Origin of the sequence: Salaquimonas pukyongi (assembly GCF_001953055.1) — a bacterium.
GTDB classification, from domain to species: Bacteria; Pseudomonadota; Alphaproteobacteria; order Rhizobiales; family Rhizobiaceae; genus Salaquimonas; species Salaquimonas pukyongi.
The window spans coordinates 1,537,307-1,652,649 of record NZ_CP019044.1 but is presented as its reverse complement, the minus strand read 5'-3'; the positions used below and the strand labels follow the sequence as shown (position 1 = coordinate 1,652,649).

Genomic DNA, 115,343 nt, shown 5'->3' with positions numbered 1-115,343 from the left:
GTCACCAGGGGGCAGAAGGCGGTGGTGACCAATAATCACGTCTTTGGCCAGATTCACACGACGATGGACAACTCGAAAAAGGTCCACAATGCCATGCTTTCGGCAATCTGGCAGGTGGATGACATCGACCGGGGCATTCGCGAACCGGTCACCTTGCGCGCCTATGCGCTGGACAATGCGCTTTCCAGCCCGGCAAGCCGCAGTGTCGATGCGGTGGCGCAGCCCGGCACGCTTTCGCCCGCCGAATAAACCCCTGCTATCAGGTATCGCCTTTTGCCGCTGACTTGCGGCGGGGCTGTGGGCGTGGGGCATTCTTCTGGCCGCTGGAAGCAACTTCCAGCGGGGTTCTGAAAATCACCTCGCGATGAGGGAAGGGGATGGCAATGTCCGCTTCCTTCAATTTGTCCCACAGCGACAGCAAAACGGTTCCGCGGATGTTGGTCAGCCCGTTCTGGGGATCGCGAATCCAGAAGCGCAGCACGAAGTTGATCGAGGAATCGCCGAATTCCGTCATCCAGCACACCGGTTTTTTCAGCTTGGAAACGCGGTCGAGGTCTTCAAGACAGGACAGTGCTACGCGGGTCACCTCATGGGGGTCGCTGTCATAGGATACGCCGAAGGGCACATCGAGGCGTACCAGATCATCGGAAAACGACCAGTTGACCACCTGCTGGGTGATGAAATCCTCATTGGGAATGAGGAATTCCTTGCCGTCTCGGGTAACGACGGAGACAAACCGGGCGCGCAATTCGCGGATCCAGCCGAAGGTTTCGCCAAGGGAAATTGTGTCGCCGGGTTTGATCGACTTGTCGAGCAGGATGATGATGCCGGAGATGAAGTTGGAGACGACTTTCTGCAGGCCGAAACCGATGCCCACGCCCACGGCTCCTGAAAAGACGGTAAGCGCCGTCAGATCAAGGCCAATGGCCGACAGGGCGGCGGCCACGGCGACAATCATCAGCGTGATCTTGACCACCTTGCCAGTCAGAACCCGCAGCGAAGGGGTCAAATCCTCGACCCGCTGAATGCGGGCATCGACGAAATTGCCCAGCAGCGAGGCCAGCCAGATCAGCCCGACCAGCAGCACGATGCCCTTGATGACGGCAAACGCCGAAAGGCGGAATTCGCCAAGGTTGAAGGCAAAGGAATCGAGCGCCAGCATGACCGTGCCGAAGGTATTGGTCAGGCTCAGGGCGGCAATCGACCAGCCGACAATGGTCACTGTGCGGGCGAAAAACCGGCTGCGAATGATGCGTGAGAGGACAGCGATGATCAGCCAGGCGGCGGCAAGCTTGACCGACACATCCACGATCCAGGCCCGCGAAGGCCAGGTGTATTGCCTGATAAGAATGGCCGAGACCCAGGCCATGGGAATGAAAAACACCCAGGTAAGCCGCCGCATCAGGGCCGCCAGGACCCGCAGCAGGTCGGGATTGCCCTTGATGGTGCGCGCCCATTCCTCCATTCGGGGTTCGATCAGGCGCGCGGCGCTGCGGGCAAGCAGGAAGCAGGCGACAACGATGGCGACCTGATAGACGGTCCAGGGCGTATAGAGATAGAACCAGAGCGATTTCAGCTTCAGTTGGATCGCAAGCAGTGCGGTTTCCATGTAACTCCCTGGCAACTGACCGGTGGCATTCCTGACCCAATCAACGCGGAATTGGGCCGCCTGTCAAACCGGCCTTGCATGGCAAGGAAGACGCGCCTGTTCAGACATTGCGCAGCAGGATCACCGGGACACCGTCCCCCACCGCCGCTGGCGGTGCATGAACCGGCCGGATGATCAGGCAATCGGCCTTTGAAAGCGTGGCCAGCATGGAGGAGTCCTGCTTGGGAAAGGGCGCGACCAGCAGTTTGCCATCGGCGTTGCGGCGGGCAGTTGCCCTGATGTAATCCTCGCGCTCGTCGTTTTGCCCCATTGCAACTTCCAGTTTGCCGGAAACCGGCATCACCGTTGCTGCATCGTATCCGCCCAGCAGGCGGATCAGCGGGCGCATGAAGATGTGGCCGGAAACCAGGCTTGAAACGGGGTTGCCGGCCAGGCCCAGAAAGCGGCGTTCCTTGCCGCCAATCCTGGCTTTGCCGAACATGACCGGCTTGCCGGGCCGCATGGCGATTTTGACAAAGGAGAAAGTGAAACCGAAATGCTCCATGGCGGGCTTGACCAGATCGTGGTCGCCAACCGAGGCGCCGCCGGTGGTAACGATCAGGTCCGCACCATTGTCAAGCGCTTTGCCGATCCGTGCCGTCAGGTCATCGAGCGTGTCCCTTGCGATGCCAAGATCGATCACGCTGCCGCCGGCTTGGCGGGCGATGGCGGCAATGCCGAAGGTATTGGAGGCAAGAATCTGCCCTTCGCCCAGTTGCTCGCCCGGCAAAACCAGTTCATCGCCGGTGGCAAGCACCGCGACAACCGGCTTTTTCCACACCGGCAGTTCGGCATGGTTCATGGCGGCTGCCAGCGACAGGCTTTGGGCATCGATGACCGTGCCGGCCTTCAAGAGCACATCGCCCTGGGCAAAATCGAGCCCGGCAGGGCGCACGAACTTGCCCTTGTCGGCGGGCTGCAACACTTCAACGCGGTCGCCGTTCCGGGTGGTGTTTTCCTGGATGATGATGGTGTCGGCGCCGTCCGGCACTGGTGCACCGGTAAAAATGCGGACCGCCGTGCCGGGTGTCAGTTCACCGGCAAAGGGGTGACCGGCGGCCGCTTCCCCGATGATTTCCAGCACGGTTTTTGAGGGGGAAAGGTCGGTATGGCGCACGGCATAGCCATCCATGGCGGAAGCCGGGAAGGGCGGCTGGGTGCGGTTGGCGGCAAGGTCCCTTGCCAGCACACGGCCATTGGTTTCTTTCAGCAGCACGGGTTCGAAATCCCTGGCTGCCGCACCTTCCAGAACCAGTTGCAGCGCCTTTTGCGCGGGCACCAGACCTTGATGAAGAATGTTGTTGTTGTCAGCCAAGGCCGCTTACCGCCTGATTTATCCGCTGGAACCGGATTTCCAGTGGCCTGACTTGCCGCCGGATTTTTCGCTAACGCGGACATTGCCGATCATCATGCCGCGGTCGACGGCTTTCGCCATGTCGTAAACCGTCAGGAGAGCGACCGAACAGGCGGTCAGCGCTTCCATTTCAACGCCGGTCTTGCCCTTAAGGCGCGCCGTTGCCGTTACCGAAAGACCGGGCAGTTCCCGGTCCTCTTCGATGTCAACGGTGACCTGGGTCAGTGCAAGGGGATGGCAAAGCGGGATCAGATCGCTGGTTTTCTTGGCCGCCATGATGCCGGCAATGCGCGCGGTTGCAAGCACATCGCCCTTCCTGGCCTGGCCGGACAATATCATGTCGAGGGTTTCGGCCTTCATGGCGATGGTGCCGCAGGCCGATGCAAAGCGCTCGGTATCTTCCTTGCCGCCGACATCCACCATGCGGGCGGTGCCGGAAGAATCGATATGGGTCAGCTTGTCAGCCATGGTTACCAGGCTCCGCCCGATGCGGCGAGGGGAACGCTGAGCAGCTTGCGGGTCGCAGCCGCCACGTCCTGCTGGCGCATCAGGCTCTCGCCAATCAGGAAGGTATGAATGCCGCTTTCGGCCATCTGCGCCAGGTCTTCAGGGGTAAACAGCCCGCTTTCGCCAACCAGCAGTCTGCCCTCGGGGACAAGCTTGGCCAGGCGCCGGCTGGTATCCAGGGAGGTTTCAAAGGTCTTCAGATTGCGGTTGTTGATGCCGAGCAGCGGGGATTTCAAGTGCGCAAGCGCGCGCTCAAGCTCGGCTTCGTCATGCACTTCAACCAAGACGTCCATGCCCAGTGCGAAGGCCGTTTCTTCCAGTTCCCGGGCAAGGCCGTCCCCGACGCTTGCCATGATGATCAGGATGCAGTCTGCACCCCAGGCACGGGCTTCAAACACCTGATAGGGATCGTAGAGAAAGTCCTTGCGCAGGGCCGGCAGCGACACGGCAGCGCGCGCCGCGGTGAGGTATTCCGGTTTCCCCTGAAAGGAAGGCTGGTCGGTGAGTACCGAAAGACAGGCTGCCCCGCCCATCTCGTAGGCTGCAGCCAGTGCCGGCGGATCAAAATCTGCGCGGATCAGGCCCTTGGAAGGGCTGGCCTTCTTGATTTCGGCGATCAGCGCATATTCGGTACGGTCAAGCTTTGCCTTCAGGGCATCAACAAAGCCGCGCGGCGGTTCGCCCGCAGCGATCTGTTCCTTCAGGCCTTCAAGGCTGACGGCAGCTTTTGCTGCGGCGACTTCCTCGAGCTTGTAGGCCTTAATCTTGTCCAGGATGTCCGCCATCACGCCGTGCCCTGGTTTGAAACGGCGACCAGCCTTGCCAGCGCCGCATTGGCCTTTCCCTCGTCGACGGCGGCAGCGGCAATTTCCACACCCTCGCGAAGGTCCGATGCGGTATCTGCAACCACCAGGGCGGCGGCCGCGTTCATCAGTACCATGTCACGATAGGCGGAGGGTTCGCCGTCGAGAAGCCCCTGAAGCTTGCCGGCATTGTACCGGGCATCGCCGCCGGCGATGGCATCGGCGGGCTGAACCTTGAAGCCGAAGTCTTCCGGCGTCACCTCCTGCGGCAGGACGGAGCCGTTTTCCAATTTCGCCATCTGGGTTTTGCCGGTAATCGTGATCTCGTCATAGCCGTCGCCATAGACCACCCAGACCTTTTCAGAGCCCAGTTCGCCCAGCACCTTGGCAATGGTGATCAGCCATTTGGGAGAAAAGACGCCCAAAAGCTGACGCTTGACGCGGGCCGGATTGCACATGGGGCCAAGCAGGTTGAAGATCGTCCTTGTGCCAAGTTCGGCGCGGGCCGGGCCGACAAAGCGCATCGCCGAATGGTGGGCTGGCGCAAACATGAAGCCGACATTGGCATCTTCAATGCAGTCTGAAATCTGGCCGGGCGACAGTTCAAGGTTCACTCCCAATGCCGCCAATACGTCTGCAGCGCCCGATTTGGAGGAAAGCGCGCGGTTGCCATGCTTGGCGACCTTGACCCCGCAGCCGGCAACCACCAGTGCGGTCGCGGTCGAAATGTTGAGGGAGCCTTTGGCATCGCCGCCGGTGCCGACAATGTCGATGGCATCGACCGGCGCATCGACCGACAGCATTTTTGCACGCATGGCCTCCACCGCGCCGGCAAATTCGGCTTCGCTTTCACCGCGAACGCGAAGTGCCATCAGGAAGCCGCCGATCTGGGCAGGCGTTGCATCGCCCGACATCAGGATGGAGAAAGCCTGCTGGGTTTCCTCGCGGGTCAGCGCGTTGCCGTCGGCAGCCTTTGCGATATAGGTTTTCAAGTCACTCAATTGCCTGTTCCGTTGTTTGTGCTGCCTTTTTAGGCTGCCGGACGACCGGTCTCTGCCCGGTTCATGGTCATTGTGCCAGCACCTGACGGATCACCGGCTGGTTTATGGTGATGGTTTCATCCTGTCGCAGGCGCGAAATCAACTGGTTGACGATGTCATCGCCCGCCTGCTGGGCGGCTGCGCTGCGGGCTGCCTCATCGACCGGTGAACTGCCGGCATTGACGGCCGCGACCCGCAGCACAACCCAGTCGAGCGGCGAATTGCGCTGTAGTGCGACAACGCTGCCCTCAGGTTGCGAGAAACCGGCCGCGATCACCGGTTGGGGCAGGCCGGGCGCCGTTGCCAGACGGTTGAGCGCCTGGGTTTGCTGAACCACTTTTTTCGCTTCACCATCCCCCGCGGGGATCAGTTCCTCGATCAGGGAATTGAACTCACCGCCGGATTGAAGGCGCTCACGAAAGGTTTCGGCAAGGGCAGCGACCGCCTTTGCCTTCTCGGCTTCCAGCCAGTCGGCCTCAACCTGTTCGCGCACTTCTTCAAAGGGCTTCTGGCGCTCGGGCTCGATCTCCAGCACATCGACCCAGACAAAACCTTCAGTGCCAATGGAAATTGCGTTGATCTCGAAACCGGGGTCGATTTCAAAGGCTTCCGAAAGCACTTCCTGCGACTGGGGAATGTCGGAGATGATGTTGCCCTGCCTGTCGCGGGCTGTACGGTCGACCGCATCAATCACGCGCGGCTTGAGACCAACGATTTCTGCGGCCTTCTGAAGGGTTTCACCGGCAGCGCGTTCATCTTCCAACTGGTCATGGGTTTCGAATATCTCGTCCTCTGCCCTGGCCAGCGCCAGTGTTCTGCGAATTTCTCCGGCAACCTCGGTGAGCGGTTTCGTGCTGCCGGGGATGATCTCTGTCACATTGAGGATCGCCGTTCCAAAAAGGCCGTCCACCGGCTCGGTGGGCGTGTTGAGTGCTGCAGCAAAAGCAGCTTCAGCGATGGCGGTATCGGGAATGCCGGCCTTGGCAAGCGTGCCAAGACTGACATCGCCAGCCGTCTTGCCCTGCTCGGCCAGCAGGCTTTCAAAGCTTGCGCCATCCGCCAGTTTTTGCGCTGCTGCCTCGGCTTCTTCCCGGCTGGTGAAAACCAGCTGCTGGATCGTGCGCTTTTCAGGCTCGCTGTAAGAGGCCTTGCGTGCCTCGTATTCGGCGGCAATTTCCTCGTCGCTGATGGCAGCTTCGTCGGCGATGTCGGCTGCTTCCAGCTTGACGATCAGCAATTTGCGGAATTCCGGTGCCCGGTAGGCATCAAGATTGCCTTCGTAATATTCCTTGAGCTCCGCTTCATCGGGATCGGCAATCTGCCCAATGTCGCCGTCGCTGATCACCACATAGTCGAATTTGCGCTCTTCGCCCTGGTAGGCGGACAAAAGATCGAAATAAGCGTCGGGAAGGGGCGTTTCGCCGGCGGTTGCCTCAATGATCTGGTTGCGCAATGCGACCGCCTTGCGGGTTTCGACATATTCCTCCTCGCTCATGCCGATGGAGGCCAGCGCCCGGCGCAGCTGATCGCGGGAAAAGCGGCCCGTGGCATCGCGAAACGTCTCATCTTCGCCGATAATGCCGGCCAGCCGGTCGGAAGAAATGCCGAGCTTCATCTTGCGCGCGGCTTCATCAAGCACGGCGCCGCTGACAAGCTGCGAGATCACGTTGCCGGTCAGGCCGAAGGCGTCGGCCTGTTCGCGGGTCAGCCGGGTGCCAAACTGGCGCTGCAACTGGTTCAGCTGCCGGTCATAGGCAAGGCGCAGCTCAATCGGCGTGACGCGGGTATCGCCCACGGTAATGACCGATGCAGTGTTGCCGGAAAGGATCGAACCGGAAACGCCCCACACGGCAAAACTTGCAACCAGCAGGACAAGAAGGATTTTGGCGACCCATCCACGAGTCGCTTCGCGCAGCATGCTGAGCATGAAAACATCCGTTTTTGATGCGGCCGGGCTTCTTGCACCCGCTGCCGCCGGTTTCATGGGTTTTGCGGTTTCTATACTGTCTGCGGTGACGCGGCTCAACCGGCTTGTTGCGATAGACTGATTTACCGGTACGCTGTCTTCTTCACCGGACAAACTGCCACAAGGCTTGCAAGAAGGCTTTATCTGGCGCTGCCGCCTGTGGTAATCGCGCCGCCAGTCTTATGTGCTCCAACGTTGCAGCAGGGTTTTATACCCGGAAGGAATGATCTCATGACACCTGGCATCAAGCCGCTTGTGGCGGGAAACTGGAAGATGAACGGTACCTCCGCGAGCCTTGCCGAATTGAGCGCCATGAACACCGGTTACGGGCCGGATCTTCAGGAGAAGATCGATATGCTGGTCTGCGTTCCGGCAACGCTATTGTTTCAGGCCGGTGAAGTGGCAAGCAACGGCAGGCTTAAAACCGGTGCACAGGACTGTCATGCAAAGGCTTGCGGAGCCCATACCGGCGATATATCCGCCGAGATGATCGCCGATGCAGGCGGCAGTGCGGTCATTGTCGGCCATTCTGAGCGCCGTGCAGACCATGGGGAAACCAGCGCCGTGGTGCGCGAAAAGGCGGTGGCGGGGCTTGGCCAGGGGCTACAGACCATTGTGTGCATCGGCGAGACGGAAGACGAGCGCAAGGGGGAAAGACCCTTGATGTGCTGAAGGAACAGCTTGCCGGCTCCTTGCCTGATGCCTGGGAGCAGGGCGAGTTGGTGATGGCCTATGAGCCGGTCTGGGCGATCGGCACCGGGCTGACACCCACAGCTGAAGATGTTGCCGAAGCCCATGCCTTTATCCGCTCGGAGCTCGTCAGCCGTTACAACGAAGCGGGCAAGTCCATCCGGCTGCTTTACGGCGGCTCGGTAAAGCCCGGCAATGCAAGGGAACTGATGGCGGTTGCAAATGTGGACGGAGCCCTGGTGGGCGGGGCAAGCCTTAAAGCCGAAGACCTGCTTGGCATTGCTGCGGCCTATCTTGAAATCTGACGGCAATTGCCAGCCGCAGGCGGGTATGAACAACCGCGTGCCGGCGCACTTGAAACTTGCCGCTTCTGTCTTTAGATAGGCGCAAACCGATTGGCCGCATCGAACCTTATGGGTGCGGACTGCAGGAAACTTCCCCCGAGGAAACTCCAATGGAAACCGTTCTGATCGTCATCCACCTGATGGTGGTCGTTGCCCTTGTTATCGTGGTGCTGTTGCAGCGCTCGGAAGGCGGTGCGCTTGGCATTGGCGGCGGTGGCGGCTTCATGTCGGCGCGCGGTGCTGCCAATGCGCTGACCCGCACGACCTCGATCCTGGCGGCAGCTTTTTTTGCCACCTCCGTCGGGCTTGGCATCTATGCCAAGGTAAGCGGCGGCTCTGCCGATATTCTCGATCAGGTCCCGGTCGAAACCCAGGATGGCGGTTCGATCCTTGATGCGATCACGCCGGAATCGGAAAAACAGCCTGAAAGCGGCGAACCGGCAGCGCCCTCAAGCCAGTAACGGCTTTTGACAGGAAAAATTCGAAGATGCCCGGTCAATTGGCCGGGCGTTTTTCTGTGAAAAAGGACGTTGTGCGGAATTTCCGCTTTGCGAATCTGAAGACTCGGGTTAAGCCCTGACTCCCATGGCGCGATATGTATTCATCACAGGCGGCGTGGTTTCCTCCCTCGGAAAAGGCATCGCATCGGCGGCTCTTGGAGCCCTCCTGCAGGCACGCGGCTATCGTGTGCGGCTGAAAAAACTCGATCCCTATCTCAATGTCGACCCGGGCACGATGAGCCCGTATCAGCATGGCGAGGTGTTCGTTACCGATGACGGCGCCGAGACCGATCTCGATCTAGGCCACTATGAACGTTTTACCGGGCGTTCGGCCAATGGCCAGGACAACATCACCACTGGCCGCATTTACCAGCAGATCATCGAGAAGGAACGGCGCGGAGACTATCTCGGCGCGACCGTTCAGGTGATCCCGCATGTGACGAATGCGATCAAGGAATTCGTCATCGACGGCAATGACGATTTCGATTTCGTGCTGTGCGAGATCGGCGGAACGGTGGGCGACATCGAGGCGCTGCCGTTTTTCGAGGCAATCCGTCAGCTCGGCAATGATCTGCCACGCAACAATGCGGTTTATGTGCATTTGACGCTGATGCCGTGGATTGCGGCGGCGGGCGAATTGAAGACCAAGCCGACCCAGCACTCGGTCAAGGAATTGCGCTCGATCGGCATTGCTCCGGATATTCTTCTGGTGCGCGCTGACCGGGAAATCCCCGAAGACGAGCGCCGCAAGCTGTCGCTGTTCTGCAATGTGCGCCCGTCTGCAGTGATCCAGGCGCTGGATGTGAAGAACATCTATGACATCCCGATGACCTACCACAAGGAAGGGCTGGATGCTGAAGTGCTGGCGGCCTTCGGTATCGATCCGGCGCCCAAGCCGCGCATGGAGCGCTGGGAAGAGGTTGCCGACCGGGTGCACAATCCCGAAGGCACGGTGACGATTGCCGTTGTCGGCAAATATACCGGCCTGCTGGATGCCTATAAATCGCTGATGGAGGCGCTGCATCACGGCGGCATGGCAAACCGGGTGAAGGTCCGCCTTGAATGGATCGAGGCCCAGGTGTTCGAAGAGAACGATCCGGCGCCCTATCTTGAGAAGGTTCATGGCATTCTGGTGCCGGGCGGTTTCGGCGAACGCGGGGCGGAAGGCAAGATCAAGGCGGCGCAATATGCCCGGGAAAAGGAAATTCCCTATTTCGGCATCTGTTTCGGCATGCAGATGGCGTGTATCGAGGCCGCGCGCAATCTGGCCGGCATCGAAGGGGCGTCATCAACGGAGTTCGGCGAAACGAAAGAGCCGGTTGTCGGCCTGATGACTGAATGGCTGAAAGGCAACATGCTGGAAAAGCGCAAGGCTTCCGGCGATCTGGGTGGAACGATGCGGCTCGGCGCCTACAAGAACGTTCTTAGCGAGGGTTCGCGCATTGCCGAAATATACGATGCTACGGAGATTTCCGAGCGCCACCGCCATCGCTATGAGGTCAATGTCGACTACAAGGACACACTGGAGAAAGCGGGCCTTGTCTTCGCCGGCATGTCACCAGATGGGGTATTGCCGGAAACGGTGGAATATCCCGACCATCCCTGGTTCATCGGTGTTCAGTATCATCCGGAACTGAAATCGCGGCCGTTTGAACCCCATCCGCTGTTTGCCAGCTTTATCGGCGCGGCGGTCAAACTGGCGCGGCTGGTATAGGGCGGGGCTGATGAAAGCTGCTTTCTATACGCGTAACGGCCCGGCCGGCGAGGTCATCGAGATTGGCGAAAAACCAAAACCAATCCCAGAGGCTGGCGAAGTGCTGGTGGAGCTCGCCTTTTCCGGGGTCAATCCGTCCGATGTGAAATCGCGCGCAGCGCGGCCGCTGGCTGGCGCCTATCAAATCCCCCATTCCGACGGTTCCGGCACGGTTGAGGCGGTGGGCGAGGGGGTTGATGTTTCCCGCATTGGCGAACGTGTATGGACCTGGAATGCGGCCTGGCAGCGCCCTGACGGTACGGCGGCGGAATATGCCGCCCTGCCGGCAGATCAGGCGGTGAAGCTGCCGCAGGGCGTTTCGCTGGAAGCGGCGGCCTGCCTGGGCATTCCCGGCATGACGGCGGCCCATGCGGCCGAACTGCTGAGCGCTGAAACCGATGCAAGAGCGGTTCTTGTGACCGGTGCGGGCAATGCGGTGGGCAATCTTGCCTGCCAGATGGCCAAACAGGCGGGCTTTACCGTCATCGGCACGGCATCTGCCCGCCGCCGCGACCTGGCGGACAAGGCGGGCTGCGACAGGGTGCTTGATCCCTATGTTGATGAACTTGCGAAAGCCGTGCTTGAAGCCAATGGCGGTGCGCCGGTGGACGCCATCATCGACATGGATTTTTCCTCCACTGCGAGGCTGCTGGGACAGGGCGTATTAAAACCCCATGGGGTGCTGATCGGCTACGGTTCCAACGAGATGGGCCAGGTTTCCTTTGACTTCCGCCAGGCGCTGTTCAACTGCCATCGCCTCAGCTTTTTTGTCGTCTATGAATTGCTGGCAAAAGAGCGCAAGGCCGCCATGGATCGGCTGGAAAGGGCGCTGGGCGCCGGGCTCGACATTGCGATTGATGCGGTCCTGCCGTTGGCCGAGGCTGCCAGAGCGCATGAGCGCGTGGAATCAGGCACGGCAACGGGCAATGTGCTGCTGCGCTGCTGAACGGCTGCCAGGGCCGTCGCGGCAATCTGTCAGATATCTTTCGCCACACTTGAACCAAGATCGTTCTGCAGATACCCTTGCTGCAGGGGCATGGAACAATCTTGTCGGGGTTTGAGTTGGTGTCCATGGTCCGGTTTTTCCCTATGGCTTTGCATTGCCTAACGGCTGCCAGAATCAGCGTTGCTGCGCTGTCTGTGTTTTGGCTGCTCGTCTTAGCGGTTGTTGCGGCAAGTGCAGGACCGCATCTGGTCGCCGATGCGCGAACCGGTGCGGTACTGACGCAATCGCGGGCCACTGACCGCTGGTTTCCGGCTTCCCTGACCAAGCTGATGACCACCTATACCGTGCTGCGGGAAATCCGCCGCGGCGCGATCACGCTGCGCTCGCCGGTTCGCATTTCGGCCAAGGCATCAAATGAACCGCCGTCGAAAATGGGCTTTCCGTGGAAAACCATATTGACGGTGGAGACGGCGCTAAAGATCCTGATGGTAAAATCGGCCAATGACGTTGCCACCGCGCTGGGCGAATCGATAGGTGGCAGCGAAGCCGCCTTTGCCGGCATGATGAACGGCTATGCGCGGGAAATCGGCATGGTGGATTCCAATTGGGTCAATGCCCATGGTCTGCACGATCCAAACCAGTATTCCAGCGCGCGCGATCTGGCATTGCTGGCCATCCGCCTGAAGACGGAGTTTGCCGAGCAATCGGGCCTGTTTGACATTCACGCCATCAAGGTTGGCAACAGAAGGTTGAAAAACCACAACGCGCTGCTGCGGCGCTTTGCCGGAACGACGGGCATGAAGACCGGCTTTATCTGCGCTGGCGGCGTGAGCATCGTTGCCAGCGCCAGAATAAACGGCCGCGAACTGGTCGCGGTTGTCCTGGGACACCGTTCGGCCAGGGAACGCAACGTGCGCGCTGCCGAACTGCTGACGGCGGCCTCGCGCCGGGTACGCGCTCACGGCCTGCCCAACATTTACGAATGGCCTGCAAGCGATGTGCCGGTTGCGCCCGTCGATATCAGCGATGCGGTTTGCGGCCGTGGCGATGGAACGCTGGACCAATTGGAACGGGAAGATCTGGCTATAAACTATTTTCCGATACTGCGTCCCACGCTGAAGGAACGCCAGGCGCTCTATTTCACCGACCCGGTCAACGCGCCGGAACCGGTTGCGCTTGCGCTCGGCAATGCCACGGGTCCCGATCCTTTCGGTCTGTTGATTGAAAAACCGCCCATTGGCCTTGCTGAAAGCGGTGAGGTTACCATGCAGGGGCGCGCCGAACTTGAAGATGGAACCATTGTCGCCGTGCCGGAGCAAAATCCGTTGCAGCCGCAAGCAGCGGAAGGCAGGGTGCCGGCGGATGCCAAAGAAGGTCAGCCTGCCACGCTTTCGGTTACCGGCAAGGTGGTGCTGGGTGGGGTAGCAAGTGCCATACCCGTTCGCCCGCCCGTCACCATCCCCAATCAGGAGGCAGATTCTGTTTCCAATGTGACGGCTTCAGATCAGGGGAATTGATTTGGATCGCTGAGGGTCCTGACCACAACAGCACGATGACCCACAGCCTACATGGTGTCACTCCCTTGCCAACCGTGCCGTGATCGGGCAAACCGGCTGGCGGTTTCTCCAACAGCATGCGGACTTTCACTTATGGCAGTTTCTCCCCGCAAAGCGCGCAGCGTCGACCACCTCGTCCTGCCAGTTGCCGGTCTTGAACTGGCGCGGCAGCGCCTTGGGCAACTGGGCTTTAGCGTCGCGCCCGACGCGATACATCCCTTCGGTACCGAGAACGCCTGTGTCTTTTTTGAAGACGGCACCTATCTGGAGCCGCTTGCGATTTACAAACGGGAAATCTGCGAGACCCAGGCGCTCAAGGGCAATGTGTTTGTCGCGCGCGACCAGGCCTTCCGCTTTCGCAGGGGCGATGAAGGGTTTTCAGCCTTCGTGCTGGCAACGAAAGATGCCGATGGCGATCACAAGCTGTTTCGAAAGCTGGGCATTTCCGGCGGCAGGAAGCTGACATTCTCGCGCATCTTTGAAAGCGCCAGCGGCAAGAAAAGCACGGCCAGCTTCAAGCTCGCCTTCGCTGCCGATCTCAGATCACCCGACAGCTTCGTTTTTACCTGTGAGCGCGTGAAGGCGCCGCCGGCAAAACGCGGCAAACTGGCAGAGCATGAAAACGGAGCCATCGGTATTAGCGAACTTGCGCTGGGCGAACCCAATCCGAGCGACTTCCAGTATTTCCTGCAGGAGGTGCTCAACCAGCGCGACGTCAATGCCCATTCCTTCGGCATCGAACTGGAGGCAGCCAATGCCAATGTGGCCGTCTACACGGCGAAGGGGCTTGGCGCCTGGTATGGCATTGAAAGCGGCTGCCATGGGCGGGGGCTGCGGTTTCGCGCCTTCTCGGTCGCGGTCAAGGACCTCGGACAGACCGAAAAGCTGCTCAGGAAGAACAAGGTTGCCTGCCGGCGGATTGCCCAGCGCGTGGTGGTCGATCATGCCCCGGGGCAGGGGTGCGTCATCGCCTTTGAGGAGGCCGCAAAATGAGCGGGGCAAATGCCGTAGTGGCGGTAGGCAAAACCGAATTCTTCAACACCGGTCCCTTGTCGCTGATTGCCGGTCCCTGCCAGCTTGAATCGCGCCAGCATGCCTTCGACATGGCGGGCAGTCTGAAAGCGCTGACCGATGAACTTGGCATCGGCTTTGTCTACAAGTCGAGCTATGACAAGGCGAACCGCACGTCCCTTGGCGCAACGCGCGGGGCGGGGCTGGAAACCTCCATGCCCATTTTCGATGACCTGCGCCGGGAACTGGGGGTTGCGGTCATCACCGACGTTCACACGGCAGAAGCGTGCGCCGTGGTGGCAAAGCATGTGGACATGCTGCAGATCCCGGCCTTTTTGTGCCGCCAGACCGACCTGCTGGTGGCAGCAGCCAAAACCGGCTCGGTGATCAATGTCAAGAAAGGGCAATTCCTGGCGCCCTGGGACATGCAGAACGTTGTGAAGAAAGTCACCGATAGCGGCAACGCCAATGTGATCGTCACCGAACGCGGGGCAAGCTTCGGTTACAATACGCTGGTTTCCGACATGCGCGCACTGCCGATCATGGCGCGCGAAACCGGCGCGCCCATCGTTTTCGACGCCACCCATTCGGTGCAGAGCCCCGGCGGGCAGGGCGGCTCATCGGGCGGTGACCGCACTATGGTGCCGTTTTTGGCCCGCGCGGCCGTTGCAACCGGCGTTGCCGGCGTCTTCATCGAGACTCATGACGATCCCGACAACACCACATCCTCGGACGGGCCAAACATGGTCAGGCTGGCCGATATGCGCGGCCTGCTGGAGCAACTGATGGCGATTGATCAGATTGTGAAGGGTTGAAGCGGGCAGCCTATGCGCCGCGTTGTGACATGCGGTCGATGTGCTCGCGATAACGCAAGTCAAGGCAGGTGAAATCCGCGCCGCAGGCGTTGCGGACTTTCAGCCATTCATTGTGTTCCCTGGTGACCGACTGGCGCTGTGGCACGGTCCCGGCCTTCCCATAGGCAGACTGGAACACCTTGCTGAGCCGTTCGTCCAGAGAGAGCAGGTTCTCATTGTTGCAGACGGCGAATTCGGCCGGCTTTTCAGCCTCCGCACAGGGGAAGGACTGGGCCTCGGCAGGAAGCGACCAGAAAAGGGCGACCCCTGCCACGCAAATGGCAGCCGGCAGGAGGAATGCCTGGCCAAGCACGGCGGCCGGCGAAACGGTGTTGTTGTCAGCGATGTTCTTGTTCAGTGTCAGATCAACCATTGCTATCACCTGTTGCACTTCCCTTGGGGTCTTTTCGGCCCGGATCGGGCCATTTTGACCATTGAGGCTTTTTCGTTTGCTGCAGGCTTTTCAGCCCGTTCGCCCCTTGATGGTTCTCTGGTTAACCATGAATTGGGGAGGCGGAAGGACCGAATTGTGGCGATACCGCGATGGTTTTGTGGAATTTGTACGTCTGAGGGGCCGCTGCAAATTGCCTAACGCCGGGCTTTGCTGTATCCGGCAGCAAAATCCTGACCATGCCGCGCCCGCATTTTCCAATGCCGCGGCCTTCCTTTCCGCCCGGAGAACAAGATGCCTGCGATTATCGATCTGACAGCCCGTGAAATTCTGGACAGCCGGGGCAATCCCACCGTTGAAGTGGATGCGCTGCTGGAAGACGGCTCCTTTGGCCGCGCCGCTGTTCCGTCGGGTGCTTCAACCGGCGCTCATGAGGCCGTGGAACTGCGCGATGGGGGAAAGCGGTATCTGGGCAAGGGGGTCGAAAAGGCCGTGGAAGCGGTCAACGGCAAGATTGCCGAAGCACTGGTTGGCTATGACAGTGAGGAGCAGTTGGCGATCGATCAAACGATGATTGAGCTCGACGGCACCGAGAACAAGGCCAAGCTTGGCGCCAATGCCATTCTCGGCGTCTCGCTGGCCATTGCCAAGGCATCTGCCGAGGCATGCGGCCTGCCGCTCTACCGCTATGTGGGTGGCGCCAACGCCCATCTGCTGCCGGTACCGATGATGAACATCATCAATGGCGGGGAGCATGCCGACAATCCGATCGACTTTCAGGAGTTCATGGTCATGCCGGTTGGTGCAGACAGCCTGAAGGAGGCGGTCCGCATGGGGGCGGAGGTTTTCCATACGCTGAAAAAGGACCTGTCAGCAGCCGGGCACAACACCTCGGTGGGCGATGAGGGCGGGTTTGCGCCCAATCTCAGTTCGGCGGTCGATGCGCTCGACTTTATCATGAAGTCGATCGAGAAGGCCGGCTACAAGCCCGGTGAGGACATGTATCTGGCGCTCGATTGCGCGGCGACGGAATTCTTCAAGGACGGCAATTACGTCTATGAAGGCGAGGGGGTGAGCCGCGATCCTGAAACCCAGGCAAAATACCTTGCCGAACTGGTCTCCAGCTATCCCATCATTTCCATCGAGGACGGAATGTCGGAGGATGACTGGGACGGCTGGAAAATGCTCACCGATCTTGCGGGCAGTAAGTGCCAGCTTGTCGGTGATGACCTGTTTGTCACCAACTCGAAGCGCCTGCGCATGGGCATTGAAAAAGGCGTTGCCAATTCAATCCTGGTCAAGGTCAACCAGATCGGCAGTCTGTCGGAAACGCTTGATGCAGTGGAAACGGCGCACAAGGCGGCGTACACCGCCGTCATGTCGCACCGGTCCGGCGAAACGGAAGACGCCACCATCGCCGATCTGGCCGTCGCCACCAATTGCGGACAGATCAAGACCGGTTCCCTGGCCCGTTCCGACCGGCTGGCAAAATACAATCAGCTTATCCGCATTGAGGAAGAACTGGGCAATCAGGCACACTATGCCGGCCGGTCCATTCTGAAAGGCTGAACGCGTTGGCAAACCCGCAGGCGGTCCGCAGGGTGTTTGCAGATCAGGCCATTGCCTGTGAGGCGCTCGATTCGCCGTTTACTGCGCGGTTGTGCCGGTTGTTTGCCGAACGTCTTGAAGAAAGCAATCCGGTCGGCGCAGATGTGCTCGGCTGGCCGGGCGATCCGAAAATTCAGGCCGACAGCGTGGCACTCAGATTGTGCGGCGCGCTGAACCATCTTGTCATCTCCGGCAGGGATCCGGTTCTGGCGGAAAACTATCCTCCGCATTTCGATCACACGCAGCATTGTGATGACGGGCTGTGGCAATTGCTGACAGGTGCCATGGAGCGCAACAGCGCTGCAATCATCGCGTTTTTGGCCAATGCACCGCAGACGAACGAAGTACGCCGCTCTGTGGCGCTCATTGCGGCCTATCACGCCATCGCTGCCCGGTTTGCGCTTCCTCTTTCTGTCTGCGAACTGGGTGCCAGCGCCGGGCTAAATCTCATGGCTGGGCGGTATGGACTGAAGACAGATGCTTTCATGCTCGGGCCGCAGGAGGGGCTGGTTCTAAAGCCGCAATGGAAGGGCGATGTTCCGGTCAAGGCGGATGTCAGCATCGAATCTGCCCGCGGCTGTGATCTTGCGCCAATCGATGTGAGGGATGAAGCTCAGGCGTTGCGGCTGTTGGCCTATATCTGGCCGGACCAGAGGGAACGGGTGGCACTGATCAGAAATGCGATCGGCCTTGTGCGCACCACCGGCGTTGAAATTGAGCAGGGCGATGCCATCGCCTGGCTTGAACGGAAACTCGAAACCCGTTCCGAGGGCGTCGTGACGGTCTTTCAACACACGGTCGCCTGGCAGTATTTTCCCCAACAGGCCAGACAACAGGGAGAAGCCCTGTTGGCAGAACATGGCGCGCGGGCAATCCCTTCAGCGCCGATGGCACGCATATCGATGGAAAATGACGGCAGCGAAGCGCCGGGCGCGAGGCTTCAACTGACCCTGTGGCCTGACGGCAAAGTTCATGAACTGGGCCGCGTGGACTTTCACGGCAGCTGGATCGACTGGCGCAACCCCGGCCAGGCCAAAGCGTGATGGCGAACAGCGAAGTCAAATCCAAACCGGCAATCCGGGAAAGCAGGCCCGGGGATCTTGCATGGCTTGAATTGCTGTATCCGGCAGCCTTTCCCGAAGAGGACCTGCTTCCCCTTGTTCGTGCCATGCTGACCAGCAGCGCGGAGATATTGTCGCTTGTTGCAGAAAGGGAAGGTGCCGGGGCAGGGCATTGTTTGTTCACGCTTGGCAGTATTGAGGGAACCGGCCGGAAAATCGCGCTGCTTGGACCTGTCGGCGTTGATCCCAACCATCAGCGCTGCGGAATTGGCAGCGCAATGATCGCAGAAGGATTGAAGCGGCTGCAAGCGGCGAAGGTCAAGCAGGTATTCGTACTGGGTGATCCGTCCTATTACAGCAGGTTCGGGTTCCGGCCGGGAGCAGGGGTTAAGCCGCCATACGAATTGCCGCAAAACTGGTCGGATGCCTGGCAGACCCTGCCGCTTGGCGATGGGGATGTTGCCGAAGAGGGCCGCCTGCTTTTGCCGGAATTCTGGATGCGGCCGGAATTATGGGCGGAGTAGGCAGGTCTATTCCTTGCCGTATACTTTGTCCGAATCAAAGCGTTTTTCACGTTCATCCAGGGTGAGGGCATAGCCGCCTTTGCCGTCCTGCCGCACGGTGCGGTAAAAGCAGCTTATCCTGCCGGTGTGGCACGCCGCCGCCGTGCCTTGCTGGCGGACCTTCAACAGCACCGCATCCTGGTCGCAATCGGTAGCGAGGCTCTCGACCATCTGTACATTGCCGGAGGTTTCACCCTTGAGCCAGATCACCTGGCGCGAGCGGCTGAAATAATGCGCCTTTCCGGTTTCCAGCGTCTTTTGCAGGGCTTCGGCATTCATGTGGGCGAGCATCAAAACCTCGCCGCTTTCGCCATCGCAGGCAATTGCCGTCACCAGCCCTGCCGAATCGAATTTCGGGCGGAAGGTTTCTCCTTCCTCCTGTTCGGCACCTTTTGCGGGCGGCGGGAAATCGGTCATGGTGGTGTTTCCGGCGGGATCAAATCTGCACCGCCGGGTAATGCCTTACTCGCGGTTCATCCGCAACAGCGTCATGAAATTGACCTGCTCGGCGGGATCGTTGCGGAAAGCACCGGTAAAACAGGTCGTCGTGGTGGTCGAACCCATTTTCCTGATGCCGCGCATTGCCATGCACATGTGCTCTGCCTCGATCATCACGGCAACACCGCGCGGCCCAAGCGCCTCGTCGATGGCATAGGCAATCTCGGCGGTCATGTTTTCCTGGGTTTGCAGGCGGCGGGCGAAAATATCGACCGTGCGGGCGATCTTCGAAAGCCCCAGGACCTTGCCGTCCGGCAGATAGGCGACATGGGCCCTGCCGATGATCGGCACCATGTGGTGTTCGCAATGGGAGTGGAAGTCGATGTCCTTGACCAGCACCATGTCGTCATAGCCGCCGACCTCTTCAAAGGTGCGGCCCAGCACGTCAGCGGATTTCTGCTCGTAACCGGAAAACAACTCGCCATAGGCCTTGGCAACCCGCTTGGGCGTATCGACAAGTCCTTCACGTTCGATGTCCTCTCCCATCCATTTGAGCAGGGTGCGAACGGCTTCCTCGGCTTCAGCCTGGGAAGGTCGGTGTTCCTTCGGCAGCACCTTGCGGCGGCCGCGCGACTTTAAATCCTTGATGATGGCGTCCATGCTTGTCTCCCGCAAAGGATCGATCCTCTTAGGTCATGGACTGATAAACAGGGCCGATATGGTATGAAGCGATTTTTCCCGATACGAGGCGCAAGCCTGTTGGAAACCGTCCGGTTTTCAAAGGATTGCAACGAAGTAGCGGGGAAAATCGATCATATCCTCCGGACGATGAAACCGCTGCGGTCTGCCGCGTCAAAGGCCTTGAATGGGCCACCAGCCCATCCTGCCGCCTTTTCCTTGCATATCCTTGCGGTTCCAACGCCATTTCGATCCTGTTTGTCAGTCCATGACCTGGCTACATTGACCGGTATCGGACCAGACGCAGCCGGGAGCGATGGACAGTTCCCGTTTTCCGGCATTTGACATGCCGGTACAGGGAGCCATTTTCGGCTTTGGCCGGGTTCCGGGGCTTTCCACATGCAGGCCTTGCGGCGCAACATGCTTCCGGCACGGTGACCAGACTTCCGGAAGCAGCGCTTCCGGCGCGCCTAATATAAGCAAAGTGGCAGCAAGTTCAACAACGCGGTGCGGCGGCCAGGCGGCGCATTTGAGGCATTTGCCGCCCGTCCCAGCCAATTTCACCATGGGCAGCAACCGGTTTTCGTTGAAGCCTGCTGGCAGAGAAAACTTTTCCCCATCGGCGCCTGCAGGTGGAAAGCCGATCTTCGGCCCGGTGGCGGGCGGCAGGTATCATGACAATGATGAAATATGCCGATGCGCGGCAGGCATGAAGCTGCAGGCGCTGGCAAAGAAAATCCCACAGGTGCTGTAATGGATTTCGTTCCTTTTATTGATGCCATCGGCGAACCGGCAACCGTTGCGCTGGCCGGATTTGTTCTTGCCCTCGCCTTCGGGTTTCTGGCTGAGCGAAGCGGGTTTTGTACCCGTTCGGCCATTCTGGAGATTATCGACCGCAAGGCTGCAACTGCGCTGCCGGTATGGTTGCTTGCGCTCGGGGTCGCGATCTTCCTGACCCAGCTGTCAATCTACAACGGATGGATTGCGGCGGGAGAAAGCCGCTTCTTCCGCACTCCGCAAAGCCTTTCAGGTGCTGCAATAGGCGGAGCGCTGTTCGGCATTGGCATGGCGCTGGCGCGCGGCTGCACCAGCCGGCTGATGGTGCTGGGCGCCAGCGGCAACCTGCGGGCACTGGCAACGGCGGGCGTCATCGCCCTGGTGGCCCTGGCAACCTATCAGGGTTTCCTCGTTCCCCTTCGCGATGGGCTTGGCGGCCTGGCCAATACCGGCCTGCTGGGCGGCAATGACGTGGCGCAGCTTCTGGAAAACAGCAATGCCGGCCTGGCGATTGGCGGCGCGGTTCTGGCTGCTGCCGCAATCACTGCCCTGCGCAGCCGCGTATCTGCCTGGAAGGCAGCAGGCGGCGCCCTGATCGGCGCGCTGATCACCGGTGGCTGGTATGCAACCTATCAGCTTTCTTCCCAGGTCTTCGACCCGATCGAGATTGAAAGCCTTTCCTTTTCCCGGCCCTCGGCCAATGCGGTCAATTATCTGGCAAGCGGCGGCGCACAGGAATACCTGTCGCTGGATACCGGCATGATTGCCGGGCTGCTGCTGGGGGCCTTTGCCGCTTCGCTTGTCTTTCGCAGCTTCAAGTTTCGCAGGTTTGGAGAAACCGGTACGCCGCATTTTGTCCGCTATCTTGCCGGTGGTGCGCTGATGGGGTTTGGCGGCATCCTCGCCGTTGGCTGCACGGTCGGTGCCGGCTTTACCGGCGGTTCGGTGCTGGCGGTCAGTTCGCTGCTTGGACTGGCAGCGATGATGTCCTTTTGTGCCGCGACCGACCTGATTCTTCGCAGGGCCGAAGGCCGCACCGCCGAAAAGACGGTTCCCGCTCCCGCCGAATAAACACTTCGAGGCACGGTTTTTTGGCCGATTGCGCAGTGGTTTTCGACCGTCTGCTCCACCGCCGGCATGGCTGTTTTGCGCGGGAGATTTCCGGCATGGGTAAAATTGCCGATCACCGGTTTTCTGCGCTTGACTTCGAAAGGTGAAAACCGTAAGCCACGCTCACCCTCGGGGCAGGGTTACCTGCCTCGCGAATTCTTGCGGGTGTAGCTCAGTTGGTTAGAGTGCCGGCCTGTCACGCCGGAGGTCGCGGGTTCGAGTCCCGTCACTCGCGCCATTTCGTTTTGGGTCCGGTTTTAATTGCGGATCTTGTCGCGAAATGGCGCAAAGCAGGAAGATGTGGCTCTATGTGCATGAGCTGCAGGAAGGGCGCTTAGCTCAGCTGGGAGAGCAACTCGTTTACACCGAGTAGGTCGGCGGTTCGATCCCGTCAGCGCCCACCAGCCTTCGCTTTTCAGGCTACGGCGCGGCAGGCCGGCAATCCGGACAGCATCAGCAAGATCGCCATTCCACCCGCTATGTCCGGGCAAAGAGTTGGTTGCTGTTCGTATGCTGCCGTGAGGTGTGGTTTTTGTCAGGGTTCTGACATCATCCGTCAGGTTTATGGACGATGCGGTTGCTGCGGTTTGGTTCTGCAGTCCATAAGGGAGCAGGAATTTTGCCGTTGGCAAACTGGATGCTTGGGGGATTGGCATGCGCAAAAGACCTTCACCAAATCGTGGTTCCTTCCGGGTTTTCGCCACTGTGCTGGCTGTGGTGCAATTTGGCGTTTCCGGGGAGGTTTCAGCTCAATCGATTGCCAGGGCGATGAAGTCCGGGCCCGCCTATCTTTGTCCAAAATCCAGCTGTCCCCAGGCGAGCCGCGGTGCGCCTAGGGCTGGTTCGGGTGTTGCCGTGTTCGAGATTAATGGCGGCTTTGCCAGGATCACCGGCTATATGGATGCTGCCACGGCAAGAACCAAATATGGCCTGACCGGGCTGACACAGGGTGGAAACCCGGTCGCATTGTGGATTCCCGTTGACCGGCTTGCGCTGGCACCGTCGGTTGCCAAGAAGGTGGAGGCAGAGAAAAAGGCCGAGGAGGAACGGCTGAAACGGGAGGCTGCGAAAAAGAAAGCTGCCGAGCGCCGCCGCAAAAAGCTGGCCGAGGAAAAACGCAAGGCAGAAGAATCAGCAAAAACGGCAAAGGCCAGCGGGGAGGCTGCCCCGAAAACAAAGACTGCATCGGATAACGGCGTAAAAGCGGAGTCGGCCGGCAGGAAAGCTGCTGCAGACAATGCAAAGGCAAAAACTCAAACTGAAGCTGAAGTTGTAAAGAAACCTGCCGAAGTCACTGCCAAGGCCGAGGCGAAGCCCGCAACGCCAAAGCGTCTGACCGCCAAATTGAAAGACAAGCGGCTTTCCAGCCTGCCGTCCAAGGCCGGGCCCACGCTTTCCATGGCCGATGTGGTGGAAATCCGCCAGAAAGGGCTGGAATTGCTTGAGGCGGGTGAATGCGAAAGCCTGAAAGCGGGCGGCGTTGCCTCCACCGCGGGTTTTCTTTTCGTGCAGTGTGGCGGCATTTCCGCCGGATCGGGCTTTACCCAGTTTCCGCGCCCCCAGCAATAACCGGACCGGGAAGCCATGGCCGGAAATTGCTGCCAATTGATAACGGGAATTGCCGCGTTATCCCTTGCTTTGCTCTTGTCACTGGGCTAACCCACGCGCGACCGGTATATTTGTCAAAGCGCAGGCCCAGACATGCAGGAATTACTTGTTTCCTATCTTCCCGTGATCATCTTTTTCGGCATCGCGCTGGTGATCGGCCTGGCGCTTGCCATCGCCCCCTTCTTCGTCGCCTACCAGGCACCGGATTCAGAAAAGCTCTCTGCCTATGAATGCGGATTTAACGCCTTTGACGACGCGCGCATGAAGTTTGATGTGCGCTATTATCTGGTGGCGATCCTGTTTATCATTTTCGATCTTGAAGTCGCCTTCCTGTTTCCCTGGGCGGCGAGCTTTGGCGATCTGGGCTGGTTCGGCTTCTGGTCGATGATGATCTTTTTGGGGGTTTTGACCATCGGGTTTATCTATGAATGGAAAAAGGGTGCGCTGGAATGGGATTGATTACGGTTTGCGCCTTTTGCAACGAAACGGTTCTTACAGGTTAAGCCATGCGTGACGGTTCCACGACGCTCATTGCGCCCCAAGCAAAGGGGATCATCGATCCTGCGACCGGAAAGCCGGCAGGGGCAAACGATCCGTTTTTCGGCGAGGTCAACAACGAGCTGGCGGACAAGGGCTTTCTCGTCACATCGACGGACGAACTGATTACCTGGGCCCGGACAGGCTCGCTGATGTGGATGACCTTCGGGCTGGCCTGCTGTGCTGTCGAGATGATGCAGATGGCCATGCCGCGTTACGATGCCGAGCGGTTCGGCTTCGCCCCGCGTGCGTCCCCCCGGCAATCCGACGTGATGATCGTTGCCGGCACGCTTACCAACAAGATGGCGCCGGCCCTGCGCAAGGTCTACGACCAGATGCCGGAGCCGCGCTACGTGATCTCCATGGGATCATGTGCCAATGGCGGCGGCTACTACCATTATTCCTATTCCGTGGTGCGCGGCTGTGACCGCGTGGTGCCGGTCGACATCTATGTGCCCGGCTGCCCGCCAACCGCTGAAGCACTGCTTTACGGCGTGATGTTGCTGCAGAAGAAGATCCGGCGCACCGGAACCATTGAACGCTAGAAGGGCAGGCAGATGGCATTGCCGAAAATCGACGATGAAACCCTGAGCGAATTGGCCGAGACCATCGAGGCCGGTGGCGATGGTGCCGTCAAGTCCATGGACTATGCCCATGGCGAACTGACGCTTGTCGCCGAGCGCGAACAGATTGTCGAGCTGATGCGCTTTTTGCGCGACGACAGCCAGACGATGTTCTGGAACATTATCGATATTTGCGGTGTTGATTATCCCGAGCGGGCAAAGCGTTTCGAGGTGGTTTATCATCTGCTGTCACCACGGCTGAATGCCAGACTGCGGGTAAAGGTTGCCACCGACGAAGAAACGCCGGTCCCCTCGATCACCGAAATCTTTCCCGGCGCCAACTGGTATGAGCGCGAAGCCTGGGACATGTACGGCATCCTGTTTACCGGCCATCCCGATCTGCGCCGCCTGCTGACCGATTACGGTTTTGAGGGCCATCCGCTGCGCAAGGATTTCCCGCTCACCGGTTATGTGGAAGTGCGCTATGACGATGAGGTAAAGCGGGTTGTCTACGAGCCGGTCAACCTGCGTCAGGAATTTCGCGAGTTCGATTTCGAAAGCCCGTGGCTGGGGCCGGATTATCCGTTACCGAACGAGGATGTTGGGGCGGAGAAAAAATCATGAACGAACATACCGTCCGAAACTTCAACATTAACTTCGGGCCGCAACACCCTGCGGCACATGGTGTTTTGCGCCTTGTGCTTGAGCTTGACGGCGAGGTTGTCGAGCGCGTCGACCCGCATATCGGCCTGCTGCACCGGGGTACGGAAAAACTGATCGAGCACAAGACCTATCTGCAGGCGGTGCCGTATTTCGACCGGCTCGATTATGTCGCGCCGATGAACCAGGAGCATGCCTTTGCGCTGGCGGTCGAGCGCCTGATGGGCATAGAGGTTCCGCGCCGGGGGCAGTTGATCCGGGTGCTGTATTCGGAGATCGGCCGCATTCTGTCGCATCTGCTCAACGTGACCACCCAGGCACTCGATATTGGCGCTCTGACGCCGCCGCTTTGGGGGTTTGAAGAACGCGAAAAACTGATGGTGTTTTATGAGCGGGCCTGCGGGGCGCGCATGCATGCAGCTTACGTTCGCCCCGGCGGTGTTCACCAGGACCTGCCGCAACAGCTTATCGATGATATCGAACAGTGGTGCGATGAATTTCCCAAGGCGCTTGAGGATATCGACAAGCTTCTGACCGACAACCGCATTTTCAAGCAGCGCAATGCCGATATCGGGATCATTTCACTGGAGGATGCGTGGGCCTACGGTTTTTCCGGGGTCATGGTGCGCGGCTCGGGCGCAGCCTGGGATTTGCGCAAGTCGCAGCCCTATGAGTGCTATGAGGAAATGGAATTCGACATTCCCGTCGGCAAGAATGGCGACTGCTATGACCGTTACCTCATCCGCATGGAAGAGATGCGGCAGGCTGTCCACATCATGAAACAGTGCATTGCCAAGCTCAACGCGCCCGAAGGCAAGGGGCCGGTCTCGCATACCGACAACAAGATCGTGCCGCCAGAACGCGGCGAGATGAAGCGCTCCATGGAAGCGCTGATCCATCACTTCAAGCTTTATACCGAGGGCTATCACGTGCCCGCTGGCGAGGTTTACGCTGCCGTTGAGGCGCCCAAGGGCGAGTTCGGCGTCTATCTGGTATCCGATGGTTCCAACAAGCCCTATCGCTGCAAGCTGCGTGCACCCGGTTTTGCCCATCTTGCGGCGCTCGACTACATGGGCAAGGGGCATTTGCTGGCAGATGTTTCGGCCGTTCTGGGTTCGCTCGACATCGTATTTGGGGAAGTTGATCGCTAATGTCCGTCCGCCGTCTTGCAGAAGAAAACGTCCAGCCGAAGGATTTCGCCTTCACCAGAGCCAATGGCGCCCTGGTCAAGCAATGGATCAAGAAATATCCCAAGGGCCGCCAGGCTTCCGCCGTCATTCCCCTGCTCATGATTGCGCAGGAACAGGAAGGCTGGGTGACCAAGCGGGCGATCGAGCATGTCGCAGAAATGCTGGAAATGCCCTATATCCGCGTGCTGGAAGTGGCGACCTTCTATACCCAGTTCATGCTGGCGCCGGTTGGCACCAGGGCCCATGTGCAGGTTTGCGGCACCACGCCGTGCATGCTGCGCGGCTCGGAAGACCTGATGGCTGTGTGCCGGGACAAAATCCATCCAGAACAGTTCCACACCAACGAGGCTGGAACGCTCTCCTGGGAAGAGGTCGAGTGCCAGGGCGCCTGTGTGAATGCGCCGATGGTGATGATCTTCAAGGATACCTATGAGGATCTGACTCCCGAACGGCTTGCCGAGATCATTGACGAATTCGAGGCCGGCAGGGGCGAGCGGGTAACGCCCGGTCCGCAGGTTGACCGTATCTATTCGGCGCCAGAAGGCGGCCTGACCTCGCTGCAGAAGGAACTGCGGGTCAAGGGCTCCAAGGCAGCCGCTGCAGCAACTCCAAGAGCGGCAAAGCCCACCAATGCAGCCAAGCCGAAGACGGCCAGTAGAAAAGCCAGCGCAACCGTCAAGTCGCCGGCAAAAGCGGTTGCCGGTCCGATTCGCTTGAAAAAGCCGCAGGGCAAGGCAGACGATCTGAAGATGATCGCCGGGGTCGGGCCGAAACTGGAAAAGACGCTCAACAAGCTCGGCTTCTGGCATTTTGCCCAGATTGCAAAATGGACGAAGAAGGACATTGCCATTGTTGATGACGAACTATCCTTCAAGGGCCGCATCGAGCGGGACGAGTGGGTGAAGCAGGCCAAGGCGCTCGCCAGGGGCGGACGGGACGAATATGTCCGTGTGTTCGGCAAGGAACCGAGGTAGGACGATGGCCGAGGTAACCAATGGATTGCTGCTGGCAGTCTTGAAGCAGATTCACAGTCGGCATGGGAACGTGGAAGACCGGCTGGGCGGCATGGATGGCCGTTTACACTCACTGTCCGAACAGTTACGCGGCCTTTCAAATGAGGTTGGTGCCGCACATACCGACATAGCCAATATATATGTGAGCCTTGGCAAGCTCGATACAAGATTGACCCGCAAGGAGCGGCGTCTTGATCTGACAGACGAGCCGGCGGAATAGATTATGCTTCAGGATAAAGACCGCATCTTCACCAATATCTACGGCACCTATGACAAGTCGCTGAAAGGTGCCATGGCGCGCGGCCATTGGGCCGGCACCAAGGGCTTCATCGACAAGGGGGCCGACTGGATCATCGATCAGGTAAAGGCTTCGGGCCTGCGCGGGCGGGGCGGAGCCGGTTTTCCGACCGGCTTGAAATGGTCCTTCATGCCGAAAAAATCCGATGGCCGCCCTTCCTATCTGGTGGTCAATGCCGACGAATCAGAGCCCGGCACCTGCAAGGACCGCGATATCATGCGCCACGATCCGCATACGCTGATCGAGGGCTGCCTGATTGCCTCCTTCGCGATGAACGCCAATGCCTGCTACATCTACATTCGCGGCGAATATATCCGTGAGCGCGAGGCACTGCAGGCCGCCATCGACGAGTGCTATGATGCCGGGCTGCTTGGCAAGAAGAACAAGCATGGCTGGCCGTTCGATCTTTATCTGCATCACGGCGCCGGCGCCTATATCTGCGGCGAGGAAACCGCGCTGCTGGAATCGCTGGAAGGCAAGAAGGGCCAGCCGCGCCTGAAGCCGCCATTTCCGGCCAATGTCGGCCTGTATGGCTGCCCCACCACCGTCAACAATGTGGAATCGATTGCCGTCGTGCCGACCATCCTGCGGCGCGGGGCGGACTGGTTTGCCTCTTTCGGCGCGGAAAACAACAAGGGCACCAAGCTGTTCTGCGTTTCCGGCCATGTGAACAAGCCCTGCACGGTGGAAGAATCGATGTCGATCACCTTCCGCGAACTGATCGACACCCATTGCGGCGGCATCAGGGGCGGCTGGGACAATCTGAAGGCGGTCATTCCGGGCGGCTCATCGGTGCCTTGCGTGCCGGCCGAGCAGATTTGCGATTGCAAGATGGATTTCGACAGCCTGCGCGACCTGCAATCGGGGCTGGGCACGGCGGCGATCATCGTCATGGACCAGTCGACCGACATGATCCGGGCGATCGCCAGGCTTGCCTATTTCTACAAGCATGAAAGCTGCGGCCAGTGCACGCCGTGCCGCGAGGGCACGGGCTGGATGTGGCGAGTCTTGACGCGCATGGCCGAGGGCCGGGCCCACAAGAGCGAAATCGACATGCTGTTCGACGTGTCGAAACAGGTGGAGGGCCACACGATCTGTGCTCTTGGCGATGCGGCAGCCTGGCCGGTGCAGGGCCTGATCCGCCATTTCCGCCACGAGATCGAGGAGCGCATCGACCAGTATTCGCGCAATGCCGACAAGGACGACCGGCTGGAAAGCCGGGCGATGGAGGCTGCGGAATAAAGATGCACCTTGCCGAGCTCAATATTTCGAAGTGGAAGATCAACCCCGACACCGATCCGGTGGCGCGGGAGTTCATCGACAATATCGAGCGGATCAACGCGCTGGCTGAACGCAGCGACGGTTTCATCTGGCGCCTGAAGGACGAAAATCGCGATGAGCGCGGGCGCACGCCGGTTGGCGGGCCGCTGGTGCTGATCACGCTGTCGGTCTGGCAAGATGCAACCAGACTGGAACATTTCGTGTGGAACACCGTCCACAAGCGGATTTATCAGCAAAAACACAAATGGTTCGAGATCATGGACAGCCACCACTTCGTGATGTGGCATGTGGAAGAGGGCCACAGGCCGACGCTTGAAGAGGCGAAGGAACGGCTGGATCATCTCGACCAACACGGCGACAGCGACTTTGCCTTCGGCTGGTCGTACGTCAAATCGCACGCAGTCCGAAGGGATGGGCAAGATTTGGCCAAGAAAGACCGTTCGCATGAAAAACTCTGGCAGCAGCAGCGCTGCGCGTGAATTTGAAGGATCAAGGGCTTTACGATGGCTAAGCTGATCATCGACGAAAAGGAAGTGGAAGTTCCCGACAGCTACACGCTGCTGCAGGCGTGTGAGGAGGCGGGCGCCGAGGTTCCGCGGTTTTGTTTCCACGAACGGCTGTCGATTGCCGGCAATTGCCGCATGTGCCTGGTCGAGGTGAAGGGCGGACCGCCCAAGCCCCAGGCTTCCTGCGCGCTTGGCGTGCGCGATCTGCGTCCCGGCCCGAACGGCGAGCCGCCGGTTGTCTCCACCAAGTCGCCAATGGTCAAGAAAGCTCGCCAGGGCGTGATGGAATTCCTTTTGATCAACCATCCGCTGGACTGCCCGATCTGTGATCAGGGCGGGGAATGCGACCTGCAGGACCAGGCGATGGCCTATGGCATCGACAAGAACCGCTATGGGGAAAACAAGCGTGCGGTGGAAGACAAGTATATCGGCCCGCTGGTGCGCACAAAGATGACACGCTGCATCCATTGCACGCGCTGTGTACGCTACACCACGGAGGTTGCCGGCATTTCCGAACTTGGGCTGATCGGGCGCGGCGAGGATGCGGAAATCACCACCTATCTTGAGCAGGCGATGTCCAGCGAAATGCAGGGCAATGTGATCGACCTGTGTCCGGTCGGTGCGCTGACCTCGCGGCCCTATCAGGACACGGCACGGCCCTGGGAACTGACCAAGACGGAAACCGTCGATGTGATGGATGCGGTTGGCTCCAACATCCGCGTCGACACGCGTTCAAAGGAAGTCATGCGCATTCTTCCCATACAGAACGATGCGGTGAACGAGGAATGGATTTCCGACAAGACGCGCTTCATCTTCGACGGGCTGAAGTCGCAAAGGCTCGATCAGCCCTATGTGCGCAAGGCGGGTAAACTGCAGCCGGCAAGCTGGGGCGAGGCGCTCGATGCGGTCGCAAAGGCGGTCAATGCCACGCGTCCCCACAAGGTTGGCGCCATTGCCGGTGATCTTGCCAGTGTCGAGGACATCTTTGCGCTGAAGAAATTCATGACCGGCATCGGCTCGGCCAACATGGATTGCCGCGAGCCGGGCAGTGTGCTCGATCCGGCGAAGGGCAGGGCCTCCTATCTTTTCAATTCAGGCATTGAGGGCATTGAGCAGGCCGATGCGATCATGCTGGTCGGTACCAATCCGCGCAAGGAGGCGGCGGTGCTCAATTCGCGCATCCGCAAACGCTGGCGGCAGGGGGACTTGCTGGTCGGCCTGGTTGGCGAAGCAGCGGATATGACCTACGAATACACCCATCTTGGCGAGGGGCCGGAGAGCCTCAAGCAGTTTGCCAGCTACGGCAAAATCAAGAAGAAGAACCCGATGTTCATCATCGGGCAGGGCGCGCTCAACCGGTCCGACAGTGCGGCTGTGCTCAAAATGGTGGCATCGGCTGCTGAAAGCATGGGCGCGCTGCGCAGCGACTGGAACGGGTTCAACATTCTGCATACTGCCGCAGGGCGTGTCGGCGGGCTTGACCTCGGCTTTGTTCCCGGCCGCAGTGGCAAGGACACGGCTGCCATGATGGGCGGCATGGACGTTCTCTTCCTGATGGGCGCTGACGAACTCGACATGGCAAAGGTGAAGGGCACCGTCATTTATGTTGGCTCACACGGGGATGCCGGCGCGCATCGCGCCGACATCATTCTTCCGGCCGCTGCTTATAGCGAGAAACCGGGCATCTGGGTCAACACCGAGGGCCGGGTTCAGCATGGCAACCGGGCAAACTTTGCTCCGGGTGATGCCAAGGAGGAATGGGCGATTTTCCGTGCGCTTTCAGCCAAATGCGGCAAAGTGCTGCCCTTTGACAGCTTCGAACAGCTCAGAAGCGCACTTTACAGGGAATTTCCCCACATGGCGCAGGCTGGAACGGTTGCGCCGGGTGACATCGGTGATGTAAAGGCACTCGCCAAGGGCGGCGCCGGAAAAGTGCTGAAAGCCGGTTTTGAAAGCCCGGTGCACGACTTTTACATGACCAACCCGATCGCGCGGGCTTCCAGGGTCATGGCGCAATGTTCACAATTGGCTGCAGGCGAACTGCGGCAGGCAGCGGAATAGGCGGCAGGAAACGGCATGGAAGCGTTTATCAACACCTACGTCATTCCGGGCTTCTGGATCGTTTTCCAGAGTGTGCTGATGCTGGTCTGCCTGCTGCTGATCACGGCCTATATCCTGTATGCCGACCGCAAGATTTTTGCTGCCGTGCAGATGCGCCGCGGACCTAACGTGGTCGGCCCGTGGGGATTGCTGCAATCCTTCGCCGATCTGCTGAAATTCGTGATCAAGGAACCGATCATCCCGGCAACGGCATCGAAATCGGTCTTCGTCATTGCGCCGATTATCTCGGCTGTGCTCGCCATGACCGCTTTTGCCGTATTGCCGGTCGCCGATGGCTGGGTCGTGGCCGATGTCAATCTCGGCATTTTGTTCATCTTCGCCGTTTCCTCGCTCGAGGTTTACGGCATCATCATGGGCGGCTGGGCCTCGAATTCGAAATATGCCTTTCTCGCCTCGCTGCGTTCTGCCGCGCAGATGGTGTCCTATGAAGTTTCCATGGGGTTCATCATCATCACCGTGTTGCTGTGTGCGGGCACGTTGAACCTCACCGGCATCGTCAACAGCCAGGCGGACGGGTTGGGCACCATGCTGGGCCTGCCGGGATCCTTCCTTGACTGGTACTGGTTGCCGCTTTTCCCCGCTTTCATCATCTTTTTCATCTCGGCGATTGCCGAAACCAACCGGCCGCCTTTCGACCTGCCGGAAGCTGAATCGGAGCTGGTTGCCGGTCACATGGTCGAATATTCCTCGACCCTGTTCCTGCTGTTCTTCCTGGGTGAGTTCGTAGCCATCATCCTGATGAGCTGCCTCGTTACCATCCTGTTTCTGGGCGGTTGGCTGCCGCCGCTCGACGTTGCCGTGCTCAACTGGGTGCCGGGCATCGTGTGGTTCACGCTGAAAGCCTTTTTCGTCTTCTTCATGATGGCGATGGTGCGCGCCGTGGTGCCGCGCTACCGCTATGACCAGTTGATGCGGCTGGGCTGGAAAGTTTTTCTGCCGCTGTCGCTTGCCATGGTGGCGATTGTCGCTGCCGTACTGCAATATACGGGATGGGCATGATGATTGCGCAAGCTGCCAAATCGCTGTTGCTGCTGGAATTCGTTTCGGCGCTTGCCATGGGCATGCGCTACCTTTTCGGCAAGAAATCCACCATCAATTATCCCTTCGAGAAAGGGCCGGTTTCCCCGCGCTTTCGCGGCGAGCATGCGCTGCGCCGCTATCCCAACGGGGAAGAGCGCTGCATTGCCTGCAAGCTGTGCGAAGCGATCTGCCCGGCCCAGGCGATCACAATCGAGGCGGGCCCCCGTCGCAATGACGGCACCCGCCGCACGGTGCGCTACGACATCGACATGGTGAAGTGCATTTATTGCGGCTTTTGCCAGGAAGCCTGCCCGGTCGATGCAATCGTCGAAGGGCCGAATTTCGAATTCGCGACGGAAACGCGCGAGGAACTTTATTACGACAAGGACAGACTGCTGGAAAACGGCGCGCGCTGGGAACGGGAACTGGCCCGCAACATCAAGCTCGATGCCCCTTATCGTTGACCGGTTGCCGACTGGCCGGGAAATGGCCGGAAAGCGGCGCCAAAGGAATATGGAACGAAGACCATGACGGCGATTTTCTTCTACCTCTTCGCCACGATTACCGTCGCCTCGGCGTTTATGGTGATTTCCGCGCGCAATCCCGTGCACGCGGTGCTGTTCCTCATTCTGGCCTTTGTCAATTCGGCCGGCCTGTTCATGCTGACGGGGGCGGAATTCCTCGCCCTCTTGCTGATCGTTGTTTATGTGGGCGCGGTGGCTGTGCTGTTCCTGTTCGTCGTCATGATGCTGGACGTCGACTTCGTCGAATTGCGCGAAGGGTTTCTGCAATATCTGCCGATTGGCGGTCTGGTCGGTGCGATTGTGCTGGTGGAGCTGTTGATGGTGGTGGGCGCGTGGGTAGTGGCACCTGGAACCGTCGACGGGGCGCTGGGCGAACCGACGCCGGACATGTCGGTGACCTCCAACATTCAGGCGCTGGGCAACATTCTGTACACAAAGTACTTCTTCTTCTTCCAGGTGGCGGGGCTGATCCTGCTGGTTGCGATGATCGGTGCCATCGTGCTGACGCTGCACCATCGCCCGGATGTGCGGCGCCAGGACATTTCAAAACAGGTTGCCCGCAGCAAGGAAACAGCAATCGAAATCAAGAAAGTTGAATCCGGCAAGGGCATCTAGCCGGACGGCAAGGGCACGGGAACCCTAACAAAGGTAGACAGGGCTGAAAACGGGCATGGAAATCGGAATCTCCCACTTTCTGGCGGTCAGCGCGATCTTGTTCACGATCGGCATGCTGGGCATCTTCCTCAACCGGAAGAACGTCATCATCATCTTGATGTCGATCGAGTTGATCCTCTTGTCGGTCAACCTGAATTTCGTGGCGTTCTCCCAGCATCTGGGCGATCTGATGGGGCAGGTCTTTGCCCTGTTTGTCCTGACGGTGGCTGCTGCCGAGGCGGCGATCGGGCTCGCCATCCTGATGATCTTCTTCAGAAACCGCGGCTCGATTGCGGTTGAAGACGTCAACATGATGAAGGGCTGAGGAACGCGCCATGTACCAGACAATCGTCTTTCTGCCGCTTCTGGGCTTTCTGCTTGCCGGACTTTTTCCCAAGACACTGGGGGTCAAGGGCTGTGAATATGTGACCACCGGCTTTTTGATGATCGCCGCGGTTCTGTCCTGGATCGCCTTTTTCACCGTTGGTGTCGGTGGCGGTGAAACGCAGATCATCGAGGTGATGAGCTGGGTCAACACCGGCGCCTTTTCAGCCAACTGGACCTTGCGCATCGACACGCTGACCGTGGTCATGCTGGTCGTGGTCAACACGGTGTCGGCCCTGGTTCACATGTATTCCATCGGCTACATGCACCACGACCCGCACCGGCCGCGCTTTTTTGCCTATCTGTCGCTGTTTACCTTCGCCATGCTGATGCTGGTTACCTCCGACAACCTGCTGCAGATGTTCTTCGGCTGGGAGGGTGTCGGGCTTGCCTCATACCTTCTGATCGGTTTCTGGTACCACAAGCCGTCCGCCAATGCGGCAGCGATCAAGGCGTTTGTCGTCAACCGGGTCGGCGATTTCGGCTTTGCGCTGGGCATTTTCGGCATCTTTGTGTATTTCGGCTCGATCGAGTTCTCGACCATTTTCGCCAATGCTGCCGCGCTCAATCTGGAGGAAACCGGAGGCGAGGGCGCCTATACCTTCCTCAACTACACGCTGACCAATCAGGGCTTTTTGACGGTCATCTGCGTCCTGCTGTTCATGGGCGCGATGGGCAAGTCGGCGCAGTTTTTGCTGCATACCTGGCTGCCGGACGCCATGGAGGGCCCGACCCCGGTCTCCGCGCTCATTCACGCGGCCACCATGGTGACGGCAGGTGTTTTTCTGGTGGCGCGCATGTCGCCGGTGTTCGAATTGTCCCACACCGCGCTTTTGATCGTGACGGTGTTTGGCGCGGTTACCGCCTTTTTTGCCGCCACCGTCGGTCTGGTGCAGAACGACATCAAGCGCGTTATCGCCTATTCGACCTGTTCGCAGCTCGGCTACATGTTTGCCGCGCTTGGCGTTGGGGCTTATGGCGCCGGCATTTTCCACCTGTTCACCCACGCGTTCTTCAAGGCGCTGCTGTTCCTTGGTGCCGGCTCGGTCATTCATGCGGTTTCCGATGAACAGGACATGCGCCGCATGGGCGGCCTGCGCGGCCACATTCCGAAAACCTTCTGGATGATGATTGTCGGCACGGTGGCGCTGACCGGCCTGGGAATTCCCGGCACGATCATCGGCACGGCAGGTTTCTTCTCCAAGGATGCCATTATCGAGAGTGTCTTCGTGGGTGAGAATGCGGCCGCCGGATTTGCCTTCGGCCTGCTGGTGATTGCGGCCCTGTTTACCAGCTTCTATTCCTGGCGGCTGATCTTCATGACCTTCTTCGGCAAGCCGCGGGCTTCTGCCGATGTAATGAGCCATGTGCATGAATCGCCCAATGTCATGCTGATCCCGCTTTACGTTCTGGCGGCCGGAGCGCTGCTTGCCGGCCTTATCTTCCACGATGTCTTCCTGGGTCACGAGACCGGCGGACATCATGAAACCTGGTACAACGCCTTCTGGAGGGAAGCCCTGTTTGCCGGGCCGAACAACCACATTCTGGATGAGTTCCATCATGTGCCGCTATGGGTGAAATGGTCGCCCTTTGCTGCCATGGCGCTGGGCTTTTTCGGTGCCTGGTGGATGTATATCCGCAACCCCGGCATGCCGAAGGAACTGGCCCGCCAGCATCCCGGTCTCTACGCCTTCCTGCTCAACAAGTGGTATTTCGACGAGATTTACGACTTCCTGTTCGTGCGTCCGGCCAAGTGGCTTGGCCGTTTCCTGTGGAAGAAAGGCGATGGCTGGTTTATCGACGGGTTCGGGCCGGACGGGATTGCTGCCCGGGTCAATGACGTCACCAACCGCGTGGTCAAGCTGCAAAGCGGTTATCTTTATCATTATGCCTTCGCGATGCTGATCGGCGTTGCGGCGCTCATTACCTGGGCGATGTTCGGGGGCGCTGGCTGATCATGATCGACTGGAAAATCCTCTCCATTGTAACTTTCCTGCCGCTGGTTGGCGCGCTGATCATTGCGATCATCCCCGCCGACAGCGACATCGCACGCCGCAATATCCGCAATACGGCGTTTTTCACCACCGTTTTCACCTTCCTGATTTCGCTGTTGATCTGGTACGGCTTCGACAATTCCTCGGCCGACTTCCAGATGGTGGAAAAGGTCGAGTGGATCGGCGGCTTCATGAACTACCACATGGGCGTTGACGGCATTTCCATACTGTTCGTCATCCTGACGACCTTCCTCATGCCGTTCTGCATCCTGGCAAGCTGGGAGAGCGTACAGCACCGGGTGAAGGAATACATGATAGCCTTCCTGGTGCTGGAAACCTTCATGATCGGCGTGTTCTGCGCGCTTGATCTGGTGCTGTTCTACATCTTCTTCGAGGCAGGACTGATCCCGATGTATCTGATCATCGGCGTGTGGGGCGGCAAGCGCCGTGTCTATGCGAGCTTCAAGTTCTTTCTGTATACGCTGCTCGGCTCGGTGCTGATGCTGCTGGCGATGATGGCGATGTACTGGAATGCCGGCACGTCCGATATTCCGGCGCTGCTTTCCCATTCCTTCCCGGCGGGCATGCAGACCTGGCTGTGGCTTGCCTTCTTTGCCTCCTTTGCCGTGAAAATGCCGATGTGGCCGGTGCATACCTGGCTGCCGGATGCGCATGTTGAGGCGCCGACCGCCGGGTCTGTCGTGCTGGCGGCCATCCTGCTGAAGATGGGTGGTTACGGCTTCCTGCGCTTTTCGCTACCAATGTTCCCCATCGCCAGCATGGAACTGGCGCCGATCATCTTCACCCTCTCGGTTGTTGCGATTATCTACACCTCGCTGGTTGCGCTGATGCAGGAAGACATCAAGAAGCTGATCGCCTATTCCTCTGTAGCCCATATGGGCTATGTGACGCTGGGGATTTTCACCGCCAATATCTACGGCATTCAGGGCGGCATCTATCAGATGCTGTCACACGGGCTGGTGTCCGGAGCGCTGTTCCTGTGTGTAGGCGTCATTTACGACCGCATGCACACGCGCGAAATCGCCGCCTATGGCGGACTGGTTCACCGCATGCCGAAATATGCCGTCGCCTTCATGGTCTTTACCATGGCGAATGTCGGCTTGCCGGGCACGTCCGGTTTCGTCGGCGAATTCCTGGTGCTGCTCGGCGCCTTCCAGTTCAATACGTGGCTGGCCTTCTTTGCGGCCACAGGTGTCATCCTGTCGGCAGCCTATGCCTTGTGGCTCTACCGGCGGGTGATCTTTGGCACGCTGGACAAGGAAAGCCTGAAACAAATGCTGGATCTCACACCGCGCGAGAAGGTCATTTTGTTCCCGCTGATCGCGCTGGTCATCTTCTTTGGTGTCTACCCCATGCCCGTCTTCAATGTGACGGAGGCATCGGTGCAGGCGCTGATCGACAACTATCAGGCTGCCATTGAGGCAGCTGGGCAGGTTGCCGCAAGTGCCCATTGAGGCAACGGGCGGCAAGCGGAGTTTGAAACGATGTTGACTGCACTGGATCTGCCAAGTCTTTTTGTGATCGGCCCGGAATTGTGGCTCGGTGTCGGCGCCATGGTTCTGCTGATGATCGGCGTGTTTGGCGGGCGGAACGCGACCACGCTCGTCACCGGCCTTGCCGTGGCGCTGATCGTGGTGGCGGCCGTTTCGCTGTGGCGCGCGCCGTCGGGCGTGGTTGCGATGCACGGCGCCTTCATTCTTGATCCCTTCGCAAAATTCATGAAGCTATTGGCGCTTACCGGGTCTGCGGTAACGATTGCCATGTCGGTCAATTTCATGCGGCGGGAAAAATTCGACCGGTTCGAATATCCCATCCTCGTTGTATTGGCGACGACGGGCATGCTGCTGATGATCTCCGCCAACTCCATGCTGACGCTGTATCTCGGCCTCGAACTGCAGTCGCTGGCGCTGTATGTGTGTGCGGCGCTGAACCGCGAATCGACCAAGGCATCGGAAGCAGGGCTGAAATATTTCGTCCTCGGCGCGCTGTCGTCCGGCATGCTGCTCTACGGCATCACGCTGGTCTACGGCTATACGGGCCAGACGACGTTTGCAGGCATCGCCGAAGCGATTTCGGGCGCTGACCGTTCTCTCGGCCTGATTTTCGGCCTGGTGTTCATCCTGGCCGGCATCGCCTTCAAGATTTCCGCCGTTCCCTTCCACATGTGGACACCGGATGTCTATGAGGGCGCGCCGACACCGATCACCGCCTTTTTTGCCGCCGCCCCTAAAGTGGCTGCCATGGCGCTGATGATCCGCGTTACCATGCAGGCATTCGAACCCGTCGCCCATGACTGGCAGCAGATCATCTCCTTCGTCGCCATTGCCTCCATGGTGCTGGGTGCCTTTGCGGCAATCGGCCAGACCAACATCAAGCGGCTGATGGCCTATTCGTCCATCGGGCACATGGGCTATGCGCTGGTGGGGCTGGCAGCGGGCACCCAGGCCGGGATCAACGGCGTCATATTGTACATGCTCATCTACATGGTGATGACGCTGGGCACGTTCGCCATCATCATCGGCATGCGCCGCAAGGAAGGCATGGTGGAGGAAATCACCGACCTTACGGGACTTGCCACGCGTCACCCGGTTTTGGCCACAGTGCTGACGGTATTGCTGTTTTCGCTGGCCGGCATTCCACCGCTGGCAGGCTTTTTTGCCAAGTATTTCGTTTTTGTCGCCGCGATCGAAGCCAATCTGATTGCCCTGGCGGTCATCGGCGTGCTGGCGAGCGTCGTTGGCGCCTATTACTACATCCGCATCATCAAGGTGATGTGGTTTGACGAGGCAGAAGGCGCAATAGCCGAGAAATTCGTGCCGCTGGCCAGTGAATTGAAACTGGTTCTGGCGGTCAGCTTTGTCTTCGTCGCGCTTTTCTACGTCTTTGCAGGGCCGGTCTTCGATGCGACCACGGCGGCTGCCGCCAGTTTCTTTTGATCTGTCCTGATTGATGGTTACCGGCAAGCAGATTTCGGGCGCGGCGCGTGAGTGAGAATTCCACCATCCTGCTGCCGGACGGCTTTCGTCATTTGGCATTCGATGCGGTGCAATCAACCAATCTGGTCTGTCTTGAACAGGCCCGGGCGGGCGATGAAGGACGCCTTTGGGTTACCGCACAGCGCCAGCTAAAGGGCAAGGGCAGCCGGGGCCGCGGCTGGGTGTCGGAAGCGGGCAATCTTTACGCTTCCCTGTTGCTCCAGGAGCCGGCACCCGCCAATGCGCTGCACACGCTGACGCTGGTTGCAAGCCTTGCCGTGCGCGATGCCATTTTGGCGATCAACGGGGCAGGCCTTGCCCGGGTAACGCTCAAATGGCCCAATGATGTGCTGGTCAATGGCGGCAAGGCCGCCGGCGTGCTGCTGGAAAGCCATGTATTGGGCGGCCGCCGCCATGTGATAACCGGCATCGGCATCAATGTGGCGCATCATCCTGTAAAGACCCTTTATCCGGCGACATCGCTAAGAGATGAAGGCCTGGATGTCCCGCTATCTGAATTGCTGCAGCATCTTGCCGGTGCCATGGCTAACCGTCTGACGCAATGGGATGGCGGGAACGGCATGGCGCAAATCCGTTCCGACTGGCTTGCCGCCGCCCAGGGAGTTGGCGAGACGATCGAAATCAGAATGCCCGCTTCCGGCGGCGAAACGAAGATCACCGGTATATTCGAAGGGATTGATGAAGAGGGCTTCCTCATTCTCCGGGGCGCGGGCGGAAAACGCGAACGCATTTCGGTAGCCGATATATTCTTTGCATGAGAATTGGCCGCGTAGCATAAGGACATCATGGAAAACGCAGAATTAGTATTCGTCCCGCTTGGCGGGGTTGGCGAGATCGGAATGAATCTCGCGCTTTACGGCTATGGACCTGAAGATGACCGCGAGTGGATCATGGTCGATTGCGGGGTTACCTTTCCCGGGCCGAACCTGCCGGGCGTCGACCTCATCCTGCCGGACATCACCTTTGCCCAGGAACTGGGCGATGCGCTGAAGGCCATTGTCATCACCCACGCCCATGAGGACCATTACGGTGCCCTGATTGCGCTGTGGCCGCTACTGCGGAAACGGATCTGGGCAACGCCGTTTACCGCCGGAATGCTGGAAGCCAAGCTGCAATCGGACAGGATCGATGAGGATATTCCCGTCGAGGTCTACCGGGCGGGCGACCGCTTTACCGCTGGTCCCTTTGAAATCGAGGCTGTTCACGTCACCCACTCCATTCCCGAACCGGTTTCGCTGGCCATGAAATGCCCGCTCGGCAAGGTGATCCACACCGGCGACTGGAAAATCGACCCCGATCCGACCCTTGGCGCCGACACGGATGCGGCAAGCTTTCAGCGCCTCGGCAAGGAAGGTGTGCTCGCCATTATATGCGATTCGACCAATGCGATGCGCGAGGGCATGTCGCCGACGGAGACCGAGGTTTCAGCCTCGATTGCAAAGGTTATCGAGAAGGCAAGGGGCAGGGTGGCCGTTACCACCTTTTCCTCCAATGTGGGCCGGATACGCTCGATTGCCCAGGCTGCCGAAAGCGTGGGCCGGCGGGTGATGTTGATGGGCCGCTCCATCAAGCGGGTCAGCGAGGTGGCCGACGATCTGGGTTATCTCGACGGCTTGCAACCGTTCCTCGACGAGGATGAGTTTTCCATGGTCGACCGCAACAAGCTGGTCATCATCTGTACGGGCAGCCAGGGCGAGGAGCGGGCCGCCATGGGCAAGCTGGCGCGCGATGACCATCCCCGCGTACATCTTTCCGCCGGCGATACGGTGATCTATTCCTCCCGTGTCATTCCCGGAAATCTGAAATCCATTCTGGACGTCCAGAACATGCTGGCCGACCGGGGCATCGAGATCATCAATGACGGCGATGAACTGGTTCATGTTTCCGGCCATCCGCGCCGCAATGAGCTCAAGCAGATGTATGACTGGGTAAAGCCGCAGATTGCCGTGCCGGTGCATGGAGAGGCTTTGCACCTGAATGCCCATGCCAATCTGGCTGCCGAGGTTGGCGTTCCGGAAGTAGCGCCGGTGCGAAACGGCGACATGCTGCGCCTTGCACCAGGACCGGCAGAGATAACCGGGCAGGTTACCTTTGGCCGCATCTACAAGGATGGCAATCTGATCGGCGGCGAAGAGGAAATCGGTGTCCAGGAACGCCGCAAGCTCGGCTATGCGGGTCTGGTTGCCTGTTCGGTGGTGATCGATCGCAATGGGCGCCTTGCCGATGAAATCGACATTTCGGTATACGGGCTTCCCGATGTCACGGCAGCAGGCGATCCTTTTGAGGATGTATTGTATGACGCTGCAAACGGGGCGGCGGAGAGCATTCCGCCAAAACGGCGCAAGGACCCCCGTGTTGTGGAGGAGGCCGTCTACAAGGCAATCCGCGCCACGGCGCGCTATCATTGGGGCAAGAAGCCGGTTGTCACCGTATTCGTGGCGAAGGTCTAGAGAAAGCGAGGTTCAGGCGCATGATCGGCAAACTCAATCACGTGGCGATCGTCGTACCCGATCTTGCGGCGGGAACCGCGGTTTACCGGGACAGCCTGGGCGCTGCAGTCAGCGAACCCCAGGCCTTGCCCGAACACGGGGTAACCGTGGTGTTTGTCGAGCTGCCGAACACCAAGATCGAACTGCTGGAGGTGCTCGGGGAAAACTCTCCCGTGGCACCGTTCCTGGAACGCAATCCTTCCGGCGGCATTCATCATGTGTGCTATGAGGTCGAGGACATCATCGCGGCGCGCGACAGGCTGAAATCGGAAGGCGCAAGGGTGCTGGGCGATGGCGAACCGAAAACCGGCGCCCATGGCAAGCCGGTGCTGTTTCTTCATCCCAAGGATTTCTGCGGCACGCTGGTCGAGTTGGAGCAGGTTTAGAGCGTGTCCTGGTTGGATGGGTTCGTTTGAACGCCGGTAACCGGGGCTTCGGCAAGGCGTAAAAAGCGCAGCACTGCAGGCACTGTCAGCGTTTTGCAACGCGGTCCGAGGGTCCGGGAACCAGGTTCAGGCGATTGCAGAACAAAAGGGTATTCAACATGGTATTGCATCACCTGTGGTGTCTTTTGCGCGCTGGCTTCGCCGAAATCCTCGCAGGATGGATAAACATCCTGCTGTGGTCTTCTCCTTGCCAGAGGCGAAAAATCCATCCATTCAAGCTGCTTCCAGCCAAACAGGACACGCTCTAATGTCTGTCGTAACCTGGTTTGCCTATTATATTCTGTTTTGGTGGGTGTGCCTGTTCGCCGTGCTTTCCATCGGGCTGAAGACACAGCAGGAAGCCGGCGAAGTGGTGCCGGGGACCGAACCCAGCGCGCCGGCGAAACTGCGCATCTGGCGCATTCTGGCGCTCAACACGCTGATTTCGGGGGCGCTGTTTCTTGCCTGGTTCTACATGACACAGATCATGGGGATCGGGCTTGCGGAAGTCTCCGAGCTTCTGCCCAAGCCGCCGTCCCAGCGCTGAAATTACACAGAGACCATGCTGGCGCTCAGCCGGGGCCTCATCCGCCGAGCTTGATCTTGCAGGAAGCAGTAAGCGGCACCCAATTGCTCATCACCTTGCCGTTGCTGCCGGAAACCAGAATGCGGTATTCGGTGTTGATGGCATTGTGGATCTGAAAGCTTTTGGAAAAGCTTGCCATGCCGCCATTAACGGCCTTGACCGCCTGAAGGGTAAAGGGGCCGGAGACCGAACCGCCTTTCTTGGCGATCATGTAGGAGACCTGACCGGGCTTGCTGGTGTGGATCCAGCCGGCCATGGTTGCGGTGGCGGGGCAAACGTTGACGTTCGGCGACTTGATGGCCAGCTGCGCGGATACAGCTTTAAGCGGCCCTTGCGGGGGTGCCTTCAATCCCTGAGAGGAGGCCAATGCAGCGCTTGTCACCAGAGCGGTGATGACGGCGCCGGTAATAAACGCATATTTTCCGATTTCGATAAACAGACTGGCATAGGTGCGGTTCATGATACTTCTCCTGGCGTCTTTTTCTTCCATCGCCCCGCAGCGCCGTTTTGGCCGCATTCCATGCCGGTGTATGTGCCTTTGGTCACAATCGCATCGCCCGATCACAACAAGATGACGTATGGGAATGCAAGCACATGACGTAACGGCAATCAAGCGATGTCTGAAAAATCAATGCAAAAACATGTGCAAGGTTGCATTCTAAGAACGAAAATGTGCCGCGGCCTTAGTTCAGCCGCACTGGCATAGAGACTGCGGAAAAACTTGTAAGTGCCGGTCTTTGCAGGTTTATAGGCGCAAAACCGATCAAACCTGATTCCCGTTGGAACCCCCATGCGTCTTTCCAAGTTCTTTTTGCCGCTGTTGAAGGAAACTCCCAAGGAAGCAGAGATTGTTTCCCACCGCTTGATGTTGCGTGCCGGGATGGTACGCCAGCAATCAGCCGGCATTTATTCCTGGCTTCCGCTTGGCAAGATCGTGCTCGACAAGGTGTGCGCGATCATCCACGAGGAGCAAAAGCGCGCCGGGGCCAATGAAATCCTCATGCCGACCATCCAGCCTGCCGATTTGTGGCGCGAGAGCGGGCGCTACGACGATTACGGCAAGGAGATGCTGCGCATTCAGGACCGCCATGAGCGCGACATGCTGTTCGGGCCGACAAACGAGGAGATGGTGACGGAAATCTTCCGCTCCTATGTGCGCTCCTACAAGGATTTGCCGCTTAATCTGTATCACATCCAGTGGAAGTTCCGCGACGAGGTGCGCCCGCGTTTCGGCGTCATGCGCAGCAGGGAATTCCTGATGAAGGACGCCTATTCCTTCGACATGAACCAGGAGGGGGCGAGGGCGGCCTATCACCGCATGTTCGTTTCCTACCTTCGCACGTTCGAACGCATGGGACTGAAGGCCATTCCGATGCGTGCCGATACCGGACCGATCGGCGGCGATCTTTCGCACGAGTTCATCATTCTTGCCGATACCGGCGAAAGCCAGGTGTTCTGCGACAAGGCCTATCTTGAAATGCAGGCGCCCGATGAAGGCATCGACTATTGGGACGAGGCGGCAATGGCGAAAATCGTCAAGGATTTTACAACGCCCTATGCAGCCACCGACGAAATGCACGATGAAAGCGCCTATGAAGCGATTGGCGAAAAAGACCGGCTTTCGGCCCGCGGTATCGAAGTCGGCCACATCTTCTATTTCGGCACCAAGTATTCCGACCCCATGAATGCCAAGGTTCAGGGCCCCGATGGCCAGGAGCACACGGTCCACATGGGATCGTACGGCATCGGGCCGACCCGGCTGGTTGCAGCGATTATCGAGGCATTCCACGACGAGGACGGTATCAAGTGGCCCGAACCGGTGGCACCGTTTCACGTCGGCCTGATCAACATGAAACCGGGCGATGGCGCCTGTGATGAAATCTGCGAGAAGCTGTACAAGGCCATTGGCGCCAGCGGGCGTGACGTCCTCTACGATGATACGGACAACCGCGCCGGGGCGAAATTTGCCACCTTCGATCTGATCGGCGTGCCCTGGCAGGTGATCGCCGGGCCGCGCTCTGCCGCCGAAGGCAAGGTTGAAATCAAGAACCGTGCCGATGGCAGCCGCGATACGGTCAGTGTCGAGGAAGCCATCAACCGGTTTGGCGCCGCATGACGGCGCAAATGCAGCCATTGCTGGGCGAGCGGCTGGAGGCGCCCGGAAAGACAGGGCCGTTCTCCGCCTTCGAATGGATGCTTGCCGGGCGCTATCTGCGCTCCAGGCGCCGGGAGACCTTCATTTCCGTCATTTCCGGCTTTTCCTTTGTCGGCATAACGCTTGGGGTTGCCACACTAATCATCGTCATGGCGGTGATGAACGGATTCAGGGCCGAACTGCTTGACCGCATATTGGGGCTTAACGGGCATCTGATTGTCTCCCCCGTCGATGGCGAACTGACCGACTACGCAGCGGTTGCAGACCGGCTGAACGGCGTTGAGGGGGTCAAGCTCGCCGTGCCGCTGGTCGAGGGGCAGGCGCTGGTTTCCAGCGGGCAGGGAGGCTCCGGCGCGCTGGTGCGCGGGGTTCGCGAAGCCGACATCAAGCGCATCGAGTCGATTGCCGGAACGATACGGGCCGGGTCCCTGGACGGTTTTGATGCCGGAGAGGGGATTGCCATTGGAATCCGCATGGCAAACCAGCTCGGGCTGACAGTGGGCGATTTGCTGACGCTGATATCGCCGGAAGGCGATGTTACCCCGTTCGGCACCACACCGAGGGTCAAGGCCTATCCGGTCAATGCGATTTTCGAAGTCGGCATGAGCGAATATGATTCCACCTTCGTGTTCATGCCGTTGCCGGAAGCCCAGCTTTACTTCAACAGCGAAGGCACGGTGAGCGTCATCGAGCTCTTTGTCGAGCATCCGGACGAAGTGCAGTCGATGCGCCAGGCGGTGGAACAGGCCGCAGCCCGCCCGCTCTTCCTTACCGACTGGACCCAGCGCAATGCGACCTTTTTCTCCGCCCTTCAGGTGGAGCGCAATGTGATGTTCTTCATTTTAACGCTGATCGTGCTGGTCGCAGCGCTCAACATCATTTCCGGCCTGTTCATGCTGGTAAAGGACAAGGGGCGGGATATCGCCATTTTGCGCACCATGGGGGCAACGCGGGGCGCCATCATGCGGGTCTTTTTCCTGACGGGGGCGGCAATCGGTGTTTTCGGCACGATTGCCGGGGTCATTCTCGGCATCGTGGTGTGTCTCAACGTTGAATCGATCCGGCAGTTCTTTTCCTGGCTGTCGGGAACAACGCTGTTCAATCCGGAACTCTACTTTCTCAGCCAGTTGCCGGCGAAGATGGATCCCTGGGAGACCACCATGGTGATCGCCATGGCGCTGACACTGTCGTTCCTGGCAACGCTGTTTCCGGCATGGCGGGCAGCCCGGCTCGATCCTGTCGAAGCCCTGCGCTACGAATAGGGGGCATCATGGAACCTGTATTGCGGCTGGAAAAGGTCACGCGGATCTATACCGAAGCCCATGGCAAGCAGATCCGCGTGCTGGAGGATGCCTCCTTTTCCATTAAAGGCGGGCAGATCGTTTCCCTGGTGGCACCATCGGGCGCGGGAAAGTCGACCCTTCTGCATCTTGCCGGCCTGCTTGAGCGGCCGGGCTCCGGCGAAGTTCATATCGGCGGCAGGGCAACGGTGAAACTGCCCGACGAACAGCGCACGGCCCTGCGGCGCAATGACATCGGCTTCATCTATCAGTTCCATCACCTGCTGCCGGAGTTTTCGGCCCTGGAAAATCTGGTCATCCCGCAAATGCTGCGGGGCGTGGACCGGGAGGCAGCCAATGGCCGGGGAATGGAACTGCTTTCCTTCATGGGCCTTGAAGCGCGCGCCGATCACCGGCCATCGGAACTTTCCGGCGGCGAACAGCAGCGGGTGGCGATTGCAAGGGCGGTTGCCAACGGGCCGAAACTGCTGCTGGCGGACGAGCCGACCGGAAACCTCGATCCGGAGACGTCGGAGCGGGTTTTCTCGGTGCTCGACAGGCTGGTGCGCAGCACCGGACTTTCGGCACTGATCGCAACCCACAACCATGATCTTGCCCGCCGCATGGACCGGATCGTGACGCTGGAAGATGCCCGCGTGGTCGATTGCGAGCTGTAAGCTGCTGACGTCCAGCGCTCGCCCATCATCAGATTTCTGAACAATCCCGGTAAAGAGGCGGTTTTCGCAGCCCTTCAAATCTGATGGCTTGACTTAAGCAAGAAGAGAACATATAAGGAACATAGATTATACATAAAGCGAATATGGAGAGTGGAATGTACATTTCCCTGCGCGACATTGCCTCGTTTGCAACCATTTCCCTGTTTTTGGTGGCGATGTTCACCTGGGCCGACATTCTCCAGGCGGTCGCCTGATTGTGTTCAGGCAGGCCGGATCGGATCTGCCCCGGATCAGGGCTGTCCATGCGGTGATCGCATATGGGGCGGTGATCGCATATGGGCAATGGCCTGGATGAGAATTCCGTCATGCCTGTGTTCGTCACAGGCATCCATGCCCTTAACCCATCGGCGCAAAGACTCCTGGTGAAGGGCAGAAGCGACATATCTGTCCACTGACACGAAAACGGAATGGATCCCTTTGACAACGTACAAGAGTGGCGGGGTACAAGGGTGACGGGTTTTCATGGTGCCGCGATTATTTGCTCATAAGCGGCGGCTTTGTGCGCAGGCTGTCTGTGGATAGCGGTTATTGCCGAAAGGAAAACCCGCTGCGGCGGGCCAGCCGTCTTGCACAGGGCGGCAGATCGTGACCAGACTTGTTCCCTGCGAGGGAGCAGATTCGCGTGTCCAAAAAACAACAACTTCATGAACAGCTCGCCGCCGAAACGGCGGGACCCTCGGCAGCCGGACCAAAGCCGTCTGCCGGGCCGGCGCAGGCCACGGGTTCTGCACCTGCAGATGACACTTCCCAGAGCGGCGGCGGTGGAAAACCGCAAAAAAACGGCGACGGGTCTCCCAAATTCGTTCACCTGCATGCCCATTCGGCCTATTCCCTGCTTGAAGGGGCACTGCCGCTCAAAAAGCTGGTTGATCTTGCCGTTCGCGATCATCAGCCGGCGCTGGCTGTAACGGACCGCAACAATCTTTTCGGTGCCCTTGAGTTTTCAGAGGCTGCGGCCGCCAGGGGGCTGCAGCCCATCATGGGCATCAAGCTGGCAATCGATTTCGGCGCGTTTTGCGCGCCGCCAGACCACGGCAGGGCGAGTCTGGCGGAGGCTTTGCCCGCGCTTGTCCTTCTTGCCATGAACGAGACGGGATATGGCAATCTGGTCAAGCTGTCGAGCCAGGCCTTCCTGGGCGATCTTGCCGGGCTTTCAGATACGGGCAAGAAAGAAGGGGACAAGGGAGATGATACAACCGGCGAACCTGCCGATGGCGTGGCGCGGCTGCACAGTGATGGGGCGGCCGGCCGTGATGCGGTGCCCGGTCGTGATGCGGTGCAAAGCCCGGCTGCGCTGTCAGGTCCCCATGTCAGCCTTGAGGCCCTTTCGCGGCACGGCGATGGCGTTATCTGCCTGACCGCTGCCGGCGAGGGGCCGATAAACCGCCTGCTGGAGCGCGATGACCGCGATGGTGCGAAAGCACTGCTTGAACATCTCCATGGCATTTTCGGTGACCGGCTGTATGTCGAAGTTCAGCGTCACGGCAGCCGCGATGATCCGCGGGAGGGGCGCATCGAGCCGCATCTGGTAAGGCTTGCCTACGAGCTTGCCCTGCCGCTGGTGGCCACCAACCAGCCTTTTTTTGCGACCCGGGACGATTTCGAGGCCCATGATGCGCTGCGCTGTATCGCGGAAGGCGTTGTGGTGGCCGCAGACGACCGCATGCGGCTGACGCCGGAACATTATTTCAAAAGCCCGGACGAAATGGCGGCGCTGTTTGCCGATTTGCCGGAAGCGGTTGAAAATACTGTCGAGATCGCCCGGCGATGCCACTACCGCGCGCCCAGGCGTTCACCCATCCTGCCGCGTTTTGCCAAAGCGAATTCCGACAGCGAGGAAGCCCAGATCAAGGCCGAGGCCGAACTGCTGTGCCGCCAGGCGGAGGAGGGGCTTGACGAACGCTTCAAGCTCTTTGAGCCGGCCGAGGGATTTAGCCGTGAGGACTACGACAAACGCCTTGCCCACGAATTGTCGATCATCGAGCAGATGGGGTTCCCCGGATACTTCCTGATCGTTGCCGATTTCATCGGCTGGGCGAAGTCGAGAAAAATACCGGTCGGCCCGGGCAGGGGATCGGGGCCGGTTCGCTGGTTGCCTGGGCGCTTGCGATCACCGACATCGACCCGATGCGTTTCTCGCTGCTGTTTGAGCGGTTTCTCAACCCCGAGCGGGTTTCCATGCCCGATTTCGACATCGATTTCTGCCAGGAGCGGCGCGAAGAGGTTATCCGCTATGTGCAGGAAAAATACGGCAGCGACCAGGTGGCCCAGATCATCACCTTCGGAACGCTGCAGGCGCGCGCTGTATTGCGCGATGTGGGCCGTGTGCTGCAGATGCCCTATGGCCAGGTCGACCGCATCGCCAAGCTGGTGCCGGCAAATCCGGCCAATCCTGTAACCCTGCGCCAGGCCATCGACAGCGAACCCAGGCTGCAGGACGCTGCAAGGGACGAGGAGGTCGTCGCCCGCCTGTTCGACATATCAATGCGGCTTGAAGGCCTGTACCGGCATGCCTCGACCCATGCTGCGGGCATCGTCATCGGCGACCGCAGGCTGGACGAACTGGTGCCGCTCTACCGCGATCCGCGTTCCGACATGCCGGTTACCCAGTTCAACATGAAATGGGTGGAGCAGGCCGGCCTGGTCAAATTCGATTTTCTCGGACTGAAGACGCTGAGCGTGCTTGAAAGGGCGGTTGAACTCGTTGCCGAGTGCGGCGTTGAAAAAATCAACCTGCTGGAAGTGCCGCTGGACGACACGGAAACCTACGCCATGCTGACCCGTGGCGAGACCATCGGGATTTTCCAGCTGGAAAGTGCAGGCATGCGCAAGGCGCTGATCGGCATGAAGCCGGACCGGTTTGAGGATATCATCGCCCTGGTGGCGCTATACCGGCCCGGCCCGATGGAAAACATTCCGGTCTACAATGCGCGCAAGAATGGCGAAGAACAGATCGCCTCGATCCATCCGAAGATCGACCCTCTGGTATCGGAGACGCAGGGCGTCATCGTCTATCAGGAACAGGTGATGCAGATCGCCCAGGAACTGGCCGGTTACAGCCTTGGCGAAGCCGATGTGCTGCGCCGCGCCATGGGCAAGAAAATCCGGTCGGAAATGGACAAGCAGCGTGGCGTCTTCGTCAATGGTGCCTGTGAACGCGGGCTTTCCAAGCCCCAGGCCAACCAGATTTTCGACCTGCTGGCGAAGTTTGCCGATTACGGGTTCAACAAGTCACATGCCGCAGCCTATGCCCTGGTGTCCTACCACACGGCCTATATGAAGGCCCACCATCCGGTGGAATTTCTGGCCGCCTCCATGCAGTTCGACATGGGCAATACCGACAAGCTGGCGATCTTCCGGCAGGAAGCACGCGATCTCGGCATCGAGGTCGTGGCGCCCTGCGTGCAGACCTGCAGCGCGCAGTTTACCGTGCGCGAGGGTAAAATCCATTATGCGCTCGCTGCCATCAAGGGCGTCGGGGAGGCTGCCGTCGACCACATTGTCAGCGAGCGGGAAGAAAACGGGCCGTTCGCCTCTCTGGCCGACCTGTTCAGCCGCATCGACATCCGTTTCGTCAACAAACGCACCATCGAGAGCCTTATCTGTGCGGGTGCGTTCGATTGCTTTGGCGCCAGCCGCGAGCAGCTGCTGGCGGGCATCGACCGGCTGACGGCCCATTCCCAGCGCATTGCCCAGAACCGCGCCACCGGCCAGGACGACATGTTCGGTGCGCTGCCGGGCGATCAGGAAACCATCGAACTTCCGGCCGTCAAACCCTGGATGCAGGCAGAAAAACTGCAGCGCGAATTGCAGGCCATGGGATTTTATCTTTCCGCTCATCCGCTCGATGAATACCGCGAGTTGATGCACAAGAGCCGCATTCAGCTTTATTCCGATTTCGAAGAATCGGTGCGCGCCGGCGCAAGCGCGGGGCGGCTGGCGGGCACGGTGACCGGGCGTCAGGAGCGCAAGACGCGAACCGGACGGCGAATGGGCATCGTGACTCTGTCCGATCCTTCCGGCCAGTATGAAGCCCTGTTGTTCGATGAAGGCCTGCAGCGATACCGTGAATTGCTGGAGCCGGGCCAGTCGGTCATTCTTCTGGTCAATGCGGACATTCGCGAGGAGGGCATATCCATCCGCGTGCAGAGCGTTCAGTCGCTGGAGGCGGAGGCCATGCGGGAGACGCGAAACCTGCGCATATTCCTGCGCGATGACATGGCAGTACCGAGCATTCAAAGCCTGTTGAGCGGAAGTTCTGCGCCGCCGCGGGGTGATGGCAGCGTTTCGGTGGTGGTGGTCGACGGCAATGGCGGAATGGAGGTCGAAATGCAGTTGCCGGCGCGGCTGAAAATCACGCCGCAATACGCCAATGCCATCAAGTCGGTACAGGGCGTATTACAGGTTGAGGTGACGTAACAAATTAAATTTCTTGCGGTTTGCGGTGTCATTTGCTGCAATTGCACCTGCTGGGGGCTCAGCGGAACAGATCGGACGCGATGCTGAAGATTCAGATCACGGGCACCGGCTTTCATGCACCGGAAAAGATCGAGACGGCGGGGGAACTGGCGCCCCGCCTGGGGGTCAGTGAAGAATGGGCAAGTGGTGTCGGCGTGGCACAGCGGCGGATTGCCGAACAAACCATGCCGCAAATGGCCGCCATCGCCGCCCGCGAGGCGCTCGGCAATGGCCCGCCACCGGATCTGCTGATCAACGCTTCGCTCACGCCCGTGCAGCTGATCCCCGACTCCTCCGTCTTCATTCTCGATGAACTGGGCTATGACGACATTCCCGGATATTCCATCCACGCAACCTGTCTTTCTTTTCTGGTGGCGCTGAACAATGCCGCCAGCCTGATCCATAGCGGTGCCTATAAACGCATCCTTATCGTCAGCTCGGAAATCGGCAGTGTGAGCCGCGATTTCGGCCAGCCGGAAAGCGCCATGCTGATCGGCGATGGCGCGGCGGCGGCGGTTGTGGAGCCTGCCATGGAAGGGTCTGACAGCGCCTGGCTCGGCTTTGCCATGCAGACCTGGCCGGAGGGGGCCTTTTTCACCGAAATCAGGGGCGCTGGGACGCGCCGCCATCCCAACGGTCCGCTGGCCTGCAGAAGCGATAATCTGTTTCAGATGGAGGGGGCAAAGGTTTTCCGGCTATCGCTGCAGAAGATACCGCCCATGTTCAGCGAGTTTCTCAATCGCCAGGGTATCGGTGTGGACGATATCGATCTGTTCATCCCGCACCAGGCCTCCGGACACGGGATGAAAACCTATGAAAGGCTTGGCTTTCCGGCCGCAAAGATCGTCAACATCATCAATGAATACGGCAATTGCATTGCTGCTTCCCTGCCGATGGCGCTCGACCGGGCCCTCAAAGCCCAGCGTATCAAGCGCGGCGATCTGGTCATGTTTTTCGGCATGGGGGCCGGCATGAGCACCGCAACAGCTCTGATGCGGTGGTGACGGCTAGAAGCGTGTCCGGTTTAAATGGAAGCAGTTTGCATGGATGGATTTTTCGCCTCCGGCAAGGAGAACACCGCAGCGCGGTGCCTTGCCACCTCGCGAGGATTTCGACGAAGCCAGAACGCAAAAGACACCACAGCCGGGCACTTGACATCATGAATGTATCGGGTTTTCTGCAATCGTTTGAACCTGGTTCCCGGGCCCTCGGACCGCGTTGCAAAACGCTGACAGTGCCTGCACTGCGTCGCATTTTCCTCCTTGCCGAAGACCAAACTCCCGGCGCTCAAACGATTCCATTTAAGCCGGACACGCTCTAACGGATGGATACCCTCTTCAAACGGCTGTACCGGACAAACCGGGTTTTGGGATCGGTGTTCGGTTACAGGGTGCGACCGTGGATAGCCAGTGGTGCGCTGGTTTCGGTGCGTTCGCTTGTCAGCGCCTCAATGGCACTGGACAGGCTTTTTTATCCCCAATTGCGCCGGGTACAGGTCGAAAGCCCGGTGATCATTGTCGGTAATCCGCGCAACGGAACAACATTTCTGCAGCGTTTCCTGTGTGAAAACGGCGTGGGGGCAGGGCTTGAACTGCACCGCATGCTCTATCCCTCGCTGATCTTGCAAAAGGCAGTCAAACCCGTCCTGCCGGCACTGGAACGCCTGTCGCCGGCCAGGTTCCACGATGGGGATGTTCACGAAACCGATCTGACGGCGGTGGAAACCGAGGATGCCGGCCTGTTCTTTCGCCATGTGGATGGCTTTTTCCTCTATGGTTTTTTGCTCGCCTTTGACGAAGACGATATGTTTGATGCCTTTGATCCGAAAAAAACGGACCGGGCAGGGCGGGATTTCGACTGGCTGGATGCGTTGTGGCGAAGGAACCTTCTTGCCAGTGGTGCAGACCGGGTGGTGGGGAAGATTTTCAGCCTGGGCGCAAGGCTGCCGGCATTCATCGAAAAGTATCCCGACGCCCGTATCTTGTATCTTGCCCGGCAGCCGGAAGACGCCATTCCCTCCAATATGAGCCTGATCACCGGCGTTCTGGACCGGGCATTCGGCTTCTGGGCATTGCCCGAAGCGGTGCGCGAGCGGTATCTGGACCGGCTTTACAAGGCGCTTGTCCAGTCCCTGCAGCGCTTTCACGATGATTATGCCAGCGGCAGGGTCGGGCAGCAAAACGTGCATATCGTTCAGTATGACCGCCTGATGACGGATTTTGAGAACACGATGGACGGTATCTTCCGGTTCATTGGGCACGAGGCCGATGACACCCTGCAGCAGGCGCTGGAAAGGCAGGGTGCCCATCAGCGCACGCGCAGGAGCCGGCACCAATACGATCCCGCCATGTTCGGTCTTGACCGTGAACAGATTCGCCGGGACTGCGCGTTCTTTTACGACGCCTTTCTCTAGAGCGTGTCCTGGTTAGCTGGAAGCAGTTTGAATGGATGGATTTTTCGTGCCTGGCAAGGAGAATACCGCTGAGCGATGCGATGGCATCGGACGAGGATTTGGACGAAGCCAGCGCGCAAAAGACACCACAGCCGGTGCAATACCATGTTGAACACCCTTTTGTTCTGCAATCGCCTGAATCTGGTTCCCGGGCCTTCGGGCTGCGTTGCAAAACGCTGACAGTACCTGCACTGCTGCGCTTTTTGCGCCTTGCCGAAGACCAAACTCCCGGCGCTCAAACGAACCCATCCAACCAGGACACGCTCTAGGGTCAGGACTGTAGTGGCGTGCCACAGCGGATTTGCGGTTGCTCTTGCGCCGGGCATCATAATCGTCTATAGGCCCGCCCATTCCACACGCAGGTTTGCGCGACTGGCCCCAGCCTCCGGCTTCTTCAAGCATGGCATTGTCAGATGAGCGTACCGGTGACCTGGTTTTTTCAGCATTGTGCGAAAAGACCGGTTCATGGCCTGCGGAGGTTCAACCGGTAAAGGAGACAAATCATGGCGCTGCCCGAGTTCAGCCTTCGCCAGCTATTGGAAGCTGGCGCCCACTTCGGCCACAATACACATCGCTGGAACCCGAAAATGGACCGTTACATTTTCGGCAAGCGTAACAACGTGCATATCATTGACCTGGCACAGTCGGTGCCGCTGCTGCATCAGGCACTCAAGATCGTGTCCGACACGGTGGCCAATGGCGGCAGGGTGCTGTTCGTCGGTACCAAGCGCCAGGCCTCCGACATGATTTCGGAATCAGCCAAGAAATCCGCCCAGTATTATGTCAATCACCGCTGGCTCGGCGGCACGCTGACCAACTGGAACACGATTTCCAACTCGATCAAGCGGCTGCGCAAGCTGGAAGAAATGCTGGCAGGCGCTGAAGCCGAACATCTGACCAAGAAGGAGCGCTTGATGCTGTCGCGTGAACACGACAAGCTGGAGCGCGCGCTTGGCGGCATCAAGGACATGGGCGGAACGCCGGACCTGATGTTCGTTATCGATACCAACAAGGAAAAGAACGCCGTCGACGAAGCGCGCCGGCTGAAAATTCCTGTCGTTGCCGTTCTCGACACCAATTGCGATCCCGACATGGTCGACCACCCGATCCCGGGCAATGATGATGCCTCGCGCGCCATTGCGCTTTACTGCGATCTGATCGCCAAGGCGGCCCTTGACGGCATTGCCCGCCAGCAGGGATCTGCCGGGGTTGATATCGGCGCCATGGCTGAAGCACCGGTTGAGGAAGCCGTTGCTGCAGCGCCCGCTGGCGAAGCTGCTGCTCCAGCTACAGAAGCTCCTGCCGCAGCCGCTGAAGCGCCGGTGGCGGAAGAAAAGCCCGCTGAAGAAAAACCTGCAGCAGAGGAGAAAGCCGCCGAGAAGGCTGCCGACGAAAAGCCTGCAAAAGAAAAAGCGGCTGCTGAAGAAGCACCGGCCGACGGCGGAGAAGCTGCTGCCGCGCCGCTGTTTTCAGCGCCTGAAGGCGAAGGCGATGATCTTACCAGGATCAAGGGCATCGGCCCGGTCGCCATGGGGCAGCTCAACGAACAGGGCGTTACCACCTTTGCCCAGATTGCAGCGCTCAGCGATGACGATGTAAAACGCATTGATGACGCGATGCCGTTCTCGGCCGACCAGATTTCCGACTGGCGCAGCCAGGCTGCCGAAATCGTCAAGGGCTAAAGCGCCCGGACGGCCCGGACCCGGCTGCTATTGCGGCCGGGCGCCGTAAACACCATATGGCGGCGAAAGCCGCAAATGCTGCGGCAGCACTGCTGTCACAAAAACCTGCCAGTTCCGTCACAATGTGCATTCTCACAGAATGCCAGACGGTTGGCATGGCAAGGAAGGACAAGAAGATGACCATTACCGCTTCCCTGGTAAAAGAACTGCGTGAGAAGTCCGGCGCCGGCATGATGGACTGCAAGACTGCGCTGACCGAGAACAATGGCGATATTGAAGCTGCGATGGACTGGCTGCGCTCGAAGGGCATAGCCAAGGCCGAGAAGAAATCCGGCCGGGTTGCAGCCGAAGGCCTGATCGGCATGGCCCAGGGTGATGCTGCCGCCGTGCTGGTGGAAGTCAACTCCGAAACCGACTTCGTTGCCAAGAACGAACAGTTCCAGGACATTGTCCGCAGAACCGCTGAAACGGCACTTGGCACCGATGGATCGGTGGAAGCCATTTCCGCTGCGCAGATTGCCGGTGGCGAGAAGTCGGTCGCTGACACGCTGACGGATGCGATTGCAACCATCGGCGAAAACATGACCCTGCGCCGGGCAGCCAGGCTGTCGGTCGACAAGGGCGTGGTTGCGACCTACATGCACAACGCCGCCGGTGAGGGGCTTGGAAAGATCGGTGTTCTGGTAGCGCTGGAATCTGAAGGCGATCCTGCTGCGCTTGCGGCCATCGGCAAGCAGGTTGCCATGCATGTTGCTGCTACCAACCCGCTGGCCGCCACGAAGGAAGAGATTCCGGCCGATGTGGCCGATCGTGAACGCGCCATCTATACCGAGCAGGCTGCTGAATCCGGCAAGCCGGCTGAAATCATCGAGAAGATGGTGGAAGGCCGCATGCGCAAGTTCTTCGAGGAAAGCGTTCTTTTGTCCCAGACCTTCGTCATCGACGGCGAAACCAAGGTCGAGCAGGCGATCAAGAACGCCGAGAAGGATGCCGGCGCACCGATCGCGCTCAAGGGCTTTGTCCGCATGGCGCTGGGCGAAGGCATCGACAAAAAGGAAGACGACTTCGCAGCCGAAGTCGCTTCGATGGCAAAGAACTGACCTGATCGCATTTGCGAACGGGATAATGAAGGGCGCTTCGTGACAACGGGGCGCCCTTCGTGTATCGCAGGACAGCATCAATTCCGGGATGATTCACATACATGGCAAAGTCGGAAAAGCGCGCATCGGGTCCGAAAGGCGGGGCGAAACCGCGGTATGAACGCGTGCTGTTCAAGGTTTCGGGCGAGGCGCTGATGGGCAGCCAGTCCTTTGGCATTGATCCGGCGATGACGGCACGCATTGCAGGCGATGTGAAAGAGGCCGTTCAGCTCGGCGTAGGCGTTGCGATCGTTGTCGGTGGCGGCAACATCTTTCGCGGTATTGCGCTGGCTGCAAAGGGCGCAGACCGGGTAACCGGCGATCACATGGGCATGCTGGCAACGGTGATGAACGCCAAGGCACTGAAAATGGCGCTCGATGATGCAGGGCTCGATGCCGTCGTGCTGAGTGCCGTGGAGATGCCGGAGTTCTGTGAAACCTTCACCCAAAGGGGATTGGAATCCCATTTGGAAGCAGGCCGTGTGGTGGTCTTCGCCGGCGGTACCGGCAATCCGTTTTTTACCACCGATACGGCCGCTGCCCTGAGGGCAAGCGAAATGCGCGCCGATGCCCTGTTCAAGGGTACCCAGGTGGATGGGGTCTATTCTGCTGATCCCAAGACCGATGAGGATGCCCAACGGTTCGACACGATCTCACACGATGACGTGCTGGCACGGGGGCTGAAGGTGATGGATCAGGCGGCGGTTGCCCTTGCCAGAAACGCCGATATTCCGATTGTGGTTTTTTCCCTGCAAGAGCCAGGCGAACTTGCTCGCATATTGCAAGGAAAAGGCCGCTGCACTACGGTCACGAATTGATGGAATAACCTGTACCGGACCTTAATCATTGTCCGGTGAAAACAGCAGGTTGCAAGGTCCATCCGGGTTTTGTTTCGGCAATCGGGCAGGCTGGTTTTGGGCCCGAATTGCACCAGTAGAAGGAAAGCGTGGCAATGTCTGAGGACGCAATCGATTTCAACGATATCAACAAGCGGATGGAAGGTGCGATTTCCTCGCTGAAGAATGACCTTGCCGGATTGCGCACGGGCCGCGCTTCAGCAAGCCTTCTCGATCCGGTCATGGTTGAGGCCTATGGCCAGTCCATGCCGATCAACCAGGTCGGTACCGTCAACGTGCCGGAAGCGCGCATGGTGTCGGTACAGGTATGGGACAAGTCCATGGTTGGTGCAGTGGAAAAGGCGATCCGGGAGGCGGGACTGGGCCTTAATCCCGTCGTCGACGGACAAAACCTTCGCATTCCGCTGCCTGAACTCAATGAGGAACGCCGCCGCGAACTGGTCAAAGTTGCGCATCAGTATGCGGAAAACGCCAAGGTTGCCATCCGCCATGTCCGCCGCGACGGCATGGAAGCGGTAAAGAAGGCGGAGAAGGATGGCGATATCGGCAAGGATGATGCCCATGTGCTTTCCGACAAGGTGCAAAAGCTGACGGACGAAATGGTCGGCAAGGTCGATGAGGCCATCGCCCAGAAGGAAACCGAAATCATGCAGGTCTGACGGCCTGTCTTCGGGCTTGGGGCTTCACGGGATATGAGGCGAACAAAACATGCGGGGAACGCAAAGCCAACAAGCCGGTAGCGCTTTGCAGCAGCCACCCCGTCATCTTGCAATCATCATGGATGGGAATGGCCGCTGGGCGCGAAAGCGCGGCCTGCCGCGCCATCACGGGCACCGCAAGGGCGTTGAGGCAGTGCGCACCATCGTCAAGGCTGCACGCGAACTGGGCATCGCCTATCTGACGCTCTATTCCTTCTCGACCGAGAACTGGTCACGGCCGAGGGATGAGATCAACGAACTTTTCAAGCTGCTGAGAATTTTCATCCGCCGCGATCTTGCCGAACTGCACCAGAACAATGTTCAGATACGGGTCATCGGCGAACGGCAAAATGTTCCCGATGATATCCTGAGCCTTCTCGATGAGGCCGAAAACCTGACCTGCAACAATACCGCGCAGACCCTGATCATCGCCTTTAATTACGGCGCCCGCCAGGAAATCGTGCAGGCGGTACGCGATATTGCGGCCCAGGTTAAGCGCGGCGAACTGGACGTCGAAGCAATCGACGAAACCTTGCTCGATTCGTCCCTGTTTACCGCCGGCATTCCCGACCCCGATCTGATTTTGCGCACAGCCGGCGAAAAGCGGCTTTCCAACTTTCTGCTGTGGCAATCTTCCTATTCTGAGTTTGTTTTCGTTGACAAAGAATGGCCGGACATGAACGCTGAAGATCTGGCTGCGGCGCTGGAGGAGTTTGCCGCCCGTCAGCGCAAGTATGGGGGGCTTGCGGAGGGCAGCGGCGAGGAAACGGCGGTCCGCAACTAGCTGGCGCATTGGGGTGTCGGCCGAACCGGCAATGCCGCGATGCGCAAACAAAGCGGGGGAGAATGGACGAAAACAGCAAGGTTTCCGGCTGGGGACGGTATTCCGACCTTCCGCTGCGCATCGTTTCGGCAGCCCTGCTGGCCGGTTTTTCCGTCTGGTGCACCTGGATTGGCGGCAAAACGTTTTTGTTGCTGGCGGTCGTTTTTTCGGCACTGATTTTCTGGGAATTCAGGAACATGGTGAAACAGGAGCTGCCGCTGCGGGTTGCCGCAGGCGCAGCCGTTCTGCTGGTGCTGTTATACGCCAGCTATCTGGTGGGGCGCCCGGGCAATGGCATTTTTCTGGTCGCCGGCGGCGCCGTGCTGATCGCACTGTGGGAATTTGTCATCCGCCGCACCATCTGGGGCAGCGTGGCGGTGGTTTACGCAGGGTTTCCCTTCATCGCCCTGGTTGACATGCGCGCTGGCGAGAATGGTTTTTTCATCATTTTGTTTGTTTTTGCCTGTGTGTGGGGTGCCGACAGCTTTGCCTATTTTGCCGGCAAGGGGATTGGCGGGCCGAAGCTTGCACCGGCCATCTCGCCGAAAAAGACCTGGTCGGGGTTTGCCGGCGGTCTTGCCGGCGCCATGGCGGTTTCCGCCGTGCTGGTTTTTGCGTTCGGCTTTACGCCCGGATGGGCTGCTCTTTTACTGGCGCTGGTGCTTTCGCTTGCCTCGCAGGCAGGCGACCTGTTCGAATCCTGGGTCAAGCGGCGTTTCGATCTTAAGGACTCCGGCAATCTAATTCCCGGTCATGGCGGTGTGCTTGACCGGATCGACGGTTTCATCTTCGCCATAGCACTTGCCTGGACCATCGCCGTTCTGCTGGCGCCGGCCGGCCTTCGCTCCGATCCGCTGACAGCCGGTTTTGCGCAGACATTCTTCAGTTTGCCACGTTGACGCCAGAATGGGTCTTCACTAGATCATCGGGCAACCCGCCCCATTGGCGAACTTGCCTTTCTCACCGCCGTTTTTCCGGCCGCTACGGTTTGAAAAACAGGTGAGGACAAGCTTCAGATGCCAAAAGCCGTTCACCGGCCAACTCCGATTCGGATATCCTCATGGAAACCCTGCCTGCGCCATCGATCTCGTTTTTCGGTTATATCCTGCCCTTCCTTGCCGTGCTGACCATTGTCGTCTTTTTCCATGAACTGGGCCACTTTCTCGTGGCGCGCTGGAACAAGGTGAAGGTGGAGGCTTTTTCCGTCGGCTTCGGGCCCGAGCTCCTCGGCTATACCGACCGGCTCGGGACCCGCTGGAAACTGTCGGTGATCCCGCTTGGCGGTTACGTCAAGTTTTTTGGCGATGCGGACGCAGCTTCCAGCCCGGATTTCGAACATACCCATGCGATGAACGAGGAAGAGAGAAAATACAGCTTCCCCCACAAATCCGTGGGACAGCGGGCGGCAGTCGTTGCCGCCGGGCCGATTGCCAATTTCATCCTGGCGATCGTGATCTTTGCCATCAGCTTTACGTTTATCGGCCGGTTTGTTTCCGAACCGGTGGTTTCCGACCTCGTACCGGGCGGTGCGGCCCAGGAGGCAGGTTTCGAACGCGGCGATGTGGTGGTTTCGATCAATGGAGAAGCGATCGAATCGTTTACCGACATTCCCCGGATTGTCGCCCCCAATCCGGGACGCGAACTGACGGTGGTGGTTGACCGGGGCGGCATCGAGAAAACGCTGGTCGTCACGCCGCAGCGTGAGGAACGCACCGACCGCTTCGGCAACAAGTCGGACATCGGCATGATCGGGATCATCAATTCGCCGACCGAGGAGACATCTAAGGTCGTCTATTCAGGACCGGTCGAGGCAATCGGTCAGGCAACGTGGGAAACCTGGTTCATTGTTCGCACAACGATGGTCTATTTGAAGGATATCGTCATCGGCCATCAGTCCGCAGACCAGCTCGGCGGGCCGATCCGCATTGCCAAGGTTTCCGGCGAGGTTGCCACGGTAGGGGCAGCAGCGTTGATGAATCTCGTTGCCGTCTTGTCTGTAAGTATTGGACTTTTAAACCTTTTTCCAATTCCCATGCTGGATGGCGGGCATTTGGTTTTCTATGCCATCGAGGCGGTGAGGGGGAAACCGCTGACTGAAAAGGCACAGGAATTCGGGTTCAGGATCGGGCTTAGCCTGGTGCTGATGCTGATGGTTTTCGCCACCTGGAACGATATCAGCCGGATATTGCAGTAAAAGCGGAATGCACCGCCAGGGCAAATGGAGGGCTGCCCGCCGGTCATGCCGGTAACATTTCATTGCAGAGGCGCGACGGTGTTGACTGGCAAGCAGCGCCGAAGCCCGGCACATTGCCGCAATATGGTGCGAAACCGCACCTTGGACCGCTGGCTTCGCGGTGCGCTTTCAGCAAGGGTTAACCAAGGTTGCAAATTGCCATGGCGAATCGGCAACAGATTGACAAATTACCGAAAATCTTTGCTCTAGAGTGGTTGCGCGGGGCGCAAATCCTTGTAAAAGGTTTGTTAACTAAACCGGATTCTGTCCGGTCGCACGCGCATGCGCTTTGTGTGCAGGCAGATGCTGCTTCAACCGTTCGGCGACACTGGGGAAATTGTGCCGCTTGAAAATGTTGGAGTATCGGCAGAGCTGCCGGGCGCGGGGCAGGGACGAGTAAAAATGACTGAGAGGCTCCTGTGAGGGGATTTTCTAGGCTGTTATCCATGGTCAGAATGGCCATGCTGGCTGTGGCAATCGCGGTAAGCGGGGGCGGCATGTTTCTTGCCGGCTCGCTTGCAACCGCAAGCATCGCCGAAGCTGCGGTTGTCAGCGCGATTACCGTGCGCGGCAATACCAGAATGGATTCCGACACGGTTAAATCGTTTCTGACGATCGAACCGGGCCAGCGCTTTACCAACGCTGATATTGATGCATCGCTGAAGGCCCTGTTTGCGACCGGGCTTTTTGCCGATGTCAGTATCTATCAGTCCGGTTCGACGCTGGTTGTGGAGGTCGACGAGAACGCCACCATCAACGAGGTGTTTTTCGAAGGCAACAAGCGCCTCAAGGATGAGCCGCTGGCCGGCATGATCCAGTCCCGGGCGCGGGGAATTTTCTCACCGGACACGGTGGCTTCCGATGTTTCGATCATCGAGGAAGCCTATTCGCGGGCAGGGCGGGGCGATGCTGTCATCACCTCCGAAGTGGTGCCGCTCGCCAACAACCGCGTCAACCTCGTCTTCAAGGTCAATGAAGGCGGCAAGACGAAAATCCGCTCGGTCACCTTTGTCGGCAACAATGCATTCCGCGCCGGGCGTCTGCGCGAGGTCATGAGCACCAAGCGCACGAACCTGCTGAGCTGGCTGCGGAACGATGATATCTACGATCCCGACAAGCTTGCCGCCGACGAAGAGAAGCTGCGCCGTTTCTATTTCAACAACGGTTATGCCGACTTCCAGATTCTCTCGACGTCGGCTGTGCTGGATGAGGTGAGCAACGAATACAACATCACCATCACGGTGGATGAAGGTACCAAGTACACCTTCGACAACATCGCCATCGAATCGACCCTTGATGGTGTCGATACCGAGGCGCTTTACTCGAAGCTGAAAACCAAGCCCGGCACAACCTACAGCGCGGAAAGGGTCGAGAACTCGATTATCGCGCTGACCGAGGCGGTGGCAGCCCAGGGATATGCCTTTGTCGACGTGGCACCGCGGGGCAATCGTAATTTCAATTCCAGCACGATCGACGTTACCTACCTGATCGATCAGGGCGCACGGACCTATATCGAGCGCATCATCATCATCGGCAACGACATGACGCGGGACTATGTCATCCGCCGCGAGTTCGACATTTCCGAAGGCGATGCCTTCAATCAGGTATTCATCCAGAAGTCGAAGAAACGGCTTGAGGGACTGGGCCTGTTCGAGCGCGTCGAGATTTCGACCCGCCAGGGCTCTTCGGCCGACCGCGTGGTTGTCGTCGTAAGGGTTGCGGAAAAAGCCAGCGGAGACTTCTCCGTGGGTGGCGGCTACAGTTCTTCCAGCGGTGCGCTGGGCGAGATTGCCTTTACCGAAAAGAACTTCATGGGCCGTGGCCAGTTGTTGCGGATTTCCGCCAGCTTCGGCGAAGCGGAAGAAAACTACCGCCTGTCGTTTACCGAACCCTATTTCCTCGGTTACCGGATGTCGGCAGGGTTCGATATCGGACGGAATTCGCGTGGTGATACAGACAGCCGCCGCTACGGCTCAACCACGACCTTCGGGTCGTTGCGCCTCGGCCTCCCGCTTACCGAACATAGCGGCGTTTCGGTATTCTATACCTATAATGACAGTTCCACGGACATCGATTCCGACCTTCTCGATACTGCCGGAACACAGGGTGATGCAAAGGGTGAATTGTCGGCAGCGCTAACACCGCCGAACTCGCCGACGGACTGGACGCGCTCCGGCTTTGGTTACACCTGGACCTACAACACGCTGGATAATTCGATCACGCCGCGTGACGGCGTGCGCCTGGAATTCTCGCAGACCGCATTCGGAGCAGGGGGCGATGCCACCTATCTGACTTCCGAAGTAAAAGGGCAGGCATTCGCCACCCTGTCCGAGGATTTTGATTTCGTCGGCATGATACAGGGCCGTGCGGGTGCAAACACCGCCTTTGGCGGCAATAGCGGCTATCGCACCCTCGACAACTTCTTCCAGGGCGGGCGCGCCATCCGGGGTTTCTCAAACAACGGGTTTGGCCCGCGCGATCCGGTGACCGGCGATGCCCTGGGCGGCATGTATTACTGGAATGCCACTGCAGAGGTGAACTTCCCGGCACCCTTCCTGCCTGAAACCTACGGCATTCGCGGGGCATTCTTTGCCGACGCCGGAACGCTTTGGGGCGTCGACAGCGGCGGCAAGAAGGCAATCGCCGCAGCCCATGGCACCACATCCTCGGCACTTGGTGATGTCAATGACAATGCCATGCGGGCGTCCATTGGTGCGTCGATCATCTGGAATTCTCCCTTCGGGCCCTTGCGTTTCGACTATGCAGAGCCGATCGTCCGCGAGAAGTATGACGATCTTCGCCGCTTCAGCTTCGGGGTGAGCACGAGTTTCTAGGCAAGCGCGTGCAAGCCATTCTGCAAGGGGGCGGGCCGCGCCCCTTTGTCATTTCCGGACCGCTGTCCCATACCAACCTTCGAGCCCCGTTCGAGCCGTTCCATGTCTAGTCATTCGTTTTTTGCGATCACGCCACACGGCCTGGGGGAGCTGGCCGAAAAAATCGGCGCCGATGTTGTTTCAAATGGCGGAAAGGCGGTTGCTGCAGCAATTACGATCAACGCTGCTGCACCGCTTGAGGATGCTCTGCCGGGCGCTGTTGCCTTCATCGACAATCGAAGATATGCGCGGTTTCTGGCATCAACCCGCGCTTCGGCAGTAATTTGCGAAGAGCGCTATGTGGCTGACCTGCCTGAAGGGACGGCGGCGCTGGTCCACGAAAAGCCCTATAGCGCCTATGCCGCCGCGCTGGACCTGATTTACCCGACCGCTGCCAAACCGGAGCCGGTTACCGGCGAGAGCGGGGTTTCGCCCAAGGCCCATCTTGGCGAAGGAGCCGCGCTGGAAGATGACGTCATTGTGGAAGCGGGCGCGGTCATCGGGCGCGGAGCGGCAATCGGCAAAGGCAGCCGAATTCTCGCCAATGCCGTCATCGGTGAAAATGTACAAATCGGCCGTGGCAGCGTCGTTGGCGTTGGCGCCTCGGTGACCCACGCCTTTGTTGGCGACGGGGTCATCATTCACGCCGGGGTGCGGATCGGTCAGGACGGATTCGGCTTCGCCATGGGCCCGGAAGGCCACCGCAAGGTCGCCCAGATCGGCCGCGTGATCATTCAGGACAAGGTGGAGATCGGCGCCAATTCAACCATCGACCGCGGCTCCAACCGGGACACGGTCATTGGCGAAGGCAGCAAGATTGATAACCTGGTGCAAATCGGCCACAACGTGATGATGGGCCGTCACTGCATTGTCGTCGGGCTGGCCGGCATTGCCGGCAGTGCAACGCTTGGAGACTATGTGGTGGTTGCCGGCCAGGCCGGCATCGGCGGTCATACGACGGTGGGAGCCGGTGCGCAGGTTGGCGGTGGCGCAGGGACACATACCGACATTGCCGCCGGCGAAAAGGTGATCGGCTATCCTGCCATGCCGGTCAAGGACTGGGTGCGCCTCAACATGAGGCTCAAGGCGATGGCAACGCAGAAGACTAAAAAGCAGGACTGAACGGGAAAGCGGTATCATGGGTGAAGCAGAGGGAATCGGGCCTATCGAAATCGGCGAGCTGTTCAAGCTGCTGCCGCACCGCTATCCGTTCCTGCTGATCGACCGGATCGAAAGCATGGATGGCGACAACAGCGCCGTCGGCATCAAGAATGTCACCGTCAACGAGCCGCATTTCAATGGTCATTTTCCCGGTGAGCCGATCATGCCCGGCGTGCTGATTGTCGAGGCGATGGCACAAACTGCCGGTGCGATTACCGCAAAGATGCATTCCGGCGGAAAGCGCAAACTCGTTTATTTCATGACGATCGACGAGTGCCGGTTCCGCAAGCCCGTATTGCCCGGTGACCGGCTCGAACTGCATGTCAACAAGGTCAAGCAGCGCGGCAACATCTTCAAGTTCGACTGTCATGCGATTGTTGACGGCAACAGGGTTGCTGATGCGCGTATCGGCGCGATGATGGTCGATCCCGAAGAGGATGGTCAATGAGTTCAAACATACATGCCAGCGCCATCGTGGAAGAAGGCGCCACGCTTGGCCAGGGCGTCGAAATCGGGCCGTTCTGCCATGTTGGCCCCCGGGCCGTGCTGGGGGATGGGGTCAGGCTGCTGTCCCATGCGGTGGTGGCCGGAATTACCACCATTGGCGCACGTACGCGCATTTTTCCCTTTGCCTCCATTGGCCATGAACCCCAGGATCTGAAATTCAAGGGCGAAGAGACGACGCTGACCATCGGCACCGATTGTGTCATCCGCGAAGGCGTTACGATGAATCCCGGTACGGCTGGCGACAACAGCAGGACGACCATTGGCGATCATTGCGTGTTTCTGGCCAACTCCCATGTGGCGCATGATTGCGTGCTGGGCAGCCATATCATTTTCTCCAATGGCGTGATGGTGGCCGGGCACTGCAAAATCGATGATTACGCAATCCTCGGCGGCGGCGCTGGCGTTCACCAGTTTTGCCGCATTGGCCGCAATGCCTTTGTCGGCGGGATGGCCGGCGTGGAAAACGACATCATTCCCTTTGGCGTGGCCTTGGGTAACCGCGCCTATCTTGGCGGCCTGAACCTGGTGGGCATGAAGCGCGCCGGCATTGGCCGCAACGACATTCACGCCGCCCGGGCTGCCTACAAACACCTGTTCTCGGGAAGTCTGCCACTGGCAGAGGCAGTGGGGACGCTGCCGGAGGAACTGACCGGAAATGCCGCGGTCAAAAGCATTGTCGAATTTATCAAGGCCGGTGCAGACCGGGCGCTTTGTACGCCACGGAACCGGGACGAACTTGACTGAGGCAGACCGTATCGCGCGGCCGGACCGCAGCACGGGAAGTTTCAACCCCAATACCATGCCTGTGGCCATTGTTGCAGGCAATGGCAGCATGCCTGGCGAAATCCGGGATGCCATGATGGCCAGGGGGCTGTCTCCCGTGCTGGTCGGTGTGCGCGGCGAAGTGGATGGCGAACTGGCGGAAAACTGCGACCGCGTCCTTTCCTACGGCCAACTCGGATCTCTTTTTGATCTGCTGCAGAAACAGAATGTTCGCCACGTCATATTTGCAGGCGGCATTGTCCGGCGCCCGGATTTCAGCGCGCTGAAACCGGACCTGGTGACCCTGCGCGAACTGCCGAAACTGCTCAAGATCACCCTTGGCGGGGATGACAGCGTGCTTGGCAAGATTGCTGCATTCTTGAAGACGCGGGGCATTGAGGTGGTCGGAGTGAGGGACGTGGCGCCCGACTTGCTTGCCGGCCAGGGACTTATTGCCGGGCCGCCAATGCGCGGACGTATGCCGAAACTGCTTTCGCAAAGCCTCAATCTTGCCTGGAAGGGTGCAAGAGCCACCGGCAGCCTCGATGCCGGGCAGGGCTGTATCGTGGAGGATGGCCGTGTCATAGCGCTGGAAGGGGCCGAGGGCACCGATGCAATGATTGGCCGTCTTGGCGAATTGCGCAAGCTGAAGCGCCTGAACCCGAATCCGGACTGGAGCGTTCTGGTCAAGGTTGCAAAACCCGGCCAGGACATGCGTGCCGATCTGCCGGCTATCGGGCCTGATACGGTGCGCGCTGCCCATGCAGCAGGGCTTAATTATCTTGCCGTGGAGGCTGGCAGTTCCGTGGTGCTTCGCCGCAGCGAATTGGTGGAGATTGCCCGCCGCCTTGCCATACGGGTTGCCGGCTATAGCGATGAAAGCCTGCCGCGATGACCCAAAGACCGCTCCGCTTGTATTTTGTGGTGGGGGAAATCTCCGGCGATGCCCTGGGCGCGGACCTTGTCGAGCAGTTCAAGGCGCTTGGCACGCCGGTGGAAGCGATGGGGCTTGGCGGCCCCAAGCTGCAGGCCTGCGGCCTCAAGCCGCTGTTCGATTCCTCGGAGATTGCCGTCATGGGGCTGTCGGGCGTGGTTGCCCGCCTGCCGGCCCTGCTTGCCCGGGCCAAGCGGGTTGCCCAGGACATTCTTGAGCGGCGGCCCGATGTTCTTCTGCTGATCGATTCACCGGAGTTTTCCAAGCAGGTTGCCAAACGCGTCAAGGCGCGCCGTCCTGATCTGCCGGTGGTAAAATATGTCTGTCCGACCGTATGGTCATGGCGGCCCGGCAGGGCGAAATCCATGACCAGTTATGTGGATCACGTGCTGGCCATTTTACCGTTCGAACCGGACGTGATGGCGGAGCTGGGCGGCCCGCCCACCACCTATGTCGGCCATCCGCTATCGCGCCTTGCAGGCACAGTTGATCTGGGCACTAAACGAAAACCGGCCAACCCGCCGCAAATCCTGTTGCTGCCCGGTTCCCGCAAAAGCGAATCCAGCCGGTTGATGCCGGTGCTGCGTGAAAGCGTCGATGTGCTTCACCGCCGGGGGCTGAAAGCCAGTTATGTATTGCCTGCCGTGCCGCATCTGGAAGCTGAAATCCGCCGGCAGGTGACAGACTGGAATATCAAACCGGAAGTGGTTTGCGGCGAAGAGGCCAAGGCCGAAGCCATGCAGAGCGCTGATGCAGCGATCGCTGCTTCCGGCACGGCGCTTTTGGAACTTGCAATGTTCGGCGTTCCGTCGGTTTCAATCTACAAGCTGGACAAGGCGATCTATGCCCTGCGTTTCATGATCAAGGGCTGGACGGCAGCCTTGCCCAACCTGATCGCCGACAGCCCTGTTGTCCCCGAACGTTTCAATGAATATGCCAATCCTGAATACATTGCGCGGCTGGTCGAGCCGCTGCTGGAAGATACCCTGCCGCGGCAGGCCCAGTTGGCGGGGTTCAAACTCGTTCATGCACGCATGAAACAGGATGAGGCGCCAGGCAGAATCTGCGCCCGGATCATCGAGGGGCTGGCGCAGCCCGGCGGGAAACCTTCCAAATAAAAAAGGCGCCCCATGGCGCCTTTTCGTTTCCATGCCTTACTGCAGGGCTTATCGATCTTCTACCGCAATATAGTCGCGCTGTGTCGCGCCGGTATAAAGCTGGCGCGGACGGCCAATCTTCTGCTTGGGATCCTCGATCATTTCCTTCCACTGGGCAATCCAGCCGACCGTACGCGCAAGGGCAAACAGCACCGTGAACATGTTGGTCGGGAAACCAAGCGCCTTCAGCGTGATGCCGGAATAAAAATCGATGTTGGGATAGAGCTTTTTCTCGATGAAATACTCATCGGTCAGGGCGATTTTTTCCAGTTCCATCGCCACTTCCAGCATCGGGTCGTCCTTGATGCCGAGTTCGGACAGCACCTCATGGGTGGTCTTTTGCATGATCTTGGCGCGCGGATCGTAGTTCTTGTAGACCCGGTGGCCAAAACCCATCAGCCGGAAGGGATCATCCTTGTCCTTGGCGCGGTCGATGAATTCGGGGATGCGGTCGGCGGTTCCGATCTCCGCCAGCATGTTGAGGGCGGCCTCATTTGCGCCGCCATGGGCCGGGCCCCAAAGGCAGGCAATGCCGGCTGCGATACAGGCAAACGGATTGGCACCGGAAGAACCTGCCAGGCGAACCGTGGAGGTCGAGGCGTTCTGCTCGTGATCTGCATGCAGAATGAAAATGCGGTCCATGGCGCGGGCAAGCACCGGATTGACCTTGTATTCCTCGCACGGCACGGAAAAGCACATGTGCAGGAAGTTGGAGGCATAATCCAACTCGTTCCTGGGATACACGAAGGGCTGGCCGATATGGTATTTGTAGGCCATGGCGGCGATGGTCGGCATTTTCGCAATCATGCGCAGGGAGGCAACCATGCGCTGATGGGGATCGGAAATATCGGTGGAGTCGTGATAAAAGGCCGACAGCGCGCCAACCACGCCGCACATGATCGCCATTGGATGCGCATCGCGGCGGAAACCGGTGAAAAACCGGTTCATCTGTTCATGCACCATGGTGTGATAGGTGATGCGGCTGTGGAAGTCCTCGTTCTGCTCCTTGGTCGGCAGTTCGCCATACAGCAGCAGATAGCATGTCTCTATAAAATCGCCGTGCTCGGCAAGCTGCTCGATGGGATAGCCGCGATGCAGCAACACGCCCTTGTCGCCATCGATAAAGGTGATGTCACTTTCACACGAGGCGGTCGAGGTATAGCCGGGATCGAAGGTGAAGCGGTCGGTGTTCTTGTAAAGGGCCCCGATATCGACGACCTCGGGTCCGAGGGTTCCAGCCTTGACCGGAAAATCCCAGCTTTCGTCGCCGATGGTAAGCTTTGCTGTTTTTTCCGTCATGATCTGATCCTCTTCTCACATACCTTGATCGTCGCTTCCGGCGCTCAAGTCCTGAAACCACGCGTCTTTACTGCCACTTTGAACGTCGGGAATACACCGCTTCAAGATGGTGATGCCGCAATGCAGCATTCCGTACACGCGTGTCGTATCCCATTTCCCCGCCACACTCAAGTTATCAGAAAGTAAAAAGCGGGTGATGGCGTATAGTTGTGTACACGAGAGCCGGCAGGGCCGTATTTTCCAAGCTTAAATCACGTCCTGCAAACGGGCAATGCACTCTTCTTTTCCAAGCACGGCAAGCACGTCGAAGACGCCGGGCGATATGGTTCTGCCAGTGAGAGCCGCCCGCAAGGGCTGGGCGACTTTTCCAAGTTTCAGGTCGTTTGCCTCGGCAAAATCACGCACGGCCTGCTCGGTTGATTCGGCGCTCCATTGCTCAAGTGCGGCCAGTGCCGGTGTCAGCTTGCGCAGCACGTCGCTGCCCCCTTCATCGAGAATGCGCCGGGCTTTTTCCTCGAAGGGAAGCGGGCGTTTTATGAAAAGATAGGCCGCGCTGTCGATCAGTTCGACCAGTGTTTTGGCGCGTTCCTTGAGCCCAGGCATGGCAGCGACAAGCACATCCCGCTCGGCAGGTTCGAGGTTGTTTCCAAGCGGCGTGTCAACATCAATCTCCGGCAGAATGCGGGCGATGCTGTCGGCAAGATAGGCATCATCGGCATGACGGATATAATGGCCGTTGAGCGCTTCGAGTTTGGCAAAATCGAAACGGGCGGCAGCCTTGTTCATCCCGTCAAAACCGAACCACTCGATCATTTCTTCGGTGGAGATGATCTCGTCGTCGCCATGAGCCCAGCCAAGGCGGACCAGATAGTTGCGCAAGGCTTCCGGCAGATAGCCCAGGGCGCGATAGGCTTCCGCCCCGAGCGCACCATGGCGCTTGGAGAGTTTGGCGCCATCGGGCCCGTGAATGAGCGGAATGTGGGCCATGATCGGAACCTGCCATCCCAATGCCTGATAGATCAGGGTCTGGCGGGCAGCATTGGTCAGGTGGTCATCGCCGCGGATGATGTGGGTAGCCCCCATGTCGTGATCGTCGACAACGACCGCCAGCATATAGGTGGGAGAACCGTCCGAGCGCAGCAGCACCAGATCGTCGAGGTCCTTGTTGGGGAAGCGGACCTCTCCCTGAACCTTGTCATCGACCACGGTTTCTCCCTCGACGGGAGCTTTCAGGCGAATGACGCCCCTGGCACCGGCAGGGGCTTCGGAAGGGTCGCGGTCTCGCCAGCGGCCATCATACCGCGGAGGGCGGCCTTCCGCGCGTGCCTTTTCGCGCATTTCCGTCAGTTCTTCCGGGGTCGCAAAGCAGTAATAGGCCTTGCCGTCTGCAACCATCTTTTCGGCCACTTCACGGTGACGCGCAGCGCGTGAAAACTGGGAAACCGGTTCGCCGTCCCAGTCAAGGCCAAGCCAGGACAGCCCGTCCAGGATCGCGTCCACGGCCTCATCCGTCGAGCGCTCCCGGTCGGTATCCTCAATACGCAGCAGCATCTTGCCGTCATTGGCCCTGGCAAAGAGCCAGTTGAACAGAGCAGTGCGTGCACCGCCAATATGCAGAAAGCCGGTGGGTGAGGGCGCAAAACGGGTGATGACGGGCGGGTTGTCTGTTGGCATGCAAGATCCTGACAAAGATTGGTGGGCTGCGGCAGCGCTGGAAATCGTCCGGTGCGTGATGTAGCATAGAAGGTTCCGGTTACAAGGGCCTGTCGCTGAAAAGGCAAGGGCCCGCCGCCTGTTCCGGGCAGCGCCTTGAAAACGCTGCCATTTCCCTGAGACGGGCTAAACCCACGGCTGCCGGATGCTGGCACGTCAGCAAGTATTCCGTGGGTGCAGGCATGGCCGAACTGAAGAAAACCGATGCGGCATCACCAGTGGGAAGTGTGACTTCCTGGCTGCCGGAAGGCCTGTATCCCGATGACAGCAGGGCGATCAGGAAATCATTGCCAGTTGGCGCAATCACGTCCAGCGATGAAAATGACTCCGCCGAAACCTGGCCGAATGCACTCGGTGGTGATGTCCACAGACGTCAGGAAGCGGGCAGGGGGCGAAGGCTCTATTTCAGTCTAGAAGAAACGATGCTTTCGGCACGGGACTTCCTGGGCCGCGAACTGGCGAGGGAAATGGCCAAAGCCAGCGGGTTTAACTTTCTGCCCGTTGCCATGGCGGCCGGCATTGCGCTGTTTTACGCTGCGCCGGCCGAACCCTCGCTGTGGGCACTGATGGTGACGACAGGTGTGCTGTTAATTGTTACCGGGCTGGTGAAGTTTCGCCGTGCCGGTAAGGCCGGCCTTGCTGCTCCCCTTCTGTGGGCCTTCATTGCCGTGTCGTTCGGCATGCTCCTGGCGGCAGCAGAACTGCAACGCCGTGCCATGGCGGTTCCGCAGGCCGATGTCACAGCCCATGTGCGGGGCATTGTACTGGCAAGCGATCTTACCCGGCGCGGCGCGGCGCGATATCTGATCAAACCGCTGGCGATAGAAGGGTTCAGCCCCGCAGAACTGCCCGGCCGTATCCGGATTTCGGGTGGAAAGTCCAGTCCGGGAGATGCGACGGGAAGCGTGGTATCCGGACTTGCGCGGCTGCGCCCGCTTCCCGCCCCGCTTTATCCGGGCGGGTATGACTTTGCCTATCACGGCTGGCTCAATGGCCTGGGCATGACCGGGTTCTTCATGGGGGTGCCCATGCTTGAAACAGCTCTGCCGGCTGTGCCCGGCTGGCGGGAGCGCGCCGTAATCTTCCAGAACCGTGTGCGCGAAAAAACCGCTGCCCGTATCCGGACCGGCCTTGAAGGGCAGGCAGGTCACGTTGCCGTGGCACTGATTACAGGCGACCGCTCCGGTCTTTCCGAGCCTACCCAGGAAAGCCTGCGCCGCACCGGGCTTGCCCACATCCTTGCCATTTCCGGACTGCACATGGCGCTGGTGGCGCTAACGGTGATCTGGCTGGTGCGCCAATGCCTGCTTTTCGTGCCCGGCCTTGCCGAACGCCATGCGATCAAGAAATGGGCGATCGGCGCCGGGTTTGGCGCGGCAACGCTCTATCTTTTTCTGGCAGGCACCAGTGTTGCCACCCAGCGCGCCTGGATCATGCTTTCCGTCATGATGCTGGCGGCCATGCTCGACCGGCAGGCAATTACCATGCGCAGCGTGGCTATTGCGGCGCTCATCGTCCTGGCAATCGCGCCTTCCAGCCTGTTTCAACCGGGTTTTCAGATGAGTTTTGCTGCCGTGGCCGCGCTGGTTGCCGCCTACCGGCAATGGACCGACTGGCAAAACGCTGCTGAACGCCATCGCCAGGTGCCGGGCGCTCTTGGCAGGCTTGGCGGATACTTTGCCGGGCTGGCCACAACCAGCCTGATTGCCGGCGCAGCCACCGCCTTGTTTGCGGCATGGCATTTTCACCGCATTGCTCCCCTTGGCATGGTGGCCAATCTCCTTGCCATGCCGCTTGTATCGCTGGCGGTCATGCCGCTCTGCCTGATCGCGGTACTGTTGATGCCCTACGGATTGGAGGCGCTCGCCCTAAAACCGCTGGGCTGGGCCATTGATGGCGTGCTTGCCATTGCCGGGCAGGTTGCCGCCTATCACCCCGGTTACGAGACCGGCCTGCTGTCACCGCAATTGCCGCTTCTGGGCGCTCTTGCACTGGTGCTTTTGTGCGGTCTGCAATCGCGGCTTCGCATTGCCGCCATCGTGCCCATCGGGTGGATGGCCGCACTTGCATGGGGCGGAACAAACGCTCCGGCCGTACCGGCCCTCCTGCTGGCCCAAAACGGCCGGACAATCGCGGTCCGTCAGCCTGCAATGGAAACGGCCGCTGGAAAAGACGATGCCGGTGCGACAACGCTTTCTCTCCTTAATCCGGGGCGGGACCGCTTTGTCACCGAAATCTGGCGGCGGGCCTACCTTCCAAACGGCAGTTTCTCCGACTTTGCCGCGCTGGTGCCTTGCGGAAAGGATTTGTGCCGTTTTACCGCAGCGGGAAAGCGGGTTTCGCTCGTCTATGATCCCGATTTGCTGGCCAAAGAATGCAGCCGCGCCGATATCCTGCTGGCGCCCCGGCTTTGGTTCGTGCGGTGCAAGATGCGCCAGCCCGAATTGACCATCACCCGCGGCGATCTGGAACTTTCTGGAAGCCATGCCGTCTTTGTCGAAAGCGGCGGTATTCGCACCGTATCAAGCTGGCCCTCATCAGGCGAAGTTGATGCCGGTACCCGCCGGTTTTCATGGCAGCAGCGGTTCGATAATGTTTCGCGGCGTTTTGCCGACAGAACCGGGTCCTGAACGGCAATTGAAGCGTGCTCGGCAAGGGGCAAAAAATGCGTTAAACCCCCTTTGCCAAACCACTGGCGGATGATATAGACCGCGCCGACTGGTTTGACGGTGCTGCCTGGGCGGCGCCGGCAGATTTATTGACATCGCTGAAGCGTGCGAACAGCCGCTTTACGCCGTGAAATGCCACAATCAGCGGGTATGGTGAAATTGGTAGACACGCCAGATTTAGGTTCTGGTGCCGAAAGGCGTGGGAGTTCAAGTCTCTCTACCCGCACCAAATACAGGCGGTAAGCGGAGAAAGCCGCAATGCCGGATATCTCCGGTGCCGCGGGAATGCAACACAGGATAACGGTTGGAACCATGCAGGTTACGGAAACTATCAATAAGGGCCTTGAGCGCGAACTGAAGATCGTGGTGCCGAAGGACGACCTTGCCGGCAGGCTGGCAGAACGTCTGGAAGACATGAAAGGCAAGGTGCGGATCAACGGATTTCGCCAGGGCAAGGTTCCGCTTTCCCATATCAAGAAGCTGTACGGCAAGCAGCTGATGGCGGAGATCGTCAACGACATCGTTTCCAAGCGGTCCGGCGAAGTATTGAAGGAGCGCAATGAGAAGGCTGCCCAGCAGCCTGAAGTCTCGATGACCGAGGACGAGAAGGAAGCCGAGGAAATCCTTGCCGGCAAGCAGGATTTCGAATTCAAAATGGCCTATGAGGTCATGCCGGAAATCAACACCCCCGACCTGTCGAAGCTGAAGATTGAGCGCCCTGTCGCCGAGCCCAGCGAAAAGGAAATCGAGGAGCAGGTCGAGCAGATTGCCGAAAGCGCGCGCACCTATTCGGAAAAAAAGGGCAAGGCTGCCAATGGCGACCGGGTGGTCATGGATTATCTTGGCAAGCTGGACGGCGAACCCTTTGAGGGCGGTGCGGAAGAAGATGCCCGCCTTGTGCTGGGATCAGGCCGTTTCATTCCGGGATTTGAAGAACAGCTGGTTGGCGCCAAGGCCGGCGATGAAAAAACGCTGAAGATCAAGTTTCCCGACGACTATCAGGCCACGCAGCTTGCCGGCAAGGAAGCCGAGTTTGAGGTGAAGATCAAAGCCGTCGAGAAGCCTGAGAAGATCGAGATCAACGACGATCTGGCAAAGCAGCTTGGTGTGGAAAGCGCGGAAAAGCTGCGCGAAGCCGTCAAGGGCCAGATTGAAGCACGCAACGGCTCCTACACCCGTGCCAGGATCAAGCGCCAGGTTCTGGACCAGATGGATGAAATGACCAAGATGGAACTGCCGCAGCGCATGGTGCAGGCGGAGTTCGACAACATCTGGAACCAGATGACGACCGAAATGGAGCGTGCGGGCAAATCCTTCGAGGATGAGGATACCACCGAAGAGGAGGCGCGCGCTGAATATCAGAAACTTGCCGAGCGCCGGGTGCGCCTTGGCCTGGCACTGGCCCAGATTGGTGAAGAAGCCAAAATCGAGGTCACCGAGGAAGAGATGCAGCGCGCGATCTACGATCAGGTGCGCCAGTATCCCGGCCAGGAACAGCAGGTGTTCAACTATTTCCGCGAGAACCCTGATGCGGTGGCGGGATTGCGGGCACCGCTGTTTGAGGAAAAAGTGGTCGACCACATCCTCGCCCAGGCCGACGTCACCGACAAGGCGGTCAGCGCCGAGGAACTGATGAAGGAAGAAGAGGAATAACCTCTCTTTGTGCTTCGGCCTTTGAACGACCCGCCATTTGGCGGGTTTTTCTTTTATAAAGCGGCAAAGCAGCCGTCTGAGGTCACCGATTTATAAGCCAGCCGGCCTCTTTAACGCTTCGTTTGCTTATCCTATGTCTAGTGGCGAAGAATCGCCGCCAGCCAGAGAATCAATACAAGGAATATTTTGATGAAAGACCCGGTAGATCTCGCCATGAATCTTGTGCCCATGGTGGTGGAACAGTCGAACCGCGGCGAGCGTGCCTACGACATCTTTTCCAGGCTGCTGAAGGAACGCGTGATTTTCATTACCGGCCCGATCGAGGACGGGATGGCGACACTGGTCTGCGCCCAGCTTCTGTATCTGGAAGCCGACAATCCGAAAAAGGAAATCAACCTCTACATCAATTCGCCGGGCGGCGTGGTTACCTCGGGCATGGCGATCTACGACACGATGCAGTTCATTCGCCCTGCCATTTCAACGCTTTGCATCGGACAGGCCGCATCGATGGGCTCGCTGCTTCTGGCAGGCGGCGAAAAGGACATGCGGTTTGCCCTGCCCAATGCCCGCGTCATGGTGCATCAGCCCTCCGGCGGGTTTCAGGGCCAGGCCTCCGATATCGAACGCCATGCCCAGGACATCATCAAGATGAAGCGGCGGCTGAATGAAGTCTATGTCCAGCATACCGGCCAGGACTACGAGACCGTTGAGCAGACCCTTGACCGTGACCACTTCATGACCTCGGAAGAGGCAAAGGAATGGGGCCTGATCGATCAGGTGATCGACAAGCGGGTAGTTGAAGAAGGGGACAGTTAACGGTCTTTGCAGTCCATGCAGGCAGAATCAAGGGCACCATCGCCTGGCGCACGTGCGGCCGAATGGTGCCTTGTTGACCATCATCTGTGTGCAGGCTGCGGCAAATTTTCCGCCCGCGAACCCCGAAAGCGCCTGAAATTAAGGCTATCGTCACGTTTTCGCGGATAGAGTTGGAGAATCACTGCGTCCATATTGCCTCAACCGGCAACAGGTGATTGACTGCGGCGCATGACGGTATGGTGACAAGTGGGGCCGGCTTGTTGGAATTTTGGCGGTTGATGGAGCCGCGAATTTGAGGAAGTAGCATGAGCAAGATCTCCAGTGGCGGAAATGGCGGTGGCGACTCCAAGAACACGCTGTACTGCTCCTTTTGCGGCAAAAGCCAGCATGAGGTCCGCAAACTGATCGCCGGTCCGACCGTCTTCATCTGCGATGAATGCGTCGAACTGTGCATGGACATCATCCGCGAGGAAAACAAGTCCTCCGTGACCAAGTCGGGCGACGGCGTTCCAGCGCCGCAGGAAATCCTGACTGTACTCGACGACTATGTGATCGGGCAGGGGCATGCCAAGCGGGTGCTTTCGGTGGCGGTTCACAACCACTACAAGCGCCTGGCGCATGCATCCGCCAACCAGGAAGTTGAACTGGCTAAATCGAACATCATGCTGATCGGCCCGACCGGCTGCGGCAAGACGCTGCTGGCCCAGACCCTGGCCCGTATCATTGATGTTCCTTTCACCATGGCCGATGCCACCACGCTGACGGAAGCCGGCTATGTGGGTGAGGATGTGGAAAACATCATTTTGAAGCTGTTGCAGTCCGCCGACTACAATGTCGACCGGGCTCAGCGCGGCATTGTCTATATCGACGAAGTCGACAAGATTTCCCGCAAGTCGGACAACCCGTCGATTACGCGCGACGTATCCGGCGAGGGTGTTCAGCAGGCATTGTTGAAAATCATGGAAGGGACGGTCGCTTCCGTTCCGCCCCAGGGCGGGCGCAAGCATCCCCAGCAGGAATTCCTGCAGGTCGATACCACCAACATCCTGTTTATCTGCGGCGGTGCCTTTGCCGGCCTCGACAAGATCATCTCCGAACGCGGGCGCAAAACCTCCATCGGGTTTTCCGCTCATGTGGCTTCGCCGGAGGATCGCAAGACAGGGGAACTGTTCCGCGAAGTGGAGCCTGAAGACCTGTTGCGTTTCGGCCTGATCCCGGAATTTGTCGGCCGTGTGCCGGTTCTGGCAACGCTGGAAGATCTCGATGAAGATGCACTGATCCAGATTTTGAAAGAGCCGAAGAATGCACTGGTCAAACAGTATCAGCGGCTGTTCGAGATGGAAAATGTCGAACTGACCTTCCACGAGGATGCACTTGCCGCGATCGCCAAAAAGGCCATTGAGCGCAAGACCGGGGCGAGGGGACTTCGTTCCATTCTGGAATCGATCCTGCTGGACACCATGTTCGAACTACCTGCCATGGAAGGCGTCGAAGAGGTGGTGATCTCGGAGGAAGTTGTCACCGGCAATGCCCGCCCGCTCTATATCTATTCGGAAAAATCCGAGGAAAAGGAAGCAAGCGCATAAGCTGCAACGCCTCAACGTGAAGAATCAAGAAACCGCCGCGTTAAAACGGCGGTTTCCTTTTATCCGGGCAGGGTGGGGCGTGAGGATTCTGCCCGAGACAGGCCTTCAATACAGCTTGTCGAGACCCTTTTTTGCTTCGTTGACGAGATTGCCGACCACCGAGTAGTTCTGCGCGGCAGCAGCACGGGTGTGCGCGCGGCTGAGCTTGGATCCCTTCAGCCTGCTTTTGGGATCGGTGAAGCCTACTCGATCCAGAAAGACCGTCAGTGCCTGAATGGCGCCATGGGCACGTGCTCTGGCTGTGCGTACCTCGGCATTGAGTTGTGAAACCGCTTCGTTGAACTGATCCAGATTGTCGAAAATAGCCGCTGCTCCGCCGGGATTGGACTTGATCAAGTCGAGAGCTTCCTGTGCCTCGCGCATGGTGCGCACGGCCTCCACCAGCGCGGCTGCAGCAAGGCGGACATCGCGGTGGGGACTGCGGGCTGAGGACCGTGTGGAGCCGCTTTCGCCACCGTTGCCACCGCCACCACTGCTGCCACCGCCGCCACTGTGTGCCCAAGCAGGACTGAAAACCGTTCCGGTCACGGCGATATCTGCAAGGCTGATTGTTGCAGAAAGCAGAAATGCCGCCGACAGGCGAAACAGGTATGGTTTTAGTATCAAGCGTTTCATGTCATTGCCTCTTGTAATGTTAGCGCAGGGTTGCGGTGATCCGTTTGACCTTGGCGGTTGCCGTTTTGAGTTTGGCGCTTTGCGCTTTCAGCTTTTTGGTCAGCCGTTTGATTTTCGCCAAATGACGCCGGGCCTGGGCCTTGTTCTTGATGGCAACCTGGGTCACCTCCACCGCTTCTTTATGGTAATAGCGGGATGCGGGGTCCAATCGTATGGATGCTGCATCAGCTGTGGAAACCGGTCCGCCGGACAATGTTGCCAGCATGAGTGCACCGGCGCTCAACACCACCAGCCTGCGGGCTTTGGTGTGCGGGATGGATTGCATGGGTATCTTCCTTTCCAGATGTGATTTCGACTGTGCCGACTTCCGGATTCCGTGCCCCTGCAAATTCGGAACCCACGGGTCCAGGGAAGTTTCGGGACAATCCGGCCGGGTTGGTATCCGCCACCTTGCGTAATTGCCTAAGCAAGGTTGCTTAGGCCGTGCCTGTGAACGTCAGCCTGTTCGAACCGCCGTCATGTGGCTGTGGCCGAAGAACGAGGCGTAATGGCAAAGCTCCCGGAGCGGTTCGTGGCTGCCGCGCCGGAAGATGAAGAGATTCTTCCAGTAGCCGCTGACCGCATAAAAGGGGGAGCCGGGTATCATGCTCAGGCCGCAGGGATAGTCGAGGCCGATGGCCGCTGTGTCGATGCGCTGTTTGACTTCGCTGGTGGCTGCATCGATGACAAACAGGCTGTGGGAGGAGGGGAAGGTCACCAGAACCTCGCCGTGTTGCTCCTCGTATTTGATGCCGATTCCCTGGCGCATGAACCCGCGCTCGCTGCCTTCGCCGATTTCCCTGATGGCGCTGTTCGCTGCGTTCAGGGCAATCAGGGGCGTCGGCAGATAGCAATGATCGTCCGGCGTGGTGAAATCGCCTTCGTAAGCGTATTGCTGGTTCTTCAGATGGATCTGGTCCCTGCCGGTTGCGGCCATCTCGACCTTGATCGCGAATATGCGGTCAACATCGAGGGCGGTAAGATGCCGCGTCTCGATCCGTTCCTTCCCGGTTGTCTGCTTGGCGACGCGTTTTCCGTTTGCAAGATCAATGACAACCACCGAGGATTCAACCACCTTGCGGGGAATGGCGTAGTCAGCGTGGTTTTGCGCCACCACCGAACCGTAATTTGCGATCGCAAGATGCCGGCCGTCTGGCAGCAGGCAGATGTCGTGGGGCGCGATGCCGTGAGAAGAATAGGATTCGACGATCTTCAGGGTTTGCGGATCGCGCAGGGTAATGCGCCCGTAATGGCTGGCTGGCTTGCCGGAATAAGGGGTTTTGGGTGCCCGCTCCGAGACTGCCAACAATTTGCCGTTGTCAATGAATGTGCCGTGACCACCCCCGATCCAGCCGCTTGCATAGGGTTTACCCATGGCTACCAGATCAAGGGTTTGCGGATCAAAACTCACATAGTCCTGCCGTTCGAGGGCACCGAAAAAGCCGATCCCTCCATCGGGCGATATGACAACGTCATGACCGCCAACGGGAAACAGGGCCTGTTTTACGCTGCCATCGCCCGCCAGCCGCGTAAGCATTTTGATGCTGCCGTAATACCCATCGGGGATGGCACGGGCGAGATGTTTGTGGCGGATGGCGGGAACGCCGGCAAAATAAACCGACTGCGGCCAATAACCGGGAATATAGAAAGCTGTATTGGCGATTGTTTCCTGATCGCCGGATACCGGTGCGCAATCAGTACTGCCTGCCATGCGGACAGCCCTTGCAGGCTTTGGTGAGGCTGCGGTGGCTGCCAGTGCCGCGGCCCCCAGTTTCATTACGTCGCGACGTTTCATACAGCTGTTTTCCTCATGCAGCGCCACCGCCGGGAGCGGTGCGTTGTCCTGATCATGGTCCGAAGAACCGGCTTGAGTATCGGAAAAAGGATGCGCTTTGAGCCATCCGCCAGCTTGCGTATTTTCCTAAGCAAGGTTGCGTATGGGATGGCGATCAGGCTGTGATAGTCTTAGCTGATCACATCACGGATGAATGAGAGGCTGTTGGAGGATTTCAGGGCCAAACTGTCGGGCTTGCTGGTGGTGGGACTCATCCTGGGTCTTGCCTATCTGACTGTGTTGCTCGCCGGCCCGAAGCTGTTTCCTTTACCTTTCGAGATTTTCTCCGCGCGCCTGACGCCGCTTGAAGTGGGCGGTGAGGAATTTTCACCCTGCGCGCAGCAGCCCGTCACACCGCGGCAACAAGTGGATGCCGTCGAAACCGGGCCGCGAAACCGGATAACGCTGCATGAAATAAACACAACGCAACTGCCCGGCCTTGGCGACAGCGTGATTTTTCTGACGACCAGATCGGACGATGCCCGCCTGCACCTGTGCGACGGTAGCGGCCAGGCGGTCACAACCTATTATTCGGGCGACGCGGTGCCTGCCAGCCGGCAGCCACTGCAAACCGCGGAGGTGGCCTTTCCCTTGTCCCTTGGGTCCCCTGATGAAGCGGGTTTGCGGTACGTTCTGGAAACCCGTCAGCCGGCGCTGCTGATCACGCCGGTCAAAATCATGGCTGCTGAAGCGTTTCACACCCGTTCGCGTCAGACCTTGATGACACGGCTGTTTTTCTTCGGCGGTATTCTGTCTCTTGTCGGCTACAATCTGATACTGGGCTGGCTCGTCGGCCAGTGGACCTATCTTTTCAACGCGCTGAACACACTCTCGATACTGTTTCTGGATTTCTACCTAACCGGTGTCGGCCCGGCCTATCTATGGCCTGAACAACCCTGGCTTTCAAACAAGGTGATGGTCCTGTCGGAGGCAGGGCCGGGTATCTTCGCCGTTCTGTTTGCCTATCATTTCCTCCATCCGGGCGACTGGCGGGGATTGGCGCGGCGGCCGGTGTTTTACATCTGGCCGCTGTTGAACATGATCATCCTGGCTTGCTGGGTGTTTCTGTCATACTGGCAGGCGGCGCTGGGTGTAATTGCGGTCTGGATTGCCGCCGCCATCGCGATGATTGTGGTGCTGGTTGCACGGGCAAGACAGGGCAATGAACGGGCGCAGATTCTGCTGGTCCCGGTTGTTGCGGTGATCGTCCCCTCAATGATTGCCGGAATTGCCCAACAGTTCACCGGCTGGAACCTCGGCCGGATTGGCGCACATCACGCCGAGATAACCCTGGTATTCGAAGCACTGCTGTTCACCCTGACGCTTGCGTATCTGTTGACGGTCACCGAGCGCGAACGCCAGGCGGAGCGCCGGGCGCGCATTGAGGTTGCCGAACGCTCCAAACAACAATTGCTTCAGCGGGTTGACCGCGAACGCAGCCGAATTGCTGCTGAACTCCACGACAGTGCCGGGCAGGGGCTGGTGACGATTGTCAGCCGGTTGCGCCGCGCCGGGCGCAACGGCACCGGCGGCAAGGCTGGCGCCGTGTTGCAGGATGTGGAGCGCGAAACACGTTACCTGCTCGATGACATCCGCCGGATTTCCCATGATCTTCACCCTGCCGCACTTGACCATCTCGGGCTTGCCGGCGCGCTGAAGGAATTGCGCTCCCGGCTTGCAAAATCCGGCGATGTTCGAATTTTACTCGATGTCGAGCCTGCGCTGGAACTCGACAGAAACCAGCAATTACAGGTCTATCGCGTCGTGCAGGAACTTGTATCCAACGCATTGCGGCATTCTGGCGGCGATCTGATCAACATCCAGCTGACAGGGGAAAGCGGCAAGGTCATTGTGGAGGTCGGTGACAACGGCACAGCCGGTTCGGCCGTGAACGGGGAGGGCATAGGATTGGCCGTGGTCGATGAACGCGCGGCAATTCTCGGCGGCAGATTTACCATTAAACAATCCCCGGAGGGCACGAGAGCCCGGCTGACATTTCCTGCATCAAGGCCGGAATCAAGGCCGGAATCAAGGAAGGCGCAGTCATGAGCAAGACCGTCATTATTGCCGACAATCATCCGGTATTTCGAAACGGCGTGCGGCAAATACTCGGTGAAGCAAACTCCTTTGACGTCCTGGCGGAGGTGGGCGACGGCGAAGCATGCATTTATCAGGCGGGCGTATTGAAGCCCGATGCCATTGTAATGGACCTCAACATGCCCGGCATGGGCGGGTTCGAAGCGGCAGAAAAAGTGCTCGAAATACACCCGGCCTGCCGCATCGTCATTTTGTCGATGTATTCGTCGGCCGAGTTCGTTGCCAGGGCGCGGGAAATCGGTTGCCACGGCTTTGTCGCCAAGGAGGATGCTGGCGATGAACTGATCAAGGCGATGAGCGTGAATTCGGGCGGGTTTTTCATGAGTTCATCAACCGGCACGGCGGGAGAGGATGTTTTGGGGAACTGGCTGCGCCGCCCGACGGCATTGAGGAGAAACTGTCGGCACTGACCAACAGCGAACGCAAGGTACTGGGACTCATCGCGGCAGGCCTTTCCAGCGCCCAGATTGCCGAACGCAACCACCTTTCGGTGCGCACCATTCACAGCCATCGCCAGAACATCTGCCGCAAGCTCGGCCTGTCGGGCATCAACTCGCTGATTCGCTTCGCTTCCCAGCATCGCGAAACCCTTGAACAGGCCTGACCGGCGGCCCTTGAAACCCGGATCAGGCGGCCCCATTTCTTTTTCAACCAAGCATTTCGGTGCTCCCGCCACCCGTGCCGGCGCCTGCACTCCAGCAGGTTTCCGCAGCCTTCGAAAAACTGCCGTAAAACCCCAGATGCGGTATTTTTGACTGGCGTTGGATGGTACCATGGCACTGAATCACCCAAAGGCCGAAGGGCCAGACAGGAATACAACATGGCAAATACCGGAAAATCGGATATCGGATTGGGCACCGGCGAAGTTTACCCGCTGTTGCCGCTGCGGGACATTGTCGTCTTTCCGCACATGATCGTGCCGCTGTTTGTCGGCCGCGAGAAGTCGATTGCCGCGCTCGAGGATGTGATGAACAAGGATCATCACATTTTGCTGTTTACCCAGAAAAAGGCTGGCGATGACGACCCGACGCCCGAAGCTCTTTATGATACGGGCGTGCTGGCCAAGGTGCTGCACATGCTCAAGCTGCCGGACGGCACCGTCAAAGTGCTGGTTGAGGGCGTATCGCGGGCAAGGGTCATTCAGTTCACCGAGCGCAGTGATTTCTTCGAAGCCCATTGCGAGGTGATCGAGGACGAGGTCAGCGATCCGGTTTCCATTGAGGCGACCGCGCGCTCGGTGGTCAGCGAGTTCGAGAACTACGTGAAACTGAACAAGAAGGTTTCGCCGGAGGTTCTCAGTGCCGTTGGCCAGATTGACGACTATTCCAAGCTGGCCGACACCATCGCCTCGCATCTTGCGATCAAGCTCAGCGAAAAACAGGAGATCCTGAGCATATTGGGCGTGCAGGACCGGCTGGAGCATATCCTTTCCATGATGGAGAGCGAGATTTCCGTGCTGCAGGTGGAAAAGCGCATCCGCAGCCGCGTCAAGCGGCAGATGGAGAAGACCCAGCGCGAATACTATCTCAACGAGCAGATGAAGGCGATCCAGAAGGAACTGGGCGAAGGCGAGGACGGCAAGGACGAACTCGGCGAACTGGAAGCGCGCATCGAAAAGACCAAGCTTTCCAAGGAAGCCCGCGACAAGGCCCATGCGGAGCTGAAAAAGCTCAAGCAGATGAGTCCGATGTCGGCAGAGGCGACCGTCGTGCGCAATTATCTTGACTGGCTGCTGGGCATTCCGTGGGGCAAGCGCTCCACGAAGAAGATGGACATCAACAAGGCCCAGGAAGTCCTTGATGCCGATCATTACGGCCTGGAAAAGGTCAAGGAACGCATTGTCGAATATCTGGCCGTGCAGAGCCGGGCGAAAAAGATCAAGGGTCCCATTTTGTGCCTGGTCGGACCGCCCGGGGTCGGCAAGACGTCGCTGGGCAAATCGATTGCCAAGGCCACGGGCCGGGAATTCGTGCGCATGGCCCTTGGCGGCGTGCGCGACGAAGCGGAGATCCGTGGCCATCGGCGCACCTATATCGGCTCGATGCCCGGCAAGGTCATCCAGTCGATGAAAAAGGCGAAGAAGAACAACCCGCTGTTCCTGCTTGACGAGATCGACAAGATGGGAATGGACTTCAGGGGTGATCCGTCCTCGGCACTGCTTGAGGTGCTTGATCCGGAACAAAACAGCACGTTTGCCGATCACTATCTGGAGGTGGATTATGATCTTTCCAGCGTGATGTTCGTAACGACCGCAAACACGCTGAACATTCCCGGCCCGCTGATGGACCGCATGGAGATCATCCGCATCGCCGGTTACACCGAAGATGAAAAGCTGGAGATTGCCAAGCGGCATCTGCTGCCCAAGACGATCCGCGACCATGCATTGCAGCCGAAGGAATTTTCCATCAGCGACGATGCGATCCGCGAGATCATTCGCCATTACACAAGGGAAGCTGGCGTACGTAACCTGGAGCGCGAACTCTCCAAGCTTGCGCGCAAGGCGGTTACCGAGATCCTCAAGGGCGACAAGAAGTCGGTCAAGGTCACCGAAAAGAATGTCGGCGACTTCCTTGGCGTGACCAAATTCCGCTTCGGCAAGGCCGAGACGGAGGATCAGGTCGGCGTTGTGACCGGTCTTGCATGGACGGAGGTGGGCGGCGAATTGCTGACCATTGAGGGTGTCTCCATGGCCGGCAAGGGCAAGATGACCGTTACCGGAAACCTCAGGGATGTCATGAAGGAGTCGATTTCGGCCGCTGCATCCTATGTCCGCTCGAAAGCGGCTGACTTCGGCGTCGAGCCGCCGATGTTCGACCGCATGGACATTCACGTCCATGTGCCTGAAGGCGCGACCCCCAAGGATGGTCCGTCAGCCGGCACCGCCATGACGACGGCAATCGTCTCGGTGATGACAGGCATTGCGGTGCGTTCGGATGTTGCGATGACGGGCGAGATCACGCTGCGGGGCAGGGTGCTGCCGATTGGCGGGCTGAAGGAAAAGCTTCTTGCGGCCCTGCGTGGCGGGATTTCGAAGGTCCTCATACCGGAAGAAAACGCGAAAGACCTTGCTGAAATTCCTGACAATGTGAAGAGCGGGCTGGAGATCATTCCGGTTTCGCACATCGATCAGGTGCTCGAACATGCGCTGGTCAGCAAGCCGGTTGCCATCGAATGGACCGCCGAGGATGAAGAACGCGCGCGGCAGGCGATGCTCGGCCGCAGCGACAATCAGGCGTCTTCGGTGCCGCACTGATCATCGGGTTCTGTCACCTTTGAGACTGCTCAACCCCGGCTGTCTGTCAGCCGGGGTTTTTCTTTATGGCAAGGGCTGATGATGAACGTTCTTCTGCCGGATTTTTCCTGCCACCACGGCGGCCGGTGGCAAGGACAGAGCGCTCTCCGTGATCGGGCGAAGCAGCTTCAATTTGGCCGCAACCTGAGGTTTTTCCACGAATCGCAGCCTGGCGATAAACCTGCCTTGTGTGTCCCGCAACGGCAAATTCGGCACCAAAGCGGGCATTGACAAATCCGAAAAATACACCGAATCGGGCCAAAAAGCCCTGAAAACTGGGATTCTTGTTGTGCCGCTTCGCCGAAAAGTGCGATTTTGCAGAGGTGCAATGCGCGTGCGCGCCTATTGAAAGGAAAACACGATGAACAAAAACGAGCTTATTGCTTCCGTTGCTGATCAGGCATCCATAACAAAAGCCCAGGCATCCGAAGCTGTAGATGCGGTGCTCGGTGGCATTACCTCGGCTCTCAGCCAGGGGGATGAAGTGCGTCTCGTCGGATTTGGCAACTTTGTGGTTGCCAACCGAAAGGCAACGACAGCCCGCAATCCGCAAACCGGAGCAACCATTCAGGTGCCGGCATCCAAGGCCCCGCGGTTCAAGCCGGGCAAGGCGCTGAAGGAAGCCGTTAACCGGTAAGTTCCTTACTGCGGGAAATCGGGCTCTTGCACGGCCGGATTTTTTTGCAATCAAATTTCAAACCGCCGCAAGGTTTGCGGCGGTTTTTCTTTGCCCGCTACTTGCGCCCCTGTGAATAATCGGCTTCAGGCAGCGCCCGCAGCAAACCGGCGCTGGACAATGCATTTTGTTTGGTACCTAGTAGGACGAGGAGGAGGAACCAAATGAGCTCAACCGATGGCGAGTAGCGCAGCCGGTGATGCCCCATTGCTGGACGTTCGCGGGCTGACGAAAATATTCGGCACGCTGAAGGCGAACGATTCACTCGACCTGTCGATCGGCAAGGGCGAAATTCACGCCTTGCTGGGTGAAAACGGCGCCGGAAAGTCGACCCTCGTCAAAATGCTCTACGGTTCGCTGCATCCCACGGCCGGCGAAATTGTGTGGAAGGGGGAGGCCGTCAAGGTCACCAGCCCGTCCTTTGCACGTTCGCTTGGCATCGGCATGGTCTTCCAGCACTTCTCGCTTTTTGAGTCGCTCACCGTTGCCGACAACATCGTTTTGTCGCTGGGTCCGGGACATACCATTGAGCAGGTGGCGCGCGATGCCGAGCGCCTGTCGGAAGAATACGGCCTGCCACTGCATGCCTCCACGCATATCGGCGATCTTTCCGTCGGCGAGCGCCAGCGGGTGGAGATCGTGCGTTGCCTGCTGCAGGATCCCGAACTGATCATCCTTGACGAGCCAACCTCCGTGCTGACGCCGCAGGAGGCTGACAACCTGTTTGTCACCTTGAAGCGGTTGCGCGATGAGGGCCGTTCCATCCTCTACATTTCGCACCGGCTTGAGGAAGTCAAAGCGATGTGCGACCGCGCCACCATATTGCGCCACGGCAAGGTGGTGGGCGAATGCGACCCGCGGCAGGAAACGGCTGCAAGCCTTGCTTCCATGATGGTTGGCTCCGAGGTAGCCGAAGTACAGCGGCAGGAACGCACGGCACAGGCAGGCGAAGCGCTGCTTGAGGTTTGCGATGCCAGCCTGCCGCCGGCAACGCCGTTTGCAATCGGCCTGAAAAACATCGCCATCTCGGTCAAGGCGGGCGAAATTGCGGGAATTGCCGGGGTGGCGGGCAACGGGCAAAGCGAATTGTTTGACGTCGTCTCCGGCGAGGTAACCTCGGCCAATGACGCGATCGTCATGCGCGGGCAGGCGGTGGGCAATCTCGACATCAATGCGCGGCGCAAGCTTGGCGCCGCCTTCGTCCCCGAAGAGCGGCTGGGCCATGGCGCGGTTCCCGGCATGACACTGACCGAAAACCTGCTGCTGGCACGTCATGCTTCCGATTCGGTCGCCTTTCAGCGGTTCGGCAGGCTGGGCGTTGTCTGGGAAGAGATGGTGGAAAAGGCCACCAAGCGCATCTGCAGCGACATGGATGTGCGCAAGTCGGCTGAAAATCCTGCCGCATCGGCTTTGTCTGGCGGCAATCTTCAAAAGTTCATCATGGGGCGCGAACTCGACCGGCAACCATCGATCCTGGTGGTCAACCAGCCGACATGGGGCGTGGATGCGGGGGCAGCAAGCCGTATCCGCCAGGCCCTGATCGACCTGGCGGCATCGGGCTCTGCGGTGCTGATGATCTCCCAGGATCTGGACGAAATCTTCGAGGTGGCCGACCGCATACTCGTCATGCATGACGGCACCATTGCCGAAGCGGGGCGGGCAGGCGAGGTGACACGGGAAAAAATCGGCCTGCTGATGGGCGGTGCCCATACCGAGCGCGACTCCCGTGAAACCCATGATGTGGGGGCCGGGCATGCGCATTGAAGTTTCCAGGCGCCAGATGCCGTCGCAACTGTTTTCCTATTTGTCCCCGGTGATTGCGCTGTTGCTGACCGTTTTGCTGGGCGCCATCGTGTTCATGGCGCTCGGCAAGGACCCCGTTCAGGCGATGTATTCCTATTTCATCGAACCGCTGACGGAGACCTGGTCGCTGCATGAATTGCTGATCAAGGCAACGCCGCTGATCCTGATCGCGGTGGGCCTGTCGGTCTGTTATCTTTCCAACAACTGGAACATCGGTGCGGAGGGACAGTTCCTGATGGGGGCGGTTGCCGGATCGGCCATTCCGGTTTTGGCGCCGGATTTCCAGTCCTTCATCACCCTGCCGCTGATGCTCGTCTTCGCCATGGCGGGCGGTGCGGCCTTTGCCGCCATCCCGGCCTTTTTGAAAAGCCGCTTCAACACAAACGAGATTCTCACCAGTCTGATGCTGGTCTATGTGGCACAGCTTTTCGTTGACTGGCTGGTGCGCGGGCCCTGGCGCAATCCGCAGGGGTTCAGCTTTCCCGGTACCGTCACCTTCAACGACTTCGCCTTGCTGCCGGAGATGTTTCCGGCTTCGGGCCGGGCCAATATCGGCATTCTGTTTGCCGTTGTTGCCGCCGTGCTGGTCTGGCTGATGATTACCAGAACGATGAAAGGCTTTGAAGTACGGGTGCTCGGCCAAAATCCCAGGGCAGGGCGGTTTGCCGGGTTTTCTTCAGCCAAAATGACGTTTTTTGCCTTTCTGCTTTCGGGGGCTCTGGCCGGGCTTGCCGGCATTATCGAGGTTGCCGGCGCCGTACAGCACCTTAATGAGAAGCTTTCGGTCGGTTACGGCTTTGCCGCCATCATTGTCGTCTTTCTGGGCCGCTTGAACCCGCTGGGTGCAATCGTTGCAGGACTGGTGCTGGCGCTGACCTATCTGGGCGGTGAAGCAGCGCAGATTTCGCTGCAGATTTCCGACAAGTCGGCAAGGGTGTTTCAGGGCATGCTGCTTTTCCTGGTGCTTGCCTGCGATACGCTGATCCACTTCCGCATCCGGTTTGTAACCGCCCGTTCGGTATCATCCCCAAAAGTGGAGAACAGCTAGATGGGAATGACGGAAGCCATACTGCTGACCGTTTTTACCGCTGCAACGCCATTGCTGATCGCTGCCATGGGTGAACTGGTGGCCGAGCGGTCGGGCGTGCTCAATCTGGGCGTGGAAGGCATGATGATCATGGGGGCGATTGGCGGTTTTGCCTTTGCCCAGATGAGCGGCAATCCCTATGTCGGCGCGTTGGGCGGCATGGTGATCGGTGCCCTGTTCTCGCTGTTGTTCGCCTTTCTGGCCGTAACCCTGGTAACCAACCAGGTGGCAACCGGCCTCGCGCTGACCATTTTGGGCCTCGGCCTTTCCGGCCTGTGGGGCGAGGCGTTTGTTGGCGTTCCGGGTGTCAAGCTGCAGCCCATTGTCGTTCCCGTACTTTCGGAGATACCGCTGATCGGGCGGCTTTTGTTTGCCCAGGACGCGCTGTTCTACGTTTCCATCGCACTGGTTTTCGCGGTTTCCTGGTTCCTGTTCAGGACCAAGGGCGGACTGATCCTGCGCAGTGTCGGCGATAATCACCACTCCGCCCATGCGCTTGGCATCAGTGTTTCGCGGGTGCGGTATCTGGCGGTGATGTTCGGCGGTGCCTGCGCCGGGCTTGCCGGATCGCACCTCTCGCTGGTCTACACAACCCAGTGGATCGAGAACATGACGGCAGGGCGCGGCTGGATTGCGCTTGCGCTGGTGGTTTTTGCATCCTGGCGGCCCTGGCGTATTTTGTTCGGGGCGTATCTGTTCGGGGCCATCACCATCATGCAATTGCATATCCAGGCGCTGAACCTCGGCGATCTGGAATTTCTGCCGGGGCCGGTCTATGGCATCATGGCGCTGCTGAAATCCATTCCCGCACAGTTTCTTTCATCGCTGCCCTATCTTGCAACGATCGCGGTTCTGGTCTTGATTTCCAGAAACCGCAGGCTGACACTGATCAACACGCCGGCCATGCTGGGACGCGGCTTCGTGCCGGATCGCTGATACATCACAGAAACCGGGACACAATCCGGAAACAAACAGGAAGGAATGTCATGAAAAAAATGCTCGGAATTGCAGCCGCATTTGCACTGGCGCTCAGTGCCGGCTCCGCCCTTGCGGCAAGCCACGGGATGGAGAAGGTAAAGGCCTGCTTCATCTATGTGGGCCCGATCGGGGATTTCGGCTGGTCCTACCAGCATGACCGTGGACGGCTCGACCTTGAAGAGGCGCTGGGCGACAAGGTGGAAACGGCTTACCTGGAAAGCGTGCCGGAAGGCGCGGATGCAGAACGCGCCATTGAACGGTTTGCCCGTTCAGGCTGCAACATCATCTTTACCACCTCCTTCGGCTATATGGACGCGACCAACAAGGTTGCAGCAAAGTTTCCCGATGTGAAGTTTGAGCACGCCACGGGCTACAAGCGCGAGCACGACAACGTGTCGACTTATAATTCGAAGTTCCATGAAGGACGCTACGTGCAGGGCCAGATCGCGGCCAAGATGTCAAAAGCCGGCGTTGCCGGTTACATTGCATCCTTCCCGATCCCCGAGGTCGTCATGGGCATCAATGCCTTCACCCTTGGTGCGCAGTCGGTCAATCCAGACTTCAAGCTGAAGGTCGTCTGGGCGAATACCTGGTTTGATCCGGGCAAGGAAGCAGACGCCGCCAAGGCGCTGATTGACCAGGGCGCCGACATCATCACCCAGCACACCGACTCCACGGCGCCGATGCAGGTTGCTGCCGAGCGTGGTGTCAAGGCGTTCGGCCAGGCCTCTGACATGATCGATTTCGGCAAGCAGACACAGCTTACCGCCATCATCGACGACTGGGGTCCGTATTACATCGAGCGGGTCAAGGCCGTTCTGGAAGGCACCTGGGAACAGGTGGATGTATGGGCCGGCATGGCAGAAGGCCATGTGGTCATGGCGCCCTATACCAACATGCCGGACGATGTGAAGGCGATGGCCGAAGAAACCGAAGCGAAGATCAAGTCCGGTGAGTTCAACCCGTTTACCGGACCGGTCAAGAAACAGGACGGCTCGGTCTGGCTTGAAGACGGTCAGGTGGCTGAAGACGGCGAACTGCTGGGCATCAACTTCTACGTCGAAGGTGTTGACGACCAGTTGCCGCAGTAAACCGGCGTAAACGGGGTTTTCCGGGTTCGGCAATATCCCTGATGCATCGTCAAAAGGACCGGCTCGCGCCGGTCCTTTTTTCATCGGATTTCAAACCCTTCAGGTTTTTCAAAAATTCGTTGATGCCCGGACGGCACTAATGGTTGAAAAATTGTGGCGAATGGCCCATTAGGCACTTGTATCGACCGCAACGCGGCACAGGCGGCGCGTCCGCATCCGGAGAGGTGGCAGAGTGGTTGAATGCACCGGTCTTGAAAACCGGCGTGCGTGCAAGCGTACCGTGGGTTCGAATCCCACCCTCTCCGCCATTTTCTGACTTCGCGCTGTTGGCCTGCGGGCTTCGCTCCAGGCGGGGCCTCGCGGCGTGCGGGCGGAGGAATTCCAGGCAATGCTGCCGGGAGGAATATCCCGGACCCATGGCAGCCCTGTTCACCTTATTTGCGCAAAGACCGCATTTCCATACAAATGGCGTCAAACGCCCTTGACCTTTACGCCATTATGTTTTGTGATGGTGACACATCGGACGAGTTGTCCGAGGGGAGGATCTACAATGTGACGCTTTGAACCGGGCTCGGCTTGCCGCAGCTTGGAGCGTTGCGCACAAATTTCTCTTTCCTTGGCAACTCGATTCGCATGAATCCGGTGAACCGGCTTCGTGAGGCATGCCGTGGTGGAATTGTGCCACTGCAGGAATGTTTCACCAGGGGCGGGCACCGGCCAACCAGAGCAAAACAACAGAAAAGGCTGTTTTGATGAACAAGAAAATTCTCTCCGCCGCACTCGGTGCAGCTGCAATGGGCGTGGCAACGACTGCCGCTTCCGCGGCAACCCTTGACGATGTGAAGGCCAAAGGCTTTGTCCAGTGTGGCGTGAGCCAGGGACTGCCCGGCTTCTCCAATCCGGACTCCGCCGGCAACTGGACCGGTCTCGACGTTGACCTTTGCCGCGGCATCGCCGCAGCGGTCTTCGGCGACGATACCAAGGTGAAATTCGTACCGCTTTCTGCGAAGGAACGCTTTACCGCGCTGCAGTCCGGTGAAGTTGATGTGCTTTCGCGCAACACCACCTGGACGATGTCCCGCGACACCACGCTGGGCCTCAACTTTGCCGGCGTCAACTACTATGACGGCCAGGGCTTCATGGTCCGCAACGATCTTGGTGTTAAATCCGCGCTCGAACTTTCCGGCGCTTCTGTCTGCACCAATACCGGCACCACGACCGAGCTCAACGTTGCCGACTACTTCCGCGCCAACAAGCTGGAGTATGAGATTGTTGCCTTTGAAAAGGCCGATGAGGTTGTTGCTGCCTATGATGCAGGACGCTGCGACGTTTATACGACCGACCAGTCCGGCCTGTATGCACAGCGCCTGAAGCTGACGAACCCCAACGATCACCAGGTTCTGCCTGAAATCATCTCCAAAGAGCCGCTTGGCCCGGTTGTCCGCCAGGGCGACGACCAGTGGTTCAACATTGTGAAGTGGGTACATTTCGCAATGGTCAACGCCGAAGAACTGGGCGTATCGAAAGCCAATATCGGCGAGATGATGAGCTCCGACAATCCGGGCATCAAGCGTCTGCTTGGTACCGAGGGTGAATTCGGTGCCGCGCTTGGTCTTGGAAACGACTGGGCGGCCAACGTGATCAAACTCGTCGGCAACTATGCTGAAGTGTTTGAAGCCAATGTCGGCCCGGACACCCCGCTGAAGATTTCGCGAGGCGTCAACGACCTTTGGTCGCGCGGTGGCCTGCAGTACGCACCGCCGATCCGCTAAGACAAAACCGGCCGGTCCGTTCATGCGGGCCGGCCTTTTCCTGTGTACTGGTCCTATGTGCCGGCGCTTCGACCTTTTTGCCAAACCGTGAACGGCGGGGTTTGGCCAAAAGGCCGGATGGAAAACCGGACAAAGCAATTTTGATACAGAATTTTGTTGGTGCAGACGGGCCTTTCAAAAACGCCCGCAGGCCAATCGGGGGAAACGCCGTGTGCAAGGCGCCTGGCAGATGCCAGGCCGGTTTTGCGGCGGGCTACCGGGCACGATTTGGGGCCCAATGAGCGAGGGGAACATGTCTGGCGAAGTCGTTTCAACGCATTCGATAGATGAAAAGCCAAAGGTTGCACTGCTGAACAATCCCAAGGTCCGGGGCGGGATCGTCCAGGCAGCATTGCTGATCTTCATCATTTGGCTCATCTACAACATGGTCAACAATGCCGCGATCAACCTGGCCAAGGCCGGGATTGCTTCAGGCTTTGACTTCCTCAACAGGGCAGCGGGTTTTGGCCTCAACTTCTCGCCCTTCATCGAATATACCGAGACGTCCACCTACGGGACGGTCTACTGGGTCGGGCTTCAGAATACGCTGATCCTGGCCGTTCTCGGTGTTTTCTTCGCCACCATTATCGGTTTTCTGGTTGGCGTTGCGCGCCTTTCATCCAACTGGGTTATTGCCAAAATCGCCTACTGGTATGTGGAGATCCTGCGCAACATCCCGCTGCTGCTGCAAATCTTCATCTGGTACAAGGGGGTTCTGGCGACGCTTCCCGGCAAGCGCGATTCCATTGATCTGGGTTTCGTCGGACAGCTCAATGCTGCCGGGCTGTACGCTCCCAAACCTGTTTTCGCAGCTGGGGCTTCCTGGATATTCTGGGCCTTCCTTGCGGGCATCGCGATCACCTGGTTCATCGGCCGCTGGGCGCACAAGCGCCAGATGGCGACCGGACAGCAGTTTCCGATCTTCCTGACTGGACTTGGGCTCATTTTGGGCCTGCCGCTGCTTGCCTATCTGCTGACCGGCATGCCGGTATCCTTTGAATACCCGGTTGCAGGTAATTTCGGCCCGCGCGGCGGCATGCAGGTGATCCCGGAATTCATTGCCCTGTGGATTGCGCTTTCCACCTACACGGCGGCGTTTATCGCGGAAATCGTCCGGGCAGGTATTCTGGCGGTCAACAAGGGGCAATCGGAGGCATCCTACGCGCTTGGCCTGCGGCCCGGCCCGGCGTTGCGGCTGGTTATCATTCCCCAGGCGCTGCGGGTCATCATCCCGCCCTTGACCAGCCAGTATCTGAACCTGACGAAAAACTCGTCACTGGCGGTGGCAATCGCCTATCCCGATCTGACGGCGGTTTTTGCCGGAACGGCACTGAACCAGACCGGGCAGGCTGTGGAGATTCTGCTCATGACAATGCTGACCTATCTGGCCTTGTCGCTCATAACGTCGATGTTCATGAACTGGTACAACGCCAAAATGGCGCTGGTGGAACGGTAAGGGAGGAAGATCATGTCGGACACCGATTCCCAAACTGCACTGCACCGCGCCGAGGCCGGCGCTCTTGAAATTGCCTATGTGCGCGAGCAGCTGGTTGAGCCCCTGCCGGCGCCCGCATCCGAAGTCGGCGTGATCGGCTGGATGCGCAAGAACCTGTTCAATGGCTGGTTCAACACGCTGCTGACCCTGTTTGCGCTGTGGCTTTTATATCTGATCCTTCCCGGCGTATTGAACTTCACGATTTTCAACGCCGTGTGGTCAGGCACGGACCGGCTGGCCTGTTCGGACATCAATCAGGGCGGTGAACTGTATGAGGGCTGGAAGGGGGCCTGCTGGCCCTATATCGGCGCCTATTTCAAGCAGTTCATTTTCGGCCGCTACCCCGACCCCGAGTTATGGCGTCCGATCCTGGTATTCATCCTGTTCTTCGCCGGGCTCATTCCCATGCTGATCCCCAGCGTTCCGTTCAAGCGGGAAACCATCATCTATATGCTGGGTATTTTCCCGCTGGTGGCCTTCATCCTGCTGACCGGCGGAAATATCGGCTATAACGGCTTTCTGCTGCCTGGCGCGATCATGGCGGATTCTGAACTGAAGTTCTGGGTCGACTACCTGATACTGACGGCCATCATCTGTGCGGTCGTGCATTTCATCGTGCGCGGCATGGATGGGGATTCCAGACGGCCGATCATCCTCACCCTCATTTGCATGGGGCTGCTGGGGGTGGTGCTGTTTATTGCCTCCGTCGATTTCGGCCTGACATTTGTGGAAACGCCACAATGGGGCGGCTTCATGATGACACTGGTCATTGCGGTTACCGGTATTGCCGCTTCGCTGCCGCTGGGCATCGCGCTGGCACTTGGCCGCCGCTCCGACATGCCGGTGGTCAAGCTGCTTTCGGTGGTCTTCATCGAATTCTGGCGCGGGGTGCCGCTGATCACGGTGCTGTTCATGTCCTCGGTGCTGCTCCCGCTCTTCCTGCCCGATGGCGTTACCTTCGACAAATTGCTGCGGGCGCTCATCGGCGTTGCGCTGTTTTCTGCCGCCTACATGGCGGAAGTGGTGCGCGGGGGACTTCAGGCGATTCCCAAGGGCCAGTATGAAGGCGCCATGGCGCTTGGCCTGAGCTACTGGCAGATGATGCAGAAAATCATTCTGCCGCAGGCGCTGAAGATCGTCATCCCGGGGATCGTCAACACCTTCATCGGCCTGTTCAAGGACACCACGCTGGTATCGATCATCGGCCTGCTCGACTTTCTGGGCATGATCAATCTGAGCCACTCGGACTCGCTTTGGGCAACGCCCGTTCAGGCAATCACCAGCTACATATTCTGCGCCTTCATCTTCTTCCTGTTCTGCTACGGCATGGCCCGCTACTCCAACTACATGGAACGCCGGCTTGATACGGGGCACCGCTAACGGCGGTGTTCCGTCACCAGGGATGGGCACGGGAAGAAAGTTCTAACACGGGCCGCGGCCCGAACCGGAAAACACAAAAAGGGTGAGACCCAGATGGCAAAAGCAAGCACCAAAAAACCGGCTCCCAAGACCAAGAAGCCGCCGCGCATGGCAAAGCCGAAGCAGGCTGATGACCTAAAGCGCATTTCCGGCGTGGGGCCGAAACTTGAAGGCGTGCTCAACGGCATGGGCATCTACAAATTTGCCCAGATCGCCAAATGGACCAAGCCGGAAGTCGAGTATGTGGACGACTTTCTGAACTTCAAGGGCCGCATCGAGCGTGACAACTGGGTTGGCCAGTGCAAGGCCTATGCAAAGGAAGCGGCTTCGGCTTCTTCTGCAGGCAGCAGGAAAGCCCCGGCGAAAAGGAAAACCGCCAAGGCCGCCGCATCGAGATCGACCACGCCGAAAGTCCGCTCAAAACGCGCCACACCGGCGAAGAAAGCAGCAAGCGCCACCCCCGCCAAGGCCGCGGCCATGCCCGCAAAGGCGAAGAAGGCCGCTGCTTCCAGCATGACGATTTCCGATACCGATGTGGCAGTGGAAATCACCGACATGCACAAATGGTATGGCGACTTCCACGTGCTGAAGGACATCAACCTGAAGGTCATGCGCGGCGAGCGCATCGTCATCGCCGGGCCGTCCGGGTCTGGCAAGTCGACCATGATCCGCTGCATCAACCGGCTGGAAGAGCACCAAAAGGGCAAGATCGTCGTTGACGGCATCGAACTTACCAACGATCTGAAGAAAATCGACGAAGTGCGCCGGGAAGTCGGCATGGTGTTTCAGCACTTCAACCTGTTTCCCCATCTGACCATCATGGAGAACTGCACGCTGGCGCCGATCTGGGTACGCAAAATGCCCAAGAAGGAAGCCGAAGAGATCGCGATGCATTATCTTACCAAGGTCAAGATCCCCGAACAGGCGCACAAGTTTCCCGGCCAGCTTTCCGGCGGCCAGCAGCAGCGTGTGGCAATCGCCCGTTCGCTGTGCATGAACCCGCGCATCATGCTGTTTGACGAGCCGACTTCGGCGCTTGATCCCGAAATGATCAAGGAAGTGCTCGAAACCATGGTGGAACTGGCCCAGGAAGGCATGACCATGCTGTGCGTTACCCACGAAATGGGCTTTGCACGCCAGGTCGCCAACCGGGTGATCTTCATGGATGAGGGACAGATTGTCGAACAGAATGAACCTGAAGCCTTCTTCGACAATCCCCAGCACGAGCGCACCAAACTGTTCCTGAGCCAGATCCTGCACTAATCGCAGGCTATTGCCTTGAAACCCGCGCGGCTTTCATCGGGCCTGCTTAAAACCGCAGGCTGGCTGATTGCCTTGGCGGTTTTGCTGCCGGCGCTGTATCTGGCAGCGGCGCTTGCCGGTGGCATGATCCCGAGACAACTGGATGGACCGGCAGTGCGTGCCCATGCCGGCGAACCGGGCCCTGTCACGGTGTATCTGGTGACCGGCCTGCTGCATGCCGATATTGCGCTGCCGGCAAGCGATGAATTACTGACAGATTTCCCCGGGCTGAAAGAAGCCGGTTTGCCGCTCGACCATCCGGGCTTGCGCTATCTCGCCTTTGGCTGGGGATCGCGCGCGTTCTACACCACCGCGGGAGACTACAGCGACATAACGTTTTCGGCGACCTGGCAAGCGGCCAGCGGCGATAAGCCCGTCATGCGGGTAACGCCGATGGGGCCGCTATCGGCAGGTGACAATGTTGTTGAACTCAACCTGCCGGCCGCCACCTATGGCCGTCTGGTTTCCGCCATCAGGGAAGGCTTTGTTACCAATGCCGACGGGCAACCCATCCACCTTCAAGGCGCGAGCATCGGGCAGGGGGATGCCTTCTTTCACGCCACGGGGCACTTCAACCTCTTTAATCCGTGCAATCAGTGGGTGGGAGATGTATTGCATTCGGCCGGAATAAGGATCGGTATGTGGACGCCGGTCACCCATTCCCTGATCCGCTCCCTGCGCCGGCACAGCCCGCACTTGTTGCCCGGCACCCTATAAATCACGGCTTCCAGTCATAGATCCAGGCCTGACGTTCTGCCAGCCGTTCGCCGTCGCTGAGCGATACCACCGCATTGCGCGCCAGACTGCCAGGCCAGCCCATGTGATAAATGCGCCCGTTCCGATGGGCCAGCGTCGCCACCCTGCGCACCCGCTGCCGGCGCAGCTTTTCCCATTGTGCCAGCGCCTTATGCGTGGTGCCGTGTCTTTCAACCATTGCAGCAAGGACTTCGGCATCCTCAATGCCCATGGCAGCACCCTGGGCGGCAAACGGCAGCATGCCATGGGCAGCATCGCCAATCAGAACCATCCGGCCATGATGCCAGGTTCCCCTTGCCGGCATTGCCAGGAGTGGCCATACCGGCCACTCTTCAACCGCCCCGAAGAGTGAGCGGAACGACCCGTGCCAGCGGCGCAAGCGCTGCAGCAGCACATCCGCGTCGCCCTTGCGCGGCAGCATCTGGCTGCGGTCGCGTGTGCGGATGCAGACAATCGCATTGACCTGGCGCCCCTTGCGCACCGGATACAACACGGCATGGGCACCCGTGCCCCAGACCAGCTGCGTGTTTTCAAGATCGAACCCTTTTGGCAAGGCGTCGGCGGAAATCATGCCGCGCCAGGCTTCAAAGCCGGAGTGAACAGCACCGGGCAGGGCAAATGCCTCTGTGCGGCCGGCAGAATGAATACCATCGGCAAACACCATCAGGGCGCCGCGATGGGTGTTTACCGAAGCGCCGCGAGTCACCATGGCGCTGATGCCGTTGGAATGGCCCACAGCATCGGAAACGGCAGAACCGGTCTGGATCGTGATGTCGGGATCATCGTTGCAGGCAGCAAGCAGGGCTTGTGCCAGCTCGCTGCGGTGAATGGTAAGATAGCCAATGCCATGCCGGCGGATCGCCGCGCTGCCGAGGGGAACAGTGTTGATCTGTTTTGCGCTGTCTGCCGTCAGAATGCGAATCCCGTCCGGCGCGCTGGCAACCCGCTTGACGGCCTCCAGCACATTCAATTTGTCGAAGACGCGCAAAGCATTGGGCGAGAGCTGGATGCCGGCGCCGGCCGTCTCGATCTGTCTGGAACGCTCGTGGACTTCCACACGGTATCCGCGGGCGGAAAACGCCAAAGCTGCTGTCAGCCCTGCGATACCGGCCCCGCTGATAATTATGGAGCGGCTCGCAGCCATGTCAGCGCTTCCCGCGGGCGGTCAGTGTCCGGCTTCCACAAGGCAGCCTTCCGGCTCGCTGCCATTGGCCGGTAATCCGCTCTTGAAAGTGAACAGGGTGGAACAATACGGGCAGACGATCTCGCTGTCATCTCCCATGTCGAGAAAGACGTGAGGGTGGTCGTGCGGCTCGCTGGCACCGCAACACATGAACTCCCTGACCCCGATGGCGATCCGGGAAACGCCTTCATCGTTCTTGAAATGCGGGATGGTCGATACGGCCATGGAACAGCACGCCTTGCCTTGTTTCGCTTTGTGGCCCGTTTTAAAAGAAATGCCAACACTTGCAAGCCCCTTGCAGCTTCTGCGCAAGTCTCTTTTTCACCGGGAACCTTCAATGCCTACCGCACGGATCGACGACGTAGAGATCGCCTATGTGGATGAGGGGGAGGGGCCTGCCATTCTCCTCATCCACGGCTTTGCGTCTTCCAAGAAAGCCAACTGGATTGATACCGGCTGGGTCACCTGGCTTGTCGAAGCAGGCTACCGGGTTATCGCCTTTGACAATCGCGGCCATGGCGAAAGCACGAAGTTCCACGACTCCGCCGACTATTCGCTCGAACTGATGGCAAAGGATGCCATCGGGCTGGTGCGCCATCTTGGTCTGAACAAGCCTCATGTGATGGGTTATTCCATGGGAGCACGCATCTCCGCCTGGCTTTTGATGCATCATGGAGAGGTGTTTTCAAAGGCGGTTCTGGCGGGAAATGGCGCCAGCATGATCGAGGGAAGCGGCGACTGGACCCCGGTGCGCGATGCCCTGCTGGCGCCCTCGCTGGCTGATGTGGGCGATGCCAGGGGACGCGCGTTCCGCAAGTTTGCCGATCAGACAAAAAGCGATCTTGTCGCACTGGCAGAGTGTGTAACCGCTGTGCGGCAGGTCTTTGCAGCAGAGGATTTTGAAAAGATCGCCAATTTTGTGCTGGTCGCCATTGGAACGAAGGACGACATTGCCGGTTCCGGACAGGTGATTGCCGATCTCATTCCCCATGGCGAACTGCTGGAAATACCGGGCCGCGACCACATGCGGGCGGTCGGCGATCCTGTCTACAAAGAGGGCGTCAGAGACTTTCTCAGCCGATAGTTGCAGGTGCAGTTGAACCTTCCATTCAACCGTACACGTTGCAGCATGAAGGAAATTTGATCCTTGATCTGAAAAAGCTGTGCTACCATCTTTTGTAACAACCCGTCGATAAACAGGGCAGGCCCCTGTGAAACTACAAGGAAAGGCCGAACCGATGAGCGGTAAACAAGGCGCACAAACCAATCCGGCAAATGCCGAAATCCATTCCATGGACCCGGTTTGGCAAGCTGTTTGCCGGGAAGCAAAGGCCATCGTTGAAAGCGAACCCATGCTGGGTACGTTTATCTATTCGACCATTTTGAACCAGCCGGGGCTTGAGGCTGCCGTGGCGCACCGTATCGCGGAGCGGTTGCACAATCGCGAGGTTTCCGGCGATATCATTCACCGGTCGTTTGAGGACATGCACCGCTCCGATCCTGACTGGGGCGACATTCTGCGCAGCGATATTGCGGCCGTTTACGACCGCGATCCGGCCTGCGACCGGCTGATTGAGCCCATTTTGTACTTCAAGGGGTTCCATGCCATTCAAACCCACCGGCTGGCCAATTGGGCCTGGTACAATGGGCGCAAGGATTTTGCCCTTTATCTGCAGAGCCGCTCTTCGCAGGTTTTCCAGACCGACATCAATCCGCAGGCGAAAATCGGCCGGGGTTTCTTCCTTGACCACGCAACCGGCCTGGTAATCGGGGCGACTTGCGTCATCGGCAACGATGTCTCGATCCTTCAGGGCGTCACGCTGGGCGGAACCGGAAAGGAAACCGGCGACCGCCATCCCAAGATCGATGACGGTGTTCTGATCGGGGCAGGGGCGACGGTTCTCGGCAATATCCGCATCGGCAAGTGCAGCCGTATTGCTGCCGGCTCCATGGTCATCAAGGAAGTCGAAAGCAACGTTACGGTTGCCGGCGTGCCGGGCCGTGTGGTGGGCGTGGCCGGTTGTGCAGAACCTTCCCGCAGCATGGACCAGATCCTGGCAGAGCAGTCCGAAGCCGGCTGATTGCGCCCGGCAATCTTGCCGCATTGCAACCCTGATTGCCGCCAGGATTGGCAGCCCTTACTCCCGTTTTCACGTTTTCGATACGGCCCATCACGGGATTGTTGAGGGAATGTGCGACCGCGTGAGCGGCCAATCGGTTATGGTTGCGCCCATTACCCCGATGCGAACGCGGAAAGACGACCCGTCATGAAAACCCTTTACAAGACTGCTGTTGCTGCTGCCTTTGTGCTGCTGGCTGGCTCTTCTGCCCACGGCGATGAGGCAGATCTGATGGTTGCGCGGGAACTGGCTGAACTCAGGATCGCCTTGCAGGATCTGGAAACCTCCGCCAACCAGGATGCCCGCTACGTTCTGCCCCTGAGAACGAACATTCAGCTTTCGCGCCTTTCGGCCGAATGCGCCTCCAGCATGGATCAGAACAGCCACCAGAACCCCATTTGTGCGCCATTGCCGGAAGTGGATGCGGATGGCGTGACCGGCGACATGCCGGCCTTTTAGGCAGGCCTCTTGCCGCCGCAAAGCGATTGCATGTCAATGCGCTCTGTGCCAGAACCCGGCAACGCTCCAGCGAAGCGAAAAAAGGGGAGAATGCGGTGACTTCTGAAGAAATCGGAAAGCTACAAGCCTATTTCCGCCGGTTGTTCGGCAATGACCTGCTGCAGGTTCGCGCGCGGCCGAAAAAGGACGATTCCTGCGAGCTGTACAAGGAAGACGAGTTTCTCGGTGTCATCTACAAGGACGAAGACGAGGACTACAACTTCTCCATGGCAATCCTCGACGTCGATCTCGACTGATTTTTTCTCGGACTGTTTATCCGGTTTCCTTCACCCCCTGGCGAGAAAACCTGTAACCGTCTTGCGCACGGCCCGGTCCAGTGCCATCCAATCGCCGATCAGATTGGCGTGAAAGCGGTAGCCGACCATCAAATCCTTGCCGATGTGAATGTCGCGAATGCAGTAGGGGGCGGCGATGCGGTCGCTTTCGCGGATGCAGCGGGCAGCGAACGGATAGGGGCTGTCCATCTCGTAATACAGATCTTCCATGAAATAGGCGCTGTCGGAAGAAAACGCCCGCCGAACCAGTCCGTGGCCGGCATCGATGGGCGGGCCGGCAAAGAATTTCTCGTAAATGGTGGAAACACGGCCCGACATGTCGGTCGTCATGTCCCGCGGCTCGATGGAGATGAACAGCAGCGGGGCACCGGCCTTCAGATCGTCGAATATTGCTGCCTTGCCGGCAGAATATCCCGCCATAGTGGGCCAGTGGAGATAAAGATCAAGCCTTTCCATCATGCTTGAATTGCGCTGGCTGCGGAAGCGTATCATGTTGGCCGGAACATTGAGCACTTCGTTGGCGATTGTGATCTGGCGCGGCGTTGTATCGGTTTCATGCCCTCCTTTTGCGACCAGGGCACCGTAATAGGACGCCATGGCGAAAATGATTACGGCTGCTGCCGTCATGGCTGCTGCGAGTTTGGCCAGCAACACCATGAAAGACTGCGACAACGCTTTGGCATCGGCTTGTGCTGCCGGCGCAGCGGCCTGATGGCGTTTGTGGTGGTAGCTGGGCACCAGGCGGTCGAAGCGCTGCTCGTGCGTTCTGCCCAACAGCCTGGCGGCATCTTCCACGGTGCTGACCATCATTTTTCCCCTTGGGCTGTATAGGCATTCAGGTTCGTGACGCGGCACACTGCGGGCCTGCGCGCCGTAACCATGTTTTCAGTTTTCCCGAATCAGCAGCGCGTAGTGCTTGCACCGCCCGCACAGTGCTGGGAGGATGGTAAACACATGGTTAAAGTAGGGGGTCGCCATGCTCGCAATTGTCTATGTTATTGCCACCGGTTTCGTTGCAGCCGGGCTGCTCAATGCACTGCATCAGGCCATTCAATCGCCACAGAACGGCGGTGAGGAAACGCAAGCCGTTGTGTTGAGCTTTGAAACACCGCTCGACAAGATGTGGTCGCTGGTTCTGTGTACCTTTGCCGGGCCGTTTTTTCTCGTTCATTACGGGCTTCGGTTCTGGTTGCAAAACCTTCTGCCAAGCCCGGCCTTTTTCATGACCCTCGTGCTGGGAACGGTGTGGAGTTTCTTTTCCGGCGTGGTTTTGGTGGAAACCGCCCTTTTTGTTTCCCTTCTTGTGCGCTAGGTGTGGTTTCCAATAAAGAGCTGCGCCGAGGCCCGGTTAGAGGAACGTGCTCTTCGGTTTTTGCGCGTTCGGGCCTTGCGATCGCGGCAAATCCGGAATTTGCCTGGCTTCATACGGCATCTGGCCGGCGGGGAAGTAACATGACGCTATACATGCTTGACGGGGTGGAACCGGACCGGACGGCGGGCTTTAGCTGGGTTGCACCGAGCGCTGCGGTGATTGGAAATGTCATTGTCGGCGCAGAGGTGGGGATCTGGTTTGGCGCCGTTATCCGCGGCGACAATGAACCCATCACCATCGGCAACCGCACCAACATTCAGGACAATTGCGTATTGCATACCGATCCGGGGTTTCCCGTCGATATCGGCGAGGGCTGCACCATCGGCCACAACGCGGTCATCCACGGCTGCACAATCGGCGAAAACTCACTGATCGGCATGGGGGCAACCGTTCTCAACGGGGCGAAGATCGGCCGCAACTGCCTGATCGGCGCAGGGGCGCTGGTTCCCGAAGGCAAGACAATTCCCGATAATTCCCTGGTCGTCGGCATGCCGGGCAAGGTGGTGCGCCAGCTGGATGAAGCTGCCATTGAGGGCCTGCGGCAATCCGCCGAACACTATGCCGCCAATGCAAAGCGGTTTTCGGCCGGCCTCAGTGAATGTTGAACGAGAATCCGTGGCAAGAAAAGCGAGAGCCGCCGCTGCTATTGTGATGCAGCTGACGGCTCCCATGATCCGGTCGTTGGGACGGGGAAGGTGGGGACACGACCGGATCTGTCTCAACCTTCGAAGGGTTTGCGCTACTGGTTGACGGAGCCAACCGAGGACACGAGCGCCTTTGCGTTGCGGCGGTCTGCGATGCCTTCCCATTTGCCTGAATGGGCAGCCGCCTGACGTTTCAGATAGCGGTATTCGGTCTCGTTCCAGGGCAGGATGCGTTCATTCAGATTGTCGAGAATGAAATCGCCCCGGTCTGTACGTACGGTAAGAACCGCATGACCGTCGCCATTGGGCTGGCGCACCACGGTGACCAGCAGAACCGATGCGGGCCAACCCTTCTGCATCAGCATGCGGCGCTTCAGCAATGCATAATCCTCGCAGTCGCCATAGGCTTCCGGCATGCTCCAGATTTCCGGCACGCCGAAATAGTCCATATCGGTAACCGGTGTTACCGTGGCGTTGGCATAGGCGTTGATTTCCACCATCTCACTCCAACGCTCGCGCGTTAAGTGCTCCGGCTTCATGCTGCGCGCCTTGATGCGGCAATCTGAACGGTTTGCCTGGCAGTACTCGTAATGTCCGATGGGTTGCGATGTGAGGCCCGTCGTTTCCATGATGGCCTGTTGGCCGGCACCGGCAGAGCTGGCGGAGGAAACTGCTGCAGCGATGCTTGCAGCAAGGAGCCATTTTTTGGCTTTTTTGATGTTTGTCATTTTGTGTCACCTTCCCAGTTAACGAGGGCAGGTTGACACAAACAACTTTCACGCCAGCCAATTTCGGCGGGTGCATTTGAACCGTGTTTGCCTCAAATCAGAGGCAAGTTTTCGGCAAGTTTGAGATGGATTTGATTAAAATTCTAAGGAGTTGGTAACGGCTTTATATCGCCGATGCTGCGCTCAGCGGCCGAGATACTCTTCCAGGGAATCGCGCGTCTGCACAATGGCGAACTCGATCGCCACGCCCTCGTCGAAATGACGGACGACCCGTCCACGCATTCTGCCCAGCCACAGCACCGTGCCGATGGCAGGCTTCACATTGAGCTCCAGCGCGGCGCCGGAAAGCGAAAGGTCGATGATGCGTGCCTGATAGACCCGGCCATCTTCAAGCTTGATGATGCCGGCAGCATTGCGCGGGCTGATGCGCTCGTGGCGGCGATCTTCTGGCAGGTTGAGTTCGTGGCGGTTGGCGAGCCATGTCAGTTTTGCCGCCAGCTTGTCGCGCTTGCGCTCGGTTGCGTTGACGCTCATGGCAAAGCCGCCTTCGAGCAGGCGCAGTATCTTGCCCTCCAGGCGTCCAACGTGATCCACATAGGCGATGACACGCTCGCCCACACTGCCCGAAACCGGTGCAATCAGCGCAGCACTGCCAGGTGACATATTGAGAACCTGACAGGGATATTCCTGCCGGTTTTCAAGCATGAACCGGCCGAACAAGGTTAGGTCGACGCGCGAGAACTCCCGCTCGGTGTCGCTTAGAAGGGATTCTATCTCTTTTTTTGCAAACGCAGTCATGACCAGGCTGATGTTACAGGCAAAACAGGAATCGGCCGGAACCGTTTCGCTGAACTGTGCAGCAACCTGGTTAATGAATGGTAATTTTTCAGCCGTTTCAGGCCGTTTGGGTAAACTTCCCGCAACGATATGTACGGATTTGGACGATCACTCTTTGCCGCCTTCATGTACCGTGAGGTGGCGGACTTTTTTGGCATGGGGCGCGATGACGGTTTCCGACACCGCTTCGATATAGTTGAAAACACCGTCAGGCGGCGTCAGCTGGGGCGAAAGGGGCGGCGCTTCATTGGCCTTCCAGTTTTCACCGGGTGATTCCTGTCCATCGGCGGGATCGATGCTGCGGGCGGAGCGAATCGTGCATTCGGTGATCGGCTCGGTTCCCAGCCAGAACTGGTCCTTTTCGCTAACTGCCATGCCGATGATGCGGGCGCTGCCATCGGGCATCGGCTCCAAAGGCAACAACAACACCTCGAAATCAGCCTGTTTTCCGCTGTCAGTCGTACCGCGCATGACGACCAGCACGGGCTCAAAGTCGCGATAAACCCTCGCCAGGACACGGGCAATGTCAAAACTGTCACGCTCGCTCCAGTGACCAAGGTAGCCATATCCCTTCAACTCGCGGCCGAAAATCGCACAAATTCTGGTGCCGGCCAGGCGATAGCTGATCGTCTTGAGCGCGCCGGAGACCTCCAGAATAAAGGTATCAGACAAAAGCAGGCGAATATCGCTTGGTTCAACCTCATCGCGCCTTGGCGCATTGCGGTGCCCGCGCAGCCGGTTCCAGTAGCCGAAGAGTTCCCTTGTAGCGGCATGTCTCATATCAATACACTTTCCCGTCCCAGTGTTTTCGTTGTGACACGGCATCGCGCAGGGGAGGCTTTACTGCCTGTTGCGTTGTGCCATTGCCGGACATCCGGCGAAAAAGCCGGGAGGCCCGCACACCAGGGAGCAGGGATCATGCCAGACCGGGCAGCGGTCAGGCGACAGGCCGGGCCGAATGACTTGTGGACAGGGCGGTCCAAACGCCCGGCCCTGACATTAAGGTTAACAAATGGTTTCGATTGCGCCGGCGCGCTGGATGTGAGATCACAACTGCGATCCACGTGACGGAATTTTTTGCTCCGTACGTAACAACTTCGGTATTCCTCGAACTCGTTGTGGGACGGGTATCATGGGGGACATGACCACCGCCCGGCATTGTCCGGGCGGTTTTTTATGTGCTGTGATGGTGCGTTTGCAGCGATTGACTAGGGTTTGCCCCGCAGGCAGTGTCTGCACGATCCATTTCGATGCGGAGCGCTTCTTGTCCGACTTTCAGAACAATGATCATCAAGAACCTGTGGCAGAACCTGCAGCAGAACCGGTGTTCAACCTGCCGCGTGCCGTTACAGCCCTGGCCGTTGTCCTGGTTGCCATCCATTGCGTGCGGGTGCTGCTCCTGTCACCTGAACAGAACATCGAAATCATCCTGCTGTTTGCATTCATTCCGGCCATGTTCGGGCAGGCAGGCGCGCTGGTCCCCTATCCCGAGGCGATATACTGGACCCCGGTCACATACGGTCTGCTCCATGGGGGCTGGCTGCATCTTGGTGTCAACATTGTGTGGATGTTTGCATTCGGCACGCCGGTGGCGCGGCGTTTCGGGGCTTTTCGTTTCCTGGCACTTTCCGTATTCGCCACTGCCTGTGGCGCGCTTGCTCAATATCTGGCTGATCCTGATGCGCTCGTGCCGATGATCGGGGCATCGGCTGCCGTGTCGGGTCACATGGGGGCTGCCATGCGGTTTATTTTCAATCCGCTTGCGGGCAGGGCAGGGCGAGGGTTTCGCCATGATATTCCGGCATTGTCGCTGGCCGAAAGCTTCACCAACCGGCAATTCGTCGTCTTCTTTATTGTCTGGATGGTAATGAATCTGGCGTTCGGAAGCGGCATTGTCGGTGTGCCGGGCTCTGAAAATGCCATCGCCTGGCATGCCCATATTGGCGGTTTTGCCGCCGGAATATTCGGCTTTTCGCTGTTTGAACGCAAAAACAGCACGTTATCTGCTTGATTTGTTGCCGATTCGGCGTTGCAATAGGGCAGAGCATTTGCTGCGTGCGGATGCAGGAAATGGAGGTCGCGCCATGAACATTTCGTCCATCCTTGCCGGCAAGGGCAACAACGTCATCACCGCCGAACCGGAAGCTTCGCTCGGCAGCGTTTCCAGGACGCTGGCAGAAAACCGGATTGGTGCCATCGTCATCCTCGACGGCAATGAAAAAGTCTGCGGTATCGTTTCAGAACGCGATATCGTTCGTCAGGTGGCAGCCAGGGGCGCGGATGCACTCGATCAGCCGATATCCGTCTGCATGACGAAGAAGGTCGTTTCCTGCGACCGGCAAAGCACGATTGATGAAGTGATGGGCATCATGACCCGCAACAAGTTCCGCCACATACCCGTCATCGAGGGCGGAAAGCTTGCCGGCATCATTTCGATCGGCGACGTGGTCAAGCACAAGATCGAGCAGGCAGAGCGTGAGGCCGAGGAACTCAAACAGTATATCGCGGGATAGTATCGTGTGTATGCTGATGCAGCCTACAGGCTGACGATCTGGTCCAGCACGCCCTGATCTTCCAGTTCGCGCAGACGCATCATCATCTCATCATAGCCGAGGCGGATGGCATCGTCGGCCTTGTGAAAATCGATCAGGCCGATTTCATTCAGTTTGGGGCGGATTGTGAAGTCCGGAGGATCGCCGGCAAGCCGTGCGCGGGCGATGCGGTCCTGAATGATGTTGAATGCTTCCACCATCACCGAGGTAACGCCAATGCGGTTCTCCCGCTGGCTGGCTTTTCCTTTCGCATGCATGAAGGAAAACCAGGGCGCGGCCTGTGAAATGGCATCATCGGCAAATGCATCTTCCAGGTGCTGATAGTGGGACTGGCGGATGACCGTCCCCTTGCCGAAGGCGGTGCCGGCAAGATTGACTGCGATGACAAGATCCGGCTCATAGGCCCGGCAAACGGAAACCGGAACAGGGTTGACCAGGGCGCCGTCGACCAATTGGCGGCCGCCGTGCAGCACCGGGGTAAAGACGCCGGGCAGGGCGTAGGAAGCGCGGATGGCCGGAACAATCGGCCCGTCCGACAACCATACTTCATGACCGCTCCGTATGTCGGTTGCGACAGCAACGAAAGGCCGGTCCAGTTTTTCGATGGAGACGTCCGACATGTGCTCTTCCATGCGGGCGGCGAGGCGTGCGCCTGAAATCAGACCACTGCCACGCAGGGTAAAGTCGAGATAGCGCACCACATTGGATTTGGTCAGTGAGCGGGCAAAGGCTTCCAGTTCGTCCATCACGCCCGACAGATAGGCACCGCCAACCAGGGCGCCGATCGAAGTCCCGGCAATCATCTTGACCGGCAGGCCGTATTCTTCCACCGCCTTGAGAACGCCGATATGGGCCCAGCCCTTGGCAACGCCGCCACCAAGGGCCAGCGCAACGCCGCCGACGCGATTATGGCCGGTATGTTTGGGGCCCCGGGCGCCCGGCTCCAGCACAAGGCCGGAAAGGGAAGGGGTGTCAATCGGTGGTGTTTCGCCGATCTCTGCTGCGGGCTCGTCATTGGCCGGCATGCTTTCCATTGCTTGCTTTGGATCAGGCTGGCTGTCCGGCGATGCAGAAAGGGCCGGTTCTGCGGCATGCTGCAAATCATCCTGTGACAGGGAAAGCGGTGCATCACCGCCCCGCAGCGCCGAAGCGCCATTCTCGCCACGTCTCAGATACGAATACCACGCCATAAACTTACTCTGCGCCCAAAAGGTAACGATTTAGGTAATTTTGATCCAAATCCGACATTCCGCCAATCTGATGGCACGCGCGCCAATTGGACGCCGCTGCGACAATAAACCCTTCCTTAAGCCTGCTTGCATAGGCTGTCTGCGGTTTCATTACTCCCAGCGTATTCGGGAAATCAGTTCATGTCGACGCGTCAGAAGCGCAAAAGCCGGATAAATGGCCTGATTGTTCCGGGCCTTTGCCTCTCCCTGCTTTTTTACTTTGCCTACCATGCCCAGACCGGGCGCTATTCCATCTACACCAAGGAAGAAATGCGTCAGGAGGCGAAGCGGCTCGAACGCCAGTTGGAGGAGTTGCGCGATGAACGCAGCCGGCTGCGCAACCGTGTCACTCAGCTGACAGTCGGCACGCTTGAACGCGATGCCCTTGATGAGGTCGCCCGCAGTCAACTTGGCTATGTCGGCGACGACGAACTCATCATCTTTTACTGATTTCCATACCTTTCCGTTCCGCTGCATTCTCTTCACGGGCCGTGTGTCATTCTATCTCGTTTGGCGTGCTCCGGCAGGCTTTCCGGGCACTCCGTGACCGGGGCATGAAATCCGCAATACTCAACCCATTCCATAATTAACCTGTTTTCAGTTAATAACTAAAATAATCAACAAAAATAGTCAGTTAGTATAATTTCCAACCGGCAAAAACGGTGGTTGATTGTTGGTGCAAGTTGATTGAATATGTTTGGGGTTGCGGCCCTGGGCCATGGCCTGGCCGATCAACATTGATCGGCAACGGTTTTCCGGCCGGGGCTATCAGGACGGGAAGCGTGAGACGGGGAGGTGCCCGGCGCCAGGCATTGGCAAGCCGGCGGGCCTTCCTGAACATTGTGCGTTTGGCCATCAGGCTACGGACAGCTTCTTGCCGCCAACGCGGCAGTTTGCTGCCCGGTCTGCTGGTTCGGATCGGGAGAACAAGATGGCTGCCAGACCGGCACGGGCGACAAAAGCGCCGAAACTCAAGCAGACCCCCACCACCAAGGATTCGCCGACCAAGATGGTTGCGCCGAAACCGGAGAAATTCTCCAAGGATCAGGACCTGGCCGCTTACCGCGAAATGCTGCTTATCCGGCGCTTTGAAGAAAAGGCGGGGCAGTTGTACGGCATGGGCCATATCGGTGGCTTCTGCCATCTTTATATCGGCCAGGAAGCTGTTGTGACCGGCGTGCAGATGGCGCTCACGGACGGCGATCAGGTCATCACCAGCTACCGCGACCATGGTCACATGCTGGCCTGCGGCATGGATCCGGCTGGTGTCATGGCCGAGTTGACCGGGCGCCAGGGCGGCTATTCCAAGGGCAAGGGCGGCTCGATGCACATGTTCTCCAAGGAGAAGAACTTTTATGGCGGGCACGGGATCGTCGGGGCGCAGGTTCCCCTCGGCACGGGCCTGGCCTTCGCCAACAAGTACCGCGAAAACGGCAATGTTTCCGTCACCTATTTCGGCGACGGGGCGGCCAATCAGGGCCAGGTCTATGAAAGCTTCAACATGGCCGAACTGTGGGATTTGCCGGTCATCTACGTCATCGAAAACAACCGCTATGCCATGGGCACCTCGGTCAGCCGGGCGTCTGCCCAGACGGATTTTTCCCAGCGCGGGGCGTCTTTCAACATTCCCGGCATGCAGGTGGACGGCATGGATGTGCGCGCGGTAAAGGCGGCAGCCGACATCGCGGCGGCATGGTGCCGGGCGGGCGAGGGGCCGATCATTCTGGACATGCAGACCTATCGTTATCGCGGCCATTCCATGTCGGACCCGGCAAAATACCGCACCAAGGACGAGGTCCAGAAAATGCGCGCCGAACATGACCCGATCGAACAGGTCAAGATGCGGCTGATCGAGGCAAAGCAGGCCACGGAGGACGATCTGAAGGCCGTCGACAAGGAAATCCGGGAAATCGTCGCCAAGGCAGCTGAATTTGCCCAGAACGATCCGCAGCCGGACGAGTCCGAGCTCTATACCGGCATCACTTTGTAAGGGAGACGCGCAATGCCGATAGAAATTCTCATGCCCGCGCTTTCCCCGACGATGGAGGAGGGCAATCTTGCCAAATGGCTGGTCAAGGAGGGCGACAGCGTTTCCGCCGGAGACGTGATTGCAGAGATCGAGACCGACAAGGCAACCATGGAGGTTGAGGCGGTCGATGAGGGAACGGTCGCCAAAATCCTGGTGGAAGCCGGCACCGAAAACGTCAAGGTCAACGAGTTGATCGCAATCCTGGCCGAGGAAGGCGAGGATGTGGAACAGGCGGCCAAGGGGGCTGATGGTGGCGGGGCTGATGGCAATGGTGCTGGCGGAGGTAGCGCGGCGCCCGCAGCCGCAGTGGAGGAAAAGCCCGCCGAAAAGCCTGCAGAGTCTCCAGCCACGGCTGCCTCGACAGATAGCGGTGTACCGGCTGCGGCGATCCGGCCCGTTCCTGCCGATCCCGACATTCCCGAGGGCACCGAAATGGTCTCCATGACCGTGCGCGAAGCGCTCAATACGGCCATGGCAGAGGAAATGCGCCGCGATGAGGATGTCTTCATCATGGGTGAGGAAGTCGCCGAGTATCAGGGCGCCTACAAGATCACCCAGGGGCTGCTTGACGAATTCGGCGCCAGACGCGTCATCGACACCCCGATCACCGAGCACGGCTTTGCCGGTATCGGCGTTGGCGCTGCAATGGCCGGGCTGAAGCCGATCGTTGAATTCATGACCTTCAACTTCGCCATGCAGGCGATCGACCAGATCATCAACTCGGCCGCCAAGACGCTTTACATGTCCGGCGGCCAAATGGGTGCGCCCATGGTGTTCCGCGGCCCCAACGGGGCGGCTGCCCGTGTCGGAGCCCAGCACTCGCACGATTATGCGGCGTGGTACAGCAATGTGCCGGGGCTGAAGGTTATCCAGCCCTACACCGCAGCCGATGCAAAGGGCCTGCTGAAAGCTGCAATCCGCGATCCGAACCCGGTCATTTTCCTGGAAAACGAAATCCTCTACGGGCAATCCTTCGAAGTGCCGAAGCTGGATGATTTCGTGCTGCCCATCGGCAGGGCCCGCATTCACCGCGAAGGCAAGGACGCAACCATCGTCTCCTTCGGCATCGGCATGACCTATGCGGTGCAGGCGGCGGAAAAACTTGCCGAAGAAGGCGTTGATTGCGAGGTGATCGATCTGCGGACCATCCGCCCGATGGACCTTGATACCGTTCTTGCCTCGGTGCAGAAGACCGGAAGGCTGGTCACGGTGGAAGAAGGCTTCCCGCAATCTTCGGTCGGCGATCACATCGCCTCGCAGGTGATGCAGCGTGCCTTCGACTATCTCGATGCGCCGGTGACGACGATCTGCGGCAAGGATGTTCCGATGCCCTATGCAGCCAATCTTGAAAAACTGGCGCTGCCGAATGTCGACGAGGTGGTCGCGGCGGTCAAGGCGGTGAGCTATCGATAGATGGTGCAGCGCCTCAACATCAAGTCCGCGCGGTATGACCGGCTTTCGGAATGTGTCCTGATGGACGGCCGCAACCTGACGGTCGCCGTGACGAAGGACGGGCTGGAAGCGCTGTATGACGTTGCGCTTGAACCCGATGAGGCCGTCATCAAGGCCATTGAGGAAACCCGCCGCCTGACACGCCTTGCCGAGATTGTGCCTGCCGATGACGGACGGGTGCTGATCACCAGAAAACACATCATGTCCGATGGGCGCTATCTCGACGATGCGCCAATCGACGACGACACACTACCCGTGTGAGGGAGACCATACGATGCCGATCAACATCACCATGCCTGCGCTTTCGCCAACGATGGAGGAAGGCAATCTTGCCAAGTGGCTGGTCAAGGAGGGCGACAGCGTTTCCGCCGGCGACGTGATCGCCGAGATTGAAACCGACAAGGCAACGATGGAGGTCGAGGCGGTCGATGAGGGAACGGTCGCCAAAATCCTGGTCGATGCGGGCACCGAGAACGTCAAGGTCAATGCCGTGATCGCCGTTCTTGCCGAGGAAGGCGAGGATGTGGCGGAGGCCGCCAAGGGGGCTGGCGAAACTGCTCCTGCGCCATCTGCAGACAAGAAGGAAGAAAAACCGGCTGAGGAAAAGCCGGCTCCTGCGCAGGCTGAAGCTGCGTCACCTGCGCCGGCACCCTCCAGCCCCGCGCCTGCTGGCGCACCTGCCAGGCAGGACGGGAACAGGGTGTTTTCCTCTCCCCTGGCAAGGCGCATTGCCGGGGAAGCTGGCCTCGACATTGCAGCGATATCCGGCTCCGGGCCCCATGGAAGGGTGGTCAAGCGCGATGTGGAAGCTGCCATAGCGGACGGAACCGGCAAGGCAGCAGCAAGCAGCGCCGGTGCAGCAGGTGACGCACCCAGGGCAGCGGCGGCGCCTGTCATGTCCAGCGATCAGGTACTGCAGCTCTTCGAAGAAGGTTCGTATGAACTGGTCAAGCACGACAACATGCGCAAGACCATCGCCAAACGTCTGACCGAAGCCAAGCAGACCATCCCGCATTTTTACGTTTCGGTGGACTGCGAACTGGACGGGCTGCTGAAACTGCGCGGCGAGTTGAACAAGGCAGCGCCGGTGGTGAACGAAAAGCCGGCTTACAAGCTGTCGGTCAACGACATGATCATCAAGGCGCTGGCATTGGCGCTGCGCGACGTGCCGGAGGCCAATGTTTCCTGGACCGACGAAAACATGGTGCTGCACAAGCATGCCGATGTGGGCGTTGCGGTCTCCATTCCCGGCGGGCTGATCACGCCGATTGTGCGCAAGGCGGAACTGAAGACGCTTTCGGCAATTTCCAACGAGATGAAGGACATGGGCGCAAGAGCCAGGGAAAGAAAGCTGAAGCCGGAAGAATATCAGGGCGGCACGACGGCCGTCTCCAACATGGGGATGATGGGGGTCAAGGACTTCTCGGCGGTGGTCAATCCGCCCCATGCCACCATTCTGGCGGTGGGTGCGGGCGAACAGCGCCCGGTCGTCAGGGATGGCAGCGTTCAGGTTGCCACCATGATGACGGCAACGCTGTCGACCGACCATCGCTGCGTTGATGGTGCACTGGGGGCGCAACTATTGGCCGCCTTCAAGTCCTATATCGAAAATCCGATGGGAATGCTGGTGTGATGGACGACTGCTGGCCGGGCTCGTTTTCCAGCCCCAGCAGTTGCACGATGGCATCGCCTGCCTGCGAAAGGATGACGGTCACGACGAAGGCCAGGACAAGACTGGTGAAGGCGCGGATGATCCTGAGGGTCAAAAACGCCCTTACACCGCGTGCAAGGAACAGAAGGATGAGCAGCAATCCTGGAACCATGACCAGAAGGGGCAGTTCCAGGATGTTGGAGAAGGATATGAGAGACAGCAACGCTTCCATACCGGTTTTTCGCTTTGATTACCCAACGTCACAATATGTTGATAGGCGATGAT

At 58.9% G+C, this 115,343-nt stretch carries 106 protein-coding genes, 4 tRNA genes and 4 pseudogenes (2 of these 114 running past the window's edge); 91 read left to right on the top strand and 23 right to left on the bottom strand.

Going from position 1 to position 115,343, the window contains the following annotated elements; all coding sequences use genetic code 11:
* Positions 1-249 carry the 3' end of a thioesterase domain-containing protein gene (locus tag BVL55_RS08035; RefSeq protein ID WP_075996450.1) on the top strand. Its footprint begins 444 nt before the window's first position, so 249 of the gene's 693 nt are visible here — the last part of the coding sequence; its start codon lies off the left edge, out of view; its stop codon occupies positions 247-249.
* 10 nt (positions 250-259) lie between these two features.
* Here the strand turns inward: BVL55_RS08035 and BVL55_RS08030 are convergent, their stop codons facing one another.
* The 6 genes from BVL55_RS08030 to BVL55_RS08005 form a co-directional block, all read right to left on the bottom strand.
* A complete protein-coding gene (locus BVL55_RS08030) occupies positions 260-1,609 on the bottom strand; it encodes a mechanosensitive ion channel family protein (protein WP_075996449.1) in 1,350 nt (449 codons plus the stop codon).
* A gap of 100 nt (positions 1,610-1,709) precedes the next feature.
* A complete protein-coding gene (locus BVL55_RS08025; RefSeq protein WP_244530606.1) occupies positions 1,710-2,963 on the bottom strand; it encodes a molybdopterin molybdotransferase MoeA in 1,254 nt (417 codons plus the stop codon).
* Positions 2,964-2,981: 18 nt separating this feature from the next.
* Positions 2,982-3,470, bottom strand: coding sequence for a cyclic pyranopterin monophosphate synthase MoaC (gene moaC / locus BVL55_RS08020; protein ID WP_075996448.1), 489 nt, complete (start codon positions 3,468-3,470; stop codon positions 2,982-2,984).
* 2 nt (positions 3,471-3,472) lie between these two features.
* Complete coding sequence (trpC, locus tag BVL55_RS08015) at positions 3,473-4,294, bottom strand: indole-3-glycerol phosphate synthase TrpC (RefSeq protein WP_075996447.1); 822 nt, start codon at positions 4,292-4,294, stop codon at positions 3,473-3,475.
* Entirely contained in the window at positions 4,294-5,313 is a 1,020-nt protein-coding gene (gene trpD / locus BVL55_RS08010; RefSeq protein WP_075996446.1) for an anthranilate phosphoribosyltransferase, read from the bottom strand. Before trpD ends, trpC begins: the two co-directional genes overlap by 1 nt.
* A gap of 67 nt (positions 5,314-5,380) precedes the next feature.
* The gene (locus tag BVL55_RS08005; protein ID WP_075998013.1) at positions 5,381-7,279 is read right to left on the bottom strand and encodes a peptidylprolyl isomerase; all 1,899 of its coding nucleotides are present in this window, start codon (positions 7,277-7,279) and stop codon (positions 5,381-5,383) included.
* Between BVL55_RS08005 and BVL55_RS17190 the strand changes: the two genes are divergently transcribed.
* The 8 genes and pseudogenes from BVL55_RS17190 (at position 7,278) to kdsA (ending at position 14,933) form a co-directional block, all read left to right on the top strand.
* Entirely contained in the window at positions 7,278-7,400 is a 123-nt protein-coding gene (locus tag BVL55_RS17190; RefSeq protein WP_280161932.1) for a hypothetical protein, read from the top strand. The genes BVL55_RS08005 and BVL55_RS17190 overlap by 2 nt on opposite strands.
* A gap of 149 nt (positions 7,401-7,549) precedes the next feature.
* Positions 7,550-8,313, top strand: a pseudogene (gene tpiA / locus BVL55_RS08000) (triose-phosphate isomerase).
* Between the two features lie 149 nt (positions 8,314-8,462).
* Positions 8,463-8,810 (top strand): annotated as a pseudogene (gene secG, locus BVL55_RS07995) (preprotein translocase subunit SecG); the annotation flags it as partial.
* 127 nt (positions 8,811-8,937) lie between these two features.
* A complete protein-coding gene (pyrG, locus tag BVL55_RS07990; protein WP_075996444.1) occupies positions 8,938-10,566 on the top strand; it encodes a CTP synthase in 1,629 nt (542 codons plus the stop codon).
* Positions 10,567-10,576: 10 nt separating this feature from the next.
* Complete coding sequence (locus BVL55_RS07985; protein ID WP_075996443.1) at positions 10,577-11,551, top strand: NADPH:quinone reductase; 975 nt, start codon at positions 10,577-10,579, stop codon at positions 11,549-11,551.
* A gap of 143 nt (positions 11,552-11,694) precedes the next feature.
* Positions 11,695-13,068, top strand: coding sequence for a D-alanyl-D-alanine carboxypeptidase family protein (locus tag BVL55_RS07980; RefSeq protein ID WP_205410854.1), 1,374 nt, complete (start codon positions 11,695-11,697; stop codon positions 13,066-13,068).
* 132 nt (positions 13,069-13,200) lie between these two features.
* Positions 13,201-14,100: a VOC family protein gene (locus BVL55_RS07975; RefSeq protein ID WP_075996441.1), complete on the top strand. Its 900-nt coding sequence runs from the start codon at positions 13,201-13,203 to the stop codon at positions 14,098-14,100.
* Positions 14,097-14,933 carry a 3-deoxy-8-phosphooctulonate synthase gene (gene kdsA, locus BVL55_RS07970; RefSeq protein WP_075996440.1) on the top strand — a complete coding sequence of 279 codons (837 nt, stop codon included), beginning with the start codon at positions 14,097-14,099 and terminating at the stop codon, positions 14,931-14,933. Before BVL55_RS07975 ends, kdsA begins: the two co-directional genes overlap by 4 nt.
* A 10-nt stretch (positions 14,934-14,943) precedes the next feature.
* On the opposite strand, the gene BVL55_RS07965 is transcribed toward kdsA, so the two are convergent.
* Positions 14,944-15,345 (bottom strand): lysozyme inhibitor LprI family protein, encoded by a 402-nt coding sequence (locus BVL55_RS07965; RefSeq protein ID WP_075996439.1) that lies wholly within the window; start codon positions 15,343-15,345, stop codon positions 14,944-14,946.
* Positions 15,346-15,657: 312 nt separating this feature from the next.
* Between BVL55_RS07965 and eno the strand changes: the two genes are divergently transcribed.
* The 3 genes from eno to BVL55_RS07950 are packed head-to-tail and all read left to right on the top strand — an operon-like array spanning position 15,658 to position 18,556.
* Entirely contained in the window at positions 15,658-16,932 is a 1,275-nt protein-coding gene (gene eno / locus BVL55_RS07960; RefSeq protein WP_075996438.1) for a phosphopyruvate hydratase, read from the top strand.
* A gap of 5 nt (positions 16,933-16,937) precedes the next feature.
* Positions 16,938-18,014: a DUF2332 domain-containing protein gene (locus tag BVL55_RS07955; RefSeq protein ID WP_162841469.1), complete on the top strand. Its 1,077-nt coding sequence runs from the start codon at positions 16,938-16,940 to the stop codon at positions 18,012-18,014.
* Positions 18,014-18,556: a GNAT family N-acetyltransferase gene (locus BVL55_RS07950; protein ID WP_075996436.1), complete on the top strand. Its 543-nt coding sequence runs from the start codon at positions 18,014-18,016 to the stop codon at positions 18,554-18,556. Before BVL55_RS07955 ends, BVL55_RS07950 begins: the two co-directional genes overlap by 1 nt.
* A 6-nt stretch (positions 18,557-18,562) precedes the next feature.
* Here the strand turns inward: BVL55_RS07950 and hisI are convergent, their stop codons facing one another.
* Positions 18,563-19,012, bottom strand: a complete 450-nt coding sequence (gene hisI, locus BVL55_RS07945; RefSeq protein ID WP_075996435.1) for a phosphoribosyl-AMP cyclohydrolase — start codon at positions 19,010-19,012, stop codon at positions 18,563-18,565.
* A 45-nt stretch (positions 19,013-19,057) separates the two neighbouring features.
* A complete protein-coding gene (folE, locus tag BVL55_RS07940; protein WP_075996434.1) occupies positions 19,058-19,693 on the bottom strand; it encodes a GTP cyclohydrolase I FolE in 636 nt (211 codons plus the stop codon).
* Positions 19,694-20,464: 771 nt separating this feature from the next.
* Here folE and BVL55_RS07925 point away from each other — a divergent pair.
* From BVL55_RS07925 to BVL55_RS07805, 24 genes are all read left to right on the top strand, one after another.
* Entirely contained in the window at positions 20,465-21,559 is a 1,095-nt protein-coding gene (locus tag BVL55_RS07925) for a YeeE/YedE family protein (protein WP_075996431.1), read from the top strand.
* 200 nt (positions 21,560-21,759) lie between these two features.
* Positions 21,760-21,836, top strand: a tRNA-Asp gene (locus tag BVL55_RS07920).
* A gap of 90 nt (positions 21,837-21,926) precedes the next feature.
* Positions 21,927-22,002 (top strand) — tRNA-Val (locus BVL55_RS07915).
* Positions 22,003-22,453: 451 nt separating this feature from the next.
* A complete protein-coding gene (locus tag BVL55_RS07910; RefSeq protein WP_156892470.1) occupies positions 22,454-23,167 on the top strand; it encodes a hypothetical protein in 714 nt (237 codons plus the stop codon).
* Positions 23,168-23,299: 132 nt separating this feature from the next.
* On the top strand, positions 23,300-23,665 hold the full coding sequence (locus tag BVL55_RS07905) for an NADH-quinone oxidoreductase subunit A (protein ID WP_075996429.1): 366 nt from the start codon (positions 23,300-23,302) through the stop codon (positions 23,663-23,665).
* Positions 23,666-23,712: 47 nt separating this feature from the next.
* Complete coding sequence (locus BVL55_RS07900; protein WP_075996428.1) at positions 23,713-24,288, top strand: NuoB/complex I 20 kDa subunit family protein; 576 nt, start codon at positions 23,713-23,715, stop codon at positions 24,286-24,288.
* A 12-nt stretch (positions 24,289-24,300) separates the two neighbouring features.
* A complete protein-coding gene (locus BVL55_RS07895; protein WP_075996427.1) occupies positions 24,301-24,930 on the top strand; it encodes an NADH-quinone oxidoreductase subunit C in 630 nt (209 codons plus the stop codon).
* On the top strand, positions 24,927-26,117 hold the full coding sequence (locus BVL55_RS07890) for an NADH-quinone oxidoreductase subunit D (protein WP_075996426.1): 1,191 nt from the start codon (positions 24,927-24,929) through the stop codon (positions 26,115-26,117). The genes BVL55_RS07895 and BVL55_RS07890 overlap by 4 nt, the downstream gene beginning before the upstream one ends.
* Positions 26,117-27,130: an NADH-quinone oxidoreductase subunit NuoE gene (nuoE, locus tag BVL55_RS07885; RefSeq protein ID WP_075996425.1), complete on the top strand. Its 1,014-nt coding sequence runs from the start codon at positions 26,117-26,119 to the stop codon at positions 27,128-27,130. Before BVL55_RS07890 ends, nuoE begins: the two co-directional genes overlap by 1 nt.
* Before the next feature lie 4 nt (positions 27,131-27,134).
* A complete protein-coding gene (locus tag BVL55_RS07880) occupies positions 27,135-27,389 on the top strand; it encodes a hypothetical protein (RefSeq protein WP_075996424.1) in 255 nt (84 codons plus the stop codon).
* Between the two features lie 3 nt (positions 27,390-27,392).
* A complete protein-coding gene (gene nuoF, locus BVL55_RS07875; RefSeq protein ID WP_075996423.1) occupies positions 27,393-28,709 on the top strand; it encodes an NADH-quinone oxidoreductase subunit NuoF in 1,317 nt (438 codons plus the stop codon).
* Positions 28,710-28,711: 2 nt separating this feature from the next.
* Positions 28,712-29,227, top strand: coding sequence for a DUF3291 domain-containing protein (locus tag BVL55_RS07870; protein WP_075996422.1), 516 nt, complete (start codon positions 28,712-28,714; stop codon positions 29,225-29,227).
* 24 nt (positions 29,228-29,251) lie between these two features.
* Positions 29,252-31,315 (top strand): NADH-quinone oxidoreductase subunit NuoG, encoded by a 2,064-nt coding sequence (gene nuoG / locus BVL55_RS07865; RefSeq protein ID WP_075996421.1) that lies wholly within the window; start codon positions 29,252-29,254, stop codon positions 31,313-31,315.
* Between the two features lie 15 nt (positions 31,316-31,330).
* Positions 31,331-32,374 carry an NADH-quinone oxidoreductase subunit NuoH gene (gene nuoH / locus BVL55_RS07860; protein WP_075996420.1) on the top strand — a complete coding sequence of 348 codons (1,044 nt, stop codon included), beginning with the start codon at positions 31,331-31,333 and terminating at the stop codon, positions 32,372-32,374.
* Positions 32,371-32,859 carry an NADH-quinone oxidoreductase subunit NuoI gene (gene nuoI / locus BVL55_RS07855; protein WP_428977275.1) on the top strand — a complete coding sequence of 163 codons (489 nt, stop codon included), beginning with the start codon at positions 32,371-32,373 and terminating at the stop codon, positions 32,857-32,859. The genes nuoH and nuoI overlap by 4 nt, the downstream gene beginning before the upstream one ends.
* Positions 32,860-32,922: 63 nt before the next feature.
* On the top strand, positions 32,923-33,534 hold the full coding sequence (locus tag BVL55_RS07850; protein ID WP_075996418.1) for an NADH-quinone oxidoreductase subunit J: 612 nt from the start codon (positions 32,923-32,925) through the stop codon (positions 33,532-33,534).
* Between the two features lie 55 nt (positions 33,535-33,589).
* Complete coding sequence (gene nuoK / locus BVL55_RS07845; RefSeq protein WP_075996417.1) at positions 33,590-33,898, top strand: NADH-quinone oxidoreductase subunit NuoK; 309 nt, start codon at positions 33,590-33,592, stop codon at positions 33,896-33,898.
* A gap of 10 nt (positions 33,899-33,908) precedes the next feature.
* The gene (gene nuoL / locus BVL55_RS07840) at positions 33,909-35,912 is read left to right on the top strand and encodes an NADH-quinone oxidoreductase subunit L (RefSeq protein ID WP_075996416.1); all 2,004 of its coding nucleotides are present in this window, start codon (positions 33,909-33,911) and stop codon (positions 35,910-35,912) included.
* 2 nt (positions 35,913-35,914) lie between these two features.
* On the top strand, positions 35,915-37,426 hold the full coding sequence (locus BVL55_RS07835) for an NADH-quinone oxidoreductase subunit M (RefSeq protein WP_075996415.1): 1,512 nt from the start codon (positions 35,915-35,917) through the stop codon (positions 37,424-37,426).
* Between the two features lie 30 nt (positions 37,427-37,456).
* Complete coding sequence (nuoN, locus tag BVL55_RS07830) at positions 37,457-38,908, top strand: NADH-quinone oxidoreductase subunit NuoN (protein ID WP_075996414.1); 1,452 nt, start codon at positions 37,457-37,459, stop codon at positions 38,906-38,908.
* A gap of 47 nt (positions 38,909-38,955) precedes the next feature.
* Positions 38,956-39,726 (top strand): biotin--[acetyl-CoA-carboxylase] ligase, encoded by a 771-nt coding sequence (locus BVL55_RS07825; protein WP_075996413.1) that lies wholly within the window; start codon positions 38,956-38,958, stop codon positions 39,724-39,726.
* Positions 39,727-39,753: 27 nt separating this feature from the next.
* Positions 39,754-41,418 (top strand): ribonuclease J, encoded by a 1,665-nt coding sequence (locus tag BVL55_RS07820; protein ID WP_075996412.1) that lies wholly within the window; start codon positions 39,754-39,756, stop codon positions 41,416-41,418.
* A 20-nt stretch (positions 41,419-41,438) separates the two neighbouring features.
* Positions 41,439-41,843 (top strand): methylmalonyl-CoA epimerase, encoded by a 405-nt coding sequence (mce, locus tag BVL55_RS07815; protein WP_075996411.1) that lies wholly within the window; start codon positions 41,439-41,441, stop codon positions 41,841-41,843.
* Positions 41,844-42,150: 307 nt separating this feature from the next.
* Positions 42,151-42,429, top strand: coding sequence for a DUF1467 family protein (locus BVL55_RS07805; protein ID WP_075996409.1), 279 nt, complete (start codon positions 42,151-42,153; stop codon positions 42,427-42,429).
* 37 nt (positions 42,430-42,466) lie between these two features.
* Here BVL55_RS07805 and BVL55_RS07800 read toward each other — a convergent pair whose 3' ends face one another.
* Entirely contained in the window at positions 42,467-42,928 is a 462-nt protein-coding gene (locus tag BVL55_RS07800; RefSeq protein ID WP_075996408.1) for a hypothetical protein, read from the bottom strand.
* A gap of 330 nt (positions 42,929-43,258) precedes the next feature.
* Here BVL55_RS07800 and proS point away from each other — a divergent pair, with 330 nt between their 5' ends.
* From proS to lpxB, 20 genes and pseudogenes are all read left to right on the top strand, one after another.
* Positions 43,259-44,584, top strand: a complete 1,326-nt coding sequence (gene proS, locus BVL55_RS07795) for a proline--tRNA ligase (RefSeq protein WP_075996407.1) — start codon at positions 43,259-43,261, stop codon at positions 44,582-44,584.
* On the top strand, positions 44,581-45,885 hold the full coding sequence (locus tag BVL55_RS07790) for a lipoprotein-releasing ABC transporter permease subunit (RefSeq protein ID WP_075996406.1): 1,305 nt from the start codon (positions 44,581-44,583) through the stop codon (positions 45,883-45,885). Before proS ends, BVL55_RS07790 begins: the two co-directional genes overlap by 4 nt.
* A gap of 8 nt (positions 45,886-45,893) precedes the next feature.
* A complete protein-coding gene (locus BVL55_RS07785) occupies positions 45,894-46,580 on the top strand; it encodes an ABC transporter ATP-binding protein (protein WP_075996405.1) in 687 nt (228 codons plus the stop codon).
* 892 nt (positions 46,581-47,472) lie between these two features.
* Positions 47,473-51,059: pseudogene (gene dnaE / locus BVL55_RS07770) on the top strand (DNA polymerase III subunit alpha).
* Positions 51,060-51,139: 80 nt separating this feature from the next.
* A complete protein-coding gene (locus tag BVL55_RS07765) occupies positions 51,140-52,102 on the top strand; it encodes a 3-oxoacyl-ACP synthase III family protein (protein ID WP_075996404.1) in 963 nt (320 codons plus the stop codon).
* A gap of 320 nt (positions 52,103-52,422) precedes the next feature.
* Entirely contained in the window at positions 52,423-53,511 is a 1,089-nt protein-coding gene (locus BVL55_RS07760; RefSeq protein ID WP_075996403.1) for a sulfotransferase, read from the top strand.
* A gap of 80 nt (positions 53,512-53,591) precedes the next feature.
* Positions 53,592-53,819: a hypothetical protein gene (locus tag BVL55_RS07755; RefSeq protein ID WP_075996402.1), complete on the top strand. Its 228-nt coding sequence runs from the start codon at positions 53,592-53,594 to the stop codon at positions 53,817-53,819.
* Positions 53,820-54,053: 234 nt separating this feature from the next.
* The gene (gene rpsB, locus BVL55_RS07750; RefSeq protein WP_075996401.1) at positions 54,054-55,232 is read left to right on the top strand and encodes a 30S ribosomal protein S2; all 1,179 of its coding nucleotides are present in this window, start codon (positions 54,054-54,056) and stop codon (positions 55,230-55,232) included.
* 176 nt (positions 55,233-55,408) lie between these two features.
* A complete protein-coding gene (gene tsf, locus BVL55_RS07745) occupies positions 55,409-56,332 on the top strand; it encodes a translation elongation factor Ts (RefSeq protein WP_075998012.1) in 924 nt (307 codons plus the stop codon).
* 101 nt (positions 56,333-56,433) lie between these two features.
* On the top strand, positions 56,434-57,189 hold the full coding sequence (gene pyrH, locus BVL55_RS07740) for a UMP kinase (RefSeq protein ID WP_075996400.1): 756 nt from the start codon (positions 56,434-56,436) through the stop codon (positions 57,187-57,189).
* Positions 57,190-57,323: 134 nt separating this feature from the next.
* Complete coding sequence (gene frr / locus BVL55_RS07735) at positions 57,324-57,887, top strand: ribosome recycling factor (protein WP_075996399.1); 564 nt, start codon at positions 57,324-57,326, stop codon at positions 57,885-57,887.
* 49 nt (positions 57,888-57,936) lie between these two features.
* On the top strand, positions 57,937-58,710 hold the full coding sequence (locus tag BVL55_RS07730) for an isoprenyl transferase (protein WP_075996398.1): 774 nt from the start codon (positions 57,937-57,939) through the stop codon (positions 58,708-58,710).
* 62 nt (positions 58,711-58,772) lie between these two features.
* Complete coding sequence (locus BVL55_RS07725) at positions 58,773-59,648, top strand: phosphatidate cytidylyltransferase (RefSeq protein ID WP_075996397.1); 876 nt, start codon at positions 58,773-58,775, stop codon at positions 59,646-59,648.
* 161 nt (positions 59,649-59,809) lie between these two features.
* Positions 59,810-60,943, top strand: a complete 1,134-nt coding sequence (gene rseP, locus BVL55_RS07720; protein ID WP_075996396.1) for an RIP metalloprotease RseP — start codon at positions 59,810-59,812, stop codon at positions 60,941-60,943.
* 485 nt (positions 60,944-61,428) lie between these two features.
* The gene (gene bamA, locus BVL55_RS07715; RefSeq protein ID WP_075996395.1) at positions 61,429-63,816 is read left to right on the top strand and encodes an outer membrane protein assembly factor BamA; all 2,388 of its coding nucleotides are present in this window, start codon (positions 61,429-61,431) and stop codon (positions 63,814-63,816) included.
* A 102-nt stretch (positions 63,817-63,918) separates the two neighbouring features.
* The gene (gene lpxD, locus BVL55_RS07710) at positions 63,919-64,977 is read left to right on the top strand and encodes a UDP-3-O-(3-hydroxymyristoyl)glucosamine N-acyltransferase (protein ID WP_075996394.1); all 1,059 of its coding nucleotides are present in this window, start codon (positions 63,919-63,921) and stop codon (positions 64,975-64,977) included.
* Between the two features lie 16 nt (positions 64,978-64,993).
* Entirely contained in the window at positions 64,994-65,464 is a 471-nt protein-coding gene (gene fabZ, locus BVL55_RS07705) for a 3-hydroxyacyl-ACP dehydratase FabZ (RefSeq protein WP_075996393.1), read from the top strand.
* On the top strand, positions 65,461-66,267 hold the full coding sequence (lpxA, locus tag BVL55_RS07700) for an acyl-ACP--UDP-N-acetylglucosamine O-acyltransferase (protein ID WP_075996392.1): 807 nt from the start codon (positions 65,461-65,463) through the stop codon (positions 66,265-66,267). Before fabZ ends, lpxA begins: the two co-directional genes overlap by 4 nt.
* Entirely contained in the window at positions 66,260-67,180 is a 921-nt protein-coding gene (locus BVL55_RS07695; protein ID WP_162841468.1) for an LpxI family protein, read from the top strand. Before lpxA ends, BVL55_RS07695 begins: the two co-directional genes overlap by 8 nt.
* On the top strand, positions 67,177-68,337 hold the full coding sequence (gene lpxB, locus BVL55_RS07690) for a lipid-A-disaccharide synthase (protein ID WP_075996390.1): 1,161 nt from the start codon (positions 67,177-67,179) through the stop codon (positions 68,335-68,337). Before BVL55_RS07695 ends, lpxB begins: the two co-directional genes overlap by 4 nt.
* A gap of 48 nt (positions 68,338-68,385) precedes the next feature.
* On the opposite strand, the gene gltA is transcribed toward lpxB, so the two are convergent.
* Positions 68,386-69,675, bottom strand: coding sequence for a citrate synthase (gltA, locus tag BVL55_RS07685; RefSeq protein WP_075996389.1), 1,290 nt, complete (start codon positions 69,673-69,675; stop codon positions 68,386-68,388).
* Positions 69,676-69,921: 246 nt separating this feature from the next.
* Positions 69,922-71,349, bottom strand: coding sequence for a glutamate--tRNA ligase (gene gltX / locus BVL55_RS07680; protein ID WP_075996388.1), 1,428 nt, complete (start codon positions 71,347-71,349; stop codon positions 69,922-69,924).
* Between the two features lie 221 nt (positions 71,350-71,570).
* Here gltX and BVL55_RS07675 point away from each other — a divergent pair, with 221 nt between their 5' ends.
* From BVL55_RS07675 to clpX, 5 genes are all read left to right on the top strand, one after another.
* Positions 71,571-74,018, top strand: a complete 2,448-nt coding sequence (locus BVL55_RS07675) for a ComEC/Rec2 family competence protein (protein ID WP_156892469.1) — start codon at positions 71,571-71,573, stop codon at positions 74,016-74,018.
* Positions 74,019-74,201: 183 nt separating this feature from the next.
* Positions 74,202-74,286 (top strand) — tRNA-Leu (locus BVL55_RS07670).
* 83 nt (positions 74,287-74,369) lie between these two features.
* On the top strand, positions 74,370-75,710 hold the full coding sequence (tig, locus tag BVL55_RS07665) for a trigger factor (RefSeq protein ID WP_075998011.1): 1,341 nt from the start codon (positions 74,370-74,372) through the stop codon (positions 75,708-75,710).
* 189 nt (positions 75,711-75,899) lie between these two features.
* Positions 75,900-76,526, top strand: coding sequence for an ATP-dependent Clp protease proteolytic subunit (locus tag BVL55_RS07660; protein ID WP_075996386.1), 627 nt, complete (start codon positions 75,900-75,902; stop codon positions 76,524-76,526).
* Positions 76,527-76,831: 305 nt separating this feature from the next.
* Positions 76,832-78,112, top strand: coding sequence for an ATP-dependent Clp protease ATP-binding subunit ClpX (clpX, locus tag BVL55_RS07655; RefSeq protein ID WP_075996385.1), 1,281 nt, complete (start codon positions 76,832-76,834; stop codon positions 78,110-78,112).
* A gap of 105 nt (positions 78,113-78,217) precedes the next feature.
* Here the strand turns inward: clpX and BVL55_RS07650 are convergent, their stop codons facing one another.
* The 3 genes from BVL55_RS07650 to BVL55_RS07640 form a co-directional block, all read right to left on the bottom strand.
* Positions 78,218-78,787, bottom strand: coding sequence for a hypothetical protein (locus BVL55_RS07650; RefSeq protein ID WP_075996384.1), 570 nt, complete (start codon positions 78,785-78,787; stop codon positions 78,218-78,220).
* A 19-nt stretch (positions 78,788-78,806) separates the two neighbouring features.
* Positions 78,807-79,112: a hypothetical protein gene (locus BVL55_RS07645; RefSeq protein ID WP_075996383.1), complete on the bottom strand. Its 306-nt coding sequence runs from the start codon at positions 79,110-79,112 to the stop codon at positions 78,807-78,809.
* Between the two features lie 171 nt (positions 79,113-79,283).
* Positions 79,284-80,621 (bottom strand): DUF1513 domain-containing protein, encoded by a 1,338-nt coding sequence (locus BVL55_RS07640; protein WP_083649436.1) that lies wholly within the window; start codon positions 80,619-80,621, stop codon positions 79,284-79,286.
* 204 nt (positions 80,622-80,825) lie between these two features.
* On the opposite strand from BVL55_RS07640, the gene BVL55_RS07635 reads away from it, so the two are divergent.
* The 16 genes and pseudogenes from BVL55_RS07635 to BVL55_RS07555 all read left to right on the top strand — a co-directional run bounded on the left by BVL55_RS07635 (position 80,826) and on the right by BVL55_RS07555 (position 98,428).
* Positions 80,826-82,709: a sensor histidine kinase gene (locus BVL55_RS07635; RefSeq protein WP_162841467.1), complete on the top strand. Its 1,884-nt coding sequence runs from the start codon at positions 80,826-80,828 to the stop codon at positions 82,707-82,709.
* On the top strand, positions 82,706-83,167 hold the full coding sequence (locus tag BVL55_RS07630) for a response regulator (RefSeq protein WP_075996380.1): 462 nt from the start codon (positions 82,706-82,708) through the stop codon (positions 83,165-83,167). The genes BVL55_RS07635 and BVL55_RS07630 overlap by 4 nt, the downstream gene beginning before the upstream one ends.
* Positions 83,086-83,361, top strand: coding sequence for a LuxR C-terminal-related transcriptional regulator (locus BVL55_RS17280; protein WP_083649435.1), 276 nt, complete (start codon positions 83,086-83,088; stop codon positions 83,359-83,361). The genes BVL55_RS07630 and BVL55_RS17280 overlap by 82 nt, the downstream gene beginning before the upstream one ends.
* Before the next feature lie 216 nt (positions 83,362-83,577).
* Positions 83,578-86,010, top strand: coding sequence for an endopeptidase La (lon, locus tag BVL55_RS07620; RefSeq protein ID WP_075996379.1), 2,433 nt, complete (start codon positions 83,578-83,580; stop codon positions 86,008-86,010).
* Positions 86,011-86,410: 400 nt separating this feature from the next.
* The gene (locus tag BVL55_RS07610; RefSeq protein WP_075996377.1) at positions 86,411-86,686 is read left to right on the top strand and encodes an HU family DNA-binding protein; all 276 of its coding nucleotides are present in this window, start codon (positions 86,411-86,413) and stop codon (positions 86,684-86,686) included.
* Between the two features lie 216 nt (positions 86,687-86,902).
* Positions 86,903-88,489 (top strand): ABC transporter ATP-binding protein, encoded by a 1,587-nt coding sequence (locus BVL55_RS07605; RefSeq protein WP_075996376.1) that lies wholly within the window; start codon positions 86,903-86,905, stop codon positions 88,487-88,489.
* Positions 88,479-89,576 (top strand): ABC transporter permease, encoded by a 1,098-nt coding sequence (locus tag BVL55_RS07600; RefSeq protein WP_075998010.1) that lies wholly within the window; start codon positions 88,479-88,481, stop codon positions 89,574-89,576. The genes BVL55_RS07605 and BVL55_RS07600 overlap by 11 nt, the downstream gene beginning before the upstream one ends.
* On the top strand, positions 89,577-90,551 hold the full coding sequence (locus BVL55_RS07595) for an ABC transporter permease (RefSeq protein WP_075996375.1): 975 nt from the start codon (positions 89,577-89,579) through the stop codon (positions 90,549-90,551).
* Positions 90,552-90,601: 50 nt separating this feature from the next.
* Positions 90,602-91,684, top strand: a complete 1,083-nt coding sequence (locus tag BVL55_RS07590; RefSeq protein WP_075996374.1) for a BMP family ABC transporter substrate-binding protein — start codon at positions 90,602-90,604, stop codon at positions 91,682-91,684.
* A 218-nt stretch (positions 91,685-91,902) separates the two neighbouring features.
* A tRNA-Ser gene (locus BVL55_RS07585) sits at positions 91,903-91,992 on the top strand.
* Between the two features lie 444 nt (positions 91,993-92,436).
* Positions 92,437-93,456 (top strand): amino acid ABC transporter substrate-binding protein, encoded by a 1,020-nt coding sequence (locus BVL55_RS07580; protein ID WP_075998009.1) that lies wholly within the window; start codon positions 92,437-92,439, stop codon positions 93,454-93,456.
* Between the two features lie 292 nt (positions 93,457-93,748).
* Complete coding sequence (locus BVL55_RS07570; RefSeq protein WP_075998008.1) at positions 93,749-94,951, top strand: amino acid ABC transporter permease; 1,203 nt, start codon at positions 93,749-93,751, stop codon at positions 94,949-94,951.
* Between the two features lie 12 nt (positions 94,952-94,963).
* Complete coding sequence (locus tag BVL55_RS07565) at positions 94,964-96,370, top strand: amino acid ABC transporter permease (protein ID WP_083649434.1); 1,407 nt, start codon at positions 94,964-94,966, stop codon at positions 96,368-96,370.
* Positions 96,371-96,463: 93 nt separating this feature from the next.
* Positions 96,464-96,661, top strand: a pseudogene (locus BVL55_RS17360) (NADH dehydrogenase subunit E); the annotation flags it as partial.
* 261 nt (positions 96,662-96,922) lie between these two features.
* Positions 96,923-97,672 carry an amino acid ABC transporter ATP-binding protein gene (locus BVL55_RS07560; protein WP_156892603.1) on the top strand — a complete coding sequence of 250 codons (750 nt, stop codon included), beginning with the start codon at positions 96,923-96,925 and terminating at the stop codon, positions 97,670-97,672.
* 15 nt (positions 97,673-97,687) lie between these two features.
* Positions 97,688-98,428, top strand: coding sequence for a TIGR02117 family protein (locus BVL55_RS07555; protein ID WP_075996372.1), 741 nt, complete (start codon positions 97,688-97,690; stop codon positions 98,426-98,428).
* 1 nt (position 98,429) lies between these two features.
* On the opposite strand, the gene BVL55_RS07550 is transcribed toward BVL55_RS07555, so the two are convergent.
* Both BVL55_RS07550 and BVL55_RS07545 read right to left on the bottom strand, forming a co-directional pair.
* On the bottom strand, positions 98,430-99,611 hold the full coding sequence (locus tag BVL55_RS07550) for an FAD-dependent monooxygenase (protein ID WP_075996371.1): 1,182 nt from the start codon (positions 99,609-99,611) through the stop codon (positions 98,430-98,432).
* Positions 99,612-99,632: 21 nt separating this feature from the next.
* Positions 99,633-99,875 (bottom strand): zinc-finger domain-containing protein, encoded by a 243-nt coding sequence (locus BVL55_RS07545; RefSeq protein WP_075996370.1) that lies wholly within the window; start codon positions 99,873-99,875, stop codon positions 99,633-99,635.
* A 112-nt stretch (positions 99,876-99,987) separates the two neighbouring features.
* On the opposite strand from BVL55_RS07545, the gene BVL55_RS07540 reads away from it, so the two are divergent.
* From BVL55_RS07540 to BVL55_RS07525, 4 genes are all read left to right on the top strand, one after another.
* Positions 99,988-100,734, top strand: a complete 747-nt coding sequence (locus BVL55_RS07540) for an alpha/beta fold hydrolase (RefSeq protein ID WP_075998005.1) — start codon at positions 99,988-99,990, stop codon at positions 100,732-100,734.
* Positions 100,735-100,888: 154 nt separating this feature from the next.
* Entirely contained in the window at positions 100,889-101,731 is an 843-nt protein-coding gene (cysE, locus tag BVL55_RS07535; RefSeq protein ID WP_075996369.1) for a serine O-acetyltransferase, read from the top strand.
* 186 nt (positions 101,732-101,917) lie between these two features.
* Positions 101,918-102,229 carry a hypothetical protein gene (locus tag BVL55_RS07530; protein ID WP_075996368.1) on the top strand — a complete coding sequence of 104 codons (312 nt, stop codon included), beginning with the start codon at positions 101,918-101,920 and terminating at the stop codon, positions 102,227-102,229.
* A 95-nt stretch (positions 102,230-102,324) separates the two neighbouring features.
* Positions 102,325-102,525, top strand: coding sequence for a DUF3126 family protein (locus BVL55_RS07525; protein ID WP_075998004.1), 201 nt, complete (start codon positions 102,325-102,327; stop codon positions 102,523-102,525).
* 30 nt (positions 102,526-102,555) lie between these two features.
* On the opposite strand, the gene BVL55_RS07520 is transcribed toward BVL55_RS07525, so the two are convergent.
* Positions 102,556-103,371: a hypothetical protein gene (locus BVL55_RS07520; RefSeq protein WP_075996367.1), complete on the bottom strand. Its 816-nt coding sequence runs from the start codon at positions 103,369-103,371 to the stop codon at positions 102,556-102,558.
* A 169-nt stretch (positions 103,372-103,540) separates the two neighbouring features.
* Between BVL55_RS07520 and BVL55_RS07515 the strand changes: the two genes are divergently transcribed.
* Positions 103,541-103,876, top strand: coding sequence for a DUF6949 family protein (locus tag BVL55_RS07515; RefSeq protein ID WP_075996366.1), 336 nt, complete (start codon positions 103,541-103,543; stop codon positions 103,874-103,876).
* A gap of 140 nt (positions 103,877-104,016) precedes the next feature.
* Positions 104,017-104,541 (top strand): gamma carbonic anhydrase family protein, encoded by a 525-nt coding sequence (locus tag BVL55_RS07510; protein ID WP_075998003.1) that lies wholly within the window; start codon positions 104,017-104,019, stop codon positions 104,539-104,541.
* A gap of 134 nt (positions 104,542-104,675) precedes the next feature.
* Here the strand turns inward: BVL55_RS07510 and BVL55_RS07505 are convergent, their stop codons facing one another.
* From BVL55_RS07505 to BVL55_RS07495, 3 genes are all read right to left on the bottom strand, one after another.
* Entirely contained in the window at positions 104,676-105,308 is a 633-nt protein-coding gene (locus BVL55_RS07505) for a transglutaminase-like cysteine peptidase (protein WP_075996365.1), read from the bottom strand.
* 183 nt (positions 105,309-105,491) lie between these two features.
* Positions 105,492-106,106: a PilZ domain-containing protein gene (locus BVL55_RS07500; RefSeq protein ID WP_075996364.1), complete on the bottom strand. Its 615-nt coding sequence runs from the start codon at positions 106,104-106,106 to the stop codon at positions 105,492-105,494.
* Between the two features lie 147 nt (positions 106,107-106,253).
* Complete coding sequence (locus BVL55_RS07495) at positions 106,254-106,925, bottom strand: PAS domain-containing protein (RefSeq protein WP_075996363.1); 672 nt, start codon at positions 106,923-106,925, stop codon at positions 106,254-106,256.
* A gap of 484 nt (positions 106,926-107,409) precedes the next feature.
* Here BVL55_RS07495 and BVL55_RS07490 point away from each other — a divergent pair, with 484 nt between their 5' ends.
* Positions 107,410-108,156 carry a rhomboid family intramembrane serine protease gene (locus BVL55_RS07490; RefSeq protein WP_075996362.1) on the top strand — a complete coding sequence of 249 codons (747 nt, stop codon included), beginning with the start codon at positions 107,410-107,412 and terminating at the stop codon, positions 108,154-108,156.
* Between the two features lie 73 nt (positions 108,157-108,229).
* Positions 108,230-108,658, top strand: a complete 429-nt coding sequence (locus BVL55_RS07485) for a CBS domain-containing protein (protein WP_075996361.1) — start codon at positions 108,230-108,232, stop codon at positions 108,656-108,658.
* 23 nt (positions 108,659-108,681) lie between these two features.
* On the opposite strand, the gene BVL55_RS07480 is transcribed toward BVL55_RS07485, so the two are convergent.
* Complete coding sequence (locus BVL55_RS07480; RefSeq protein ID WP_083649645.1) at positions 108,682-109,722, bottom strand: patatin-like phospholipase family protein; 1,041 nt, start codon at positions 109,720-109,722, stop codon at positions 108,682-108,684.
* Between the two features lie 345 nt (positions 109,723-110,067).
* Here BVL55_RS07480 and BVL55_RS07475 point away from each other — a divergent pair, with 345 nt between their 5' ends.
* The 5 genes from BVL55_RS07475 to BVL55_RS07455 all read left to right on the top strand — a co-directional run bounded on the left by BVL55_RS07475 (position 110,068) and on the right by BVL55_RS07455 (position 115,040).
* Positions 110,068-110,376 carry an FtsB family cell division protein gene (locus tag BVL55_RS07475; protein ID WP_075996360.1) on the top strand — a complete coding sequence of 103 codons (309 nt, stop codon included), beginning with the start codon at positions 110,068-110,070 and terminating at the stop codon, positions 110,374-110,376.
* A gap of 559 nt (positions 110,377-110,935) precedes the next feature.
* Positions 110,936-111,916 carry a pyruvate dehydrogenase (acetyl-transferring) E1 component subunit alpha gene (pdhA, locus tag BVL55_RS07470; RefSeq protein ID WP_075998001.1) on the top strand — a complete coding sequence of 327 codons (981 nt, stop codon included), beginning with the start codon at positions 110,936-110,938 and terminating at the stop codon, positions 111,914-111,916.
* A gap of 12 nt (positions 111,917-111,928) precedes the next feature.
* The gene (locus BVL55_RS07465) at positions 111,929-113,368 is read left to right on the top strand and encodes a pyruvate dehydrogenase complex E1 component subunit beta (RefSeq protein ID WP_075996359.1); all 1,440 of its coding nucleotides are present in this window, start codon (positions 111,929-111,931) and stop codon (positions 113,366-113,368) included.
* A complete protein-coding gene (locus BVL55_RS07460; protein WP_075996358.1) occupies positions 113,369-113,668 on the top strand; it encodes a hypothetical protein in 300 nt (99 codons plus the stop codon). It begins immediately after the preceding gene.
* A 13-nt stretch (positions 113,669-113,681) separates the two neighbouring features.
* Positions 113,682-115,040: a pyruvate dehydrogenase complex dihydrolipoamide acetyltransferase gene (locus BVL55_RS07455; RefSeq protein ID WP_075996357.1), complete on the top strand. Its 1,359-nt coding sequence runs from the start codon at positions 113,682-113,684 to the stop codon at positions 115,038-115,040.
* Here the strand turns inward: BVL55_RS07455 and BVL55_RS07450 are convergent.
* Positions 115,000-115,290 (bottom strand): hypothetical protein, encoded by a 291-nt coding sequence (locus BVL55_RS07450; protein WP_075996356.1) that lies wholly within the window; start codon positions 115,288-115,290, stop codon positions 115,000-115,002. The genes BVL55_RS07455 and BVL55_RS07450 overlap by 41 nt on opposite strands.
* 48 nt (positions 115,291-115,338) lie before the next feature.
* Here BVL55_RS07450 and BVL55_RS07445 point away from each other — a divergent pair, with 48 nt between their 5' ends.
* Positions 115,339-115,343 carry the beginning of a GNAT family N-acetyltransferase gene (locus tag BVL55_RS07445; RefSeq protein ID WP_083649431.1) on the top strand. 604 nt of this gene lie beyond the right edge of the window, so only the first 5 of its 609 coding nucleotides appear in the window; its start codon is at positions 115,339-115,341; the stop codon falls past the right edge of the window.

Bases quoted from the DNA above. Each gene is read 5' to 3' on its own strand.
- cysE (WP_075996369.1), top strand. From the start codon at position 100,889: ATGAGCGGTAAACAAGGCGCACAAACCAATCCGGCAAATGCCGAAATC.
- BVL55_RS07580 (WP_075998009.1), top strand. From the start codon at position 92,437: ATGAACAAGAAAATTCTCTCCGCCGCACTCGGTGCAGCTGCAATGGGC.
- BVL55_RS07790 (WP_075996406.1), top strand. From the start codon at position 44,581: ATGACGGCGCAAATGCAGCCATTGCTGGGCGAGCGGCTGGAGGCGCCC.
- nuoK (WP_075996417.1), top strand. From the start codon at position 33,590: ATGGAAATCGGAATCTCCCACTTTCTGGCGGTCAGCGCGATCTTGTTC.
- BVL55_RS07640 (WP_083649436.1), bottom strand. From the start codon at position 80,621: ATGAAACGTCGCGACGTAATGAAACTGGGGGCCGCGGCACTGGCAGCC.
- BVL55_RS07560 (WP_156892603.1), top strand. From the start codon at position 96,923: ATGACGATTTCCGATACCGATGTGGCAGTGGAAATCACCGACATGCAC.
- BVL55_RS07800 (WP_075996408.1), bottom strand. From the start codon at position 42,928: ATGAACCGCACCTATGCCAGTCTGTTTATCGAAATCGGAAAATATGCG.
- BVL55_RS07475 (WP_075996360.1), top strand. From the start codon at position 110,068: ATGTCGACGCGTCAGAAGCGCAAAAGCCGGATAAATGGCCTGATTGTT.
- BVL55_RS07495 (WP_075996363.1), bottom strand. From the start codon at position 106,925: ATGAGACATGCCGCTACAAGGGAACTCTTCGGCTACTGGAACCGGCTG.
- pyrH (WP_075996400.1), top strand. From the start codon at position 56,434: ATGGCAAAGTCGGAAAAGCGCGCATCGGGTCCGAAAGGCGGGGCGAAA.
- proS (WP_075996407.1), top strand. From the start codon at position 43,259: ATGCGTCTTTCCAAGTTCTTTTTGCCGCTGTTGAAGGAAACTCCCAAG.
- BVL55_RS07645 (WP_075996383.1), bottom strand. From the start codon at position 79,112: ATGCAATCCATCCCGCACACCAAAGCCCGCAGGCTGGTGGTGTTGAGC.
- BVL55_RS07785 (WP_075996405.1), top strand. From the start codon at position 45,894: ATGGAACCTGTATTGCGGCTGGAAAAGGTCACGCGGATCTATACCGAA.
- BVL55_RS07985 (WP_075996443.1), top strand. From the start codon at position 10,577: ATGAAAGCTGCTTTCTATACGCGTAACGGCCCGGCCGGCGAGGTCATC.
- BVL55_RS07600 (WP_075998010.1), top strand. From the start codon at position 88,479: ATGCGCATTGAAGTTTCCAGGCGCCAGATGCCGTCGCAACTGTTTTCC.
- tsf (WP_075998012.1), top strand. From the start codon at position 55,409: ATGACCATTACCGCTTCCCTGGTAAAAGAACTGCGTGAGAAGTCCGGC.
- nuoI (WP_428977275.1), top strand. From the start codon at position 32,371: ATGATGATTGCGCAAGCTGCCAAATCGCTGTTGCTGCTGGAATTCGTT.
- BVL55_RS07610 (WP_075996377.1), top strand. From the start codon at position 86,411: ATGAACAAAAACGAGCTTATTGCTTCCGTTGCTGATCAGGCATCCATA.
- rseP (WP_075996396.1), top strand. From the start codon at position 59,810: ATGGAAACCCTGCCTGCGCCATCGATCTCGTTTTTCGGTTATATCCTG.
- BVL55_RS07850 (WP_075996418.1), top strand. From the start codon at position 32,923: ATGACGGCGATTTTCTTCTACCTCTTCGCCACGATTACCGTCGCCTCG.
- BVL55_RS07975 (WP_075996441.1), top strand. From the start codon at position 13,201: ATGGCAGTTTCTCCCCGCAAAGCGCGCAGCGTCGACCACCTCGTCCTG.
- BVL55_RS07485 (WP_075996361.1), top strand. From the start codon at position 108,230: ATGAACATTTCGTCCATCCTTGCCGGCAAGGGCAACAACGTCATCACC.
- BVL55_RS07550 (WP_075996371.1), bottom strand. From the start codon at position 99,611: ATGGCTGCGAGCCGCTCCATAATTATCAGCGGGGCCGGTATCGCAGGG.
- BVL55_RS07880 (WP_075996424.1), top strand. From the start codon at position 27,135: ATGGCCGAGGTAACCAATGGATTGCTGCTGGCAGTCTTGAAGCAGATT.
- BVL55_RS07835 (WP_075996415.1), top strand. From the start codon at position 35,915: ATGATCGACTGGAAAATCCTCTCCATTGTAACTTTCCTGCCGCTGGTT.
- gltA (WP_075996389.1), bottom strand. From the start codon at position 69,675: ATGACGGAAAAAACAGCAAAGCTTACCATCGGCGACGAAAGCTGGGAT.
- folE (WP_075996434.1), bottom strand. From the start codon at position 19,693: ATGGACGCCATCATCAAGGATTTAAAGTCGCGCGGCCGCCGCAAGGTG.
- nuoN (WP_075996414.1), top strand. From the start codon at position 37,457: ATGTTGACTGCACTGGATCTGCCAAGTCTTTTTGTGATCGGCCCGGAA.
- pyrG (WP_075996444.1), top strand. From the start codon at position 8,938: ATGGCGCGATATGTATTCATCACAGGCGGCGTGGTTTCCTCCCTCGGA.
- BVL55_RS07675 (WP_156892469.1), top strand. From the start codon at position 71,571: ATGGCCGAACTGAAGAAAACCGATGCGGCATCACCAGTGGGAAGTGTG.
- BVL55_RS07500 (WP_075996364.1), bottom strand. From the start codon at position 106,106: ATGACTGCGTTTGCAAAAAAAGAGATAGAATCCCTTCTAAGCGACACC.
- kdsA (WP_075996440.1), top strand. From the start codon at position 14,097: ATGAGCGGGGCAAATGCCGTAGTGGCGGTAGGCAAAACCGAATTCTTC.
- BVL55_RS07725 (WP_075996397.1), top strand. From the start codon at position 58,773: ATGGACGAAAACAGCAAGGTTTCCGGCTGGGGACGGTATTCCGACCTT.
- BVL55_RS07590 (WP_075996374.1), top strand. From the start codon at position 90,602: ATGAAAAAAATGCTCGGAATTGCAGCCGCATTTGCACTGGCGCTCAGT.
- tig (WP_075998011.1), top strand. From the start codon at position 74,370: ATGCAGGTTACGGAAACTATCAATAAGGGCCTTGAGCGCGAACTGAAG.
- BVL55_RS07480 (WP_083649645.1), bottom strand. From the start codon at position 109,722: ATGCCGGCCAATGACGAGCCCGCAGCAGAGATCGGCGAAACACCACCG.
- BVL55_RS07660 (WP_075996386.1), top strand. From the start codon at position 75,900: ATGAAAGACCCGGTAGATCTCGCCATGAATCTTGTGCCCATGGTGGTG.
- BVL55_RS07520 (WP_075996367.1), bottom strand. From the start codon at position 103,371: ATGGTCAGCACCGTGGAAGATGCCGCCAGGCTGTTGGGCAGAACGCAC.
- BVL55_RS07605 (WP_075996376.1), top strand. From the start codon at position 86,903: ATGGCGAGTAGCGCAGCCGGTGATGCCCCATTGCTGGACGTTCGCGGG.
- BVL55_RS07905 (WP_075996429.1), top strand. From the start codon at position 23,300: ATGCAGGAATTACTTGTTTCCTATCTTCCCGTGATCATCTTTTTCGGC.
- nuoH (WP_075996420.1), top strand. From the start codon at position 31,331: ATGGAAGCGTTTATCAACACCTACGTCATTCCGGGCTTCTGGATCGTT.
- BVL55_RS07925 (WP_075996431.1), top strand. From the start codon at position 20,465: ATGGATTTCGTTCCTTTTATTGATGCCATCGGCGAACCGGCAACCGTT.
- BVL55_RS08005 (WP_075998013.1), bottom strand. From the start codon at position 7,279: ATGCTCAGCATGCTGCGCGAAGCGACTCGTGGATGGGTCGCCAAAATC.
- mce (WP_075996411.1), top strand. From the start codon at position 41,439: ATGATCGGCAAACTCAATCACGTGGCGATCGTCGTACCCGATCTTGCG.
- BVL55_RS07980 (WP_205410854.1), top strand. From the start codon at position 11,695: ATGGCTTTGCATTGCCTAACGGCTGCCAGAATCAGCGTTGCTGCGCTG.
- clpX (WP_075996385.1), top strand. From the start codon at position 76,832: ATGAGCAAGATCTCCAGTGGCGGAAATGGCGGTGGCGACTCCAAGAAC.
- lpxA (WP_075996392.1), top strand. From the start codon at position 65,461: ATGAGTTCAAACATACATGCCAGCGCCATCGTGGAAGAAGGCGCCACG.
- hisI (WP_075996435.1), bottom strand. From the start codon at position 19,012: ATGACCGATTTCCCGCCGCCCGCAAAAGGTGCCGAACAGGAGGAAGGA.
- BVL55_RS07965 (WP_075996439.1), bottom strand. From the start codon at position 15,345: ATGGTTGATCTGACACTGAACAAGAACATCGCTGACAACAACACCGTT.
- gltX (WP_075996388.1), bottom strand. From the start codon at position 71,349: ATGCCAACAGACAACCCGCCCGTCATCACCCGTTTTGCGCCCTCACCC.
- pdhA (WP_075998001.1), top strand. From the start codon at position 110,936: ATGGTTGCGCCGAAACCGGAGAAATTCTCCAAGGATCAGGACCTGGCC.
- BVL55_RS07450 (WP_075996356.1), bottom strand. From the start codon at position 115,290: ATGGAAGCGTTGCTGTCTCTCATATCCTTCTCCAACATCCTGGAACTG.
- BVL55_RS07950 (WP_075996436.1), top strand. From the start codon at position 18,014: ATGGCGAACAGCGAAGTCAAATCCAAACCGGCAATCCGGGAAAGCAGG.
- BVL55_RS07760 (WP_075996403.1), top strand. From the start codon at position 52,423: ATGGATACCCTCTTCAAACGGCTGTACCGGACAAACCGGGTTTTGGGA.
- BVL55_RS07515 (WP_075996366.1), top strand. From the start codon at position 103,541: ATGCTCGCAATTGTCTATGTTATTGCCACCGGTTTCGTTGCAGCCGGG.
- BVL55_RS07545 (WP_075996370.1), bottom strand. From the start codon at position 99,875: ATGGCCGTATCGACCATCCCGCATTTCAAGAACGATGAAGGCGTTTCC.
- eno (WP_075996438.1), top strand. From the start codon at position 15,658: ATGCCTGCGATTATCGATCTGACAGCCCGTGAAATTCTGGACAGCCGG.
- BVL55_RS07730 (WP_075996398.1), top strand. From the start codon at position 57,937: ATGCGGGGAACGCAAAGCCAACAAGCCGGTAGCGCTTTGCAGCAGCCA.
- BVL55_RS07530 (WP_075996368.1), top strand. From the start codon at position 101,918: ATGAAAACCCTTTACAAGACTGCTGTTGCTGCTGCCTTTGTGCTGCTG.
- BVL55_RS17190 (WP_280161932.1), top strand. From the start codon at position 7,278: ATGAAAACATCCGTTTTTGATGCGGCCGGGCTTCTTGCACCCGCTGCC.
- BVL55_RS07805 (WP_075996409.1), top strand. From the start codon at position 42,151: ATGTCTGTCGTAACCTGGTTTGCCTATTATATTCTGTTTTGGTGGGTG.
- BVL55_RS07595 (WP_075996375.1), top strand. From the start codon at position 89,577: ATGGGAATGACGGAAGCCATACTGCTGACCGTTTTTACCGCTGCAACG.
- BVL55_RS07540 (WP_075998005.1), top strand. From the start codon at position 99,988: ATGCCTACCGCACGGATCGACGACGTAGAGATCGCCTATGTGGATGAG.
- nuoF (WP_075996423.1), top strand. From the start codon at position 27,393: ATGCTTCAGGATAAAGACCGCATCTTCACCAATATCTACGGCACCTAT.
- trpC (WP_075996447.1), bottom strand. From the start codon at position 4,294: ATGGCGGACATCCTGGACAAGATTAAGGCCTACAAGCTCGAGGAAGTC.
- BVL55_RS07630 (WP_075996380.1), top strand. From the start codon at position 82,706: ATGAGCAAGACCGTCATTATTGCCGACAATCATCCGGTATTTCGAAAC.
- BVL55_RS07765 (WP_075996404.1), top strand. From the start codon at position 51,140: ATGCTGAAGATTCAGATCACGGGCACCGGCTTTCATGCACCGGAAAAG.
- BVL55_RS07455 (WP_075996357.1), top strand. From the start codon at position 113,682: ATGCCGATCAACATCACCATGCCTGCGCTTTCGCCAACGATGGAGGAA.
- fabZ (WP_075996393.1), top strand. From the start codon at position 64,994: ATGGGTGAAGCAGAGGGAATCGGGCCTATCGAAATCGGCGAGCTGTTC.
- BVL55_RS07565 (WP_083649434.1), top strand. From the start codon at position 94,964: ATGTCGGACACCGATTCCCAAACTGCACTGCACCGCGCCGAGGCCGGC.
- BVL55_RS07900 (WP_075996428.1), top strand. From the start codon at position 23,713: ATGCGTGACGGTTCCACGACGCTCATTGCGCCCCAAGCAAAGGGGATC.
- BVL55_RS07870 (WP_075996422.1), top strand. From the start codon at position 28,712: ATGCACCTTGCCGAGCTCAATATTTCGAAGTGGAAGATCAACCCCGAC.
- BVL55_RS07820 (WP_075996412.1), top strand. From the start codon at position 39,754: ATGGAAAACGCAGAATTAGTATTCGTCCCGCTTGGCGGGGTTGGCGAG.
- BVL55_RS07895 (WP_075996427.1), top strand. From the start codon at position 24,301: ATGGCATTGCCGAAAATCGACGATGAAACCCTGAGCGAATTGGCCGAG.
- BVL55_RS08030 (WP_075996449.1), bottom strand. From the start codon at position 1,609: ATGGAAACCGCACTGCTTGCGATCCAACTGAAGCTGAAATCGCTCTGG.
- lpxB (WP_075996390.1), top strand. From the start codon at position 67,177: ATGACCCAAAGACCGCTCCGCTTGTATTTTGTGGTGGGGGAAATCTCC.
- frr (WP_075996399.1), top strand. From the start codon at position 57,324: ATGTCTGAGGACGCAATCGATTTCAACGATATCAACAAGCGGATGGAA.
- moaC (WP_075996448.1), bottom strand. From the start codon at position 3,470: ATGGCTGACAAGCTGACCCATATCGATTCTTCCGGCACCGCCCGCATG.
- BVL55_RS07570 (WP_075998008.1), top strand. From the start codon at position 93,749: ATGTCTGGCGAAGTCGTTTCAACGCATTCGATAGATGAAAAGCCAAAG.
- BVL55_RS07510 (WP_075998003.1), top strand. From the start codon at position 104,017: ATGACGCTATACATGCTTGACGGGGTGGAACCGGACCGGACGGCGGGC.
- lpxD (WP_075996394.1), top strand. From the start codon at position 63,919: ATGTCTAGTCATTCGTTTTTTGCGATCACGCCACACGGCCTGGGGGAG.
- BVL55_RS07890 (WP_075996426.1), top strand. From the start codon at position 24,927: ATGAACGAACATACCGTCCGAAACTTCAACATTAACTTCGGGCCGCAA.
- BVL55_RS07505 (WP_075996365.1), bottom strand. From the start codon at position 105,308: ATGACAAACATCAAAAAAGCCAAAAAATGGCTCCTTGCTGCAAGCATC.
- BVL55_RS07650 (WP_075996384.1), bottom strand. From the start codon at position 78,787: ATGAAACGCTTGATACTAAAACCATACCTGTTTCGCCTGTCGGCGGCA.
- bamA (WP_075996395.1), top strand. From the start codon at position 61,429: ATGGTCAGAATGGCCATGCTGGCTGTGGCAATCGCGGTAAGCGGGGGC.
- nuoE (WP_075996425.1), top strand. From the start codon at position 26,117: ATGTCCGTCCGCCGTCTTGCAGAAGAAAACGTCCAGCCGAAGGATTTC.
- BVL55_RS07755 (WP_075996402.1), top strand. From the start codon at position 53,592: ATGGCATCGGACGAGGATTTGGACGAAGCCAGCGCGCAAAAGACACCA.
- BVL55_RS07460 (WP_075996358.1), top strand. From the start codon at position 113,369: ATGGTGCAGCGCCTCAACATCAAGTCCGCGCGGTATGACCGGCTTTCG.
- lon (WP_075996379.1), top strand. From the start codon at position 83,578: ATGGCAAATACCGGAAAATCGGATATCGGATTGGGCACCGGCGAAGTT.
- nuoL (WP_075996416.1), top strand. From the start codon at position 33,909: ATGTACCAGACAATCGTCTTTCTGCCGCTTCTGGGCTTTCTGCTTGCC.
- BVL55_RS07465 (WP_075996359.1), top strand. From the start codon at position 111,929: ATGCCGATAGAAATTCTCATGCCCGCGCTTTCCCCGACGATGGAGGAG.
- rpsB (WP_075996401.1), top strand. From the start codon at position 54,054: ATGGCGCTGCCCGAGTTCAGCCTTCGCCAGCTATTGGAAGCTGGCGCC.
- nuoG (WP_075996421.1), top strand. From the start codon at position 29,252: ATGGCTAAGCTGATCATCGACGAAAAGGAAGTGGAAGTTCCCGACAGC.